The organism is uncultured Aquimarina sp., from assembly GCF_947495315.1.
Lineage (GTDB): Bacteria > Bacteroidota > Bacteroidia > Flavobacteriales > Flavobacteriaceae > Aquimarina.
In genome coordinates this window covers 115,343-228,532 of sequence record NZ_CANLYD010000011.1, presented here as the reverse complement: position 1 = coordinate 228,532, position 113,190 = coordinate 115,343, and the positions used below count along the sequence as shown (strand labels likewise).

The 113,190-nt window shown below is 33.5% G+C and carries 107 protein-coding genes and 2 tRNA genes; 66 read left to right on the top strand and 43 right to left on the bottom strand.

What is annotated here, in order from left to right; genetic code table 11:
• Nucleotides 1–439: 439 nt before the first annotated feature.
• The 7 genes from Q0910_RS18980 (at nucleotide 440) to Q0910_RS18950 (ending at nucleotide 5,524) form a co-directional block, all read left to right on the top strand.
• Nucleotides 440–616 (top strand): hypothetical protein, encoded by a 177-nt coding sequence (locus Q0910_RS18980; RefSeq protein WP_299219845.1) that lies wholly within the window; start codon nucleotides 440–442, stop codon nucleotides 614–616.
• A 1-nt stretch (nucleotide 617) separates the two neighbouring features.
• Complete coding sequence (locus Q0910_RS18975) at nucleotides 618–908, top strand: helix-turn-helix domain-containing protein (protein ID WP_299219842.1); 291 nt, start codon at nucleotides 618–620, stop codon at nucleotides 906–908.
• A 25-nt stretch (nucleotides 909–933) separates the two neighbouring features.
• Nucleotides 934–1,140 (top strand): hypothetical protein, encoded by a 207-nt coding sequence (locus tag Q0910_RS18970; protein WP_299219840.1) that lies wholly within the window; start codon nucleotides 934–936, stop codon nucleotides 1,138–1,140.
• Nucleotides 1,130–2,341: a hypothetical protein gene (locus tag Q0910_RS18965; RefSeq protein ID WP_299219837.1), complete on the top strand. Its 1,212-nt coding sequence runs from the start codon at nucleotides 1,130–1,132 to the stop codon at nucleotides 2,339–2,341. Before Q0910_RS18970 ends, Q0910_RS18965 begins: the two co-directional genes overlap by 11 nt.
• A 3-nt stretch (nucleotides 2,342–2,344) precedes the next feature.
• The gene (locus Q0910_RS18960) at nucleotides 2,345–2,596 is read left to right on the top strand and encodes a hypothetical protein (protein WP_299219835.1); all 252 of its coding nucleotides are present in this window, start codon (nucleotides 2,345–2,347) and stop codon (nucleotides 2,594–2,596) included.
• 116 nt (nucleotides 2,597–2,712) lie between these two features.
• Nucleotides 2,713–5,244, top strand: coding sequence for a T9SS type A sorting domain-containing protein (locus Q0910_RS18955; RefSeq protein WP_299219832.1), 2,532 nt, complete (start codon nucleotides 2,713–2,715; stop codon nucleotides 5,242–5,244).
• A gap of 76 nt (nucleotides 5,245–5,320) precedes the next feature.
• Nucleotides 5,321–5,524 (top strand): hypothetical protein, encoded by a 204-nt coding sequence (locus tag Q0910_RS18950; RefSeq protein ID WP_299219829.1) that lies wholly within the window; start codon nucleotides 5,321–5,323, stop codon nucleotides 5,522–5,524.
• 57 nt (nucleotides 5,525–5,581) lie between these two features.
• Here Q0910_RS18950 and Q0910_RS18945 read toward each other — a convergent pair whose 3' ends face one another.
• Nucleotides 5,582–5,752 (bottom strand): hypothetical protein, encoded by a 171-nt coding sequence (locus Q0910_RS18945; protein ID WP_299219825.1) that lies wholly within the window; start codon nucleotides 5,750–5,752, stop codon nucleotides 5,582–5,584.
• A gap of 192 nt (nucleotides 5,753–5,944) precedes the next feature.
• Here Q0910_RS18945 and Q0910_RS18940 point away from each other — a divergent pair, with 192 nt between their 5' ends.
• The 19 genes from Q0910_RS18940 to Q0910_RS18850 all read left to right on the top strand — a co-directional run bounded on the left by Q0910_RS18940 (nucleotide 5,945) and on the right by Q0910_RS18850 (nucleotide 16,619).
• On the top strand, nucleotides 5,945–6,406 hold the full coding sequence (locus tag Q0910_RS18940; RefSeq protein WP_299219823.1) for a hypothetical protein: 462 nt from the start codon (nucleotides 5,945–5,947) through the stop codon (nucleotides 6,404–6,406).
• Nucleotides 6,406–7,365 carry a hypothetical protein gene (locus tag Q0910_RS18935; protein ID WP_299219820.1) on the top strand — a complete coding sequence of 320 codons (960 nt, stop codon included), beginning with the start codon at nucleotides 6,406–6,408 and terminating at the stop codon, nucleotides 7,363–7,365. The genes Q0910_RS18940 and Q0910_RS18935 overlap by 1 nt, the downstream gene beginning before the upstream one ends.
• 10 nt (nucleotides 7,366–7,375) lie before the next feature.
• A complete protein-coding gene (locus tag Q0910_RS18930; protein WP_299219818.1) occupies nucleotides 7,376–8,629 on the top strand; it encodes a hypothetical protein in 1,254 nt (417 codons plus the stop codon).
• Between the two features lie 124 nt (nucleotides 8,630–8,753).
• Nucleotides 8,754–9,338, top strand: a complete 585-nt coding sequence (locus tag Q0910_RS18925) for a hypothetical protein (RefSeq protein WP_299219815.1) — start codon at nucleotides 8,754–8,756, stop codon at nucleotides 9,336–9,338.
• A 123-nt stretch (nucleotides 9,339–9,461) separates the two neighbouring features.
• Nucleotides 9,462–10,085 (top strand): hypothetical protein, encoded by a 624-nt coding sequence (locus Q0910_RS18920; protein ID WP_299219813.1) that lies wholly within the window; start codon nucleotides 9,462–9,464, stop codon nucleotides 10,083–10,085.
• A gap of 51 nt (nucleotides 10,086–10,136) precedes the next feature.
• Nucleotides 10,137–10,541 (top strand): hypothetical protein, encoded by a 405-nt coding sequence (locus Q0910_RS18915; protein ID WP_299219810.1) that lies wholly within the window; start codon nucleotides 10,137–10,139, stop codon nucleotides 10,539–10,541.
• A 38-nt stretch (nucleotides 10,542–10,579) separates the two neighbouring features.
• Nucleotides 10,580–11,101: a hypothetical protein gene (locus tag Q0910_RS18910; RefSeq protein ID WP_299219808.1), complete on the top strand. Its 522-nt coding sequence runs from the start codon at nucleotides 10,580–10,582 to the stop codon at nucleotides 11,099–11,101.
• Between the two features lie 15 nt (nucleotides 11,102–11,116).
• Complete coding sequence (locus Q0910_RS18905; RefSeq protein WP_299219806.1) at nucleotides 11,117–11,416, top strand: hypothetical protein; 300 nt, start codon at nucleotides 11,117–11,119, stop codon at nucleotides 11,414–11,416.
• Nucleotides 11,417–11,487: 71 nt separating this feature from the next.
• A complete protein-coding gene (locus Q0910_RS18900; RefSeq protein ID WP_299219802.1) occupies nucleotides 11,488–11,823 on the top strand; it encodes a hypothetical protein in 336 nt (111 codons plus the stop codon).
• Nucleotides 11,807–12,640, top strand: coding sequence for a hypothetical protein (locus Q0910_RS18895; protein ID WP_299219799.1), 834 nt, complete (start codon nucleotides 11,807–11,809; stop codon nucleotides 12,638–12,640). Before Q0910_RS18900 ends, Q0910_RS18895 begins: the two co-directional genes overlap by 17 nt.
• 74 nt (nucleotides 12,641–12,714) lie before the next feature.
• Nucleotides 12,715–12,897, top strand: a complete 183-nt coding sequence (locus Q0910_RS18890; protein ID WP_299219796.1) for a hypothetical protein — start codon at nucleotides 12,715–12,717, stop codon at nucleotides 12,895–12,897.
• A 3-nt stretch (nucleotides 12,898–12,900) separates the two neighbouring features.
• Nucleotides 12,901–13,326: a hypothetical protein gene (locus tag Q0910_RS18885; RefSeq protein WP_299219794.1), complete on the top strand. Its 426-nt coding sequence runs from the start codon at nucleotides 12,901–12,903 to the stop codon at nucleotides 13,324–13,326.
• A 4-nt stretch (nucleotides 13,327–13,330) separates the two neighbouring features.
• Complete coding sequence (locus Q0910_RS18880; RefSeq protein ID WP_299219791.1) at nucleotides 13,331–14,317, top strand: peptidoglycan-binding domain-containing protein; 987 nt, start codon at nucleotides 13,331–13,333, stop codon at nucleotides 14,315–14,317.
• 66 nt (nucleotides 14,318–14,383) lie between these two features.
• Nucleotides 14,384–14,776, top strand: a complete 393-nt coding sequence (locus Q0910_RS18875) for a hypothetical protein (protein WP_299219788.1) — start codon at nucleotides 14,384–14,386, stop codon at nucleotides 14,774–14,776.
• On the top strand, nucleotides 14,698–15,270 hold the full coding sequence (locus tag Q0910_RS18870) for a CHAP domain-containing protein (RefSeq protein ID WP_299219786.1): 573 nt from the start codon (nucleotides 14,698–14,700) through the stop codon (nucleotides 15,268–15,270). Before Q0910_RS18875 ends, Q0910_RS18870 begins: the two co-directional genes overlap by 79 nt.
• 24 nt (nucleotides 15,271–15,294) lie before the next feature.
• On the top strand, nucleotides 15,295–15,981 hold the full coding sequence (locus Q0910_RS18865; protein ID WP_299219783.1) for a hypothetical protein: 687 nt from the start codon (nucleotides 15,295–15,297) through the stop codon (nucleotides 15,979–15,981).
• Entirely contained in the window at nucleotides 15,978–16,151 is a 174-nt protein-coding gene (locus Q0910_RS18860) for a hypothetical protein (RefSeq protein WP_299219780.1), read from the top strand. Before Q0910_RS18865 ends, Q0910_RS18860 begins: the two co-directional genes overlap by 4 nt.
• Before the next feature lie 8 nt (nucleotides 16,152–16,159).
• Nucleotides 16,160–16,387 carry a hypothetical protein gene (locus Q0910_RS18855; RefSeq protein ID WP_299219777.1) on the top strand — a complete coding sequence of 76 codons (228 nt, stop codon included), beginning with the start codon at nucleotides 16,160–16,162 and terminating at the stop codon, nucleotides 16,385–16,387.
• A 1-nt stretch (nucleotide 16,388) separates the two neighbouring features.
• Nucleotides 16,389–16,619: a DUF4248 domain-containing protein gene (locus tag Q0910_RS18850; protein WP_299219774.1), complete on the top strand. Its 231-nt coding sequence runs from the start codon at nucleotides 16,389–16,391 to the stop codon at nucleotides 16,617–16,619.
• Between the two features lie 145 nt (nucleotides 16,620–16,764).
• On the opposite strand, the gene Q0910_RS18845 is transcribed toward Q0910_RS18850, so the two are convergent.
• On the bottom strand, nucleotides 16,765–16,986 hold the full coding sequence (locus Q0910_RS18845; protein WP_299219772.1) for a hypothetical protein: 222 nt from the start codon (nucleotides 16,984–16,986) through the stop codon (nucleotides 16,765–16,767).
• 285 nt (nucleotides 16,987–17,271) lie between these two features.
• Between Q0910_RS18845 and Q0910_RS18840 the strand changes: the two genes are divergently transcribed.
• The 10 genes from Q0910_RS18840 (at nucleotide 17,272) to Q0910_RS18795 (ending at nucleotide 32,279) form a co-directional block, all read left to right on the top strand.
• Entirely contained in the window at nucleotides 17,272–17,916 is a 645-nt protein-coding gene (locus Q0910_RS18840) for a JAB domain-containing protein (RefSeq protein ID WP_299219770.1), read from the top strand.
• Nucleotides 17,917–17,977: 61 nt separating this feature from the next.
• Complete coding sequence (locus Q0910_RS18835; RefSeq protein WP_299219767.1) at nucleotides 17,978–19,213, top strand: antirestriction protein; 1,236 nt, start codon at nucleotides 17,978–17,980, stop codon at nucleotides 19,211–19,213.
• Nucleotides 19,210–19,872 (top strand): hypothetical protein, encoded by a 663-nt coding sequence (locus Q0910_RS18830; protein ID WP_299219765.1) that lies wholly within the window; start codon nucleotides 19,210–19,212, stop codon nucleotides 19,870–19,872. The genes Q0910_RS18835 and Q0910_RS18830 overlap by 4 nt, the downstream gene beginning before the upstream one ends.
• A gap of 71 nt (nucleotides 19,873–19,943) precedes the next feature.
• Nucleotides 19,944–20,261, top strand: a complete 318-nt coding sequence (locus Q0910_RS18825; RefSeq protein WP_299219762.1) for a hypothetical protein — start codon at nucleotides 19,944–19,946, stop codon at nucleotides 20,259–20,261.
• A 351-nt stretch (nucleotides 20,262–20,612) separates the two neighbouring features.
• Nucleotides 20,613–23,714, top strand: coding sequence for a TrlF family AAA-like ATPase (locus Q0910_RS18820; protein ID WP_299219760.1), 3,102 nt, complete (start codon nucleotides 20,613–20,615; stop codon nucleotides 23,712–23,714).
• Between the two features lie 142 nt (nucleotides 23,715–23,856).
• Entirely contained in the window at nucleotides 23,857–23,982 is a 126-nt protein-coding gene (locus tag Q0910_RS18815; protein ID WP_299187586.1) for a hypothetical protein, read from the top strand.
• Nucleotides 23,983–24,005: 23 nt separating this feature from the next.
• Nucleotides 24,006–30,281, top strand: a complete 6,276-nt coding sequence (locus tag Q0910_RS18810; RefSeq protein WP_299219758.1) for a hypothetical protein — start codon at nucleotides 24,006–24,008, stop codon at nucleotides 30,279–30,281.
• Nucleotides 30,238–30,948 (top strand): hypothetical protein, encoded by a 711-nt coding sequence (locus Q0910_RS18805; RefSeq protein ID WP_299219755.1) that lies wholly within the window; start codon nucleotides 30,238–30,240, stop codon nucleotides 30,946–30,948. The genes Q0910_RS18810 and Q0910_RS18805 overlap by 44 nt, the downstream gene beginning before the upstream one ends.
• 68 nt (nucleotides 30,949–31,016) lie before the next feature.
• A complete protein-coding gene (locus tag Q0910_RS18800; protein WP_299219753.1) occupies nucleotides 31,017–31,829 on the top strand; it encodes a competence protein CoiA family protein in 813 nt (270 codons plus the stop codon).
• A gap of 90 nt (nucleotides 31,830–31,919) precedes the next feature.
• A complete protein-coding gene (locus Q0910_RS18795) occupies nucleotides 31,920–32,279 on the top strand; it encodes a hypothetical protein (RefSeq protein WP_299187576.1) in 360 nt (119 codons plus the stop codon).
• A 60-nt stretch (nucleotides 32,280–32,339) separates the two neighbouring features.
• On the opposite strand, the gene Q0910_RS18790 is transcribed toward Q0910_RS18795, so the two are convergent.
• The 4 genes from Q0910_RS18790 to mutS all read right to left on the bottom strand — a co-directional run bounded on the left by Q0910_RS18790 (nucleotide 32,340) and on the right by mutS (nucleotide 36,044).
• Nucleotides 32,340–32,699 (bottom strand): hypothetical protein, encoded by a 360-nt coding sequence (locus Q0910_RS18790; protein ID WP_299219750.1) that lies wholly within the window; start codon nucleotides 32,697–32,699, stop codon nucleotides 32,340–32,342.
• A gap of 374 nt (nucleotides 32,700–33,073) precedes the next feature.
• Nucleotides 33,074–33,157: transfer RNA gene (locus Q0910_RS18785), tRNA-Leu, on the bottom strand.
• 17 nt (nucleotides 33,158–33,174) lie between these two features.
• Nucleotides 33,175–33,246, bottom strand: a tRNA-Gly gene (locus Q0910_RS18780).
• 206 nt (nucleotides 33,247–33,452) lie between these two features.
• Complete coding sequence (gene mutS, locus Q0910_RS18775; protein WP_299219870.1) at nucleotides 33,453–36,044, bottom strand: DNA mismatch repair protein MutS; 2,592 nt, start codon at nucleotides 36,042–36,044, stop codon at nucleotides 33,453–33,455.
• Nucleotides 36,045–36,326: 282 nt separating this feature from the next.
• Between mutS and Q0910_RS18770 the strand changes: the two genes are divergently transcribed.
• The 3 genes from Q0910_RS18770 to Q0910_RS18760 all read left to right on the top strand — a co-directional run bounded on the left by Q0910_RS18770 (nucleotide 36,327) and on the right by Q0910_RS18760 (nucleotide 38,629).
• Complete coding sequence (locus Q0910_RS18770) at nucleotides 36,327–36,695, top strand: four helix bundle protein (RefSeq protein WP_299219747.1); 369 nt, start codon at nucleotides 36,327–36,329, stop codon at nucleotides 36,693–36,695.
• 63 nt (nucleotides 36,696–36,758) lie between these two features.
• Entirely contained in the window at nucleotides 36,759–37,295 is a 537-nt protein-coding gene (locus Q0910_RS18765; RefSeq protein WP_299219744.1) for an RNA methyltransferase, read from the top strand.
• Between the two features lie 20 nt (nucleotides 37,296–37,315).
• Nucleotides 37,316–38,629: a dipeptidase gene (locus tag Q0910_RS18760; protein WP_299219741.1), complete on the top strand. Its 1,314-nt coding sequence runs from the start codon at nucleotides 37,316–37,318 to the stop codon at nucleotides 38,627–38,629.
• 1 nt (nucleotide 38,630) lies between these two features.
• On the opposite strand, the gene folK is transcribed toward Q0910_RS18760, so the two are convergent.
• Nucleotides 38,631–39,758, bottom strand: coding sequence for a 2-amino-4-hydroxy-6-hydroxymethyldihydropteridine diphosphokinase (gene folK / locus Q0910_RS18755; protein ID WP_299219738.1), 1,128 nt, complete (start codon nucleotides 39,756–39,758; stop codon nucleotides 38,631–38,633).
• Nucleotides 39,759–39,882: 124 nt separating this feature from the next.
• Here folK and Q0910_RS18750 point away from each other — a divergent pair, with 124 nt between their 5' ends.
• From Q0910_RS18750 to Q0910_RS18705, 10 genes are all read left to right on the top strand, one after another.
• A complete protein-coding gene (locus Q0910_RS18750) occupies nucleotides 39,883–40,575 on the top strand; it encodes a queuosine precursor transporter (RefSeq protein WP_299219867.1) in 693 nt (230 codons plus the stop codon).
• Nucleotides 40,576–40,653: 78 nt separating this feature from the next.
• Nucleotides 40,654–43,266, top strand: a complete 2,613-nt coding sequence (locus tag Q0910_RS18745) for an AsmA family protein (RefSeq protein WP_299219735.1) — start codon at nucleotides 40,654–40,656, stop codon at nucleotides 43,264–43,266.
• A 399-nt stretch (nucleotides 43,267–43,665) separates the two neighbouring features.
• Nucleotides 43,666–44,934 carry a hypothetical protein gene (locus Q0910_RS18740; RefSeq protein ID WP_299219733.1) on the top strand — a complete coding sequence of 423 codons (1,269 nt, stop codon included), beginning with the start codon at nucleotides 43,666–43,668 and terminating at the stop codon, nucleotides 44,932–44,934.
• Nucleotides 44,935–44,966: 32 nt separating this feature from the next.
• A complete protein-coding gene (locus Q0910_RS18735; protein WP_299219731.1) occupies nucleotides 44,967–45,401 on the top strand; it encodes a hypothetical protein in 435 nt (144 codons plus the stop codon).
• Between the two features lie 284 nt (nucleotides 45,402–45,685).
• Nucleotides 45,686–46,942, top strand: coding sequence for a hypothetical protein (locus Q0910_RS18730; protein WP_299219728.1), 1,257 nt, complete (start codon nucleotides 45,686–45,688; stop codon nucleotides 46,940–46,942).
• A 27-nt stretch (nucleotides 46,943–46,969) separates the two neighbouring features.
• The gene (locus tag Q0910_RS18725) at nucleotides 46,970–47,410 is read left to right on the top strand and encodes a hypothetical protein (RefSeq protein WP_299219725.1); all 441 of its coding nucleotides are present in this window, start codon (nucleotides 46,970–46,972) and stop codon (nucleotides 47,408–47,410) included.
• Between the two features lie 477 nt (nucleotides 47,411–47,887).
• On the top strand, nucleotides 47,888–49,162 hold the full coding sequence (locus Q0910_RS18720; protein ID WP_299219723.1) for a hypothetical protein: 1,275 nt from the start codon (nucleotides 47,888–47,890) through the stop codon (nucleotides 49,160–49,162).
• Nucleotides 49,163–49,253: 91 nt separating this feature from the next.
• On the top strand, nucleotides 49,254–49,700 hold the full coding sequence (locus Q0910_RS18715; protein WP_299219721.1) for a hypothetical protein: 447 nt from the start codon (nucleotides 49,254–49,256) through the stop codon (nucleotides 49,698–49,700).
• Nucleotides 49,701–49,840: 140 nt separating this feature from the next.
• A complete protein-coding gene (locus tag Q0910_RS18710; RefSeq protein ID WP_299219719.1) occupies nucleotides 49,841–50,473 on the top strand; it encodes a LysE family transporter in 633 nt (210 codons plus the stop codon).
• Between the two features lie 348 nt (nucleotides 50,474–50,821).
• The gene (locus Q0910_RS18705; protein WP_299219717.1) at nucleotides 50,822–52,276 is read left to right on the top strand and encodes an aminotransferase class V-fold PLP-dependent enzyme; all 1,455 of its coding nucleotides are present in this window, start codon (nucleotides 50,822–50,824) and stop codon (nucleotides 52,274–52,276) included.
• Here Q0910_RS18705 and Q0910_RS18700 read toward each other — a convergent pair.
• Nucleotides 52,273–53,067 (bottom strand): DUF2797 domain-containing protein, encoded by a 795-nt coding sequence (locus Q0910_RS18700; RefSeq protein ID WP_299219714.1) that lies wholly within the window; start codon nucleotides 53,065–53,067, stop codon nucleotides 52,273–52,275. The genes Q0910_RS18705 and Q0910_RS18700 overlap by 4 nt on opposite strands.
• 124 nt (nucleotides 53,068–53,191) lie before the next feature.
• Between Q0910_RS18700 and Q0910_RS18695 the strand changes: the two genes are divergently transcribed.
• Both Q0910_RS18695 and Q0910_RS18690 read left to right on the top strand, forming a co-directional pair.
• The gene (locus Q0910_RS18695; protein WP_299219711.1) at nucleotides 53,192–54,724 is read left to right on the top strand and encodes a GH3 auxin-responsive promoter family protein; all 1,533 of its coding nucleotides are present in this window, start codon (nucleotides 53,192–53,194) and stop codon (nucleotides 54,722–54,724) included.
• 235 nt (nucleotides 54,725–54,959) lie between these two features.
• Nucleotides 54,960–55,304 carry a hypothetical protein gene (locus Q0910_RS18690; RefSeq protein ID WP_299219708.1) on the top strand — a complete coding sequence of 115 codons (345 nt, stop codon included), beginning with the start codon at nucleotides 54,960–54,962 and terminating at the stop codon, nucleotides 55,302–55,304.
• 127 nt (nucleotides 55,305–55,431) lie between these two features.
• Here Q0910_RS18690 and clpX read toward each other — a convergent pair whose 3' ends face one another.
• The 8 genes from clpX to Q0910_RS18650 all read right to left on the bottom strand — a co-directional run bounded on the left by clpX (nucleotide 55,432) and on the right by Q0910_RS18650 (nucleotide 63,927).
• Entirely contained in the window at nucleotides 55,432–56,664 is a 1,233-nt protein-coding gene (gene clpX / locus Q0910_RS18685; protein ID WP_299219705.1) for an ATP-dependent Clp protease ATP-binding subunit ClpX, read from the bottom strand.
• A 104-nt stretch (nucleotides 56,665–56,768) separates the two neighbouring features.
• Nucleotides 56,769–57,443: an ATP-dependent Clp endopeptidase proteolytic subunit ClpP gene (gene clpP / locus Q0910_RS18680; protein ID WP_118459009.1), complete on the bottom strand. Its 675-nt coding sequence runs from the start codon at nucleotides 57,441–57,443 to the stop codon at nucleotides 56,769–56,771.
• Between the two features lie 101 nt (nucleotides 57,444–57,544).
• Complete coding sequence (gene tig, locus Q0910_RS18675; protein ID WP_299219701.1) at nucleotides 57,545–58,867, bottom strand: trigger factor; 1,323 nt, start codon at nucleotides 58,865–58,867, stop codon at nucleotides 57,545–57,547.
• A gap of 86 nt (nucleotides 58,868–58,953) precedes the next feature.
• The gene (locus Q0910_RS18670) at nucleotides 58,954–59,301 is read right to left on the bottom strand and encodes a phage holin family protein (RefSeq protein WP_299219698.1); all 348 of its coding nucleotides are present in this window, start codon (nucleotides 59,299–59,301) and stop codon (nucleotides 58,954–58,956) included.
• A gap of 103 nt (nucleotides 59,302–59,404) precedes the next feature.
• Nucleotides 59,405–60,973 (bottom strand): G-D-S-L family lipolytic protein, encoded by a 1,569-nt coding sequence (locus Q0910_RS18665; RefSeq protein ID WP_299219695.1) that lies wholly within the window; start codon nucleotides 60,971–60,973, stop codon nucleotides 59,405–59,407.
• A 95-nt stretch (nucleotides 60,974–61,068) separates the two neighbouring features.
• Complete coding sequence (locus Q0910_RS18660) at nucleotides 61,069–62,316, bottom strand: outer membrane protein transport protein (protein WP_299219693.1); 1,248 nt, start codon at nucleotides 62,314–62,316, stop codon at nucleotides 61,069–61,071.
• Between the two features lie 122 nt (nucleotides 62,317–62,438).
• Entirely contained in the window at nucleotides 62,439–63,206 is a 768-nt protein-coding gene (locus Q0910_RS18655) for an alpha/beta fold hydrolase (protein WP_299219690.1), read from the bottom strand.
• A 7-nt stretch (nucleotides 63,207–63,213) separates the two neighbouring features.
• The gene (locus tag Q0910_RS18650) at nucleotides 63,214–63,927 is read right to left on the bottom strand and encodes a pyridoxine 5'-phosphate synthase (RefSeq protein ID WP_299219685.1); all 714 of its coding nucleotides are present in this window, start codon (nucleotides 63,925–63,927) and stop codon (nucleotides 63,214–63,216) included.
• Between the two features lie 97 nt (nucleotides 63,928–64,024).
• Between Q0910_RS18650 and Q0910_RS18645 the strand changes: the two genes are divergently transcribed.
• The 9 genes from Q0910_RS18645 to Q0910_RS18605 all read left to right on the top strand — a co-directional run bounded on the left by Q0910_RS18645 (nucleotide 64,025) and on the right by Q0910_RS18605 (nucleotide 72,793).
• A complete protein-coding gene (locus Q0910_RS18645) occupies nucleotides 64,025–64,681 on the top strand; it encodes a CBS domain-containing protein (protein ID WP_299219683.1) in 657 nt (218 codons plus the stop codon).
• A gap of 39 nt (nucleotides 64,682–64,720) precedes the next feature.
• On the top strand, nucleotides 64,721–65,605 hold the full coding sequence (locus Q0910_RS18640) for an NAD kinase (protein ID WP_299219680.1): 885 nt from the start codon (nucleotides 64,721–64,723) through the stop codon (nucleotides 65,603–65,605).
• Nucleotides 65,606–65,705: 100 nt separating this feature from the next.
• Nucleotides 65,706–66,389: a DUF6089 family protein gene (locus Q0910_RS18635; RefSeq protein WP_299219678.1), complete on the top strand. Its 684-nt coding sequence runs from the start codon at nucleotides 65,706–65,708 to the stop codon at nucleotides 66,387–66,389.
• Between the two features lie 2 nt (nucleotides 66,390–66,391).
• Nucleotides 66,392–67,129 (top strand): isoprenyl transferase, encoded by a 738-nt coding sequence (locus Q0910_RS18630; RefSeq protein WP_299219676.1) that lies wholly within the window; start codon nucleotides 66,392–66,394, stop codon nucleotides 67,127–67,129.
• Nucleotides 67,130–67,133: 4 nt separating this feature from the next.
• Complete coding sequence (gene bamA, locus Q0910_RS18625; RefSeq protein WP_299219673.1) at nucleotides 67,134–69,761, top strand: outer membrane protein assembly factor BamA; 2,628 nt, start codon at nucleotides 67,134–67,136, stop codon at nucleotides 69,759–69,761.
• Nucleotides 69,762–69,797: 36 nt separating this feature from the next.
• Nucleotides 69,798–70,655, top strand: a complete 858-nt coding sequence (locus Q0910_RS18620) for an OmpH family outer membrane protein (protein WP_299219671.1) — start codon at nucleotides 69,798–69,800, stop codon at nucleotides 70,653–70,655.
• A 44-nt stretch (nucleotides 70,656–70,699) separates the two neighbouring features.
• Nucleotides 70,700–71,209, top strand: coding sequence for an OmpH family outer membrane protein (locus Q0910_RS18615; protein ID WP_299219668.1), 510 nt, complete (start codon nucleotides 70,700–70,702; stop codon nucleotides 71,207–71,209).
• Between the two features lie 88 nt (nucleotides 71,210–71,297).
• Nucleotides 71,298–72,086, top strand: coding sequence for a glutamate racemase (murI, locus tag Q0910_RS18610; protein ID WP_299219665.1), 789 nt, complete (start codon nucleotides 71,298–71,300; stop codon nucleotides 72,084–72,086).
• Between the two features lie 182 nt (nucleotides 72,087–72,268).
• On the top strand, nucleotides 72,269–72,793 hold the full coding sequence (locus tag Q0910_RS18605) for a hypothetical protein (protein WP_299219661.1): 525 nt from the start codon (nucleotides 72,269–72,271) through the stop codon (nucleotides 72,791–72,793).
• A 10-nt stretch (nucleotides 72,794–72,803) separates the two neighbouring features.
• Here Q0910_RS18605 and Q0910_RS18600 read toward each other — a convergent pair whose 3' ends face one another.
• Both Q0910_RS18600 and Q0910_RS18595 read right to left on the bottom strand, forming a co-directional pair.
• Nucleotides 72,804–73,538: a LytTR family DNA-binding domain-containing protein gene (locus tag Q0910_RS18600; protein WP_299219658.1), complete on the bottom strand. Its 735-nt coding sequence runs from the start codon at nucleotides 73,536–73,538 to the stop codon at nucleotides 72,804–72,806.
• A 65-nt stretch (nucleotides 73,539–73,603) separates the two neighbouring features.
• Nucleotides 73,604–75,841 carry a histidine kinase gene (locus Q0910_RS18595; protein WP_299219655.1) on the bottom strand — a complete coding sequence of 746 codons (2,238 nt, stop codon included), beginning with the start codon at nucleotides 75,839–75,841 and terminating at the stop codon, nucleotides 73,604–73,606.
• Nucleotides 75,842–76,062: 221 nt separating this feature from the next.
• Between Q0910_RS18595 and Q0910_RS18590 the strand changes: the two genes are divergently transcribed.
• Nucleotides 76,063–77,238: a vWA domain-containing protein gene (locus tag Q0910_RS18590; RefSeq protein ID WP_299219652.1), complete on the top strand. Its 1,176-nt coding sequence runs from the start codon at nucleotides 76,063–76,065 to the stop codon at nucleotides 77,236–77,238.
• Between the two features lie 14 nt (nucleotides 77,239–77,252).
• Nucleotides 77,253–77,765: a rhodanese-like domain-containing protein gene (locus Q0910_RS18585; RefSeq protein ID WP_299219649.1), complete on the top strand. Its 513-nt coding sequence runs from the start codon at nucleotides 77,253–77,255 to the stop codon at nucleotides 77,763–77,765.
• A 60-nt stretch (nucleotides 77,766–77,825) separates the two neighbouring features.
• Here Q0910_RS18585 and Q0910_RS18580 read toward each other — a convergent pair whose 3' ends face one another.
• Complete coding sequence (locus Q0910_RS18580; RefSeq protein ID WP_299219647.1) at nucleotides 77,826–78,851, bottom strand: type IX secretion system membrane protein PorP/SprF; 1,026 nt, start codon at nucleotides 78,849–78,851, stop codon at nucleotides 77,826–77,828.
• Between the two features lie 242 nt (nucleotides 78,852–79,093).
• Here Q0910_RS18580 and Q0910_RS18575 point away from each other — a divergent pair, with 242 nt between their 5' ends.
• The 4 genes from Q0910_RS18575 (at nucleotide 79,094) to Q0910_RS18560 (ending at nucleotide 82,533) form a co-directional block, all read left to right on the top strand.
• Entirely contained in the window at nucleotides 79,094–79,999 is a 906-nt protein-coding gene (locus Q0910_RS18575) for a NifU family protein (protein WP_299219645.1), read from the top strand.
• A gap of 127 nt (nucleotides 80,000–80,126) precedes the next feature.
• Nucleotides 80,127–80,327 carry a dodecin family protein gene (locus tag Q0910_RS18570; RefSeq protein WP_118459056.1) on the top strand — a complete coding sequence of 67 codons (201 nt, stop codon included), beginning with the start codon at nucleotides 80,127–80,129 and terminating at the stop codon, nucleotides 80,325–80,327.
• A 570-nt stretch (nucleotides 80,328–80,897) separates the two neighbouring features.
• Complete coding sequence (locus tag Q0910_RS18565) at nucleotides 80,898–81,602, top strand: hypothetical protein (protein WP_299219642.1); 705 nt, start codon at nucleotides 80,898–80,900, stop codon at nucleotides 81,600–81,602.
• Between the two features lie 226 nt (nucleotides 81,603–81,828).
• Nucleotides 81,829–82,533: a hypothetical protein gene (locus Q0910_RS18560; RefSeq protein WP_299219639.1), complete on the top strand. Its 705-nt coding sequence runs from the start codon at nucleotides 81,829–81,831 to the stop codon at nucleotides 82,531–82,533.
• Here Q0910_RS18560 and tsaB read toward each other — a convergent pair.
• From tsaB to Q0910_RS18440, 24 genes are all read right to left on the bottom strand, one after another.
• The gene (gene tsaB / locus Q0910_RS18555; protein WP_299219635.1) at nucleotides 82,487–83,146 is read right to left on the bottom strand and encodes a tRNA (adenosine(37)-N6)-threonylcarbamoyltransferase complex dimerization subunit type 1 TsaB; all 660 of its coding nucleotides are present in this window, start codon (nucleotides 83,144–83,146) and stop codon (nucleotides 82,487–82,489) included. The genes Q0910_RS18560 and tsaB overlap by 47 nt on opposite strands.
• A 40-nt stretch (nucleotides 83,147–83,186) precedes the next feature.
• A complete protein-coding gene (locus Q0910_RS18550) occupies nucleotides 83,187–84,464 on the bottom strand; it encodes an efflux RND transporter periplasmic adaptor subunit (protein ID WP_299219632.1) in 1,278 nt (425 codons plus the stop codon).
• Between the two features lie 77 nt (nucleotides 84,465–84,541).
• Entirely contained in the window at nucleotides 84,542–85,987 is a 1,446-nt protein-coding gene (locus Q0910_RS18545; RefSeq protein ID WP_299219629.1) for a TolC family protein, read from the bottom strand.
• A 190-nt stretch (nucleotides 85,988–86,177) separates the two neighbouring features.
• Nucleotides 86,178–87,302, bottom strand: coding sequence for an efflux RND transporter periplasmic adaptor subunit (locus tag Q0910_RS18540; RefSeq protein ID WP_299219626.1), 1,125 nt, complete (start codon nucleotides 87,300–87,302; stop codon nucleotides 86,178–86,180).
• Between the two features lie 31 nt (nucleotides 87,303–87,333).
• Nucleotides 87,334–88,596, bottom strand: coding sequence for an ABC transporter permease (locus Q0910_RS18535; RefSeq protein WP_299219623.1), 1,263 nt, complete (start codon nucleotides 88,594–88,596; stop codon nucleotides 87,334–87,336).
• A gap of 16 nt (nucleotides 88,597–88,612) precedes the next feature.
• Nucleotides 88,613–89,842, bottom strand: a complete 1,230-nt coding sequence (locus tag Q0910_RS18530; protein WP_299219620.1) for an ABC transporter permease — start codon at nucleotides 89,840–89,842, stop codon at nucleotides 88,613–88,615.
• Nucleotides 89,835–90,536 (bottom strand): ABC transporter ATP-binding protein, encoded by a 702-nt coding sequence (locus Q0910_RS18525; RefSeq protein ID WP_299219617.1) that lies wholly within the window; start codon nucleotides 90,534–90,536, stop codon nucleotides 89,835–89,837. The genes Q0910_RS18530 and Q0910_RS18525 overlap by 8 nt, the downstream gene beginning before the upstream one ends.
• 218 nt (nucleotides 90,537–90,754) lie before the next feature.
• Entirely contained in the window at nucleotides 90,755–93,688 is a 2,934-nt protein-coding gene (locus Q0910_RS18520) for a VIT domain-containing protein (protein WP_299219615.1), read from the bottom strand.
• A gap of 74 nt (nucleotides 93,689–93,762) precedes the next feature.
• Nucleotides 93,763–93,981: a hypothetical protein gene (locus Q0910_RS18515; RefSeq protein WP_299219612.1), complete on the bottom strand. Its 219-nt coding sequence runs from the start codon at nucleotides 93,979–93,981 to the stop codon at nucleotides 93,763–93,765.
• A 43-nt stretch (nucleotides 93,982–94,024) separates the two neighbouring features.
• On the bottom strand, nucleotides 94,025–94,570 hold the full coding sequence (locus Q0910_RS18510; RefSeq protein WP_299219609.1) for a DUF420 domain-containing protein: 546 nt from the start codon (nucleotides 94,568–94,570) through the stop codon (nucleotides 94,025–94,027).
• Nucleotides 94,563–95,297 carry an SCO family protein gene (locus Q0910_RS18505; protein WP_299219606.1) on the bottom strand — a complete coding sequence of 245 codons (735 nt, stop codon included), beginning with the start codon at nucleotides 95,295–95,297 and terminating at the stop codon, nucleotides 94,563–94,565. The genes Q0910_RS18510 and Q0910_RS18505 overlap by 8 nt, the downstream gene beginning before the upstream one ends.
• Nucleotides 95,298–95,300: 3 nt before the next feature.
• The gene (locus Q0910_RS18500; RefSeq protein ID WP_299219603.1) at nucleotides 95,301–95,954 is read right to left on the bottom strand and encodes a hypothetical protein; all 654 of its coding nucleotides are present in this window, start codon (nucleotides 95,952–95,954) and stop codon (nucleotides 95,301–95,303) included.
• A 197-nt stretch (nucleotides 95,955–96,151) separates the two neighbouring features.
• Nucleotides 96,152–96,511, bottom strand: coding sequence for a cytochrome C oxidase subunit IV family protein (locus Q0910_RS18495; protein ID WP_298541673.1), 360 nt, complete (start codon nucleotides 96,509–96,511; stop codon nucleotides 96,152–96,154).
• A 27-nt stretch (nucleotides 96,512–96,538) separates the two neighbouring features.
• Nucleotides 96,539–97,522 carry a cytochrome c oxidase subunit 3 gene (locus tag Q0910_RS18490; RefSeq protein ID WP_299219600.1) on the bottom strand — a complete coding sequence of 328 codons (984 nt, stop codon included), beginning with the start codon at nucleotides 97,520–97,522 and terminating at the stop codon, nucleotides 96,539–96,541.
• A 48-nt stretch (nucleotides 97,523–97,570) separates the two neighbouring features.
• Nucleotides 97,571–98,152 carry a cytochrome c oxidase subunit 3 gene (locus tag Q0910_RS18485; protein ID WP_299219598.1) on the bottom strand — a complete coding sequence of 194 codons (582 nt, stop codon included), beginning with the start codon at nucleotides 98,150–98,152 and terminating at the stop codon, nucleotides 97,571–97,573.
• The gene (gene cyoE, locus Q0910_RS18480; protein ID WP_299219595.1) at nucleotides 98,143–99,045 is read right to left on the bottom strand and encodes a heme o synthase; all 903 of its coding nucleotides are present in this window, start codon (nucleotides 99,043–99,045) and stop codon (nucleotides 98,143–98,145) included. Before cyoE ends, Q0910_RS18485 begins: the two co-directional genes overlap by 10 nt.
• 216 nt (nucleotides 99,046–99,261) lie before the next feature.
• Complete coding sequence (locus Q0910_RS18475) at nucleotides 99,262–100,005, bottom strand: energy transducer TonB (RefSeq protein ID WP_299219592.1); 744 nt, start codon at nucleotides 100,003–100,005, stop codon at nucleotides 99,262–99,264.
• Nucleotides 100,006–100,115: 110 nt separating this feature from the next.
• A complete protein-coding gene (locus Q0910_RS18470; RefSeq protein WP_299219590.1) occupies nucleotides 100,116–100,862 on the bottom strand; it encodes an energy transducer TonB in 747 nt (248 codons plus the stop codon).
• 123 nt (nucleotides 100,863–100,985) lie between these two features.
• The gene (locus Q0910_RS18465) at nucleotides 100,986–101,711 is read right to left on the bottom strand and encodes an energy transducer TonB (protein WP_298541679.1); all 726 of its coding nucleotides are present in this window, start codon (nucleotides 101,709–101,711) and stop codon (nucleotides 100,986–100,988) included.
• 160 nt (nucleotides 101,712–101,871) lie between these two features.
• Nucleotides 101,872–102,240, bottom strand: coding sequence for a VanZ family protein (locus Q0910_RS18460; protein ID WP_299219585.1), 369 nt, complete (start codon nucleotides 102,238–102,240; stop codon nucleotides 101,872–101,874).
• 10 nt (nucleotides 102,241–102,250) lie between these two features.
• Nucleotides 102,251–102,631 (bottom strand): glycine cleavage system protein GcvH, encoded by a 381-nt coding sequence (gene gcvH, locus Q0910_RS18455; protein WP_299219582.1) that lies wholly within the window; start codon nucleotides 102,629–102,631, stop codon nucleotides 102,251–102,253.
• Between the two features lie 165 nt (nucleotides 102,632–102,796).
• On the bottom strand, nucleotides 102,797–109,900 hold the full coding sequence (gene sprA / locus Q0910_RS18450) for a cell surface protein SprA (protein ID WP_299219864.1): 7,104 nt from the start codon (nucleotides 109,898–109,900) through the stop codon (nucleotides 102,797–102,799).
• Between the two features lie 77 nt (nucleotides 109,901–109,977).
• Complete coding sequence (gene ruvA / locus Q0910_RS18445) at nucleotides 109,978–110,559, bottom strand: Holliday junction branch migration protein RuvA (RefSeq protein WP_299219580.1); 582 nt, start codon at nucleotides 110,557–110,559, stop codon at nucleotides 109,978–109,980.
• 125 nt (nucleotides 110,560–110,684) lie between these two features.
• Nucleotides 110,685–113,000 (bottom strand): NADP-dependent malic enzyme, encoded by a 2,316-nt coding sequence (locus Q0910_RS18440; protein WP_299219577.1) that lies wholly within the window; start codon nucleotides 112,998–113,000, stop codon nucleotides 110,685–110,687.
• Between the last annotated feature and the right edge of the window lie 190 nt (nucleotides 113,001–113,190).

Below are 113,190 nucleotides of genomic sequence, written 5' to 3'. Positions count from 1 at the left end.
GAGTTTTTATCCTCTACTTTCAAAACCCATAAGACCAAAGTTATTTCTCCAGAAAGTTTAAGCAACCGATATTATTCAATTCCGGATAGTACTAAAATTTCAGTTAAAAAAATATTGAGAGGGATGCTTTTAAAACTTGATACTATTCAAAGCGAAACATAATTCAAGGTGTTTTTCCATACTAAAACTCAAATTCAACCTAAATTTTGAAAAATAATTGAAAATTAGGGGTTGTAAAAGGGTTTAGTTTTTTAGCAGGTTTTAAGGGATTAGTAGCATTTTTACTCTTGTTTTTTTACAAATTCAGGTTATATGTTTCTTATAAAAACATAATAATCAATTGTTTAAAATAAAAACAAAGGGTTGTAAACCCTTTTACCACTGTTTTGGTATGATTCTATTGTTTCTCTTTACACCCAGATTAAAGAGAAATTCAAAAATGATAGAATCAACTGGATCAAAACAGGATGTATTGCTTCAAAAAGAGTTACCGTTCGGAGAACAGGTTCTTAAACAACATCTAGGTCTATTGTACAATCAAAAAGATACAGATTCTCCATGTATTTCAAGACCAGAATTTCTCAAACTATTAGAAATTAATGTAAACAAAGAATAATATGGAAGTAATCGTATTAGAATCGGAAGCATTTCAGCATTTACAAAAAGAAATGATGCAAATGGTCAGAACCACCATTCGGGAAGCAAAAGAAGAAGCCATGGCTAATATGGATCCAGCTAATGACTGGTTATCTGCTGAAGAAGCAAAACAACTTTTAGGGATCAAAAGTAAAACCAAATTACAGGAGCTAAGAGATTGTGACGAAATCAGATACTCTAAAGCGGGAAAAGTCATTCGGTATTCTAAGAAGAGTATTCTCGAATATCTAAACAGACATATTGTACTGTAAACTTTTGTAAACATATCGAATTATTATGCTAACTCTAGAAGAACAACTGTTATTTATAAAGGAACAACGCAAAGATTCCGTAAGAATTATACAATGCTTAAAGAAACAATTTGGAGATCGATATCGACACATATTCAAAGAGAAAGTCAATCATACTATTTTCTGTTGTGACTCTGTATTATCGTCTTTAAAAGAATTACAATCTCTTAAAAACAAATCCTATGGAAAGTAATAACACTACTAGCGTTTATTTTGATTTTAGTCAGCTGTTTACAGCTACCAAAACCTTTATCGATACTCACAATGAAAATCATCATCAACTTACAGAAAGACTCAATGCAAATCATAGAGCCACTGCTGAATTAATCACACGATTGTATGCTAAACAACTCAATCACGCTATTACATTGGGAGAGGATATTATCGAAGATCTTCCAGGCTTTAAAACCTTTAACCCTAGTCTGGCATCTTGCAAAGGCTGTACGGTTAGAACCATTATCAATCACAAAGAACGATTAAAAGCTGCAGGCTTTATTATCAAAGAAATCCACAGAGGAAAATCCGGGATAGAATTATGGATCAATCCGACCATTTTTAAAGCGAGAAAGATATCAACCATCAATATTCAAATACCACCTCATTTAAAAAGTAATAATACCGTCTCTGACGGCAAAGTGAAAAATTTACACCCATTAGTTCATGAACAACAAGAACTAAAAAATAATAATAGCACTGTGGATAAGTTAGTAACCAAAAAAGAAGGAGTTCGCTTACCAGCTCACAAAGAAATTGATAACTCCGTTACAGGAACATCACAAGAACAACACAAGAACATCAGGGAAAGCCGAAATTCTGCCTCTAAAAAGCAAAAAAAGATGGCAACATCTACGAATGCAAAAGAGGTAGATTCGGCTTTTTTATTACAACTAGTGCGCGATTTTTGGAACTATGCCAAAATCCTATTGTATCCTAATATCAAACTAAGTCAACCAGAAGAAACCGAAATCCTGAATTGTATCTGGGCATCAGTGTATCGAAAATTTAAGATAACCGGAAGCACAAAAGACTGGGAAGGCTACCAGGAAATCCTTTTTAAACGAATAGATATGGTTTCCAGATGGCTAGACCGAAATCCCAATCGCTGGGTTCCTCCAGCACATCTATATTTTAATCCTGAAAATAAGCGCAACGGATTTAATAAAACCTATGAATGGTTTTTAAAACAGGAATTGCTGAAAAAAGAAATCAGAAACCAAATTCTGATTCAAAAAACAGCATCTGAATGGAAAGATCATAAAAAAGGAATTGGCAAACACAAAAACAAAACCCGTTTACAGCTCTTTAGAATACAGCAACAACGGTTGTCTCAATATAAAGACGAGCGTTTACTCCAGCTCTATGAAAAAAGTTTACATAAGGTTGTAAACGCATAAACAATGACACATCCTAATCCAACAGAAGCATTAAGCAAATGTGTTGTATATTTTAACGACGGCAATTCCAGAACCTTTTATTCTTTTGATAAAAAACATAAAAAATCAAAACCCAATAAAGCCTTGGGGATCATACGATTAGAAAAAATGTTATTACAACATTTTAAAGGTACCTGGGAAACGGCGATTATTTATGAGAATAAAGTTAACGGTAAGAAGTTGGCTAAGTTTAAGGGTGGGATTAGGGTCTTTTGATATACATTATATTGAATAGCAACATAGATTGTAGTACTAGAAAGACATAAAACTACCCTGAATGGGCGGGCAGTGATTAAATACTATTAAGTACTTTTGCGAAAAATATTTAGCTTATGAATCGTATAGTTATTTTTTTACTCATTTTACTTAAACCCATTTATACTTTTTCCCAAGTTACTACTTACGAAGATAGAAACTTTATTAACTATAATGAGGATTATTATCATAAAGAAGCGGCAAACATTAATGGAGACATATTTCCTGATTTTGTTTTAGCACCACAATATCGTTATCAAGGGTGCACTACAGAAAAAAACATTGCTTTAATTGTAAATAATGGAGATGGTAGTTTTTCTCCTCTAAAAAAAATAGAAAAGTTACTTAATGAAAGTAACACTATAGATTATAACGTGTCGGACCTAAAAACAATTGACTATAATTTCGATACTTATAGTGATATTCTCTATTCAATAAATTACAAATTAAGTAACAACTCTTGGATATCAAAAATTAAACTTATTGAAAATAATGGTGATGGAACTTTTAAACCTAGTATTACTTTATTTGAATATGAAACTGGAGTAATTAATGAGTTTATTTCTTTCGATGTTGATAATGATTCTGACATAGACATTTTTTTTCCCAAGCAAGGAAGACTTTATCATCTTAAAAATATTGGAAATAGTGTATTCAATTTAATTGAATATAAGCATTCGGGTTTTGCAAGAAGTAGTGAGCTAAGTCAAAAAGATATTGACAATGATGGATTTATAGATTTAATTGCCAAATCAGAAGGAAAAATTCGACTTATTAAAAACAAAAATGGAGTAATTGAATCAAACAACGAGGTAATTATTGACTATTTTCTACCTAATAGTTTACATATGGAAATGTTTTCGTTGATAGACTTTAACAATGATAATTATGTTGATTTAGTTTCATTATACAAAGAAAGCAATAGTAATTCCAGCTCATTGTACGTTTATCTAAATTCTAAAACTGACGATTTTAACAGTATCCTATCTGAAAAAGCTTTGATAAAGGAAGCTGATGGTATAAAAAAGTTTTTACCTGTTGATTTAGATAATGACTTAGATATTGATATCATATATAGTAATAGCTCTAATGTGTTCAAATTAGTTAATAATATGAATAATGATTATGAGACTTCCTATTTATTAGAGGATGTTATATATGGCGCTTGTGGTTTTGATCCAATTTCTGTTTCTGATATAAATGTTGATGGTTACCAAGATATAATTCTATCTTTCGAAAATGATCAATGTACATTAAACCCAATAAATCCGGCGTGGTATAAAAACGATGGTTTCGGAAATTTTTCATTCAACAACTTTTTACATTCCGGTAATTCTCTAAAAATAAAAACATTAGATATAGATTCCGATGGAGACTTAGATGTCGTTTCTGCCTCTAATAATTATTGGTATTCAAGTTTACTTTATTATGAAAACATTGGTAATGGAGAATTCTCAAGTGTAAAACTACTTTCAGATACGGCTAGAAATTTTGAAGATTACGAAATTGGGGATATCGATAATGATAGTGAGAACGAAATAATCATGTTTGCAGACGATAAGATTTTTTGGAAGGAATTAAATTCGACACAAATTAACGAGATTGCGACATTTGGTGCTCGTAATTACTCTAAACTTTTTGTCTATGACTTTAATAATGATAACAAAGTTGATATTTTCTATTCAAATGAGGGTAATTATAATATACTTATTAATAATGGAGATAATGATTTCACAACTCGAAATTTATCAAGTAGTATAAATTCTGGACGATCTGTAGTTGTTGGATTGCTAAACGAAGATAACTTACCTGATATAGTTGTAAATGGGTCAATTTATATTAATAATGGAGATTTTTCTTTTTCCAAAGTTTTTACTCCGGACAGTTTTAATACCAATTTGGTAAATGGGATTAATATAATAGATTATGAAGGTGATTTAGATAACGATATTCTATTTTCTACAACAAGTAATTTAGGAACTAAAATCTTTATCATTGAGAATTTGGGATCAGGCAATTTCTCGAAAAAACTTCTCAAAGAATCGTCGAACTTTATAACAAATGAGGTATATTTTTATGATTTAGATAGTAATGGTTGGGTAGATAACATTTACACTACTTCTGGAAGTGGAAGCTCAAACTCTATTCGGTTTGAATATAATTATGAAAACACATATTCGGAAAAAGAAGTTTTTTATAGAGAAAGTCTTAGTAATTGTGATCAATATGGTTTTAAAATATTGTACGAAGATCTAAACGGAGATCAAAACTCAGACTTAATTGTATCTTATAGTAGAGAATTATATTGGATTAATAATTTAAAAGGAGTTTTAAGTAATGAAGATGTTGAGTATCCTAATGAATCATATAAAACATCAGTTTTTAACCTTTATCCTAACCCGGTTCTAGATGTAATGAAAATTGAACCATTAAACTATTCGGCAAGCTATAACATTAAAATAATTGATGCATTAGGCAATGAAGTTTTTTCAAAAAACAATAATTTTGATATTACTGAAATTAAACCTATTCTGGCTTCTGGCTTTTACTTTGTCAAAATAATCCATAGCAATAATAAACAGACTATCATTAGGTTAATAAAACAATAAAGACTACCCTAAAAAGGTAGGAAAATTGGAATTGAAAACATTTACTTTTAAAATGTATAATTAATACGAATTATCTATGAAGAGTATTTTAAATGTAAAAGGAATTCAAACATTATCAAGAGAAGCGCAAAAAAAAATTGATGGAGGTTATGATACAGAAGGTAGAAGACAATCTTGCAACGTAAAATTTCATACATCTCTTGGATTTAAAGCTATCCATCTTGCAAATGAGGCAGCAGGTAGATGTGGGGGAACATATATGGATTATTATGTGATTTAAAACACCATTAAAAGAAATTAACAAATTGTATTGTAATAATAGTTGCGATACAATTTGTTATTCTCCTACCCCAAACTCCTTAAAAATCAAACGCACCTCATAAGGATACAACAGTTGTCTTCTTCCCGTCTCCAATCCTTTGATTTTCTTCAATCGTAATCGTAGGGTTTCTCTACTAATTCCAAAACGAATCGCCAATTCAGCTTTACTCCAAAATCTATAGATCATTTTTATTTGTTTTAAGTTCAAAACAGCGTTTTTAAGATTCAAGAACCATACATCTCCATAAAATCTTCAAAAAGCACTGGTACACTACCAAATTACCATAATTACTAGTAGTTTCCATACCTAAAACAAGCTTACACAACCCTGTTTGCAATGCAATTAAACAAGCTATTTCTTTGATAAAAAAGAAAGAGTATGTTTAAGTGGATCGCTGGTGGATTGGCTGCTTTATTTTCAATTCGATACTTGTCTCGTTTACAAAAAGCGAGTACCAATATCACTTCCAGGATTCGAGTACGAATCCATAAGGTCAACCTAATGGGAATTGAACTCAAAGCCGTGGTGCAATTACAGAATCCTAATCCTGTAGCCTTACGTTTACAACATCCTTTTGTCAAGATTTTACATAAGAACAAACTTCTGGGAAGCTCTACAGTAGAAAACAACGTAATAGAGATTCCAGAAAACAGCCAGAAAGATTTTGACCTTCATATCCAATCCGCTGGATGGCTAACATTAATTCAAATTTTAGGAACCAAAGTAGCCAGTGATATCCGTTTAGGAAATCCCATACAACTGAACTTGCAAACGCAAATAATTACCCGTGTCAACGGATTGCCTTACGAACAAACTGATAATATTATTCTACAACTTTAATGAAAGCAAACAGTAAACGACATATTCGCACTACTAAGAGCTTTGATCATCTAATTCCTCAGAGTGTTCAAAAGGATACGGTTATTGTAGGTTCTGGTAAAGCAAAATTAGAAGATACTCTCCAGTTGATGCAACTTGTAGTGCGAGAGACATTAAATGATACTACCCTATTAGCAAAGAAGCTAAAAACAAATAGTGTCCAAGACACCTGTAAAAACATATGGAGCTTCGTGTATCAGCACATCCAGTATAAAATGGATAAAACAGGTATTGAACAGGTTCGCAGACCATCAAGAACCTGGTCGGATCGTATGAATGGTGTGGACTGTGATTGTTATACCGTTTTTATTGGAAGTATTCTTACCAACCTTGGGATTCCTTTTAAAATGAGAATCACTAAATACGGTGGCAAACATCATTTTCAACATGTATACCCTATTGTTCCAACTGCAAATGGACATATTATCATTGATTGTGTAGCTGATCAGTTCAATTATGAAGTTCCCTACTCCGAAAAAAGGGATATTATTCCTACTGATAAAAAAATAGCTATTGAAGGTCTTGGAATATTAAGCGGTGTAGATATGGCAGATATCAGTCTGGATGCACTCGAAGAATCACCGATTCCATTAAGAAAAGTAATATATCCAAAAAAAGTATACCCACATTGTTCTGTTCCAACTGAAGATGTCAAGTTGCCCCTTATAAATAAATCAGGACGCGTCCTGTCACCGTTTCGGTTGGATGATGGAAAACAAATCAAAACGATATCACCAAAAAAAGATTTTAACCTGTTTAATTTTTTAATCCTTTCAGGAATATCGGTAGCGGCAGGTGTTGGAGTTTTAAAGCTCCTCACCCGTAATACAAAAAGCAAAACTAGCAGTGCCAGAAACAAAACTCGTAATGCCAGTAAAAAGAAGCAACATAAGAATAGAAAAAGGTCATTGACCAAATAATAGTAACGATATGGAATTACACCGATTAGATGGCTTCGATGCCACAGGACTAGATGCTCTAGATATAACAGATTCTCAGAGTATGAGTGAGATAATAAATGGAGTCTCTGACCCCACCCCGGAGATTGCTTATGAGATATTGGACGATAATGGGAATGTAGTAATGTATGCCGATCTGGATGAGAATATCTATGTGATCGACGGATTGGGAGGTTTCTTTAAAAAGATTGGAAAAGGCTTAAAAAAGTTTGGTAAGAAAGTTATTAAACCAGTGGTCAAAACCTTTAACCGTTTTTTAAATCCAGCTACGATCTTGCTTAGAAACGGATTTCTGTTAGCCATGAAAATCAATATGTTCAAAGTAGCCGAAAAGCTCCGTTTTGGATATCTCAGTGAAGCAGAAGCCAGAAAACGAGGTGGAGATATGCGCAAGTTTGCCAAAATGCGAAAAGCCATTTCTAAAGCAGAGAAGATTTATGATATGGCTGGCGGTAAGGTCAAGAATCTCAAGAAGGCCATTCTTAAAGGTAAAGGTAACAAAGACAAACAAGTACCACTCAGTGGTTATGCTTTAGGAAACCCATTCGATGATGGAGAACCGGATGTTTTTAATGATCCTTTCGAAAAGTTTGTAGTAGAGTCTGATCCTGATGTGGTTGAAGCATTTTTGAATAATGAGATTCAGATAGAAGGGTTGGGAGCTATAGCGACTAGTGCCTCTATTGCTGCAGCAACCAGTGCAGTGGCAGGAGTTGCAGCTTTAGTAGGAAAGATTGGTAACATTTTCACTAAGGGAAAAGAGGTAAAAGAACAAGCTGAGAGTTTATTTAAAAAACCAAAACAAGTATCTCCCGTCAAATTTGGAGATCCAAGACAGCAACAATTTCCAGTACATAACTTCACGCCTTCTTTTCCCGGACGTCCAGTGAACCCTCAAATAATAACTCAAAACACAGCATTACCTCAAACTCCGAATACCAATACTCCAGCAAATGAAAGCTTTTTTAAAAAGCATAAAACACCCATTCTTATTGGAGCTGGAATATTGGTTGTCGGAACTGGTGTTGCCATTGCAATGCGATCTGGTAAAAAGAAAACTACTAGAACAATCTCTGGAACTCCCAGAAAACGTTCGCAACAAAGGAAACGAAAAACAACGCAACGAGATGCATTAGGAAGATTTGTAAAAGGTAGCAGATCACTTACTAAAAAGAGGACCAAAAGAAAAGCCCCTGAGAAGTTAGTACCAAGGGCTCTTTTATAATCCAGCGCGAAAAAGAATGATCAACAAAAAAGTAGCTAACCCTATTCGAATCACTCAGGGATTTTTGGAGTACTAAAACTAGTGCTCACAGATAACCAAAACATAAAGCAAATATTAAATAATTATGAAAAGAACAGCAAATACAAAAGATAGTCTTCTGGAAGTTGGAAAGCATCTCAGCACAGGAGTATTAGGAATGATCGCAGGATCAGCTGTAGGAAGGTATTCCCTGGCATTGGGCGCGTTGACCATATTCGGGGGAGCTTACTACGGAAAAAACTGGATCACTTCTGCCGGAGTAGGAATGGCATTCTCTAACGGATTTGGCACAAAACCGCAAACCACTAATGGAGTTGATGGAATTAAAGATAATCTGGATGATGCCAAGGACAGGGCAGTTACGTCTCTAAAAGCTATCGGTAAGAAACTATTTCTGGATAAGTTATCTCCTTCTCTAGCCCAAAAACTAGCACTTGGAAATATTGAAGATCGCCCTTTGGTATTTATGGGATCTGAAGTTGTAGATACAGGAGATTTTGATACCAGTGAAGTTGATGAGATTATCCGAAAAATCGAAAACGGGGAACAATTACCAACCATTGACATTCAACAAGATTTTGCCAATGGATTTGACGGAGATATAAATGGAATCGATATGATGGAATTAAACGGAGCTGAAGACATCACAGAACTCAATGCAGTAGCGTGATAGTAGTTGAGTTTGTGAGCAATTGAGTATATGAGTAAAAAGTAAGCAAAAACTTATCTCCTCTAAACTCAAAGTCTCATCTCTCAAATACTCAATAACTAAAAAACTAAAACGATGAATACAATGAAAAAAAGTTCAAGATCACAGTTCTTGGAAATTGTGAATGCTCATATCTCACTTAGAGATCAGGCTAAGAAATATGATCCCGCTATGGTAAATGTAGCTACAGGAATCAAAGAAGGGAGACTGCAATTAGCAGATACCGCATACTATTCGATCAAATTTGCAGGAAACAAAGCCAACATCAATATGTTCGAAACTCAGGATGCCAAAGAGATTGGGATTACCAATGTTACTCAGGCAAAGCTTCAGAAAGATCGTCTTTTCCTTTGTAACAGGATTATTCTCTTAGCAGCTGAGATTGAAGGCGATCTTCCAGGAAGTGATTCAGAACTGAAAAGAGTAATCAAGCAAACCAATTTTGATAGTATCAAAAAAGTAGGTGGATTGCAGAATGGAGTATTCTCTCTGATTGCCAACAAGAAGATTATTATCGATGAACGTCCAATGCAAGAATTTGCAACAGATGGTAATACAATGCTCAATTTGGGAACGTATTTTTTAGAAAGTCCACGCTTTATTCGTGATGATGAAGAATTCGAATTCAATATCGAACTGGGTGACGATGCTCCGGAAAAAGCATTGATCAAAGTAGTACTCGCCGGAACAGCAACCGTCCCAGCCTAAGCACGAGCCGTGCTAGACAAAAATTGAATAACTGATTAAAGGTGATAGTTAATGAACTTAGAAGAAAAAGAAAACACCAAAGAAACCAGAGTAATATTTTCCTTTAAGGTGGAAAAACAGAATGGGCTAATTACCGTAGATAATTTTGAACTTCCTAAACATACCAAACTGGTGAAGGGAATTCAATTGATATCAGAGTATCCAGATCGTTTGTACTATAGAGGAAAACAACGTATTGAGATTGGTGGCGAAGAACTATTCCCAGATGGTTTTGAAAGTAAAATTCTGATGTCCTCCTTAAGTGTTGCACCACGTGAACGCTTCTTTGAGTTAGGAGATGTATTACCAGGTGATCTTTCAGTAAAGGTACGATTTGAGGATAAAGATCATAGTAATGCCACTTTTGAAAGAGGTTATACAGTTACAATTATCTTACTGATTAGTGAACGGTTGTAGATAAAGCTAACCAAAGGAAAACTTAATGATTTGTAGTGATGAAGTGTATAATTAAAGAAGAAAACAATAAAAGTGACCATAGTACTGTTATAGTGCGGAGGAAGTTTGTCCCTATAAAATTTACAATCCAAAGGGAAAACCAATTTTTGAACGCAGGGGCAAAACTTCCATTCACTACTGCAAAAGTTAATGCGCTTTTAGTTACTTCTAAACTAGAAAATAAATGTAGCGATTCACCTATCACTCCCAGGTATTATTTTGGAATTACAGATTCTAAAATGGAAGATGAACGTTTTCTTCAATTGAATGATGGTATTGAATATAATGACACTTATCCACCTGATATTTATGTAGAACAGCAAACTGAAGGATGGTGGTATTTTGCACACCCTGCTACAGACCGGTTTCCTTTTTATCAAGGAGATGGTTTTTTGGAACCACTTGAAGAACACAAGGAATTAAACCTTCAGTTCGAAGGACAATGTAATCCTGATCTTTTCTTTTTATGGAGTGGAATTCATACCGGATCCACTTTTATAACCTTCGAAGAATATACGTAATCTAAACCTCATAGTATGCTATTAGGAACATTATCATTATTTCAGAAACGAGGAATTTTCTATAAAGAACAGCAGTTACGTTCAGAAGACACTTTCTCAAAAGTGATTGAAAAGGAATTGAGCCCGGATATGCAGCTTGAATTATCTGATGTAGCTAAGAAAGAACAACTAATCCCACTGGATGAACAGGGTGATACGGATTACATCACCGCTTTTTATCAGGATAATGGACAAGTAAACTATCCATATGAAGTAACGGTATGGTTATTAGTTGAAGAAGCTCCAAAAAGGGCTTCCGTAAAAAGAAATTACTAATCAATTATCTCCACAAGAGTGAAATAATAAATCACGCTATGCGTGTGAGATAATAAAATTGACTATGTGTAATGAGGGAGGAATTTGCACTGCAGTATGCAGATAGAAGAGCTAAAGAACGTGGATATGAGAATTATAGGATTGTTTATCGTGAGTTTATGATCCCACCAAATGGGACGTTAAAATTTCAGGCGAATAATGAAATATGGTTGGTCACTTATATCGCTTGGGGATTGATTGTAAAATCAGACTATGGACGCTATGATAATTGGTACACACAGGGGATTGTGGAAAATGTTCACGAACATGCAGATCGTATTGAAATCATCAATACTCGAAAATACCAACGAACCATTCGCTTTCTTCAGGTAATATTAAAGACAAAAGATGATGGAAGCAAGGAATAGAAAACCCGGGTCGGTACGATTAAATGAAGAGCAATATGCAGAAATGGATCGTCTAGGCTTTTCAAGCGAAAGTGCCTATGTAAAATACAAAATGGAGCAAGGTCAGTCTAGACTAGACACGCTAAAAGTTCCTTTATCAGAATCAAATGTAAAAATGCTGCCTGTAGCTCATCAAAAACTATCGGCAACTCCTGCAGTTGAAGATCAGCTCACTATCCAGCGCCTTTCTATGGAGAACCGAAAGCTCCAGGAGAAACTGGAAGAAATTTCAAAAAGTAATGAAGAAACCTTAAACGGAGTACACCACAAAGTGCACCATATGCTTCAGGAAGAACTCCAAAAACGAGATTTTGAAAGACTCAAAGAGTCTTTTGCAAAAAGCAAAAAAGAGATAGAGAAACTCGAAAAAAACCTCGATGAGTCCAAAAAAGAAGCAGAAACCAAGCAAGAAGAAATTGAGGCCTTGGTTAAAAAGTTAGGATTTGTAGAATTAGGAAAAGCCTTACTTCCAGGTGCTATTTCGGGATTGACCAAACAATATCCGAATCAGATGAAAGGAATTGCGGGAACACTGGGGAGGTTGGGGTTCAATGAGACACCTGAGAATAGCGAAAACGGAGATGACAAAGAATATTTACTCCAAATTTTAGAACATCTTAGTGAGGTGTTTTCCGAAGAACAGTTTGAACAGGTTCTCCAACTGATGCTTCAGTTAGGAGATCAGATAAAAGATGACGGAGGACTGATCCAGAAAATAGCCTACTATCTCAATCAATTGAAACGAAAGACGGAAGCGAATAAAAAGAATACTGAGTAGAGAGTACAAAGTACATAGACAACTATGAACTTAATACTGTGTACTCTTTACTTAATACTATAAACTAAAAAAATATGAAAACACCGATCACAATAAACGTAGCCGTAAAAGATAAAACGGAAGCGCATCAGGTACGAAAAGCTTTTGAAACAATGAACAGGAATTTTGGAGCTAAGGGTATCATCAAAATGGAACATATGTTTTTGAATGACGCCTTTATCCGAAATCTGGTAAAAATGAAGATAAAGAAAGGATAATCCATGGCAATTCCAGCAGCACTCGCAATGCGAACCATAAAAAGTAAACCAAAGGTAAGTGTTGGCAAAACTACCACCTCAATACTATTAGCCACAGGATTGGGAGCTGCTGCATTTTTTGGGATTCGGGCTTTAGTAAGAAGGTTTAAAAAGGATATTCGCGAAAGGCAGGCACTTACTGAAGGAAATCCTGCCAATTTTGCCATAAGACTAGTAATGGCATTTGAAAATGATAATGCTTTTGGATGGGGAACAGATGAAGAATCCTTATTCAGAACCTTAGAGCAAATCCCAACTGCCTCTATGATGCGAAAAGTTGGACGTGCTTATAGAGATTTGGAAGGTAGAAATTTGGCAGCTGACTTGCAAAGCGAACTCACTACTGAAGAGTTTGCTATTGCTAATGAAATCATTAATTCAAAAAGATAAAAAGATGCAACGAAGTATAAAAGGTAGCACTCGAAAGAAAAAAGAGTCATTATCACAAAAGCAGATTTTGATGATTGGGCTTGGAGGAGGCATGGCATTAGGGTTAGGATACCTTGCTTATAACCATTTTAGAAATAAAGCTGCTGCAAGGCGCAGTGCCATAAATGATCCTATTACTATTCCTTCTGAAGGCACGATAACAACACCAAACTTGCCAATCGCTGCCTCTGGCAGCTTTCCGGTGAAGAGAGGTGCCAGAGGTACTTTGGTAGCTATGATACAAAATGCACTCTTAGCTAAAGGCGGACAAGCTGCTATGATCATCAAAGAAACAAGTTTTAGAAATGGTCGTGTGGATGGAATTTTCGGTAAAGGAACAGAAAGAGCATTGAGGGCTGCTGGTTTTCCTTCAGCAATTACACAAAGTATTTTCACCAGTTTAGTTGGTAAAACAACAAATTCAGAGTTTGATGCAGCATCTATTTCCAGGGAAATTATAGAAGCAGCTAATAAAAGAAACCTGTTTGGAGTACTTGGTGGATTGAAGAAAATAAATTCTGTAGATCAATATCAACAAGTCAGTACTTTTTTTCAGGGAGTACGGATTGCAGGGATCAGGGTCACTTCTTTGGTTAATGCCCTCTTAAGTGTGGCTTTCAAACAAAAGGAACTGGAGAAAGTAAAAATTCGAGCCGAATTTAGACGAATGGGACTCAAACAAAACACGCGAGGTGTGTGGTTTATTCCTGGACTCGGCAGTGTCATCGACACCTTTGAAAGAAATACTGATCAAATCAACAACGAATGGAATCTTGCTATCGCAGTTAAACCTACCCTACTAAAGGCTGTCGATGGATCCTTTATTGTTCCGGAACTAACTCCCAATACAGTCGTAGGATACATCACAGGAATAGAAAATGGAGTTACCAGAATTTTAACCCAATCGGGAGAAACAGTCTTTGCTCCTACCAGAAACCTATCCTCAATTTAACCGTCAGAGACGGATTTATTATGAATAGCTATAACATAAAACAAATCTCAAAAAACAATAGAACACATGAAAAAAGTAATTCGATGGTTACAACCGATTTTTGATAAGTTCCAACCCCTTTGGAGTTATTTCAAGGTATGGCGAGAGCTTTCTTCCTTAGCAGTAGGACTCATTCTTTGGATACATAGTGCAGTTTTCCTGCGATGGATTGATCCCACAGCAGGAACCTATGATGCCGGAGTATTTCAGGTATATCTGTTTGCCATTATTGGAATTTTTATCCTGCATGGAATTGTACGAATTCTAATGAAACTCATCTGGCCAACTTCAGAAGATTATCTAGATCATCATTTTAGAAACGATTTTAACACCATAACACCATGGCAAAAACTAAAATTATCCACTTTTATATTCTTTGCTTTCTTGTTTGCGGTGGCCTTATTGGCCAGGACTCTGTAAGTCTGACAACTAAGGAAAACGATGAACAGCACATACGAGAATGCGTCAAAGAATTATATGATTCTCAGGTAGGAGTTCGCGAAGTTGGTGGTGTTAATAGAGGATCTCACGTAGAGATGTATCTGGAGAGTGTGAATTTAGCTCCTGGATATGCCTGGTGTGCAGCTTTTGTTTCTTGGGTTTATCAGAATGTAGGTATTCAGAACCCGCTCAGCGGGTGGGTACCGAGTTATGCATTGCAACGTAAGCGTATTTATCAGAAAGGAAAGTTTGAAGTAAAAGAGCCGCAAATAGGAGATGTATTTATGGTTTGGTATCACACACTAAAACGTCCGGCTCACATTGGTTTTATAGATCAGTGGGGGTCGACATGGGTTATCACAGTAGAAGGAAATACGAACGATAACGGATCCAGAGAAGGTGATGGTGTTTACAGAAAACGTAGACTCAAAAAACAAATATGGGTAGTTTCTGATTTCATTGGTAACAATTAGCATCAATATGTAACATTAAAGTAGATGTTAGTAAAGAGTTTACAGATATTACAAAACAAAGGGTATAAAATTTATAGACAGCCATATAGACTGAATATTGTTGGGTATCGCAGCCGTTTTATAAATAGTAATCGTTTTGATGATGAGATCCATGTGTTTTACACCAATGATAAAGGAAAATGGGTATATCATATGTTTAAAGCGACTACAGATCCTGGACAATATTGGTTAGAAAATCCTATGCATCCGAAAGGAACTGCTTTTTTGAAGAAAGGACAGTATGTAGATGCATATAGTTTGGGATTACATCGAGGAGTCTATCAGGCATTAGTACAAAAAGCTCCCGTAAGTGTTATTAGAAACTATGAACGAAAAGGGCTTTTTAAATGGTTTGAATCAGGGTTTCTGGATACTGGAAGATTTGGAATTAATATCCACCGAGCCAGAAAACAAGGAACGACCAAAGTCATTGATGATTTTTCTGCAGGGTGTTTGGTATTTGCTAACGCAAAAGATTTTGAAAGTTTTCTAAAACTTTCTAATGAACACAGAAAACGATATGGAAATTCTTTTACAGTAACACTAATAGATTTTAGAGATGAAAGACGGAGACGATTACAATTAGCAGCTTGGGGGTCATTGGCAGCTGCAGGAGGATGGTTATTACTATCCGTTCGACAAGCTCAGGACAAGAATAGAATGAACTCATGAGGATATCGAAAAACACACAGAAAGCTGGTTGGGTACTTATTGGGAGTATGCTTGGATTTATTGTAGCGAAGAAGTATGCTTCAAAGGAAACCTATCCCTTCATATTAATTGGAGGATTTATCGGAACCTGTCTAGGTGAAGAATTAAATACAGACAATGACGCACTATGAAATGGAATATGAAACTTCAAAAGGATAAAAGAAAACGATGCAGAGCTTTTATTAAAGCTTTGGAAAAAATATCATCTGAGTATGGAGTAGCGATTGATAGCTTTGGAGCTCCATATGTTTTAGAAAACCCACAACCGATTATCTATGAAGTAGATGATGATACAGAATCTCTAGAATCCCTATGGGAAGGAAAAGAAAGATATGATTCTTTCGCAAATAAAAACTTAGCAAAGTAGTATGGAGTCTTCACAGTTAAAAGGAACCTATTTTGAAGGGGAACAACCGACAAAACTGAAGGCCTATTATAAATACGAACTGGCAGCTTTGTATAATGTATGCACCAAAACTTTTTCTTCTTGGATACATACCTATCTAGAAGAACTAGAAAAATTTGGTTACAAAAAAAGCACCAAACTCCTGAGGCCAGAAGTGGTGCGTTTTTTGTTTGAACGGTTGGGGGAACCTTAAAGCAAAATAATATTTAAGGAAGATATAAAGCTGGTATAAACATAATACAGGAAGCTATTTATCTTTTTTAAGATTATATCACTAAACTCTAAACCTATTAAATATATTATTCCATAGGCTTAGGGTAAAAAAAAATTATAATAAATTAATAGGCTAAGCAATAACCTCCACCATGATCGCAATATGCAGAAATAGCACTATCAGCTTGAGAATCCGAATCATACCATCCGACCCAACTACCTGGATTATTAAAACATTTACAAGAATATACACCAGCCATAGCAATTGATTCGCTACCCCCAATGTGTTTTAATTGTTCCCTAGATAATAATTCATAATTCTTTAATTCTGTAAAAACCTTCTTCATAATATTTATAAGATATTTTAGATTAATTATGGGAATTTAGCTGTTTAAATAATTAAACTTAACTTCTTTACCTCCATTTTTGTGCGATTGGGCACATTCGTACCAGATTTTTTTACTAATATAAGATTCCTCATATTATAGGAAGAAATATAATTTTCAACTTTTTTATTAAAACATTCAAAAGTGTTCTAATTAGCTACTTTTTCTTTTTTGAGTAATATGAGAACTCAACCCGAAACCAACATTTGACAATTCCATATCATTACTCACAGATATTCTTAAGTAATGACAAGAAGAAAAAGTAAAACCACTAATTCCGTAGCTCAAATCAGCAAACGAGCCAAACAAATCCGTAAACAAGGAGAGAAATGGACCAATGCGATCAAAAGAGCATCCAAAGAACTAAAGTCTAAAAATGCTTCACTTGGTAAGGTTTCCAAAAATCATAAGTATGGCATTAGTGGATTAGGAGATATAAAAAAATCTTCTAAAATGAATCCTATTCCAGAAATTAAGATCACTTTTATTAGGAAAAGAAAGGTTGAAGGAAAAATAGGTTCTGCAAGAGATGTAGCTACTACCCTATCCAAATTTTATACAAAAAACACTATCGAAGTCAGGGAACAATTTTTCGTTCTTTATTTAGACAACAGCAATAAAGTTCTGGGATATCATACACATTCTGTTGGAGGCATCAAAGGAAGCGTTGTTGATATAAGGATTCTCTTTTCCGTTGCACTAAAAAGTTTGGCAACAAGTATCATTATAGCTCACAATCATCCATCTGGGGCTTTAAAACCAAGTACTTCAGATATTCAGATAACCTCCAAGATTAAAAGAGCCGGAGAACTATTGGATATTCAATTATTAGATCATATCATTCTAACCAAAGAGAGCTTCTATTCATTTGCTGAAGAGGGTAAATTATGAGATTAGAACTAATTAAGAACCAACCCGAAATTAGTTAATCTAAATCTGATAGTATTGTCTAATGAAAAAGCAATCTATTTCATTCGATAACTATAACGAAGCTATAGTGAAGGTAAATATCAAAACTCTTCCTGATATTTTACAAAAAGGACATCATTTCTTTTTGGAAGCCAAAAACTTTTATCACCAAGAATCGGAAATCAAAGAAACTATTGATATCTATCTGGAACAACTGAACGAGTATCTACCTACTCAGGAAAAGTTAATTCAGAATAATTCTTCTATCTCATTTATCAAGACATTTCTGAATATGCACAGCACCATTAAATCTAAAGATGGACTGAAGAAGTTTATATACAAACTACAAAAAGCAGTATCTAACAAAGAAATCACCAAAAATGATCCCTATGCGGCACACATAGAACAACTGCAACATAAACTCATCAAGCAACATAATGAAATGATCTTGCGGGAACAGGTGAAAATTGTAATTAATCGCAAATGGCGATCTGAACTTAGAAACATTGTAAGTCGAACCCCAATAGAGGGTTTATCCGGTATAGATTGCATTATTTCACAAGAGACCAAAAACATCCCAATTACAGATGTCAAGAGGAATAAATTGTTTACCTCATTTGATCAACAACCCATCACCAGTACTACTCCAACCTTTCGATTACCGAGAGCGATGGGAGAATTGCTGGGAGATTTAGAAAAGTTTGAATTAGCAATTACCATTGAAGGTGATCAAGGAGGCGGTAAAACTAGGTTTACCTATCAACTAGCAGATGCCTTTGCTGAGATCGGAAACAATGTTGCCATTTTTACTTTGGAGATCGGTGGTAAGTCAGATCTGATCACCAGAATGAAAAATGAATACCTAAGTCCACAAAACAGAAATCGTATCTCTAGAGCAGATCAGTTACCAGATGGATACAATACAATTACAAGTGCCGTTGGCACTTTTGATGTGATTATTATTGATAGTTGGAATAAAACAGGATTACCCTCACAAGACTTTGATCGCTTACGAAAACAAAATCCGGATACCATCTTCATTGTTATTTTTCAAAGGACCACTCAGAAAACAATTCGTGGAGGAACAGCTCCTTTATATGATGCGGGGATCAATATAGAAGTGATCAAAGTAGATGATACTTTTAGGAATAATTATGCTGTTACTACCAAAAATCGATATGGCATCACTGGTATTAAGTACAACATCTCAACACAAGAAATTATCGGAGCTGCAGAGACTAAAGAATTAGAAGAACAACCTCAAACAGTCATGTTATGACTTATTATCTCAATATTATAAAAACGATCTGGAAGTTACTACCAATAGCTTTAGTCATCTTATTAGGGATTCTTTATTTTCAATGGCAAAGAGAACGACAAAAAGTAACTGACTTTAAAGAAATCCAAAATACACAATTTCAGGAGATAGAAAGGTGGAAAGATAAGGAAGGAAAAAGCAGAGCCAGAGCACAAATTGCAGAAATCAATGCTAGAAATGCTAAACTGGTTATGAATGAAGAACTCCAGCAAATGCTTAAAAAAGAAGTGGGTAATTTGAAACGAAATCTGATCAGCTACTCTGCAGTCAAATCTTCGACTGAAGGAAACTTTAAAGCAAAGGGAAGGGATACGGTTTATGTAGTAAACGAATTAAAGTCTCTTCCTGCAAAACAATTTGGAATCCATAATCCGGACCTAGATTTTGAAGGTATTTATGTTCCTGAGTTAGATACCCTGATGGCCAATTATAAAATCACACACAACTTTGATATTTTCTACTACTATAAAAAGCCAGGTAAGTCTCCCTGGAATCTATTTCGTAAAAAAAGAGCAGTGGCAGAGATTAAATTTCATAATCATGGATCTCAAGCGGATAGTTTGTTTACAGTTGTCCTAGAGAGGAAGAAAGGGTTGTTTAAAAGGCTTTTTAACAAATAAAATTCTGTTTACAACTTTTAAATAGGAAAATTTCCAAATTCTGTACTTTTGACTAGGAAAATACCCTAGTTGTGAAAAAGATTTTAGTCACTGAAAATATCATTTTGGATAAAGAATTATTTGATACTTTTTATGCTGAAGCAAAAAAGAAAGGTGTTTTAGTGATTTCTAATGAAAAAGGGAGAGCCGAAATGAGTACGGGCATTTTTATGCTTAATGGTGTTCCTGATATGTCAAAAGATGATTATTATATCAAGAAAATATTATTTGGCTTAATCCAAAAATATGGTCACTTTCATTTTACTACCAAAAGGTTTCAGGAAAAAATGTTGTTGTATGAATATGAACCTGAAACAAAGACATGGAATCGTTATAATCAATCTAAATGAAAACACAAAAAATACAATAGCCATTTGTTATTCGCTGATCCACAGTTTTTGAAAACAACGACAGTGTAATTTATACAAATAATTGAGGGAAAAAATAGTAAAATAGAATTTATTTATTATTTTAGAGACAATAATAAATTCATACACACCCCATAACTGAATGAAACTTCAGTTATGGGGTGGTTTGCGAAAAATAACCAATAATTAACTGATTTCTGTGGAAAACCGTAATTCACATGAAAATAAATTTTAGATATTACAACACAAAAACTAAAAATCATATTTAATTGTATACAATTTGAATAAATCTGGGCAAGATTGTGAATCATTAATAGAGGAAATTATATTTTTATGAGTAATGAATATAAAAGAGGTTCGGAATGGATCAAATGTGATCTTCATTTGCATACACCAGACACGAAGTTAAATCCTAAAGGTTTTGAATTGCCTGAAGGTAGAGACAAATGGGATGAATACTGTGTAAAGATTGAGCATTCAGACGTTACCGTTTTTGGTATAACGGATTATTTCTGCTTTGATAATTATTTCAAACTTATTAGGCTTTTTTACAACAAATTTCCTGAATCAAAAAAGATATTCTTTCCAAACATAGAGTTCCGTTTAGACGTATCTGTTAATAGAAGTGCTGAAGAAGTTAATCTCCATGTAATTTTTTCAAATGAAGATAGCATAAGCGAAAAAAAATTAAATGAATTTCTTTCAAGGTTAGATACTAACATAACTAATAATGGGTCAGTTGTAAGTTGCGATAAGTTACAGTCATCTGATGATTTTAAAAAAGCTGCAATAAAATATTCAGATTTGAAACCTGCTTTAAAAAAAGTTTTTGGTAATGATGAACCTTATTTGATTTTCGCTGCTTCAAATAACCAAGGTTTAAGAGCAGACAATAAATCTGCAAGAAAGATGAATATTTCAGATGAGATCGATAAAATTTGCGATGGCTTTTTTGGAGGTTCGCAAAATGTTGAATGGTTTTTAAAAGATGATAGATATGAGCAAAATTCCGATGGCATCCGTGAGATATCTAAACCTTGTCCAGTATTAAGTGGCTGTGATGCCCATTCCTTCGATGATCTTGATAACAAGTTAGGTAAAGAATTTTCTAAAAAGGATGATAAAGGACAGCTATGCGAGTTCTCACAGATAACTTGGATAAAGATTGAGCCATCTTGGGAAGGGCTTAAATATCTTACTTATGAGCCAGAAGAGAGATTGTTTATTGGAGCAAAGCCTGAAGTTTTGGATAGGGTTCAAAAAAACAAAACAAAATATATTTCTAAAATAGAGATTAGTCAGGCTGAGGGTTATGATGAAAGTCAAGGCATCTGGTTTCGTGATCAGGTAGTATATCCTAGCAATGAATTGACAGCTATAATTGGTAACAAAGGAAAGGGAAAAAGTGCTATTACAGATATAGTAGGATTACTTGGAAATTCACATAATGAAGACTATTTTTCTTTTTTAGATGTTAAGAATAGAAAATTCAGGAAGAATGGATTAGCAAGCAATTTTAAAGCAAAATTGACTTGGCAAAGTGATAATTCGGAAGAGAAGTATTTACACGAACATATAGATCAAAATGCTGAAGAAAAAGTTAAATATTTACCGCAGAGTTATTTTGAAGATTTGTGTAATGAAATTGATGATAATGAAAATTTCATAAAGGAATTAAATCAGGTTGTTTTTAAGCATATTGATGAGACAGATCGTTTAGGAAAAGATTCATTTGAAGATTTTATTGAAGAGGTGAAGACAAATTGTGAATCATCAATTGAAACACTTAGGGGTGAGCTTAACGATATTAATTACGATATAGTCAATTTACTTAAAAGAGACACAGTCGAACATAAAGAGAGTATTGAAAGTAAAATTAAAAATTTAAAGGAAGATTTAGATAGCCATATAACAAGCAAACCAGTTAATCCGTTTTCTGAAGAAAATAAAGACGATGAAAAAGGTGATGAAGATACGGAGCGTGGTGAAAGTGATGAAAATTATAAAAAGCTAAAAGAAGAAGAAAAAAAGTTACAAGAAGCGAGAGAGGTTGAATCTCAACATCTTGATAGGCTTGAAATTTTAAATAGTAATTTAATCGAACTTAAGCAGATTAGATTTAGGTTTGAAGAGGAACAGGATCGAATTGAGTCATTTAGACAAAATGAAACTGAATTTTTGGAGAAGTATACTCTTAACATAGATAGTATTTTCCCAAACCCAATAATCAATTTAGTACCCATTGAGCAAAAAATATCTTCATTAGAAAAAGAAAAGTTAAAACTTCAGTTAGAACTTGGAAAAATTGAATATACCCAAGAACATTCAGATTTGTTTGAAACAGTCGAAAGCCTTTTGTGGTTAAAAATTGAGAAAATACAGGAGAATTATGAACTCATTTCTAACTCCCTAGACGAGAAACAAAAACTTATTGAGCAATATAACGCTTCATTAAAAGATTGGGAGTTAAGGAAGAAAATAATTGAGGGGGAGGATGAAAATCCACGTGCAGGAACATTAAAATATTATGAGCAAGAAATAAAAAATATTGCCGAAGTCCTGACTGAAAAACTAATAGAATATAAAAATATTAGAAAACAAATCACCTCAAAAATATACGATAAGAAAAAGGAAATTGTAGATATATATTCGTTTTTGAAGAAAAATATAGATGACTTATTAGATGAAAATTCTGAGAAAATACAAGGATATAAAATATCATTAGAAGCTTCGTTTCAGATAAAAGGGTTAATGACAAATTTCTTAGATTACATTGATAAGGGGAAAACGGGGTATTTTTATGGAGTAGATCAAGCAAATAGACGTTTTAAAGACTTTACTAATGATTTAGATCCTAATGATAAAGATAGTATCTTGTCTAAGATAGATGAGATTACTGCTAGTTTAGAATATTCAGAAGATCAAAAACAAAACCCTTTTAGTCAAATCCGTTCTGTCAAATCATTAGAAGATTTATTCGATTATGTTTATGGATTAGAGTTTTTAAACGAAAAGTACGCATTAAAATTTGCTGGTAAAGATATTCAACAGCTTTCCCCAGGTGAAAGAGGCGCTGCATTGATTGTGTTTTATTTGCTTTTAGATAATGATGAAAAACCATTAATTATAGATCAACCAGAAGATAATCTTGATAATCAAAGTGTTTTTGAAATCCTTGTCCCTTTTATTAAACAAGCCAAGAAGCATCGACAATTAATAATTGTTACACATAATCCTAATTTAGCAGTAGTAGCAGATGCCGAGCAAATAATTCATGTTGATATCGATAAAAAAAATAATCATAAATTCTCTTTAAACGCAGGAGGCATTGAGAATGAATCAATTAACAAGGAGATCGTTGATATTTTAGAAGGAACAATGCCTGCATTTGATAAGCGTAAAATTAAATACTTAAAGCGGCGTGTTTCAAATTGAAAATAATTGTAGGTTTTTAAATCGATTCCATAAAAACCTATTGATTTGCTTAAAAATCTCTTGGTCAAAAATATCTAAAATAGGAGATTGGAAATATAAAACAAACCAAAATTCACTAAGCCGATAATAAAATTAAAAAACAATGGATGATCTAGAAGAAAAATATGACGATGCAATAAATAGAATCGAACACTTAGAATCTGATATTTGGGTACTAAAAAATGAAATAAAAAAGCTAAAAGTATATATTGATCAAGTTATAAGTTAATCTAAAATTTAGATAAAACGATAATGAAATTAGATTCTCAATCAAATGACTTAGTGTCATATTCTCGGGCAGGTGATGTATTCCACTATCGGTGGGCCGCCAGACGGTGCTTGAGATTGATACAGCCTACTTCAAATTTAGAATCGATTGTTATTGAAGGATCAAAGGAAAGGAAAAAAGCAGGGGAATATGTTATCGATGTTTCTGAATATTACAATAGTACTCACTCTAAAAAAAGAATTGAATACTTTCAACTAAAACATACCACAGTACAGTATGACAAACCTTTCACCTTGAGCAAGTTGAAAGATACAATTATTGGCTTTTCCAAGCGATACAAACAACATAAGAAAGAAAAAACCCTAAATGGAGTTTCCTTCACAGTAATTACAAATCGCAAGATAGATGAAACCTTTAAGTATAACCTAGCCGCCATTGTCAACGGAAGTAAGGTAAAAAAGAGATTTAGCGATACCTTAAAGAAATACACCGAGCTTAATGATAAAGAACTAATTCAGTTTTGTAATTTATTGAGTTTAGAAGATAGCGAAGGAGACTATAACGTTCAGAAAGAAGACCTCAGAGTTGAGATGGCCAGACTTCAACCTGGTTCGATTGATTCAGCTCAGGTTGATAGCATAGTTTCATTAGTACAAGAAAAAGTTTTACCTAATTCTAATGGGAACATCATAAAGGAAGACATTCTAAGACCTTTCGGAGTCACTTCTGACAAACAATTATTCCCTGCACCTCCACTCTTTGAGAAAACGGATAATATAACCATCAGAGATCAATATCAGAGTCTATTATATACAATTACAACAGCAAATCATCCTCTAATAATTCAAGCTGAGGGTGGTATTGGAAAATCCGTTTTTAGTCAATATGTACTAGGTGCGTTACCTGAAGGTTCGTTGGGAATATCTTATGATTGTTTTGGTTCTGGTAAATATCGCAGTAGAAGCGGATCTAGACATAGACATAGAGATGCACTTGTTCAAATAGTCAACGAGTTGGCTTCTGTTGGATATTGTGAAAGGATGCTGGTACAGAATACCACTAAAGAAAGTGATATCATGTATGGCTTTTTAAGTAGAATTAAGTCATCAATTACGTCATTAAAGAAAGTCATAAATTCTGCAAAGTTGGTTATTTTAATTGATGCTGCTGATAATGCGGAAATGGCTGCTCAAGAATTTGGTGATTCATGCTTTGCAAATGAGTTGTTAAGAGAGAAATTTCCTGATGATTGTAAATTAGTATTATTGTGCAGGCCTGAGCGTACTCATTTGTTAAAACCACCAGGCTCTGTTCTTCAATTGAATCTTTTACCATTTTCCAAAGAAGAAACTTATGAGAATCTTAAAAAATGGTTCCCATCAATTAATGAGATCCAAGCACTTGAATTTCATCGCTTAACGAGTGGAAATCCAAGGGTACAGATGAACTCAATAGCAATAGGTCATTCATCTGTAAATGAATTATTAACTCACCTTGGACCATCTGGCACCACTGTGGAAAAGCAAATTGAACAACAATTAAATATTGCGGTTCAAAAAATAAAAGATACATTCCCTCAAGATTATCAAACTAATGTGGTCAAAATATGTACGGGACTAGCAAGCTTACCTCCAACTATTCCAATCCAAGTTTTATCACAAGCTTCTCAAGTGAAAACAGAAGACGTAAGAAGTTTTGTCGCAGATATAGGTCGATCGCTATGGTTGCTTGATTCATCTGTTCAATTTAGAGATGAACCTACCGAGACTTGGTTTCGAAACACTTATTTAGGTACTAAAGAGGATTTCAAAAATTATATCAAAGTTTTAGAGCCACTTGCTCTTGAGCTTACCTATGTAGCGGAAATACTTCCCCAACTCTATCTTCAGGCTGGCCAATATAATAAGCTAATAAGTATTGCTTTATCTGATGAGTTGTTACCATTAAACAATCCTATAGATACTAGAAACGTGCTTGTTTATCGTCTGCAGTTCGCATTTAAGGCCGCACTTAGATCTGAAAAATACAAGGATGCTATCAAACTTGCCTTAAGAGCCGGAGAAGAAGTTGCTGGAGATCAAAGACAACAAAACCTTTTTCAGAATAACCTTGATCTGCTTCCAAAGTTACAAGATAATTTAAAGGTTCAGGAAATTGCATTTAAAGGACTTTTAAAAAGTGAATGGGAAGGTTCTGAAAATATGTACGCAGCATCTTTACTTAGCGAAATTGATGAATATAAAGGAGAAGCTAGCGGCTATTTGAGGTCTGCTTTAAATTGGTTGAACATATATTTTGACAACATAGAGAATAAAGAGGATTATAATCAAAGACAAGGTGCGAGCTTTGATGATATTCTAGAAATAGCAATTGTTCACCTAAACCTAAACGGGGCAGAATCATGCTTGAAATTTCTTAATAGCCTAAAGCCTAAGAAGTTTATATTTCGAGTGGTTAAGGAACTTGCTAGTCGACTGGTTGATGCTGGAAAGTTTAATGAAATAAATAAAATTCTTAAGAAGGCACAAGGGAATAAATTTCACGTTGTTGCAATTGTGAGCGAATTAATGGAAGTCGGTCGATTTGCTGAAGCTGGTGATATTGAAAAGTGCTTGAAATTATTATCGAACCCTAAATCACGTATTAAAAAATCAAGAGATTTATTTCAGGACACTATAACCCAATCCATTGTAGCTTTTTTGGAAGTGTGTTTACATCGAAACTTGGATACTACAGGAATTCTGAAAGCCCTTGATTATTATGTTCCAAACCAAGCATCTCAGGGCATTAGCTCAAGATTTGATTCCAAGGAGAGAATTGTTTTTCTCAAAGGCCTTTCCATTAGGAAAATTATTTCAGAAGATTCAGTACTCAACCTAGACGATCTTATTCCTAAAGTCTACAGATTTGATGCCAAAAAAAGAAATTACACAGATGAAATCAAAGAGTTTAAAGAAGTAATAGGTGGTTTGTTTCCATGGTTCTTATTGAGAGCACAGGCTATCTCAGATAACATCAATAGCCTAACAAAAAAGGCAGATCAAACTAATAAGGACTCAAAAAATGCATTTGCTAATAGATATAGATCTAATGATATGCTTCCAAGCGAGATTGCAAGTGTTTCATCTTCTATTCTCGTTTATTGTAGTCAACAAGAATCCAAGGTAATTCGACAATATTATAATGATTATATAAAAGATAATTCTTCTTTTACAATTCCTCAAAGGATTAGTTTATTAAGAGCCGGAACCAGAGCTACCCATCTCCACAACATTTTATCAGAACTTGAAAATTCTACATATGAATTCATAAAAAGTTTGAGAAATGCTGGACCGGAGGAAATCGCAAATGAATACATTTCATTGGCTAGAGCAGTACTTTTTGGCTCTAAAGATGATGCTGCAGTTTATTTTGAAGATGCCATAGATATTGTTTCCAAGTTTGGAGATGAAATAGTTCAGCGTTGGGATGCTGTGGCTACATTGGGAGAAAGATCAGCTACTAACTCTTCGGATGAATTAGCTTATAGGTTTATACGTTGTGCTGAATTGGTAGGAGAATACGTATATCGAGAAAAACATTGGGATAGATCAGGTGCTATGGTAACTTGTACAAAGATGTCTGTCCAAATTGGTTTATCTGCATTAAGCAGATGGAGAGATAGAGAAATTGGTAGATTTGAGTATCAGCTAGAATCAATGCTTGACTATTTAGTAAGATCAAAGTCGATTAACTCGACGGAAGGTTGGTCATTGGCGCGTTTCCTTTCGGATCATGATTTAAATGATTTTTTATCTACTTGTTTGGCAAATGAACCTTCTAAAGAGTTAAGAAGTAGTATTTTAAATGATGCACATGAATTACTAAGTAAAGAGGGGGCTAGTTTTAGTTACTTGATTCAAATGAAGTCCATCGCAGATAAATACAGCATATGCATAAACGAGTTGAATAATACTATAGATTTTTATAAAAGTAATACCGAAAAACAAGAGGAACCCCAAGAGAAGCGACATAAAAAGTTTGATACTAAGTCTGATACAAAAATTTGGGAACGAGTTTTTAAAGATATTGACGTTCTAACCTCAGAAGGATTGATTATGCTAATCCACAGATTTTCAAGCGAATCTGATGAGAAAGATTACGATCATTATAACCGGTTGATTGCTTTGTTTAAGGAAATTCTAAATCGAATAGAGGCTAATGAAATATATGACTTTATCGATTTGCTATTCAAGTATGAAAAATTAAGTTATTATCAATTTGAACAGGCACTAAGGTCAATTCCTAATGATTGGAAAAACAAGGTAAGCTTCAAAAAGAAATGGCCAGGAATTATTAAACGCTTTGGTTGCAAATATTCCCACGAATTAGTCAATGTTTATTCATTTAGATCAGTAATTCGAGAATTAAATATTGATGAAAGTTTGGCCAAAGATTTAAGAATGGGGATTTTTCAAGGGTTATCAAAAGGTCAGGAGATTACTGATTCTATTACTCTTTTTGGATTTGTAGGTCATGCATCAACTTTTGTTAATCAAAGTGATGCTTGTGATTTAACCGATTATGCCTTGTCCAGATTCGAATTACATATTAAAGATGATTTTGGAGATGGCCCTTGGAACGAATGGCTCCAAGCATCTAATAATATTGGCAGAAATATCTCTGGCTTTATCTGGTCTGCACTAGGCTCTCCACGATCTGAAACCCGTTGGCGTGCGTGTCATGTAGTTAAAAAAATGGCTGATTTCAATTGCATTAATACCGTAAGGTTTTTGATTGAATGGTTAGAATGTCATGAGGTTGGTGCTTTTGGCAGCAAGCAGTTTGCTTTCTATGAATTACACGCAAGACAGTATCTGTTGATTGCTCTTTCTCGAGTTTCAATTGACCACCCTAACTTATTAATAGGTCACAAGGAAATATTCTTTAAGTACACGCAATTAGAACCTCACATTCTAATCCAGAAGTTTTCCGCTCAAATTGCTTTGAATATTGAAACGGCTATTCCCGGAACTTATGGAAATATGAAAATCTCTTTGCTAAAAGGAATTGGTAAAAGCAAACTTGAAACGAAAAAAGAAAAATATGGATATCAACAAAATAGTTATTTGCATGATAAAGGAAGTGTTGATACAACATTAAACTATAGTTTTGGATGGGATTTTGATCGATACTGGTTTGAACCACTAGGGGAGGTCTTTGGAGTTCCTGGAAAGCAAGTTCAGGACTTATGTGCAAATGTGATTGTTAAAGAATGGAAAACTAAAATCAAATCAGGTTACAACAATGATCCAAGAGTAAGCCTTTGGAATCGGTCTCGAGATAGAGAAACTTGGCACGATCATGGAAAATATCCTAAAACCGATAATTGGGATTTTTATTTATCATATCATTCGATGCTAGTTACAGCGGCGAGGTTAGTTGAAAACATGCCAGTAATTATTTCTAGAGATTATTTGGATGAAGATTCTTGGCATTATTGGTTGTCTCGTCATATGTTGACAAGAGGAGACGCTAAATGGTTAGCTGATTGTAGAGACCAACTACCTTTAGAAAGACCAGTGTGGATATCTGATGAAAAGACCAAAAATTGGAGAACAGAAATTAAAGATCAAGACTTTTTGAAAAGTATTATAGTCAGTCGCCACAAGAAAAATTGGTTTGTCATCAAAGGGAGTTGGACAGAAAGACATAATTCAAATTATGAGACATACTCTATTTCATCTGCTTTAGTTTCTAAAAAAACTTCTGAAGCACTTATGAGAGCGTTGGGAACAAGCAGAGATTGTCATGATTACAAACTTCCAGATTATGAAGAAAGTAGAGTAGAGATTGATTCGGATATGTTTAAACTTCAAGGATGGATATTTAATCCTGATACTTCAAAGGGTTTAGACGAATTTGATCCTTATAGTGGTAATATAAGCTATCCTATGTTTTCTATAGGAGGAACATTTTCGAAGGAGCTTAATTTATCTTCGGATAGTGAAGGTAAAGCCTGGTACTTTAATGATGGTCAACTTGCAATGAAGTGTAATGCTTGGAGTAGTAATTTAGAAGGTTATGATGAAGAACCCGATCAATCTGGGATGCGTTTAAGCGCTTCATTAAACTTGCTCAAAAAACTTTGCAAAGTATATGATTGTCATTTAATCATTAATGTCAATATAAGCAGAGATATTGAATACAAATATAGAACCGACGAAGACAAATACGAATACTTAACACATCACAAGATTTTTTTATTCACCGAAGATGGAAGACTCAAAAGCACAACAGAAAATTATAAACTTAGGTAAGGCTATTGTAAAGGAATTAGAGCTAGAACCAGGAGTTGATACACTCGCAAAATGGATGTCTCATTATCTTGCTGAGAAGATAGAGTTGGCTAAAAAACTTACTGGGAAAGCGAAGCAGGACGCACAAAAAGAATGTTTTGAAATTATTCTGGAACTATGGAAGCATCGATGGTCTGCTCCAGGAGGGAATAGTTTTCTTAAAGATTTTGAACCGCTTTTCGAGATATTAGAAAAACTCAACCCAAATAAGGAGACGCCCTTTTTTATTCCACCACAAATTTTATTTGATTTCCAAGAAGAAAATGAGAAAGAAACTACTGCTGAAGTTAAAAGTCACTTAGAGGTTGCATTAATGATTGATCGTCTTGCAAGGTCACTAATTTGCGATTCTTTAAATCAGTTCGTTTCCGAATTAAACTTAACTGTAGAGAGGAAAGAACTAATAAGAAATGCTATTGAAAACATAGATCATCCTGATATGAGAATTATTAGAATTGTGTCGGATCATAATGAATCACTAAAGAGTCAAGAAGATGATGACCACGATAAAAAAAAGGAGCAAATCGAAGAGATACAGAAAAGAATAAAAGATCTAGAAGAATTTACTTATATGAAAGATTCACTATTAGATCGTTATAAGAAACAGCTCTCTGAAATAGAAAAATAAACAGTAATCCAAGAAAATGGATGACTTTATCCGTTCTGAATAAAAAGGTTAACCAAAAGTCATAAAAAGTGAAATTTGCGCTAGTTGATAATATTAAAACTGAAGCTATAAAAGGGGCTAAAGGAACATGTCCAAGTTGTGGTTCAGAATTAATTCCTAAATGTGGTCCTTTTAAAATTAATCACTGGGCACATAAAGGTAGACGTAAGTGTGATCAATGGTGGGAAAACGAAACACAATGGCATCGCTCTTGGAAAAACAATTATCCCATTGAATGGCAGGAAATTTCCTTACCTGATAAAATATCAGGTGAAAGGCACATTGCAGATGTTCGTACAGATGATGGATTTGTTATAGAATTTCAACATTCATTTATAAACCCTGAGGAGCGGACCGCTCGTGAAAAGTTCTATAAAAAGATGGTTTGGGTTGTTGATGGAACTCGTTTAAAAAGGGATTACTCACGTTTTACAAAAGGAAAATCAGATTTTACAAAAACTGATAAGCCTGGTATTTTTAAAGTTGATTTCCCGGAGGAATGTTTTCCTTCTGCCTGGCTAGAAAGTTCTGTGACGGTTGTTTTTGATTTTGGCAGGTTATCAGAGTCGATATCTGGTGTATCCAACCCTATGTATTGTTTATTCCCGGATATAAGTGAATATTATGCTCTTGTAGCTGAAATTAATCGTAATATCTTTATAAAAACCACCCAAAATGGAAAATGGCAATCAAGGTTAGAAGAATTTTTAAATACACAGAAACAAAATAAAACCAGGCGACAAAATATGACTCCTATTCGACCAACCAAAAGGGTTATTAGAATTATGCCTTCTAAATACATTTTGGTAAAAGGCAAGTGGAAAAAAAGAAGACGTTTCTAACGAAGACAATAAATTAATTAAAAAGATTATAGGATAAATTCAATTCTAGAGTTGAAAAACCTGAAACATAAAAGTTCAAAATAAAGAATGATGGAATTATATTGTATTGATGTTGGAAAAGTGGTTAATGGTATTGGTATACTGTTAAATGTTTTAGGCATATATAGATTTTATTTAATTGATAAGATAGCTTTAAAAATTAGTAGTTTACGTTATAAAGATGAAGCTCCAGATTTTGATCAACCTATTCATATCATACTAAATAATCTCAAAGAAAATGAAAATGACGAACTTACTGAAGACGAAATGGAAGCAAATCACCTTAAGCATTTACAATCTGCTAAACTAGATTTCAGAAAGTTTAAAAATGGTTTCCTCTATATTTTAATTGGGTCCATATTACAGTTTTTATCATTATTTATATCTTGGTGCATATGGGATTTATATTAAAGGTTGGAGTAAAAGAAGGAGAATAAAAAGTTCAATATTAAGAAAAATGTAATTTTGATCTTAACAACCAATACAAATTTCTAAATCTTGATTTGGGATTTCTTTTTCAAAGATTTGTGATACAATCAAACTAGAAGGCTTTACTTTCAAGTTTTTCGGATTGCTGAATTCCACAACAAAGTTACCAGATTCGTGTATATCAAGAACTGCAATCTTTTTAGTCTTTTTATTAAATGCATAGGATTGGTATTTCCAGAAGGTATCTTCGGATTTAATAACCAGACCGTTTTCAATCTTTCTAAGAGAAACAGAGAAGTTATTAACCTTTACGCTCCAACCACCTAAAACTTTAATACTATATATCCCTACAGATAAGTAGACTTTTTGATTTACACTATGAATATTGATTAGAGAATTCATTTGTATTATAAAAATAAAGATTTAAATTTTAAAGTCTTTTTAGGTCGATTAGACTCCCATAAAAATAATTTTAAGCCCTTTTTAAAACAACAAAACAAACAAATCGATAGATTCCTTTATGATTTCGAGTTTTCCTACCTAAAAGCCTTTATTTTAATTTTGCACGCTGATAAATTATAGCAATAGACAACTAAAATGAAAAATCTTTCTGTAAATATTAAAATTCAACAATGTATTCTTCTAAAGGAATAGTGATACTAAACTAAAAATGTTGAAACTATGTTGAAACCAGCAGTAAATTAAATAGTTTCAACAAAAGATAAGAAATGACTAAAAACAAAGAAACCCTTTGAAAATCAAAGGGTTTGCTTATGTACTCGGGACGGGACTTGAACCCGTACGTCCTAATGGACATTGGATTTTAAGTCCAACGTGTCTACCAATTCCACCACCCGAGCGTGGTATATTTTATCAGAGCGAAAGACGAGATTTGAACTCGCGACCCTCACCTTGGCAAGGTGATGCTCTACCCCTGAGCTACTTTCGCATTTTAATACCGTATACATCAGGAATATAACTTGAGAGTTTTATCATTAAAAATGATATGACCCAAATCCGCCTGAGGCGGACGATGCTCTACCCCTGAGCTACTTTCGCATTTATTTTAAGAACTTCGCAATGTGTTATTGCGGATGCAAATTTAAAACATTTCTAGTAATACCAAAGTCTTTTCTAAAAAAAGAATAAAAAACTTTACACTGTAGAAGCTTTCTTCCTGGTTAACATACGTTTAATCTCATTTAATTTCATCAAAGCTTCTACCGGAGTAAGGGTATCTATATCAATATTTACAATTTCTTCCTTAATTTCTTCCAATAATGGGTCGTCTAAATTAAAGAAACTTAATTGTAACTCATCTTCTTCCTGGATTCCTTTTATTTTATCAGTTAACTCCTCGCTACTATGAGATTTCTCTAATTTCTTAAGCATCTTATTAGCTCTATGTAACACTTGCTGAGGCATTCCTGCCATCTTAGCTACATGAATTCCAAAACTATGCTCACTGCCACCAGGAACTAACTTACGTAGAAAAAGCACATTATCTTTCAATTCTTTTACAGCTACGTTGTAGTTTTTGATTCGATCAAAAGTCTCACACATTTCATTAAGCTCATGATAATGTGTAGCAAACAGTGTTTTTGGTCTTGCCGGATGTTCGTGGAGAAACTCACTAATCGCCCAGGCAATAGAAATTCCATCATAAGTACTGGTACCACGACCTATTTCATCAAGCAACACCAAGCTTCTATCCGATATATTATTTAGAATGTTTGCTGTTTCATTCATCTCTACCATAAAAGTAGATTCTCCCATAGAGATATTATCGCTCGCTCCTACTCTGGTAAATATCTTATCCACTGCTCCTATCTTAGCTTCATCTGCAGGAACAAAACTTCCCATTTGTGCTAATAAAACGATTAAAGCTGTTTGTCTTAATATCGCAGACTTACCACTCATATTAGGTCCTGTAATCATAATCATCTGCTGATCTTCTCTATTCAAAGAGACATCATTCGCTATATACGATTCTCCTGGAGGTAATTGCTTTTCTATTACAGGATGACGCCCATTTTTAATTTCCAGATGATGAGAATCGTCAATAATAGGGCGTGTGTATTTATTTTCTTTGGCTAACTGCGTAAATGAACACAAACAATCTAGTTGACCAATTAAAGTAGCGTTTAGTTGTACTGGCTTGATATATTCACTCATCCATACAATCAGATCGCTAAACAACTGTTGCTCTAATGATAGAATTTTTTCTTCGGCACCAAGAATTTTGGCTTCGTACTCTTTTAATTCTTCAGTGATATATCTTTCTGCATTTACTAATGTTTGCTTTCGTATCCAAGTTTCAGGAACTTTATCCTTGTGAGTATTCCTCACTTCTATATAATACCCAAAAACATTATTAGATGCTATTTTCAAGGAAGTAATCCCAGTAGCTTCTGTTTCACGTTCCAACATTTTATCCAGATAATCTTTTCCGGAAAAAGCTATAGAACGTAACTCATCTAACTCATCAAGATATCCATCTGCTATGGTATTTCCTTTTAGAATATTTACCGGAGCCTCTTCATTAAGCGTTTCTTTAATTTTATTTCGTAATAATTCACAATCGTGAAGTGTATTTCCGATCACTTTTAATGCTTCATTATTACTATTCGCAGCTTGTGCTTTGATCGGTACTATAGCTTCCAGAGAATTTTTTAATTGAATGATTTCTCTAGGATTCACTTTTCCCGTAGCTACTTTAGAAATCAAACGTTCTATGTCTCCGATCTGTTTGATTTGATGTTGAATCTTCTGATGTAACGTACTATTATCCAAAAAGTACTGCACCACCTCGTGACGTTTTTGGATACTTGTAATATTTTTAAGAGGTAATGCCAACCACCGTTTTAGGGTACGACCTCCCATAGGAGAGATTGTTTTATCAATTACATCTATTAGCGTTACTGCATTGGCGGCATTTGGATTATACAACTCCAGGTTACGAATTGTAAAACGATCCATCCATATATACTCATCCTCTGCAATACGCTGAATAGTCGTTATATGCTGTAATTTATGATGTTGTGTTTCTCCTAAATAATGAAGAATTACACCTGCGGCAATAACCCCTTCCTGTAAATGGTCTACTCCAAAACCTTTAAGAGAGGTAGTTTCAAAATGAGTATTCAGCGTCTCATTCGCATAATCCGTTTTAAATACCCAATCTTCTAAGAAAAAAGTGTGAAAATCATTCCCAAAATCATTCTGAAAGCTTTGCTTTTTTGGTTTAGGAATTAAAACCTCGCTTGGATTAAAATTACGCAATAACTTATCCATCTGCGCAACATCTCCTTGGGCGGTTAAAAACTCTCCGGTAGAAACATCCAAAAACGCAACACCTAATTGTTTTTTACCGTAATGCAAAGCACATAGAAAATTATTGGTTTTACTCTGTAAAACCTCATCATTTAGTGCAACACCAGGAGTTACTAACTCCGTTACTCCTCTTTTTACAATAGTTTTAGTCTGTTTGGGATCTTCTAATTGATCACAAATCGCGACTCGTTCTCCCGCCTTGACTAACTTAGGCAAATAGGTGTTCAAAGAATGGTGTGGAAATCCTGCCAAAGCAGTTTCGTTTTCACTACCATTACCTCTTTTGGTCTGAACAATATTAAGGATTGCTGCTGCTTTAATAGCGTCTTCTCCAAAAGTCTCATAAAAATCCCCTACTCTAAACAGTAGCAATGCGTCTGGGTATTTAGCCTTAATCGCATTGTATTGCTTCATTAATGGAGTTACTTTTTTTTCTTTTTTTGCTGCCAAAAGGATATGATTTTTCTACAGTGGCTAAAGTAGGTATTCTCCGTTTTTTTTTGAAACCTAGTTAAAAGGAGTTATTCATTTTTATTCACAATTGTATTGTAAACAGTTTGCAGTAATAAGTTATTAGTTCGCAGTACAAAATTTAAAATAGAAAAACAAATATTCAAACCCTACTTTATGGCTTCACCGATATTATATTTTATACTAAAGAGAAAGTGATACCTTTGACAAAATTTTAAAATAAATATGGATTTTAAGAATCTATTAGCTTATAAAAAATCATTTGATTTGGCTATGAAAATATTTGAAATTACCAAAAATTTCCCAAAAGAAGAAAAATACTCTCTTATTGATCAAATAAGACGATCTTCTAGAAGTGTAACTGCTAATATTTCTGAATCATATAGAAAACGAAAATACCCCAAACACTTTATAAGTAAACTTACTGATAGTGATTCTGAAAATGCAGAAACTCAAACTTGGCTTGAATTTTCTTTAGCTTGTAAGTATATAGATCAAAAAACTTTTGACCAACTTACTTCTTTAAGCTTAGAGGTCGGCAACCTAATCAATTATATGATTAATAACCCTGAAAAATTTGGTATTAAAGTATAGATTAACTTATAATATAAAACAGTTACTGCGCACTATAAACTGAATACTGCAAACTTTAAAAAAATGAACAGAAAACTAAAAAACAGCGAGCTTGATCGCAAAACAGTTGCTGAATTTAAAGAAGCAAAAAAGACTCCGCTGATTATTATTTTAGACAACATCAGAAGTCTTAACAATATTGGATCCGTGTTTAGAACAGCAGATGCTTTTTTGATAGAAAAAATATATCTCTGTGGCATCACCGCCACTCCACCTCATAAAGATATTCAGAAAACAGCACTTGGGGCTACCGAAACTGTAGATTGGGAGCATACAGAAAACACTTTGAAACTAGTTACTAAACTTCAATCCGAAAACATCAAAATCGTATCTATTGAGCAAGCTGAAAGTGCGACCCTGCTTAACGATTTTAATCCTGAACCAAACCAAACCTATGCGATTATTTTTGGAAACGAAGTAAAAGGTGTTCAGCAAGAAGTGGTTTCTACGAGCGATACTGTAATAGAAATACCGCAATATGGAAGCAAGCATTCTTTAAACATTTCAGTTAGCGCTGGTGTCGTGATATGGGATTTGTTTTGTAAGTTTAAGGCTAACTAACTCAATTCCTATTTTTCAAAATGAAATACATCTCTGTACTACTCGTCATCTGTTTTACTTTAATAGGTTGTAACCAAAAAAAAGCAGTACCTAAAAAAGAAGAATCTATGACAGAGGATCAACTCATCACAAGGGCGAAAGAAATACATAAAAACGTTATTACACTAGATACTCATTGTGATATTAATATCAAAAACTTTACGGATTCTATTAATTACACACAAGATCTAAACTCTCAGATTACCTTACCAAAAATGAACAAAGGTGGATTAGATGTTGCCTGGTTTATTGTCTATACAGGACAAGATTCACTGAATACGGAAGGTTTTGATAAAGCTCATAAGATTGCCATGTCTAAATTTGATGCAATTCATAGATTGGTGGATACTATCGCACCAAATCAAATAGAATTAGCGTTAACTTCTGAAGACGTTCGTAGAATTCATAAATCTGGTAAAAAGGTAGCGATGATTGGTATTGAAAACGGTTATCCAGTGGGAACTGACATCAATAATGTAAAAAAGTTTTATGATCTTGGAGGAAGATATATGTCATTATCTCATAACGGACATAGTCAACTCTGTGATTCTAATACTGGAGAAGCTGACGATGTATGGCTGCATAATGGATTAAGTGATCTCGGAAAAGAAGTGGTGGCCGAAATGAATAAATGGGGTATGATGATTGACGTGTCACATCCATCTAAGGAATCAATGCGCCAGATGATCGAGCTTTCTAAAGCACCCATTATTGCTTCACATTCTTCTGCAAGAGCGTTATGTGATCATAGTAGAAATCTAGATGACGAACAATTACAGTGGCTAAAAGAAAATGGAGGTGTTGTACAAACCGTTGCTTTTACCTCTTATCTAAATACCGAAAAGTTTGAAAAGAGAGTTGTAAAAGAGGTAGAAATCGGAAAACAAATTGCAGATTCTATGGGAGTCACTTGGCTAGAGCGAGAAGAAGTAATGAAACTGAGTTCTGAAGAAAAAGAAACCTACTACGACTTTTTAGGAAAAATGGCTGCTATAAGAAGAGCAAAGGTCAAAAAAATGACCGACTTACCTCCTGCCGTTGATGTAGTAGATTTTGTGAATCATATTGACTATATGGTTGATAAAATTGGCATTGAACACGTTGGTATTAGCTCTGATTTTGATGGTGGCGGTGGAATCGAAGGATGGAGTGATGCTTCAGAAACCTTCAATGTTACTCTAGAATTAGTAAAACGTGGATATACTGAAGAACAAATAGAAAAACTTTGGAGCGGTAATCTACTTCGCGTTTTGGATGAAGTTCAAAAAGTAGCTAGTGAGCTTCAGAAAGGGTAACTTATTTAGCCAATTGGTTTAAAATCCAAATATAATCTTCACGATTAGATATAAAATCCTTATCAGATATATCTATGATTCGAACATTAAAGTGTGCTTGTGATTTTATGAATTGCAAGTACCCTTTGTTAATTTTATTCAGATATTCTGCAGGGATTTTCTGTTCGTAGTCGCGACCTCGTCTTTTTATATTTTCTAACAAGCGTTCCGTGTTTTGATATAAATACACATACAATCCTGGTTTTGGCAAATCCCGATACATAATATCAAAAACCTTCTTGTACAGCTTATATTCATCTTCCTGCAAGGTTACCTGGGCAAAAATCAACGATTTAAATACATCATAATCACTAACCACAAAATCCTTGAATAGATCAAATTGACCAATATCATCCTGTAGTCGCTGATAACGATCGGCCAAAAATGACATTTCTAATGGAAATGCATATCTTTCCATATCTTCATAGAACTTCGGTAAAAAAGGATTATCCGCAAAACGTTCTAACACCAACTTAGCATTAAACTCTTCTGCTATCAGACGTGCTAGACTAGTTTTACCAGCTCCAATATTACCCTCAATAGTAAGATACTGAAAAGTCGATAAGGAATATTTCTCTTTAGGACTTAGCATAACCTCATTCAGTTTGGTCACTACGGATGTATCTGTAGTTTTCTCCAATAACTGATGTACAGTTTGATTTAATATCGGATGCGCTAATTCTCCTGCTATTTCTTCAAGAGGTTTCAATACAAACTTCCGATCTTGCATAGATGGATGAGGAACGATCAAGTTCTCGGTTTCTATAATTCCTTGCGAAGAAAAAACAATATCCAGATCGATCGTTCTTGCTTCATATCCTTCCCCTTCTTTTCTACTTCTTCCCAAAGAATTTTCGATTTCCAAAAGCCTATCCAATACTTCTGAAGTGGAATAAAAGGTCTTCACAAGAATACAAGCGTTATAAAAATCATCGCTACTAAACCCCCAAGCTGGCGTTTGATAAATGCTAGAAATACTTACTACATCGCCAATAGTTTCATAAATCACCTGCAAAGCTTGCTGAAGATAATCCAGACGATTTCCGATATTACTTCCTAACGAAATATGTATACTATTTGATGTTTTCAAATGTGGATATTTATATTCTGATCAGAACTCCGTATTTTTAAGAACAAATTAAGGAAAACAAAACCACTTCACCTTATTTTTGGGCGAAGTATTATGAACTAATTATATTTTAAATAAAACTCCTCTGAATCTAAAAGATAAAATAGTAGCGTATAGAATTTATCTCATACTTGGAGCTTTATTTATTTCCTCTTTAGTAGCATCTAATCTTATTTTTCAGAAATTTTTTTACTGGGATTTTTTCGGAATGTATACTTTTGAAATTTCCGTTGGGATTTTACCATATCCTATTACTTTTTTAATCACAGATATTATTAGTGAAATCTATGGAAAAAGAAAAGCCAATCAAATTGTTACTGCTGGTATTTTTGCCTCATTCTTTTCTTTATTAATAGTGTATGCTTCTAAAGAAGTTCCTGCCACTAGCTGGTCCCCTATTAATGATGAAACATTTACTAAAGTTTTTGGTGCAACTGCGGTAGCGGTTTTTGCCTCCATGATGGCGTATCTTTTTGCGCAGTATATTGACATTCAGATTTTTCATTTTTGGAAAAGAGTCACTAAAGGAAAACACCTGTGGATCAGGAACAACTTCTCTACTTTTGCTTCTCAGTTTATAGACACATTTACTGTATTACTGTTATTATGTGCTACTGGAGTTATTGATTGGGATCGTTTTGGTATATTATTACTTAATGGGTTTTTATTCAAAGTGTTAGTTGCGGCTTTTGACACTCCCATTCTCTATTTAGCTGTGTATTTCTTAAGAAAAAGGTTCAAACTAAAACAAGGAGGCGAATTAGCCCTTGAAATTTAAAAAAATCTAACAAATAGTTAACTCTAGAATCGCAACATTGTACCTTTGTAAATCGTTACTTTACATAAAAGCATCAAAATGATCAAAAAAGCCCTTAAAATCTTCGGAATTCTTGTTGTTCTATTAATTATAGCAATCATTTCAATACCTCTCTTATTTGGAGGAACGATAAAAGACAAAATACGGTATTTGGCTAATGAGCATGTAAATGCTAAAGTTGATTTTGCTGATGTAGATATTAGCTTGATTAGGAGTTTTCCACAGGCTTCTGTTATAATTGATGAGCTTTCCATCATTAATTTTGCTCCTTTTGAAGGTGATACATTGGCTTATGCCAAAAAAATATCACTAGACATGTCTATAAACGAATTATTCAAAGATGCTGAAGAACCTATCAGTATTCAAAAATTTATAATTGACGAAGCAAACATTGGGATTAAGACGGACTCATTAGGAAATTCTAATTTTGACATTACAAAAACATCAGAAGAACCAGAAGTAGCTACTAAAGAAGAAGGTGGTTCTTTTACCTTCGAATTAGATCATTATGAAATAAATAATAGTAAGCTTTTATACCAAAATGATATCAATAAGATCGCTTTACTTATGACCAATGTAAATCATAGCGGTGATGGATCTCTATCCGGAGAAAATATAATATTAGACACAGCATCCAGTTCTGAAGTTTCTTTTAGTTTAGACAACACCAAATATCTCAATAAAAATGCACTGAAACTTGAAGCTGAATTAGAACTAGACCTCGAAAACCAGCGATACACATTCAAAGAAAATAAGGCTTTTGTAAATCAACTTCCTCTGGAATTTGAAGGATTCGTGCAACTTTTTGAAAAATACACGGATATAGATCTTAGTTTTAAAACTCCCTCATCGGATTTTAAAAATTTCTTAGCTGTTATTCCTGAAGTATATGCCAAAAATCTAGATGGTGTTCAAACCACTGGGGATTTCTCCGTAAATGGAATTATCAAAGGAAAAGCTGATGATGTATATATCCCAAAAATGGATATTAAAATTGCATCACACAATGCTTCTTTTAAATACCCTGATTTACCAAAAAGTGTTCAGAATATTAACATAGATACGCAAATCAAAAACGACACTGGTTTAGCTGATGACATGTATATAAATATTGGAAACCTTACTTTCAGAATAGATCAAGATACCTTTGCAGCCAAAGGTAGTTTACGAAATATAACAACAAATATGATCGTAGATATGGCAGTAAACGGAACACTGAATCTTGCTAATTTAGATAAAGCATATCCTTTAGAATTAGAACAACAACTTAATGGAATACTCAAAGCAAATGTAAACACCAATTTTGATATGCAATCTTTAGAAAAAGAGCAATATCAAAATGTAAAAAGCTCAGGTACAGCTAGTCTAAGTAATTTTACCTATGCCTCTCCAGAATTACCTAATGAAATTAAAATTAAAAATGCCAATGTAGGTTTCAAACCAGAAACTATCACCTTAGACAAAATGCAGGTGACTACAGGGAAATCTGACCTTACTGCAGCAGGTACTATTAGTAATTTGATGGGATTTTTATTTTCAAAACAAGATCTAAAAGGAAACTTTGATGTTAGTTCTGAAGTTTTTGCAGTAGATGATTTCTTGGTAGCAGAAAATGAAGCAACCGAAGAACAAACGGAAAATACTGAAGAAGAAGCACTGAAAATACCATCGTTTCTTGATGCTACATTGAATTTTGATGCAAAAAAAGTACTCTATGACAACTTAGAATTAAAAAACACAAAAGGAAGTGTGAAAATAAATGACGAGACTGCTTATTTACAAAACGTAACATCCAATCTATTTGATGGAGGACTTGCCTTTAACGGTAAAGTATCTACAAAATCAGAAACTCCTAATTTTGGAATGAATTTGGACTTAAGTAAAATTGACATTGCTAAATCTTTTTCGAGTCTGGCGTTATTACAAGGATTAGCTCCTATTGCCAAAGCCTTAACAGGTGCGTTAACTACACAAATTAACTTAAATGGTAATCTAAATAACGACCTTACACCAGTTTTGAATTCTGTAAAAGGAAATGCATTGGCAGAAATATTAAATGCCAAAGTAAGCACATCTCAAACTCCATTATTATCTAACTTAGATGGGCAACTAGGGTTTTTAAACCTTGATAAACTTAATTTAAAAGACATTAAAACATCGCTTAGTTTTGATGATGGTAAAATTAATGTGAAACCTTTTGAATTTGACGTAGAAGGAATCAAAATAACTGCTGGAGGCAGCCATAGTTTTGATATGAATATGGATTACAATGTATCATTAGATGTACCCGCGAAATATTTGGGTAACGAAGTAGGTGGGCTAATTTCTCAGCTTAATGATCAGGAGGCAAATGAGATGAAAGTTGCACTGCCTATTGGTATATCCGGTAACTTTTCTAATCCGAAAATAAACCTTAATACCGGGCAGGCTGTTAAACAATTAACGCAGCAAATCATAAGTAAACAAAAAGAAAAAGCAACCGGAAAGATAGTGGATGAGGGAACCAAAGTACTTACGGATTTATTAGGAGGTTCTAAAAAGGATAAAGACTCCACTAAGACAGAAGACAAATTAAAAGACGCTGCTAAAGATATTTTTGGAGGCTTTCTTGGTAAGAAAAAGAAAAAAGACACTACAAAAACTAAGAACTAAACCTATTTACGTACTACAGATTAACTAGTTTTTCTGTCATTTTACAAGTTGAAATGGTGGATTTCTAAACTTTGTCTAAAAATTCTAATTATAGCAAAGTTCTACTAGTAATAAATTTTTTTTAACCTGATTTCTTACTACATTAGTGCTGGGAAAACTCAGAAAAAGTATTGGATTTTAATTGGATTCGAAAACGAATATTAACCATTTAAAATCAAAATATTAAGACTTCACAAACAACATTCAATGTTTTTTGCAGCTATTTCATCAAATAAATAGCAACCTCAACACAATAAATTTATTAAAATTGGATTAACTATTTAATAAAGTTAGACGCAATAAGCAGAACACTTATAGTTATAATTTTATTCCCAAATATAAAACCCCCATAAAACAGTTATGAAATCAACTATTTTATCCCTAACAATACTGATATTTTTCCCATCGATACTATTGTCCCAAAATACAATTAACGATGATTCCATGAAATGGATCAATGGATGGGCTAATTTCGACCCTAATCACGAGGCATATCCGCAACCAGATGAAGACATCCCTACGATAATCGACCAAGACACGCACTTAACAAATGATTCAGTATATTTTCTATCCGGAAGTGTATATGTAACTAATGGTGCCACACTGTCTATCCAAGAAGGAACGATCATTCGTTGTGATACCAAAACCCAAACAAGTCTTGTCGTTAGTAAAGGATCTAAACTAATCGCCAGAGGTCTAAAAGGGCAACCTATTGTATTTACTTCTGACAAGTCACCAAAAGCAAGAAAAAGTGGTGATTGGGGCGGGATTATAATCGCAGGATCAGGAATCATCAATTCTCCATCCAAAGCCGGTGTTATTGAAGGCGATTTTTTCCCACAATACTCTCTCTATGGAGGTGATGATGATGATGAGATGACTACTATTATGACATATGTACGAATTGAGTACGCAGGAAAAAAAATAAATCAATCAAAAGAATTAAATGGCCTTTCTTTATACGCTTTAGGAAAAAAATCCATCCTTAATAATATTATGATAAGTCATTCTGCTGATGATTCTTTTGAGTTTTTTGGTGGTACTGTAAATATGAACAATCTGATTTCATACAAGGCTAAAGATGATGACTATGATTTCACTTTAGGCTACCAAGGAGAACTATATAATATTATTGCGATTAGGCATCCATATATTTCTGACATCAGTGGTTCTTATGCAATCGAAATAGATGGTTATGATAAAAAATTAGGCATGACGTCTCTGGAACTATCTAATGTGGATATAAAAGATGCTACCTTAATCAATTTATCAGACAGCAGTAATTATCAACATACCGGAGCTGCAATTTCTTCTAAAAATTTAGCTCGACTACATGTCGCAGATTCTAGAATATCTGGTTTTGCCAATGTAGCAAAATTTGACAAATCCTATACATCCTATGCTAATCTAGAAACATCATTTTCTTTAGAAAACAGTATTTTCAATGTACACGACACGAATGTATTGGTTCCATTAGAACCAAAAAATGAAGTACAAGGACTGCTTAAATATAATATGTTTACTACACAATTTAAAAATGTATCTGATTTTTTTGAAAAACCATTAGATGCTAAAAACCCAAAATTTACGTTAAAACAAGCACGTGATACTTACACAGTCATGCAATAAAATTAACTTTTACCTTAATTAATATCTTTATAATGAAATCAATTACCCTATTTATAGCTCTTTTTTTAACCGCTACAGGCTTTGCTCAATCTAAAAAGAATATCTTTTTTGATCAAAGTACCTTAATTACTAAATTTCATACTATTGATGAATTAGAAGATTTAAAAAAAGGAGAACTTGTTAAATTATATATAGAGCGAGCAAATGAGATTATTACTGTACTACCCTATATAGCGCTTACTAATGAGGCAGGTGTAAGTCTTTCTGATATTGGAATTAAGGAAAACTCTGACAATCTAAAACTCTTAAAGAAACATCACGAAACTACTACGGAAGCATTCGAGAGTACCGGTAATTTAATAACCGAGTTTATACCCTATGCAGATACAGAGAAAATAGTATGGTCTATTCTCTACTATGAAGAAATGATTAAAAAAATTCGAATAGGAGTGAACGGAAATTTCTAAAACACCCATTTACGAATGTATAAAAACAGCCACATATGGCTGTTTTTTTTGTTTTTACACGAGCTTATCTCCTTAAAAATGAACCAACTAAAGCACAAACAAAGAGCAACATCTTATATCTTATCAATATTTCAACTTTTACAAAAAAATGTTAATAAATCATTTTTTATGTAATCTTCATCCTATTTCACCGAACTAAATGGAGTACTAACAAACAAATTTTGATTTTTTGGATGAATAGTCCAATGTGGTTTAACAAAGTGTGAGACTAAAAAAATGAAGTTATGAAAAAAAGAGAACTGTTAAGCATATTTTTATTTATTGCAATTTCAATTTCAGGATTATCTCAAAGCGACTTTAATCCTAATAATATGAAGTGGACCAGGGATTGGACCAATTTTGAACCAAACAAAACCAATTATCTTACCCACGATGAACAATTACCTAATATTATAAACAAGGACACCTATCTAAGAAGTGATATTGTTTATCTTATGTCTGGAGACGTATATGTAACTAACGATGCTACATTGACTATACAAGAGGGAACTCTTATAAAAGCAGATACAGAAAAGTCTACGAATCTAATTATTACCAAAGGAGCTAAGCTAATTGCTGATGGTAGCAAAGCATTACCTATTGTATTTACATCTAACAAATCCCGAAACTCCAGAAAAAGTGGTGATTGGGGCGGAATTACTATTATAGGTTCGGGTAAAGCAAATACTATAGAAGGAGAAGGAACTATAAAAGGAAAATTCAATCCATTATATAGCATATTTGGTGGAAATAATATTGATGAGGAAACCACAATTTTAAGATACGTTAGAATTGAATACGCGGGCAAATCTACAAATGGGCTTTCGTTATATACCCTAGGAAATCAATCTATAGTAGAAAACATTATGGTAAGTTATTCTGCAGACGACTCCTTTGAATGGCATGGAGGAGCATCTAAAGCTAAAAATCTTATTTCTTTTAAATCTAATGATGACGATTTTGACTTCACACAAGGGTACAGAGGTGAGCTTATAAATATTCTGGCTATTAAACACCCTTATATTACAAGCAACAATGGATCCTATGCAATAGAAGTAGATGGCTATAATAAAAACTTAGGATTCGAGAATTCTAAAATACTTTCTAGTATTGATATCACAGGTGCAACATTGATCACCTTAGTGAATGAAAGTAATTATCATCATTCCAGAGCGGCTATATCTATAAACAACCTTGGCGAATTATATCTAAATGACTCCAATATATCGGGATTCTCTGATGTAGTTAAATTAGATAAATCTTTCTCTACTCTTAAAATGATAGAAACAGCTTTTAAGCTTGACAACAGTTTTTTTAATGTACATAGTGAGGGTGTTATTACTCATCATAATATAACCGGTGATACATTCAATTTACTTAAATACAATCGATTTACTAAAGCTTTTCAACAACCTGAAGAAATTTTTAGTAATCCTTTGGACAAAGCTAATCCAGATTTTACATTAAAAAATTCACTAAACAACTATATGGTAGTTCAATAAACTACACTTCCATCAAAAACTAACATCATGAAAAAAATAATTACTTTATTACTAATAACACTTACCATTAGTAGCATAAGCGGACAAACAAAGAAAAAAGGAGTTTTTTTTGATAATGACAAACTGATTAACCGATTTCATACTATTGATGAATTGCAAGATCTTAATAAAGGAGCACTAATAGAACTATATCTGGAACGTGCTCGAGAAATTTTTGTAGTGCTACCCTATCTATCCCTAAACAATAAACCTGGAACCAGTCTTAGTGATGTGGGTATCAAAGAAGATTCTGATAAAATCAAAATAGTAGAGAAAAATAATGAAATAGCGGATAGAGCATTTGTTTACACAACAAACACCATAAAAGAATTAGTTCCTTACTCTGATACAGATAAGATTATCTGGGCGGTATTATATTTCGAAGAAATGATTAAAAAGATGCGGTTAGGTAAGGAAGGAAATATCTAAGTCTTCATTTTAACGGATAATAATTTAAAAACAAAATCGACTAAAGACACAAAAAACTGTCATACGACTCTCTAATTTTGTGTCTTTCTGATTTTTAAAAAGCAAAAATTCATATAGAACACTAAAATTTGTAATAATACTACATAAAAACAAAAATACGTAAATCACTCAAAAACAGTATTTTAATAAAAATAAGTTATCATCAAAAAAAATAATTAAAGATTAAAAACATTTTTGTTTATCATTTTATCAAAATAAGTAAACAATTATTAAATTATTGATAATCAGCATCATAAAACCTTTATAAGTAGGAATTATACTCTTAATGTTTTATTAATTTAATCAAAAAAAACGACGAACGTACATATTTTACGGAAAACCCGTAACCGACTCTTCTAAAAGTATCTTAACTTAGTGACCTAAAAAAAAGAAGAAAGAATTTTCTTCCTAATTTATAACCCCAAAAATAAAACTTTTATGAAACTAAGATGCGCCTTGACTACATGTCTCCTACTAACTATTACCATTCTAACCTCTAATGCACAAGATTTTAACGGTAGCGATAGTAAATGGATAAAAGGCTGGACCAACTTTACTCCCAACACCACAAATTATCCTGAAGCTGACGAAAAGCTTCCAAATATTATAGCAGAAGACACTTACTTAAATAATGATACAGTGTATTTACTATCTGGAGATGTATATGTTACTGGCAATGCTACACTAACAATTCAGGAAGGAACTGTGATCAGAGGCGATCATGAAAATCCTGCGAATCTCATCATAACGCGAGGTTCTAAATTGATTGCAGTTGGATCTGAAGCCTATCCTATTGTTTTCACATCTAACAAAGCTCCTAAATCGAGAGCAAGTGGAGATTGGGGAGGAATAATAATAGCTGGTTCCGGGAAAGTAAACTCAGTATCTGGTAACGGTGTCATCAAAGGAAATTTCAATCCTCAGTATTCTGTATATGGAGGAAGTGATCAAAACGAGCAAACTACAATTTTAAGATATGTCCGAATAGAATTTCCAGGTAATAAATCTAAAAGAATCGAAAACTCGAATGGTTTATCTCTATTTGGAATAGGAACAGCCTCAATAATAGATCATGTGATGGTTAGTTACTCAGGTCAGGATTCATTTAATTGGACAGGAGGAAATAATAATATGAGAAATATGCTTTCATACAAAGCAGAAGATGACGATTTTCAAATTTCTGAAGGTTTTAAAGGAGACCTGGATTATTTAATGGCTATACGTCACCCATATATTAACAGCCCAAAAGGATCGTATGCAATAGAAATTGACGGTTATGATAAAAATTCAGGATATTTGAAACCTAATGCTATTACAGATGTAACCATTACTAATTCCACTTTTGTAAATCTTTCTGACAATTCCAATTATATACATACATCATCAGCTATTTCCGCAACAAACTCCGCTTTAGTGTATTTACACAACTCCAAAATTTCTGGTTTTTTAAATGTGGTAAAATTCGATGATTCTTATACATCTCTAGCTGTTCTTGAAAGAGCTTTTAAAATGGACAATAGCTTTTTTAATATTCACGGAGAAGGTGTAGAAGTGAGCTATAAACCAAATAATGGTGTAATGAACGTTCTAAAGTATAATAGATTCACTAAAGATTTTGTAAGCGTAGATAAGCTTTTTGAAGACCCTACAAGCAAATCAGCTCCAAAATTTCAACTTAAGAAAGCAATGAATAACTATATGGTAATGCAATAAATGTTATCTTTTTTTTAATAATAAAACAATACTTTTTTTGTTCCGGATCCCCTAAATCCATCAAATGAATTTTAATACTACAGTTTAAATTATGCTTAAATCAAAATTATTAATAGGCTTCATCTTTTTTCTATTTTTCCAATACACGAATGCTCAGGAAAAAGATGAGGCCATTTTTTTTGCTAAAAAAGATCAAATCACGAAATTTCATACGATAGGTGATCTAGAAAATTTAAAAAAAGGAGAACTCATCAAATTATATCAGGATCGAGTAAAGGAAATTGTAACGGTTATTCCATTTTTATCTCTAACCAACGAACCTGGAGTTCGGTTAGGTGATTTAGGAATCAAAGAAGATTCTGGTCATATAAAATCACTTAAGAAAAGTACTGAAGCTACTCAAGATGCTATAAATACTGCGCAAACCTCTATTGAAGAACTTGTACCTTATGCAGACACCGAAAAAATTATATTAACGATTCTTTACTATGAGGAAGTCATTAAAAAAATGAGAATCGGAGTTACTAGAAGTTTTTAAATCAAATTTTTAACACACAAACTACAACTATTATAACATCACAAAAAGAAGCGACAATATAAAAATTATCGCTTCTTTTTAATTACACACAATCCACTTAATAAATGTAAGGATAGCCTTAAAATAGGTACTAAGACTCTATGATCACATTCTATCTTATCCTGGGAATCTTAACTTCGGTAGCTGGTGCTTTACCTCTGGGAGCAGTTAACATAGCTGTAATTAACACGACAATTAAAGAAAATACCAGAAAAGCATTCCGTATTGCATTAGCAGCTGGTATCGGAGAAGTATTATTGGCCTTTTTTGCTCTACATTGTAGTATGGAACTCACGGGCTTTTTCGAAAATAACCGATGGATTCAGTTAGTAATTATTTCTATATTTTTAGTAGTCGGTATTTATTTTTTAGCACGAAAAAACAAAAAAGACACGAATGCAAAAGTATCTAAACTGAAGTTGGGAAAATCTAAATTCATAACTGGTTTCTCTCTTGCATTTTTAAATCCCCCAGTAATAATATATTGGATAGTAGCGATATCCTTAACAAACAAACATCTTTTCGAACTCACACTATATACCCCGTTAATTGCCTTATTTCTTTTCTTTTCGGGAATATACCTTGGCAAAATCGGCACATTGTACCTATATAGCCAATGGGGAAACAAAATGGCTCAAAAACCTAATGATTCTAAAACCAAATTATTTAAAATTATTGGTGTTGCACTCATTGTCATTTCTTTTGTTCAAGGAGTAAAATTCTTAGTAGCGTAATTATCTTTTTTTGCTTAAAACATCCAACATACACCCCACTAATCTTTTTAATATTTTTCTAAATTAAAGCTATACTAAATAACCAAAACGGGTAGCAGGAATTAAGAGATATTTCCATACTATCATATCTAAACACTGAGGTTCTATTGAAAAATAGTAGCGCATTTTTATGTATCGGTGCAATCCTAATAGCAATGTATTTGCTAATGTTCCGATAAAACATTGTCATTGAGTATTTTTTTTTATTGTTTCATTCCAAAGTAGAATACCTTTTTTTAATAAAAATATACTAGTAGATACTGCTTGAAATCGCATATTTTTGCAAATAAAGTAGGTAAAAAGATCCCAATGATAGAAAATGACCTCAACGCTAAACTAGAGTTATCTAAAGATGATATGAAACAATATGGCTATACAATTATTGATCATATTGTAGAACATTTTGATACTCAGGACTCCAAAAAACCAGTAGCAATAGCTACTAGGGAAGAAATGGACAGCTTGCTAGCAGAAGATATACCACACCACCCAACAGAAGCCAATGAAGTTCTTAATTTTGTGATGGAAAATGTTGTTCCGCAAAGCACTATTGTATCACACCCAAAATCATTTTCTTTCGTACCAGGTCCAAGTAATTACATCAGTGCGATGGCAGATACCATTGCTACAGGGTTTAATATTTTCTCTGGTGGTTGGGCTGCATCGCCGGGAGCAGCAGAATTAGAAATACTTATGATGAACTGGCTGTTAGAAATTTTTGGATTTGGCACCAAAAAAGGAGGAGGTATTTTTACAAGCGGAGGATCCATGGCTAACCTTACTGCATTAGTAACCGCCAGAAGAATAAAATGTGGAGATGATTTTTCTAAAGCAGTAATTTACTTATCAGACCAGGCACACTCTTCTAATATAAAAGCGATTAAAGTGATAGGCTTTAAAAAGAGTCAAATAAGAGTCATACCTACAGATCTGGAATTCAAAATATCTCTTAATAAATTAAAGAATGCTATCGCTAAGGATCGTCTTCAAGGACTAGAACCTTTTTGCTTGATTGCCTCTGCTGGTACTACAAACACAGGAACAGTAGATCCACTAGATGAAATGGCAAGAATCTGTAATGAAGAAGAATTATGGTTCCATATTGATGGAGCTTATGGCGGTGCTGCAATACTAGCCGATAACGGAAAAAATTTATTAAAAGGTATTGAAAAAGCAGATTCTCTAACAGTAGATCCTCATAAATGGTTTTTCCAACCTTATGAAATGGGTTGTTTATTAGTTAAGAATCATAATTGGCTGAGTGGAACTTTCAGCGAAAAACCAGAATACCTAAGAGACGTGGAAGGTAATGAATCCGAAATTAACTTCTACGATCACGGTATCCAATTAACTCGTCGGTTTCGAGCATTAAAGTTTTACATGTCATTAAAGACATTTGGTTTGGATTCTTTTAAAAAGGCAATTCAATATAATATAGAATTAGCTGACCAAACTGAAGGTTTATTAAGAAAAAGTCCGAAATGGGAAGTCATATCACCTGCTACCTTAGCAGTAATAAATTTTAGATATAACCCTATTGATAAAAATTTCTCAGAAAAGGAGATTGATATAATAAATCAGAAAATTTCTGAAAAAATGATTAATTCTAGAGAAGCATTATTAGTCACTACAGTACTTTTAGGCCAAGTAGTGTTAAGAATGTGTTTAATCAATCCTAGAACAACGATGGATCATATTAAAGAAACTATCGAGCAATGTGAACTATATGGAAATGAAGTATTAGCAATAGAAAGCGCTAATTAAATCATAGTTAACTGTACTACATATCCTTCATTATTCCGAACATTAAAAACAGTATCATCTTCAAAAATCAAATATTGACCTTTGATACCTTTTAAAACACCAGAATATTCTGGTATTTTTTCCAGATTTAAGCTCTTTAGTTTAGTAGGATACTCTAATACGGGAAAATCAAGTTCGGTTTCTTTATTGTTTTCTATGAAATACTCTTTTACCTCATCAGGAATAAATTCTTTAAGTTTATCTCTATAGGTCACTAAATCTTCATCTTCAATCTCATTTTTGAGCATTTTTCGCCAATTCGTTTTATCAGCTACGTGATCTTTTAAAGCTACTTCAGTGATTCCTGCAAGGTATCGATTAGGTACTTCTACAATTTCAATAGCTTCATGAGCTCCTTGATCGATCCATCTAGTAGGAACTTGTGTTTTTCGGGTTACACCAACCTTAATATTACTCGAATTAGCTAAATAAACTATATGCGGCTGAAGTTGTACTTTCTTCTCAAAATCCAAATTTCGATCTTCGATATCTAAATGAGCTTTACTTAGTTCTGGACGCATTACCCAATCTCCAACCTGGGGTTGATTATAAAAATCATCGTAACAATATCCTTGCCTATATATTTTTTTGTTTTCGCCACAAGCTAAACACTGATAACCAACAAATTTTATACTAAGGGTTTTATTCAATAATTGATTCATATGAATAAAATCAGAATCAAACACTAAATAGTATTGAATTGGGGTCCCTACCTCAGTTTGCATTTTGGTTAATACGCCTTCATATTGCATAAAAAGTTCAGTTATAAGTTAAATGTATAAAAAGAATGTTATTATTTTTATTATTTTAGTTTCCGACTAAAGTCAACCACACAATCATATTAATGCTAATTGCAGCCTAAAGATACATCAAAAAATGCCAATTCCTTTAGTAAATTCTATCGCTAGCTGGTTTCTAAAAAAGCGTTTTCATCAGATGGAGCTTTTTCTAAAATACCCCAACGAGGTACAGCTGGAGTTGTTACATGTTTTATTAGAAACAGCCAAAAACACTGAGCTTGGCAAGACCTATGGTTTTTCATCTATTTATAGCTATGAAACCTTTAAAGAACGTGTTCCTATTCGTTCTTATGAAGATTATGAAGAAATGATCGAACGTAGCAGGTTAGGAGAACATAATATATATTGGCCTACACCTATTAAATGGTTTGCAAAATCTAGTGGAACTACGAATGCTAAAAGCAAGTTTATTCCTGTGAGCCAAGAATCACTGGAAGATTGCCATTATGCAGCGGGGAAAGATCTTTTATGCATGTATCTCAATAACAATGAAAACTCTAAACTCTTTACCGGAAAAAGTCTGCGCCTAGGAGGAAGTAAAGAGTTATATAAAGAAAATGGCACCTCATTTGGTGATTTGTCTGCAATTATCATTGACAATATGCCGTTTTGGGCAGAATTCAGTTCTACTCCAAGTAACGAAGTTTCTTTAATGAGTGACTGGGAAACAAAAATGATGGCAATTGTAAACGAAACCATTCAGGAAAATGTTACTAGCCTTGCCGGAGTGCCATCCTGGATGTTGGTTCTATTAAATCAAGTATTAGAAACAACAGGGCAAAAACATCTTTTTGAAATATGGAAAAATATCGAAGTATACTTTCATGGAGGAGTAAGTTTTGAACCCTATATTGATCAATACAAAAAGATCCTACCACGAGATTCTTTTAGGTATTACGAAATTTACAATGCATCTGAAGGTTTTTTTGCAATCCAAGATCGCAACGAATCATCGGAGCTCTTATTAATGCTTGATTATGGTATTTTTTATGAATTTATTCCTATGGATACTTATGGATCAACAGATGAAAAAGTGATACCATTAAGTGATGTAGAAATTGGCAAAAATTATGCTGTTATTATTACTACCAATGCTGGTTTATGGAGATATAAAATTGGTGATACAGTTCGTTTTACCTCTATTAATCCTTATAGAATAAAAGTATCTGGAAGAACAAAACATCATATCAATGTATTTGGAGAAGAACTTATTATTGAAAACGCGGAAGAAGCACTTAGGAAAGCTACAAAAGAAACCGATAGTGAAATCATTGATTATACAGTGGCACCAATTTTTATGGAAGGAAAAGAAAAAGGTGCTCACGAATGGATGATTGAATTTAAAAAACATCCTAAGAATCTTGATCATTTCGCTGACATTCTCGATCGAAATCTTCAAGATATTAATAGCGACTATGAAGCAAAAAGGTATAACAATACCACATTAAATATCCTACAGATTAATAATGCTAGGCCTTATTTATTTTATGATTGGTTGAAAAAAAATGATAAACTTGGAGGCCAACATAAAATACCTAGACTCTCTAACTCCAGAAAATATCTTGATGAGCTACTTGTATTAAACAAGATTGGCTCGTATTCACTTTAATTGACTAAAACCATAAATTTATATTAAAAAATAGCAAAATTCCCCATTACATTATTTTTTGATTATGGTTTTTACGTAAAAAAATTACGTAAGAAATTCTGTTTTTTGACTAAAATTGAGTATTTCATCGATTAAAAAAAACGATTGAACTAAAAAACAAAAAATATCTTTCATACACCTTGTTTTCGTATTAAATTTGTTACCAGTTAGTTACGATTTAACAAAGGTCCCAAATATGAAAAATCTTTTACTCGGTCTTATTTTTATTTCCTGTTCTGCAGCTATTAATGCACAAGAAACAGCTATTATTCCTAATGACAATACTACGGAGGAAAATGTTTCTACAAGCGAGACTCTTTCTAATGAATCTTCTTCATTTGTATCTACTCCAGAAAATACGATTACCGGCATAAACAAGGTTTGCTATGGAGAAACTTCTAAAGTTGCTTTTTATGAAGTATTGATCGCTAAAAATGGATTTAAAATAAACCTAAAAGACAGTAAAGATTTAGTAATAAGAAATACAGAAGAAATCATTTCTAAGAAAATAGAAGAAATATTATACTCGGAAGAAGATTAATCCGAGTTTAGTATAAATTTGAAGTATCATCAATACTTTCATTCTAACAAGAAAGTATTTTAAATATAAAAACTCCTTAAGCTTTATATACTTAAGGAGTTTATTTTTTTAATATAACCCTTAAAGATTATGAGACTGCTTTGAGCTTATTTATTATGGATTTATTCAATTTCTTTTCAGCATAATCCTTTGTCACCCTAAATTCTGTTTCTTCACTCTCTGGCAATTCATACATTGCATCTGTTAAAATTGCTTCACACAAAGAACGCAAACCTCTTGCTCCTAACTTATACTCGACAGCTCTTTCTACTATATAATCTAAAGCTCCCGGTGTAATGGTGAACTCTACATTATCCATTTCGAAAAGTTTTTTATACTGCTTTATAATTGCATTTTTAGGCTCAGTTAAAATAGCTCTCAATGTATTGTTATCCAATGGATTCATATGCGTTAATACAGGAAGACGACCTATTATCTCTGGAATTAATCCAAAATCTTTCAAATCTTTAGGGATAATGTATTGTAATAGATTGTCTTTTTCTATGATATCCTCGGATTTAGAAGCACTAAAGCCCATTGCCTGCATATTTAGACGTTTCTGGATAGCATTTTCGATGCCATCAAAAGCTCCTCCTGCTATGAAAAGTATATTTTCGGTATTTACTTCGATAAACTTTTGATCTGGATGCTTTCGCCCGCCTTTTGGCGGAACGTTCACTACGGTCCCTTCTAATAGCTTCAATAGGGCCTGCTGCACTCCTTCTCCCGAAACATCTCTTGTAATACTTGGGTTATCACTTTTACGGGCAATTTTATCAATCTCGTCAATAAACACAATACCTCTTTGAGCTTTTTCAAGATTATAATCAGCCGCTTGTAATAAACGAGTAAGAATACTTTCTACATCCTCTCCTACATACCCCGCTTCAGTAAGTACAGTTGCGTCAACTATAGCCAAAGGAACATTAAGCATTTTAGCAATGGTCTTTGCTATCAATGTTTTACCTGTTCCTGTTTGTCCTACCATAATGATATTACTCTTTTGTATTTCGATATCATCATCAGTAGTCGGCTGTAATAAACGTTTGTAATGATTATATACAGCAACAGACATAACTTTCTTAGTAAACTCCTGTCCAATTACATATTCATCCAGAAATTTCTTTATAGCCATTGGCTTACGAAGCATTAACTCTGAGCTAAGCTCTCCTGTTTCTTCATCTCTAGCCTCTTCTACAACAATTCCATGAGCCTGTACAATACAACGGTCACATATATGAGCATCTAACCCAGCAATTAACAAATTGGTTTCCGGTTTCTTTCTTCCACAAAACGAGCATTCTAAATCTTCTTTCGGCATAATTATCTATTTCAACAAAACTCGTCTACCTATGTGATATTGATAGACTTATTTCTAGGGGTTGCAGATGATCTTTTATCTGCTATTACTATTTTAACTATAAATTATTCTCTTGTAAGTATTTCATCTATCATTCCATACTCAAGAGCCTTATCAGCTTTCATCCAATAGTCTCTATCACTATCTTCATAAACTTTATCATAACTCTGACCAGAATGTTTTGCTATGATATTATATAATTCTTCTTTTAGTATCAATATTTCGCGAGCAGTAATTTCTATATCACTAGCTTGTCCTTGAGCTCCACCGAGTGGTTGATGAATCATTACTCTACTATGTGGTAAACCAGAGCGCTTTCCTTTCTCACCCGCACATAACAATACTGCTCCCATTGATGCTGCCATCCCAGTACATATTGTTGCTACATCAGGCTTAATAAATTGCATAGTATCATAAATACCTAAACCTGCATATACACTACCTCCAGGAGAATTTATATAAATCTGTATATCTTTTGAAGAATCTACACTTTCCAAAAATAATAACTGAGCTTGTATAATATTAGCTACCTGGTCATTGATTCCTGTCCCCAAAAATATAATACGATCCATCATTAAACGAGAAAACACATCAAAAATGGCTACATTCATTTGACGTTCTTCTATAATATTAGGAGTCATCCCAGTTGGATACATACTACTGATAATTTTATCATAGTAATTACTATTAATACCATGATGCTGTGTAGCGTATTTTTCGAATTCTTTTCCGTAATTCATATGTTCTTTTTCTGAAATTTTATTTTTATAAAAAAGGCGTTAATCCAATCTTGGTTTAACGCCCTAAATATAAGTATAAATTCCTTATTAGTGTATGTTGATTATTTGTAAACTTCTTTTACAAAATCATCAAAACTCACTTCTTTTTCCTTCAATTTAACGTTCTCCTTATAGTAGGCAAGTAATTTCTGACTCATTAGTTGTTCAGAAATTCTTTTCACTTCATCCTGATTAGATAAAATTCTAGCTGCGATATCTTCCAGCTCCTTATCTTCTGGTGACATCTGACCAAATTGAGCCATTTGTCCTTTTATCAAATCTTTAGCGAATTCTTTCAATTCTTCAAAAGTAACCTGGAGGTTGTTATCATTGATTATTTTTCCTTCTATTAATTGAAAACGTAATCCTTTCTCACTCTTCTCATATTCATCCTTCGCTTGATCTTCTGTCAAAGGCTGCTCACCTGTAGCCTGAATCCATTTTTGCAAAAACTCTGCTGGTAAATCAAATTTAGTGTTTTCAAGAACACTCTCGGTTACATCATTAAGTAACTGCTGATCTGATTGTTGCACAAACTGACGAGCAGCATCTTCTTTGATTTTTTCTTTAAGTTCAGTAACCGATTTTACACCATCTTTACCGTATAGTTTATCAAACAAGTCCTGATCTAAATCACCTAGTTCCTGATTATTAATTTCAGAAACAGTAAATGTTACTTCGATATCAAGACCTTTAGCATCATCCTGATTAATCTTCAGCGCATTCACCAAATCGTGATCCTCAGAAAATAATCCTTTGGTTTTTAATGTTAAAACATCTCCAACTTTAGAACCAATAAATTTATCTAAGTTTCTCTTTCCTTTTATTTTATCTAAAGAAATAGTTGCTTGATTCTCTATCTCTTTTTCTTCATTTACAAAAGTACCATTGATTAAATCATCTTTCTCAGCACTTTCTTTTGGCACTAATTTACCATATTGCTTTTGGATGGTTGTGATTTGATTATCAATCATTTCATCAGTAGCAACAATCTTATAATGAGTTATTGCTTTCTTCCCATTAAGTTTGATTTCAAATTTTGGTGCTAAACCTAATTCAAATTCAAAAGAATAATCATCAGTATCCCAATTGAAGTTATCTTGTTCTTTAGGTAATGGATTACCTAAAACATCAAGCTTTTCTTCCGTTAGATACTTATTAAGAGCATCTTGCAATAATTTATTTACTTCATCTACTAAAACGGCCTTTCCATATTGCTTTTTAACCAATCCCATAGGAACGTGGCCTTTTCTAAAACCAGGAATATTGGCGTTCTTACGATAATCTCTAAGAATGTTCTCTACTTTATCGTTATAATCTTCTTTTGCAATATCTACTGTTACTACAGCATTTAAATCGTCTAATTGCTCTTTTGAAATATTCATTATCTCTACTTTTTTGTACTAAAAATCGGGTTGCAAAAGTAATACTTTTTTACAACTCAACAAAGTTTTAACTTCCTGAAAAACAGTTAGCTTTTATCTTTCTTTAAAATAGAGTACAATATGGATTGAAACACGGATAACAAAATACTAAATATCAGCGCCCACAACCAACCATTAACACTAAAACCTGAAACAAAATGATCAGCCATTAGTATGATTGCCGCGTTAATGACCAGCAAAAACAATCCTAAAGTAACGATAGTCACCGGTAAGGTTAATATAACCAATAAAGGCTTTACAATAGCGTTAAGAATCGCCAAAAGAACCGCCACAATAAGAGCACTTACATAATTATCGACGTTAGCTCCAGGTAAAATTTCTGCCAATACCAAAACGGCAACAGCACTAAGAATCATTTTTAATAAGAATTTCATAAGTACAGGTTTAGATTGATCATCAAAGTAACTAAAAACAATGCAATAAAAAAACCTGTTAATCTCTTAACAGGTTTTAAAAATATATTATAAAATTTTTATACTAGTTAGCACCTACATCATTACTAAGGGTAACTGTTCCATAATCTCCAGGATTTACTGAAGGTAAGGTTGCTCCATACTTAATCTCTATGGCATTAATAATACCATTAGTTACTAAAGCATGTGCTCTAGGTGTAGGATGCACACCATCTAGAGAAAATCCACCGCCGGTTACAAAATCAGAAGTTATCAATCCTCCATCAAACGGAATCCCACCGCTAGCAGCTTGTGTTAAATCATTTGCCACATTATAAAAGGCTAAACCATTGTCATTGGCAACAGTCGCAATCGTAGTATTAAAAGCCTGGCGAGCATTCTCTACTGAGGATTGTTCCGCCGGAGTTAACACATATTGATCTTGTAATGGATAAGTTACACCATTAACCGAAAATTGACCTGCCAACTCTGGAGTTAAACCAAGACCTACTAATTCATCAAATCTTTCCTGATTTACCTGACCTATAATACCAGAACTAGTTAAAACCAATAAGTCATTAGCTGTTGCCTGTCTTGCTTGTCCATATTGTGCAGCAACAATTGGAGCCAAAGGACCAAATGTACCCGCTAAGGCTATGGCCAAATCAGCTGAAACATCTTCTAAAGATTCATCCTTAATAACAACAGGGCTAGCAGCACTAGCTGAAAACGATATTGCTCTTTCTGGAACACCTGCAAAAGCAAGAGCAGCATTTAATCCTGCATAAGTTGCGTTAAGCGTTGGTATTTGTGGTCCAAAACTAGGATCTAATGGACTTAGAGGAGCAAATGGTACTGTAGTAAAGAAAGGTAACGTAGTTACATTAGGTAAATTAAGTACTACTCCTTTTGCGTCTGTTGACACAAGAGCTCCTATCAAGGCTTTATATGTCGATTCAAATAAACCAGCATTCGTAATATCTAAACCTTGAGGAGAATAAGTACTTGGATCAGTATTACCAGTTACGTTATGATCCACACCTACACCACCTGAAGTAGCATATCCTAAAATATCATTATTTCCTATCCATAAACTAAAAAACGTAGGACTTTGTGCTACTGCATCTCCAATCACAGTTGCATTAGGTTCACTAGCAAAACGTCCAAAATATGGATTTAATGCACCATATCCAGGAAAGCCTAAATGATAAACTCTTGCTCCAGGAACTCCCATATTATTAAAAGAAGCTCCTAAATTAGCCGTAATATTAGTTGATGGTGCAGCTCCAGTATATATTGCAGGACCAGGATTGCCTTCTCCATCAAAAGCTAACACTAACCTTGGAGGAAAAGTAGCAGTTTGACCTGCAAACCCACCTACATTATCCGCCATTAACGGTTGTGTAAATTCTCCACCACCTACAAGAGCAAATTGTTTAGATAATATATTCGGATAAGAATTCTCTTGCCCTGTTATATATAATGCATTATCTGCAAAACCAGCAGTTAAAGAATTTCCTAAAGCAACAAAGTTAGAGAAGTCAGCCTCTCCGCTAGAATATACTCCAGCTTCATCAATTGGATTATCAAATTCTGATTCACAAGCAACTAAACCTAATGCCAGAATTGCTAAATATTTTATATTGTTTTTCATCTGTATTTGTTTATTTTTTTTAATTGTCAGATGGAATCGCCAATAATCATTTCGGTTGGTTTCAACCTACTGATATGGCTTATTTCATCTTCAAATTATAATTTATAAGTTAAACCAAGTCCTGGCGCAAATGCGCTTGATTTATAAGTTCCACTAAAAGGTACGTTTTGTCCGTTTTCCTGATAAAAATCATAAGACTCATTCACCTCTTCAAATCTTAAATAGAAGAAGGAAGCATCAATTGCTAGCTTAGGCGTAATTGCAAAACTTATACCTCCTGTATATCCTTGTGAATCATTACGTGGTGTCTCTGGTGCAAAAAATCCAGATTGCACTGGAGATTCGTCTATATAATATCCCGCTCTTAAAGATATCTTAGAAGTAGCATCATACTGTAATCCAAAACGATATACTGAAGAGTTTTTGTAATTACGTGTGTTTAATGAAGTTGTCCCAGTTCCAAATTGAATATCTAAAGACTCATACACATCCCAAAATTGTCTGTTGTAATCAAACGCGAACAACCATTTCTTATGAAACTGATATGAAAGTCCTACAGATAATTCAGCTGGTAATGGTAACTCCGCATCAAAGGTAGTAGTTCCGTTTGCAGGAACAGCAGGAGAATTAGGGAAATTCGAGAATGTTGCTTCTCCGCCTTCTGCTTCAAGAATAATTTCACTACGATAATTAAATCCTAATCTAAAATTTTCTGTCGGATTAAACATAGCACTTATACTCCATCCCCAATTACTTACACCAGAATCATCAACCGTAATATTAGAACGATTACCATCTATATCGGTTAATGTTCTGTTCGCATTTCTATTAAAGTTAACAGAACCTGTAACATAAATCGGTCCACCACCAATACTAAACTTATCAGAAAGCTTTATAGAAACCACTGGTTGGATATAAATAGCAGCTAATTCAATATTATTTACTAAATGAGAACCTGCCCAGTCTGTTGGCCAAGTTACCTCACTACCATAAGGAGTATAAACCCCAAGTCCTAAAGCTAACCAATCATTAACTTTATAAGATCCATACAAATTAAGTGGTGTACCAACAGAGCTATCTGTCTCAGAAGAAATCCCTAGATCAGAATTTTGATAAATCACATCTGTGAAAATACCACTGGCACCAGCACTGATATTTAATTTGTTTTCTAAATACACAAGACCTGCAGGATTGAAGAATACTAGTTCCGCACTATTCACCACAGCAACACCTGTATGCCCCATAGCCATAGCTCTCTGCCCTTGCACACTAACTCTATATCCACCAGCATAGGTGACCAAAGTCACTAAGGCGAATAGAACTAATAATAGTAGTTTTTTCATAATAAATTAGAATTGTTTTTGTTTTTTTAAGAATATTGAAAAAATAATGCACCAAATTTAGTAGAAAATACCAATTATCCAACTAAATCATTAAAATATTATGCATACATAGCATTTTTTGTTTAATTTTTAATAAATTCTAACACTGATGCTAAAAATTCGGTGGGATTTTCCGCATGCAGCCAATGCCCCGCATTAGAAATTTCATTGATTTGTGATTGAGGAAATTGCTTTTTAATTCGGCCCTCGTCTTCATTCAGAATATAATTAGACTTCGCTCCTTTAAGAAAAAGCGTCTCTCCTTTATAAACAGAATCCTCAGGAAGCTCTACTCCGATTTCTGAGGAATTTTGTACCAAACTGTCCAAATTCAGGCGTAAACCAAGTTCGCTTTTCTCCTTCCAAAACAGGTTTTTCATCAAAAACATCCGCACTCCAATATCCTGTACATAGACACTTAAAGCTTTATCAACTTCTCCTCTACTTTTTAAAGTATCAAAATCTAAAGAACTAAGTCCATCAAGAATATCTTGATGATGTAATGGGTAGTATTTTGGTCCGATATCAGCTATTATCAATTTTTTAAGTAGTTCAGGATGATTTACAGCAAAGAACATAGCTGCCTTACCTCCCATAGAGTGACCTAAAAGTATCACATCCTTCAAATTGTTACTATGACAGTACTCTAACAAGTCAGAAGCTAAAAGCTCATAACTAAATTCATCGCTATGTGTACTGCGCCCATGATTTCTTTGATCTATCAGATGCATCTGATATCCGGATTCCGATATCTTCTTGGCAAGGGTTTTCCAATTATCTCCCATACCAAGGAAACCATGTAAAATCAAAAATGGCACTCCTTCTCCAAAAACGTTAGCGTGTAACCTCATGCTTTCATTATTTAAGTCTGTGTAAATACATATTAACGACATTTTCCAATCCAAGATACAAGGATTCACTTATTAATGCATGTCCAATAGAAACCTCTAACAATCCAGGAATATTTTCTTTAAAGAATTTAATATTATCGAGTGAAAGATCGTGACCTGCATTTATACCTATTCCTAAATCTAGAGCCAGTTTAGCGCACTCTGCATATGGCTGAACCGAAGCTAAATTACCTTTAGCATATTCCGCCGCGAAAGATTCTGTATACAACTCTATTCGATCAGCACCAGTTTCTTTGGCTCCTTCAATCATCTTTTCAACAGGATCTACAAAAATTGAAGTTCTGATACTATTTTTTTTAAACTCTGAAATCACTTCGCTTAAAAAACTCTTATGTTTTATAGTATCCCAACCTGCATTACTAGTAATAGCGTTAACCGCATCGGGAACTAACGTTACCTGAGTTGGCTTAACCTCGTTTACCAGGTTAATAAATTTTGATATTGGATTTCCCTCTATATTATATTCCGTATGAACTACTGCCTTTAAATCATAAGCATCCTGATATCTAATATGTCTTTCATCAGGTCGAGGATGAATCGTGATTCCTTCTCCTCCAAAATCCTGAATATCAACTGCCACTTTAAGCAAATTTGGCGTATCACCTCCTCTTGAATTGCGTAACGTTGCTATTTTATTGACATTAACACTTAATTTTGTCATAGTTTTTGATATAACTTTTAATAAAAAGCAAAAATACGAACTTGAGAGTGCCTCGGTTACATATTTTTGATTAATTTGCATAAAAAGCCCCGGGAATATGAAGACAAGCTTATATATAATAAATGAAATAGATCCACTGTCCACAACCGCTAAGGTTGCGGACGCACAATTATTATTTAACGAACTCACTTACACCCACTTTCCTGTCTTAAAAGATGGTATTTATGTAGGATGTATTTCAGAAGCAGATGTTAGATGTTTTGAAACTGAAAAAGTATTAGAATCCTATCTATACGCTTTAGAAGGTTTTTTTGTTAGAACTGACGCCAACTGGTTAGACATTTTAGAATCGTTTGCTCAAAATCATTCTAATATATTACCAGTTCTTGATGATGATAATAATTATCAAGGGTATTTTGAATTAAGAGATATTATGAATCTTTTTAACGAAACTCCTTTTCTAAGTGAACCAGGTAATATTTTAATTGTAGAAAAAGGTGTATTAGATTATTCTTTTAGCGAAGTCTCACAAATCGTAGAATCGAATAATGCTAAATTGCTTGGTCTTTTCATCTCTAATATGGAAAACGATGTAATCCAAATTACGTTAAAAATAAATGATAGCGATATAAACAATATTGTTCAAACATTTAGAAGATACAGTTACAATATTGTCTCTAAGCATCACGAAGATTCATTTTTAAACAATCTTAAAGAAAGGTCTCAGTATTTAGAAAAATACCTTAATATTTAGCAACTAACATCAACTAACACCTAAACAAATTAAATCATAATGAAGATAGGTATTTACGGCCAATTCTATCACGAAAAATCTGGAATATATATCCAACAATTATTAGAAGCGCTGGACAAAAATAATATCGAGGTAGTAATCGAGAAAAACTTTCTCGAGCTCATTAATCTTCATGACGATATTGACAAAAGCTATTCTCATTTTAGCACTTTTGAGGAGTTAGATCATTCCTATGACCTTTTTTTTAGTATTGGAGGAGATGGAACTATTCTAAAAACGATCACCTATGTTAGAGACTTAGGTATTCCAATTGCTGGAATCAATACCGGAAGACTAGGTTTTTTAGCAACTATTCAAAAAGAAGAAATAAAAGACACAATCAACCTTATACTAGATAAAAAATTTCATATTTCTCCAAGAACCATTGTAACAATAGATACTGTTCCACCAACAGAAGAGTTTGGAGTTCTAAACTTTGCAATGAATGAAATTGCTGTCAGCAGAAGAAATACCACTTCTATGATAACAGTACATACCAGTCTAAATGATGAATTTCTGACCTCTTATTGGGCAGATGGACTCATTGTTTCTTCTCCAACCGGTTCTACGGGATACTCCTTAAGTTGCGGTGGCCCTGTTATGATGCCTGATGCAGAAAGCATGGTACTAACACCTATTGCACCTCATAATCTTAATGCCAGACCACTAGTTATTCCAGATGACAAAGAAATTAAATTACAAGTTTCTGGAAGAGAAGACACTTATTTAGTTTCTCTGGATTCAAGAATACACACTTTACCAAATGAAGCTACGGTTGTTATTAAAAAAGCTCCATTTAAAATAAATATGGTTGTTTTAGAAGGCGATAGTTTCTTAAAAACATTGCGAAAAAAAATGCTTTGGGGTGAAGATAAACGTAATTAGACAATAAAATCTACTAAAAAGTGTTTTTTAATTCATACTATTTTACTCAAATTCTTGTGTACTAAAGTTAATTGTTATATTTGCAAACTTTTGAAAATCTATGAGATACTTAGCATCCTTTGTATTAATTTTGTTTTTTGGGCAATCTATCACCTCACAAACTTATGAGGTTGGACTGATGGCTGGTGGTTCTAATTATATTGGAGATGTAGGTTCTACATACTATATTTCACCTAATTCCTTTGCTATTGGAGCAATCGGAAAGTGGAATCGAAGTAAAAGACATGCCTTTAGAGCATCTTTCTTATACACCAACCTTAAATCAGATGATTCTAAAGGAGATGACAGAAGGGTCCAAAGAGGTTATAGCTTTAATAATTCGGTAAAAGAGTTATCTGCTGGATTAGAATTTAATTTCTGGGAATGGTATTTATATGATGGTGAACCACAATTTACTCCATATTTATACACTGGCTTGACTGGTTTTAACTATAGCGCCAAAGCGGTTGACCCTAATAATGGCAATCAAATTAGCTCTTATAGTGAGAAATGGACTGCCGCTATCCCGATAGTAGTCGGTGTAAAGAAAACTATTGGACGTCATTGGGTATTAGGAGCGGAGATTGGTGCGAGATATACATTCACTGATAATTTAGATGGAAGTGATCCAGACAGTGCGTTTGGAACAGGATTTGGTAATTTGGATAATAATGATTGGTATGTATTTACCGGTATAACATTATCCTATACGTGGGGTAGAATCCCATGTTATTGTGCATTCTAAAAATGATTAATAAAGAACAACTCAATTCTAACATTCCGGAACATATAGCCATCATTATGGATGGTAACGGCAGATGGGCAAAAAAGAAAGGATTCTTTAGAGCTGTTGGCCACGAAAATGGAACAAAAGCCGTTAGAGAAGTTGTAGAAGGAGCAGCAGAAATAGGAATAAAGTATCTTACATTGTATGCATTTTCTACAGAAAACTGGAACAGACCTAAGTTAGAAGTAGAAACTTTAATGAAGCTTTTGGTAAGCTCATTAAAAAAAGAAATAAAAACACTGCAAAAAAATAATATCCGTCTAAACGCTATCGGAAACTTACAGGCACTACCCGAAAAAGCAAGAAAGGAATTACTGGAAGTTATTGAAAAGACTAAGGATAACGAGCATATGACGCTTTCGTTAGCTCTTAGTTATGGTAGTCGAGAAGAGCTAATAAAAACTATTCAAGAAATAAGCAATAAAGTTAAAAATAATGTACTTTCGCCACATCTTATAAATGAAGCAGTCATTAATGAGCATTTGTATACCAAAACGCTACCAGATGTAGATTTATTAATACGTACCAGTGGAGAACAACGTATTAGTAATTTCTTATTATGGCAGATTGCGTATGCAGAATTATATTTTACTGAAATATTATGGCCTGATTTTAAAAGAACAGATTTATTTGAAGCCATTTTAAATTATCAACAAAGAGAAAGAAGATTTGGAAAAACTAGTGAGCAGCTTAGTTAAAAAGATGACAAAAAAATTACCTATTACGTATTTTGCATTTATTGCATTTTTATTAAATACAGTATTACTTTCGGCACAAAACTTACCAGGTACTCGCGGAAAAGAGTATATTATTGGAGATATTGAGGTAACAGGAATATCTACCTATAGTAAGAATACTATTATAACCTTTACAGGTCTTAAGAATGGTCAGCGGATTTCATTACCAGGTGATCGTATTAGCCAGGTTATAAAGAAACTTTGGGATCTTGAATTATTTAGCGATATAAATTTTTATATCACTAGAGTAGACGGTGATACAGCCTATCTCGAGATTAACATCCAAGAGGTTCCAGAATTAAACCAAGCTCGTATAGAAGGTGTTAAAAAGCGTAAAGCAGAAGATTTGATTAAAGACAATAGTCTTACTCCGGGAACAAAGGTGACTGAAAATCTAATTACTACTACACGTAACTTTATTACCAATAAATATCGTAAAGACGGGTTTCTTAATACCAAGGTTATTATTAACACCACTCCTGTTAAAGACACCGTTCCAACTAACAAGGTTAATATGTTAGTTCGTATTGACAAAGGTGATCGTGTAAAAGTTGATAAGATTCGGATTAATGGAAACGAGCAATTTTCTGATAGCAAGGTGAGATCAGCAATGAAAAACACCAAACAGAAAAAATTCTGGAGATTCTGGAAACGTTCGAAATACATAAAGAATGATTATCAGGAAGATAAAGAAAGTATTGTTAGCAAATACAAAGAAAAAGGGTATCGAGATGCTCGAATCACTACCGATTCTTTAATTGTAGAAGATGACAATAGTGTATCTTTAAATCTTGCGATAGAAGAAGGTAATAAATACTATTTCGGAAATATTAATTTTTTAGGAAACAGTGTCTATACAGATAATCAACTAGCAAGACAACTAGTTATCAAAAAAGGAGATGTGTATAATGGTGTTCTTCTAGAGAAACAGATTGCTGACAACACTAAACCTGATGCAAATGATCTTACCAACTTGTACCAAAATAATGGATATTTATTTTCTAATATTGACGCTGTAGAAACTAATGTAAAAAATGACACTATAGATTTTGAGATAAGAATTCGAGAAGGAAAACTAGTTCATTTTGATCATATTACGGTTACAGGTAATGATAAAACTAATGATCACGTTGTTTATCGAATATTAAGAACTAAACCAGGTCAGGTATATAGTAAAGACTTAGTTGTAAGAACGGTGAGAGAAATAGGTCAATTAGGTTTCTTTGATCCGGAGCAATTAGAACCTCAGTTTAAAAATGCTGATCCTCAAGCCGGAACTATAGATATCAACTATCCTGTTGTGGAAAAGGGAGCGAGTCAGATTGAGCTTCAAGGTGGTTTTGGTGGTGGAGGTTTTGTTGGAACCTTAGGTTTAGCCTTCAGTAATTTTTCGATCAGGAATATTTTCAATAAAGAAGCATATAGTCCTTTACCAATGGGAGATGGACAAACGCTTCGTGTTAGGGCTCAAGCAAGTCAATTTTTCCAAACATATAGTTTATCATTTATTGAGCCTTGGCTTGGTGGAAAAAGACCATTCCAGCTTTCTACATCTTTTTCTCATACGATTCAGTTCTTATTCAATAACAGAACTAGAGATGTAGATAGAGATAGTAAGTTTTTGATTACTGGTGGGTCTATCGGTATTGCAAAAAGGCTAAATTGGCCGGATAACTACTTTACCTTATCTCAGGCAATAAGTATTCAACATTATAACCTTAAAAATTATAATACTAGATTATTTACATTTGGAGATGGTTCTTCTAACAATCTTGCATACACCATAGGAATTAACAGAAACAATACTGCAATAAATCCAATTTTTCCTACATCTGGATCAGAGTTTAATCTTATTGCTAAGCTTTCTCTACCATATTCATTATGGGATGGTACAGACTATAGCGAATTAGCAGAAAGAAGGTCCGATATTCAAGGGCAATTAGATGATCCAAATTCAGGATTAACCACTGAGGAAGTTCAGAATTTAGCAACTGAAAGAGGAGAGATTGATCAAGAACGATTTGATTGGTTAGAATACTACAAGATCAAATTTGACGCTACCTGGTATACCACCTTAACTAAAATAGGCAAACAACCATTAGTGTTGAGAACCAGAGCAGAGTATGGTTTTCTTGGTGCCTACAACAATGATCGAGGAAATATTCCTTTTGAAAGATTTTTCTTAGGAGGAGATGGATTAGGAGCAACAGCCTTGGACGGGAGGGAAGTTGTAGCTCTTAGAGGATATCCAAACCAATCACTAATACCATTAAGTAGAGCAAATGATCCAGATTTTGTAGAAGATGGGGCAACAATTTATAATAAATATTCGTTAGAGCTTCGTTATCCTATTACTCTAAAACCATCAGCCTCTATTTATATGCTGGCATTTTTAGAAGGTGGAGCATCTTATGATAGCTTTAGAGGATTCAATCCGTTTCAATTAAATCGTTCTGCTGGAGCAGGTTTACGTATCTTTATGCCAGCCTTTGGACTGCTGGGTATTGATTTTGGGTATGGTTTTGACCCAATTCCAGGTACGACAGGAAATAATGGATGGGAGACTCACTTTATCATTGGACAACAATTTTAATTTTGGCACGATTATTTCTATAAACAAAACAGGATCATGAAAACAAAAGTTCTTTTAGTATTAGCAGCTATCCTTTGGTTATCTTTCTCCAACACAGCAGAAGCTCAAAAAGGTATAAGAGTCGGTTATATAGATATGGATTATATCTTAGAAAATGTACCTGAATACAATGAAGCTTCGGCTGACTTGGAAACCAAAGTGCAAAAATGGAAAGTGGAAATCGAAGCTGAATTAAAGGAAGTGGAACAAATGAGGAAAGACCTCAACAATGAACGTGTTCTTCTTACTAAGGAACTTATAGAAGAAAGAGAAGAAGATATTTTCTTTAAAGAAAAAGAAATCCTTGAATATCAACAAAAGAGATTTGGACCTAATGGTGACTTATTTCTTCAAAAAAAGAGATTAGTACAGCCGGTACAGGATCAAGTTTTTGTTGCGGTACAAGAAGTAGCAAAAAATAAAAAATATGATTTTATATTTGATAAATCTGCAGACCTAGTAATGCTCTACTCTGCCGACAGACATGATATAAGTGATCAAATATTATTAAGAATCAATAGAGCTTCCAAAAGAAAGCAAGTTAACAGTAAAAAAGAGAAAAAAGCTTTAGAACGTGCTGAAAAGAGGAATGTTGAACAGGAGAAAGAAGTAACGGATAGAGAAAAAGCAACATCTCTAAAACAATCTGAAAGAGAAAAATTACTTGCAGAAAGAAAAGCCGCAAGGGATTCAATCAGAGCTGCTAAGAAAAAAGAATTTGAAGAAAGAAGAGCCAAGCTTATAGAAGCTCAAAAAAGAAAGAAAGACTCAATAAAAGCTTTAAGAGAGCAATTGAAAGACGATACACCTTCTAATGATGACGATGGTGAGACTAAAGAAAATGATGATAATTAGAGAAATTAATTTTTAAATTTATAACACACTTAATATTACTTGAAATGAAAAAGTTTAGAACCCTATTAGTAGCCTGTGCATTCATCCTAGGAGCATCAAGCTTTGTAAATGCACAATCTAAAGTAGCACATATCGCTTCACAGGAACTTGTGGAAGCAATGCCTGCTTTTAAAGCTGCCAAAAGCGAAATTGAAAAGCTAAACAAAACGTACGAAGCAGAAATCAGAAATATGGTTTTGGAATTGCAAAATACAATGAAAAAGTATCAAGCTGAAGCTCCTACTAAAACTGAAGAAGAAAATGCTAAAAGAGCACAAGAAGTTCAGGCTACAGAGAAAAGTATTGGAGATTACAGACAAAATGCTTTACAAGATCTTCAGAAGAAAGAAATTGAATTGTTAAAGCCTATATATGAAAGTGCACGTGTCTCTATTCAAAAAGTAGCAAGAGCGCAAGGATTTGAGTATGTATTAGATTCTACGACCGGAACAGGAGTTATCCTAGCTGATGGAAAAAATCTAATGGCAGACGTAAAAAAAGATTTAGGTATCTAAAAAAATTACCTTTATAGAATAAAATAAAAAAAACAGTGAGTCTAGACTCACTGTTTTTTTTATTTTTGGCACAGTACTATCTCGCGAAATGAACAAACAAGCAATAGGTATTTTTGACTCAGGTATTGGCGGAACTTCTATATGGAAAGAAATTGCTTTGGCAATGCCAAATGAAAATACAATATACCTAGCAGATAGTAAGCACGCACCCTATGGCAAACGTAGTACCGATGAAATCATATCACTAAGTATTAAAAACACTAAAAAACTTATTGAACTAAATTGTAAAATCATTGTTGTCGCTTGTAATACCGCCACCACAAATGCCATAAAAATACTCAGAGAACAATTTGATATTCCGTTTATCGGTATTGAACCCGCTATAAAACCAGCCGCTCTAAACACAAAGACTCAAAAGGTTGGTGTTTTGGCAACAAAAGGTACGTTATCCAGTGAATTATTTGCAAAAACATCCGATCTGTATGCAAACAAAATCGAGGTTATTGAAGTTATTGGTACTGGATTGGTAGAACTTATAGAAGAAGGAAAAATCCAAACTCCAGAAATGCAAGTCTTATTGGAGTCATATATACAGCCTTTGATTGAAAAAAACATTGACTATCTTGTTTTAGGCTGTAGTCATTACCCATACCTCATCCCTATCCTGAAAAAAATGCTTCCCAACCATGTAGACATCATAGATTCTGGCGAAGCAGTAGCTAGGCAAACTAAAGTGATTCTTTCTAAAAACAAACTTCTAAATATTAACTCACAGGAAGGAATACATACTTTTTTTACTAATGGATCATTACATGTTTTACAAGAAATTCTAAAAAAAAGTAACATCTCTTCAGTTTCAAAACTGTTAGAATTTTAAAATCACGTAAGAATTAACTTTCTTTTTCAATAATCACATGTTAAAAAAACACTCTTTGGCGAATTTTAACACTTTTTGACGTTCTTTATATTGTTTTTTTCTTTTATTTGATAGTCTCTTGATTGTTAAGTTTTTACAGTAGAGCAGATACTAATAAACCTTTTACCCCTAATTCTGTAGTTATGAAAAAAAGCATTGTAACGCTTTTTGGATTGTTCTGTGTAACCTTTTCTGTGGCGCAAAACAATGTTCAAATAGACGGAAGATTAAAACCGCATTTAGACAAATTCTTTGAGTACTGTAAAGAATATAATATTGAATATTACGACAAGCTATTTGAACTAAAAAATATAGACATTGTAGATACGCTTACCGTTTCTCCTCAAGGATCTACACTCGGAATGCTTACAAGAGATAAAAATAACAAAGTAGAAAATATAGTAATTAACTGGGTAGCCATGCTGGATCAGGAAATACTAAAGGTAGTTGCATTCCACGAATTCGCACATTATTTTCTAGAATATGAAAAACATATATGTGATGATTGCGGAAAAATAATGGCTGTTGTTAACAGTAGCTATTTTGATATTGCTAAGGACTGGGATAATCAAGTAAAGACGCTGTTTATAGATTCTCCTTTATACAAAAAAAGGAAAACGGTTGCTTATACGAATTCATATAGCAGACAGGATCATTTAGCGAATTAGTTCATTCTTTTTATTTAAAATAATCCAATAAAGCACCTTTCTTAGAAGAAGAAACCATAAGTTCTTTTCCTGAGGATAATTGAACACTACCTCCTTTGCCTTTTTTATATCGTACAATCGTACTTACATTGACTAAAAAACTTTTATGAATTCTGACAAATCCTTGATCGGACAAAGAATCTTCAAAGTACTTTAGGGTTTTACTAACTAGTTTTTGTCCTTGATTGAGAAATATTTTGGTATAATTATCGTCAGCTTGACAATACAAAATTTCCGAAATTTTTAATACCTCAAAACCGTCTTGTTGCGGTATGGTAATTTTTCCATCGGCAGCAGCAGACACTTTTGGTGTTAGTACTTTATCCTGTAGTTCTTTTTCACGTTCTTTTATATGACTTACATGATCAACTGCTTTAATAAGATTATCTATTGCTATAGGCTTCAATAGATAGTATGTAGCCTGAGCGTTTAGTGCATCTACAGCATAATGGTCATAGGCCGTTACAAAAACGGTTTCAAACGTTCGGTCGGGCACTTGTTCCAATAAATCAAAAGCATTGCCATAAGGCATTTCTACATCAAGAAATAAAAGGTCAGGATTATGAGACTCTAACAGTGTTAATGTTTCTTGAACGCTTGCCGCTTCTCCTAACACTTTAACCGTTGGACAATATTTATTAAGATAATTTTTTAAGATTGCTCGGCTATTAGCCTCATCATCTACTACAATTGCTGTTAAATTCACAGTTCTTAGATTTATTAATTACTTCCAAATCACGTTTATATAATAGTTTCAAAAAAAATAAGATGTTACTTATCTTTTTTGAGTACTAACTTCACCCGAGTACCTTCCTCTTCATCCGTTAGGTCCGAGATAAAAACATCTACTTTATCCTTATACATCGTATTTAGAATATTAATTCTTTTTTTGATATTACTCATTCCTTGCGACTTTTGTTTCTTTTGATTTAGGGTCTTTAATGCTTTGGACTTTTCTCTTCCGATTCCATTATCAGAAATCGTTATTTCAATTGTATCTGCATATGTTTTAGAGAAATGTATGGACAATAGCCCTTTATCTGGTCTGTATCGTAATCCATGCCAAACAGCATTCTCTACATAGGGCTGAAGCAACATTGGCGGAATCATATATTCTTTAATATTAATTTCTGGATCTACCTCTATAGTATAATCGAATTTATCCTGAAATCTGAAATGTTCCAACTGCACGTATAATTCTAACAATTCTATTTCTTTTTCTAATGGTATAAAATCTTCTTCGCTATTTTCTAAAACCGATCGCATTAACAATGAAAAATCAGTCAAATATTTGTTTGCAGCTCTTTCATCACTAGTCGCTATGAATGTATTTACAGAGTTTAAAGCGTTAAAAATAAAATGTGGATTCATCTGAGAACGCAATGATTTTAATGCTAATAAATTATTAGCATATTGCTGTTGTTTTATATTGCGATACATTAAATACGCAGCAAGAAATAAGAATATAGATAATCCAATCAACGAATAAATAATTATCTTTTGCTGTCCAGCTAATTCCTGAGATGCAAAAGCAAGTTTATATTTACTTTCATTAAGTTCTCTATCCTTTTCTAAGGTAGCTATGCGATTTGCTTTTAGAGCTAACTCTCTGCTAAACCTGGTTGCTTGGGATATCTCTTGTTCTTTCTGAATATATAGCTTATCAATGATTACTTCATATTCTTCAAAAGCTTCAGAAGCTTTTTTAAGCTCGCCTTTTTCACGATACACCTCTCCTAATTTTCTTGTGGCATCTTTTTGAACAACCAGATCATTTTCTGAGGCTGCTTTTTTAATACTTTCTTTTAAGTAGGGTATCGCTTCATCATATTCAGCTTGCGCTGCAAAGGCATTTGCTATTTTATAGTTCTGCACCTGCGATGTAATGGCACGATCATCTATACTAGCTGGTGCAGATGCAATAGTATCTTTTGCCGTTGTACTAAATTCCTCTTTTCGTTCAATATCCTGAATATCCTCAAGTGCTTCTTTTCTTAATTCAATCTCTTTATCAAAACTATTATTCTTATTATAAAAATCAGCTGCTTTTGCTCTTTGCCGTGCCGACGACTTTTTACTTCTCCTACTGGCAAGTTGTACAGAATTGCCCAAATACTCTTCTGCATCATCCAGATTCCCTTGTCTTTGAAGTATTTCTGCCAACTTAGAATTTAACTCGACAATGATATCTTCATACTTCTTTTTTTGCGCTAATGATAGTGCTTTATTATAGCTATTTATAGCATTGGTATTATCGTTCTGCCCTTTATAACTATCCCCTAATCCTTGATACACCTTTACTTTCTGTAAAGAACTAAGCCTGGATTTCTCTAATTCATTAAAAGTTAGCAATGAAGTATCATAATTTTGACTTAATAATTGAGCATTTCCTAATTTTATTTTTACATCGGCGTTATACTTATTAGTAAGGCTAGTTGCATAATTACTTTCTGCCAGATCCGGTTGTTTCCAATGAGCGTAAATATCTCCTAGAGTTTCAAAAAGTTCAGCTTTTTTCTCGTCACCAAAGGTATCGTCTTCCTCTATTGTTTCCAGAGCTTTTGTAACATAATCAATACTTGTCGCAGCATCTTTTTTTAAAGAATTTCTTGCCGCGGTAAGATTAGCTCCGTAAGCGGCAGAAGATCTTTTTTGTTTTTCAACTTTCGGAACATTCTTTACTGATGGGCTCTCCTGAACTTTAACATCTATTCTTTCTCTACTTGTGATCGTATAATAAATTGTATTAAAACTGTCATGCTTAATAATTATATTATCACCAATCTTAGCTTGTATTTTAAAATCACCAAAATTGTTAGTGTAGTATACCTTATCTCCTATTCCCGCTACCTGAATTTCTACATCTCTTACTGGCTTTAGAGTTCGATCTTCTTTTACGGTACCTCGTATCGTTATATCTGCCTCTGCTGCTCTTCTTATATTATCTTGAGCAAAAAAAGCACTGGGCAACAGCCACATAACCAATAAAATGAAACAAAATTTATTCATCATATACTAAATAAGGAGGGTAAACTTAATCCATTTATATGGGATAATAAAATCATAAATTACACATAAGTTGCTTTCTTAAGAATATTCAGACTATAAAACATTACTTCCCTAACTGATAAGGGCTTTTCGCTCATTCATAACAAAGCATTCCTAATTCTTAGTTTTCATCCAAAAAAGTTCCTCTTAGTTTTAAGCTAAATTTAAAAAAAGTAACAATTATGAAGACAGTATGTATATGGAGTTTATTATGCTTGCTAATAATTCCTGTTTCATGTAAAGCAGAAAATAATTCTCGTTCGGAATTGGCATTTCAATCCGAAAACTCACATCAGATTTATACCTCGAAAACGGATCCTGACACCAAAAATATTCAGGTAGCGCTATTGTTAGATACTAGTAATAGTATGGATGGTCTAATTGATCAGGCAAAAGCACAATTATGGGAAATCGTAAATGAATTGTCTTATGCAAAATGCGGTCATTATAAAATAAAACTACAGATTGCTTTATATGAATATGGTAATGATCGTTTACCATCAAAAGAAGGTTACATCAGACAGGTACTACCCTTTTCTGAGGATCTTGATGAGATTTCGAAGGAACTTTTTGCCTTAACTACCAATGGCGGAAACGAATATTGCGGAAAAGTAATTAACACCTCTATAAATCAATTAGATTGGAAAAAAAATAATGACCACCTAAAACTAATCTTTATAGCCGGCAATGAACCTTTTACTCAAGGACCTGTAAACTACAAAGATGCTGCTACCGATGCTATGGAAAAGGATATTACTATAAATACTATTTTTTGTGGTAACTACAAACAAGGTATTGAAACTAACTGGAAAGATGGAGCTGCTTTAACTCAAGGAGAATATAGTGCTATTGATCATAATAAGGAAACCATACATATAGTAACACCTTATGATGATATCATCTTAGAATTAAATCGAAAATTAAACAATACTTATATCTACTATGGAAACGAAGGTTCTAAAAAAATAAGTCTACAAGCAGAACAAGATAGTAATGCTAGATCTTATAGTCCGGCCAACGCAGTTAGTAGAACTGTAAGCAAAAGTTCCGGATTTTATAAAAACAAAAGCTGGGATTTGGTAGATGCTGCAGAAGATAAAGATTTCGAACTAGAAAAAGTTGCCAAAGAAGAACTTCCTAAAGAATTAAAGAACAAGTCTAACACTGAACTAAAACAATACATTACCCAAAAAAGTAATGAACGAAAAGAGGTTCAGGAAAAAATACAGAAGTTAAACAAGAAACGAATAACGTATATAAAAAACAATAGCAAAAAAGATGCTTCTAATCTGGAAGCTGCACTTATGAAAGCTATAAAAACTCAAGGAGAAAAAAAATCTTTCAGCTGGAAAGAGTAATAAACATTAAAACTATGAAAACAAATCTAATAGTTCTATTAATCGTTTTAACACCCATAACCATGTTGTCTCAAAAAAATCAAAAACTACAAAAATCTAAAGTTGATTATAATTCTTTTTTAGAAATCACAGAAGAAGTTATGGAGTATCGGCAAAAAAGATTAATACCTTTGGATCAGTTTCTTGATTTTACACAAGACAATGGTACCATATTATTAGACACGAGATCAGAAGCTGCTTACAACCGAAAACATCTTAAAGGTTCGGTTCATTTAAATTTTTCTGATTTTACAGAAGAGAAATTAGCAAAAATAATTCCGGATAAAAAAACCAGAATTTTAATTTATTGCAATAATAATATCGATGGTGATACTCTGAATTTTCCAACCAAGAGTCTACCGTTAGCATTAAACATTCCAACCTTTATCAATCTATACGGTTATGGATATAAAAATATCTACGAATTATCTTCTTTAGTTCCAATACGAGATGAGCGTTTAAAGTTTACAGGCACCGAAGTAGAATAGAATAAATAAAGGCCAGCTTTCTAGCTGGCCTTTATTTTATATTTAGACAAACATCTTTCTCTAATTATTAACAGCTGGACAATGACAGTTCCAACGTTCTTTACGTTTTCCAAAATCGTACCCTAATGTTAACTGATGGAAACCTCCATTAGTTAACACTACAGAATTAGATTGATAACTATACGTATATCCTACCATCCATTTTTTATAATTTATACCTAAAAACGGTGTAATATATTGTAATTTTTGACTTTCTATTTCCGCACCTGTCTGAGAGAATTCTGCACCGTCAAAACTTCTTCTATAAGACAATCCTCCCCACAGAGTAACAAGCTCTCCAAAACTTCTATATACTTTTAAGTTTCCATCAATAGTGCTTTCCTTAGTTTGGTCAGTTGCCTGATAAAGAAGTGAAGGTTCTAAACTCCAAGGGCCGCCATTTCCTAATCCAAACACATATCCCACAGAAAAAATATACCTTCTCTGATTGTTGGGCTCTGCAATAGTATTATTAGAATTATCAAAAAGGCCTCTTGTGGTAGGTAATATATTTTTTACAGTAAAATGTGCAAACCAATCTAGATAATGATAAGACATCCCTACATCTAAATTAAAATAACCATCTTTTTGTAGTCTTCCTATTATTGCTGGATCCGGGTCTAAAGGGTCATCAAACCCAGTTGTATCTACGTTAGATTGAATAAACGCCCCACTAATACCAAAAGATAACATATTTAGATCGGTTCGATCACGAGAGAATAATAAATGGTATGCAAATGTGGCAAATACTCCTGTCTGAGAAAAAGGACCGTTTTCATCCTGATATATTATTGCACCAAGCCCTACCTTATCACCTGTCCTAAAATTAATATTAGCTGATTGCGTATTAGGTGCATTATCTACATCAAACCACTGTTTCCTTGCAGTAAGCCTAATTTTATTTGCATTAGAAGCTCCCGCCATAGATGGATGAACCAGATATAAATTATCAGAAAGGTAATCTGCATAAACTGGGATTCCTTCCTGAGAAAAAATAAATTGTGAGGTTAGTATAGCAAACAACAAATAGTATTTCTTCAAATTCATTAGAGGCATTATGTTTAAAAGGAAAACTAGGTTAATTATTTCAATATAAACTATTTAATTCTGCTTATATTGTGGGGGCTTAATATTTCTTTTCCCAAATTAAAATATTATTTATTGCCGGGAGCAAATATATTAATTTTTAACAGAACATATCTTTTCGCCCTAGTATTAAAACATTCTTAATCTTATAAACCCTACTCTAAAGTGGAATTACTTTTTAGTAAATTTGCCAAAAATATATCATGGAAAAGAAATTTGAAATAAAAATAGAGCCTACTTCCAATCCGAGTATTATAAAATTTGAAGCTAATTATTTCCTAACCGAGCATACTAGTTATGAATTTGAAAATATTGATCACGCTAATAATTCACCATTAGCTCAACAATTATTTTATCTGCCATTTGTAAAAAGAGTATTTATAGCGCAAAATTTTGTGGCTATAGATAAGTATGATATTATAGATTGGACTGATGTTCAGGACGAGGTTGCGGAGCAAATAAAGGAATATTTAAATAGTGGTCAACCGGTGATTAATGAAACTACATCTACTAAAAAAACACCTATAACCATCTATGCGGAAAGCACTCCAAATCCTGCAGTGCTTAAATTTGTAGCAAATAAAAAATTAGTTGCAGTTGGACACGAATTTAAAAGTATTGATGATACTAAAGAAGCTCCTATTGCAGAAAAATTGTTTCATTTCCCTTTTGTCAAAGAAGTATATATTGATGAGAATTATATTTCTATCAATAAGTATGATATGGCGGACTGGAATGATATTACAATGGAAATAAGAGAATTTTTGAGAGAATATCTCGAACAAGGTAAGGAAGTACTTTCAGAAAACGCAACTGTATCCAAAAGCCAAGTAGAAAAACAAGCTGAGACAACGTTCGAGAAACTGGATGATACCTCAAAAGATATTGTAAATATTATTGAGGAATATATCAAACCCGCTGTTGCCAGTGACGGAGGTAATATTATGTTCGATTCTTACGATCCAGAGAGTAAAGTAGTAAAAGTAATTTTGCAAGGAGCATGCAGTGGGTGCCCTTCTTCTACCTTTACCTTAAAGAATGGTATAGAAAATATGCTAAAAGAGATGCTAAAAGACAAAGTGGCATTTGTAGAAGCTATAAATGGGTAATTCATCGAATTATCTTTGATGATATCGAAAAAACCATATAAATAATAGTGGTTATTATTTAATAAAAACCAAAGTATCTCGTATATTAGAGAACCTTTTATAAAATATTAACCAAAAAATTATTAAAATGGCAATTGTTAAAGTAATAGAAGTAATAGCAACCTCAGAAAAAGGTTGGGAAGACGCTGCAAAAAATGGAATAAAAGAAGCTAGTAAAACAGTGAAAAATATTAAATCCGCATGGGTCTCTGATCAAAAAATGATCATTAAGGATAATGAAATTTCCGCGTATAGAGTTATTCTTAAAATATCTTTTGAGATAAATTAAAAAATATATTACTTATTGTAAAAAGCATCTTAATGATTTTGAGATGCTTTTTATGTTTTAAACACCACTAGAAATTATCAAAGTGAAATATTTCTATCTTATTATGTTAATTTTACTCTTTATCGTTTATACAGATTAAAACAAACAGTCCATGGAATAACGTACTTATACCATGGATTTTATTGTAATACCATATATTCAATAAATTTATAGCAGGAAGTATTTCGGCTTTAGAAACCGATCACTCCAAGAAAGACTTTCTGAGAATAAAACATTACTATATTATCTACGTAAACAATGCATATAAACATCCCAGAAGCGAAGTAAATCAAGTAGTTAAATAATTGATTGAAGATTTTTCTCACAAAATTACAACGTTTTCGTAACTAAAATTACTGTTTTACCATAAAAAACAGGTGTTATATTTTCAATGAAATATAATATTTTCCAATAATACCTTGTCAAAAAAGTTAATCCGTTGAAAAATCAATAAAAATATTGTATTAAAACTTATATTTTTGCATTTAATCTCACATTTTATTACATTTAATTCACCTAAATCAATAAACCGTGAGAAAAATACTACAATTTTTGTTTTTAGTAATGTCGCCTGTTTTATTTGCGCAACTTCCGCAATCTTTATTAAAACCGACTGAGAGAGTAAGTACATTCGATGAGTTTGATGGTTCTATTTTTAAACATCTTCGATACAAAGACGCAAGTGTCATAGATGAAAAATCAGGAACCTTTGATACTAAACTAAGGTATAATGCTTATACAGATGCATTACAGTATAAAAAGGGTTCTGAATTATTCGAACTTGTAAAAAGTCCTACATCACATGCTAGAATAGATGGTGATTATTATTACTATTGTAACTTTAAAACGCAACGAGGTCTAAAGAGGCCTGGTTATTATGTTTTGGTGGAACTAACTGAACGCTATAGGATATACAAGAAATATTCTGTCAAAATAACAGAGCCTGATAAAAAAGGGTCAGCAAGCGGAACTGCAACTCCTGGTAAGGTGCAAATCCAAACGGCATATTTTCTTGAAGAACGTGGTGTTATCATGGAATTACCAATGAATAAAAAGAAAATTTTAGCTGCTCTTAGTGATAAAGAAGAGGAGTTAAAGAATTATATAAAAAAGGAGAAAATAAAAGTTCGTAAAGAAGAAGACCTTATACGACTTGTATCCCGATATAATGCATTAAAAAGCACGGATGGCGGACCATCGAGAAGTTTACTAAGCACTAGATCTAGGAGAGATTAAATCTTTTAAACTTAATATTTCATAAAAAAAGCCATCCGGCCTTGTCGGATGGCTTTTTTTATGAAAACGAATTAAATCCTTTAAACGTTTTCCGTTCACTACTCAAACTTTTTCATAATCCCTTACTAATCAACTTTCTATAATTACGTTTTAACCGTATTTTAAATACGTTTTTAACTTTTTATTGAATATTTTTAATATATTGATAACATAAATGAATATTGATATGAGAAATATACTACAAATAATATTTTTTTTAACGACTTCCACTTTATTGGCTCAGTTACCACAAGAATTATTAAAAACAGTTCAAGAAACAAAAGTATTTGAATCCTATACAGGTTCTGTTTACATCAATAAAAAATACCAGAATGCTAATATAATTGCCGAAAAAATCGGAACATATGAAGCATCTATACGATATAATATCTTTAATGATGTATTAGAATATTCTGAAGGATCTAAGCTATATGAGATTATCAAAACTCCTACCACCCACGTAAGAATCGGTAATGACTATTTCTATTACTGTACTTTCAAAAACGAACGAGGTTTTAACAAACATGGGTACTATATTCTTGTAGAACTTAATGAGCAATATAGAATATACAAAAAGTATAATCTCACAATTACAGAGCCAAAACCCATGGATGCAGATACTGGTTCTGCCCAAATAGGTAAAATAAAAACTACAGAAACTTATTATCTAGAAGAAAATGGAACCGTAATCGATTTGCCAACTAAAAAAAGTGATTTATTAGCCGTATTTTCTGATAAGAAAGATGAGTTAAAAGAATATATCAAAAAAGAAAAAATAAAAGTTAAGAAAAAAGAAGATTTAATAAAATTAGTAGCAAAATATAATGCATTAAAAAATATCGATGCTAACCCGTCACGAAGTCTTTTAAGTAATAGGGCTCGAAGTAACTAACATTTTCGAAATCATTTTCCGAAAATTTAGTATAACTTACAGTGGCCATCTCTATTGCCGATGGCAATTTGTCTGAAATAAATTCCGCATTTTTATGTGAGTTAATTTCAGCAAATTTAGCAACTCCATTCCCAATAAAATATACTTTATTTTTTTGTAAATAGGTTTCATAAGAAGCCTCTGTTAATACTTCCGCTTCTGTAGATCTTAGTTGTTTATAGGTATTGGAGAAAATTGCAGAATACACTTCCATTCTTCTGGCATCAATCATAGGAACCACAAAACCTTCTTTAGCTTTTACCTGTAAGGCTAACGAATGTAATGTATCCACAGAAATTAACGGAATATTTAATCCGTAACATAACCCTTTTGCTGTAGAAACGCCAATTCTCAAACCTGTATAAGAACCAGGCCCTTTACTTACGGAAACGGCGTCGAGATCTTTAAAAGCTATTCCGGCTTCCCTAATGACTATATTAATAAATTGATGTAAACGTTCGGCGTGAGAATATTTAGTATCATAATCCTCTTTGGATACAACTACCTCACCATCTTTAATTAAGGCAACGGAGCAATTAGTTGTAGAAGTTTCTATACAAAGAATATAGGCCATCTTAAAAAAATTTATGCAAAGATACCCTTAATTATCCTAATTACTCTTCAGTCTTTTCTTCCTTTTTTGAAGTCACCTTATCTCCTATCTTTAATGTTTTGGTAACTACATTATAAGGCCCTGTAATAACTTCTTCTCCTTCTTTTAAACCTTCAGTAATTTCTATATTACTATCATCCTGAATACCTGTTTTAATCACTCTTAATTTAGCAGCTCCGCCATCTTTCACAAAAACGCACTCAAACTTTTCATCAGACTCTTTCAATTTTTCCTTTGCGTAGGACCTTTTAACATTACTAGAAGTATCGCTCTTAATCACAATAGCACTAATTGGAACTCCGATGATGTTTTCTCTTTTATTAGTAATAACATCAACTGTAGCTGTCATACCTGGTCTAAAAGGTGAATAGCTCTCTGGCTTATCTTTTACTAAATCTTGATATGACTTTTCTAGGATGCGTACTTTTACTTTAAAATTAGTTACTTGATCTGCACTAAGTGTACTTTCTGCAGAGTTGGCAATCTCTGTAACTAAGCCTTTAAATTGTTTTTTGAGATAAGCATCCACCTCAACAATTGTAGAATCTCCTAAAGAAATCTTGACAATATCATTCTCATTTACATCTACCTCAACTTCCATATTGCTTAAGTCAGCCACTCTTACTATTTCGGTACCTGCCATCTGCTGCGTACCCACTACTCGTTCTCCCAACTCTACAGACAATTTAGAAATGGTTCCATCCATTGGGGCATAGATCGTTGTTCTATTAAGGTTGTCTTTTGCTTCATTTACTGTAGCCTGTGCACTTTTTACACTATAGAATGCAGATTGCTTTGCAGCTTCTGCAACCTCATATGCTGAAACTGATCCATCCCATTCTGCTTTAGAAATTACTCCTTTATCAAATAACTCTTTATTACGATCATAACTTAGCTTTGCTTCTTTCAGACTAGCTTCTGCTTGTCTTAATCCTGCTCTTACATTTTCTAACGAAGCCTGAGATCTGTTTAATCCAGATTGTATAATATCTGGATTGATTCTAACTAAAAGGTCACCTTTCTTTACTTGTTGCCCTTCTTTAATAGGTAAGTCAATTATCTCTCCAGAAACTTCAGAAGAAAGTTTAACTTCAACCTCGGGCTGAATCTTTCCTGTAGCAGAAACAGTTTCGATAATATCCAGCTTTTCAATTTTAGATATCTCTACTTCTTTTAAGTTTCCATCTTTACCTAACCATCCTGCTTTTTTACCAAAGACCAGTCCAATAACTAAAATTACAACAATGATTAAAATTATTAGTAAAGTTTTTCTACTCATGACTTACATTAAAAAATTAATTCTATTGGATGAAATTACAACCTTTTGGTTAACAGCCCAAACACACTGATATTTATTTATAATTTTATATCTGCTAGTTTTATTCCGAAAAAAAGTTCTAACACTTTAATTTTAAAAATATAATCAAACTTAGCTTGTACCACATTACTTTGTGCGTTTTCTAATCTAAATTTAGATTGACTAAAATCAAATGCATTAGTTCTTCCTACATCATATCTATCTTTAGCATATTCATAAGCTCTTTCTTGTGCTTTTACAGCGACCAAAGAAGCTTCATAAGCTTCTGCAGATCCTTTAGCATCTACATATGCTTGATATACGTTACTATCTAAGTCCAACTCTGCTTGCTCCAACTGAAAAGCTGTACGTTTTACATTAATTTTACTTCTTTTAACAGCGTTCCTAGTAGAAAAACCATTGAAGATAGGAACATTTAGTGATAAACCATAAGAGATTCCATCATTGGTATACAACTGTTTTATGAAAGGAGTTGGTCCTCCCTCTTGCAAAACAGGGTTTGGTATAAGTGAAAAAACGGTATCTCCTGTACCCTCTACTGTTCCAATTGGATCAAAAGGAGTAACAGGGTCAATTCCTATAACGTCAAATGTATTCGTTCCTACTTCTCTTGTTCCATAATTAAATGACCCACTAAGTGTAGGATAATAAGCTCCTTTAGCAATTTCCAAATCCTTTTCTGCAATCAATTTGTTTTGTTCTGCAATTTGAACTTCATATCGAGCTTCTCTAGCACTAGACCTGATTTCCTCTATAGATTTATTTAATATAGAGCTTTCTGGAACCAAATACTCTTGTTCCGCGATGTCAAACTTTTCATAATCTTTAATTAATAGTGTTTGTGCCAATCCAACTCGTGCAATCAAAACTGCATTTTCTGCCTGAACGATACGTGTTAATTCATCAGCAGAAGTAGCTTCTATTTCCAAAAGGTCTCCTTGTGGTAATACACCGGCATCAACAAGATCCTTTGTTCTCTTTAATTGCTCCAAAGTAATATCATGTTGTTTTTCTATTACTTTTAAGGATTCTTTATTTAGTAATACTTGTAAATAACTATTCGCTATAAAAAGTGCAATGTCATCTTTAGACTTACCTAGATTATACTGGTTCAATAACCTATTAATTTTAGCTCTTTGCAATTGTTTTAAATTTCTTAATCCATCAAACAAAGTGATACCTACATTAACACCATAGCTAGAGTTTCTAAATGTCGCGGTTCTGTTTGTTCCTGTAATTGGATCTGGGCTCAATCCAGAACTCCAGGTATTACCTGCATTTGCGTTAAAACTTGGCAAAAGTGCTCCAATCGCATCACTTTTATCAATCTCCGCAGCTTCTAAATTAAGAGCAGATTGTTTAATCGTTATATTATTCTCCAAAGCATATTCTACACACTCCCTTAATGTCCACTTTTTATCTTGTGCTTGGGTACTTAGTATCCCAAAGAGGACACAGCAAATAATCGAAATTCTAACTTTCATCCGTTTTTCTTTATTTTAAGAGGTCAGATGGAAACTAACCAAAAACAACAAAATGTTTTAAAGTTCATTTCACAACACCTATTTGTATACTATTGATCGTTGTTGTTACACTTATTTATAAAAAAAATCCTTTCTTTATAAAATACCTATAATGAAATCAAAAATAGGTATTATAATTTTCAGTGATTATTTAGTTTTGACTTCCTTCTGGTTCTATTTTAATTGGCTCAGTTTTATTCCAAACTTTAATCTCATCTTCTTCTGTTAAGCCAGATACTATTTCTACATTAATACCATCAGATAAACCAATCTCTATTTCTCTTTTCTCAAACTCCTGATCTCCTGTTTTGATCTCCACATAAGGTTCCTCTGTTTTTCTATCAAATTGTAATAATGCTTCTTTAATTGCTAAAATATCTTCTTTAATATCTAACACAATAGAAGCGTTAGCACTATAACCCGCTCTTACAAAATACTCGTCATCTAAAAACACTTCTCCTTCAATCTTAAATTGAACTGCTCCTTGTTCTTCGTTACCTTTAGGCGCAATGAATTTAAGTTTTGCATCAAATTCTTTATCTCTAATGGCACCAAGACTTACTTTAAGGGGCATATCAATTTTTAACTTGCTTACTTCTGCTTCATCTACTTTACCTTCAAAAATCATTTTGTTTAGATCTGCAATAGTAGCGATAGAAGTTCCTGCATTAAAATTATTACTCTCTATTACCTGATCACCTTCTTTTACAGGTATTTCTAGGATTGTTCCTGACACCGTAGCTCTAATATTTGTGTTTGCCGAAGAAGATCCTCCAGCAGATCCTAACCTTATAATCTGAAGATCACTTTGTGCATTAGAAACATCCTGCTTAGCACGATTGTAATTAAGCTCGATTGCATTAAAATCCTGACTAGAAATCACTCCTTTTTCAAAAAGGGCTTTATTTCTGTCATATTCTGTTTTAGAATTACTCAATACAATCTGTGCGTTTTTAACTCGTCCTCTAGCACTATTTAACGATTGTTCATTAGGCACAACTTTTACTTTAGCAATTAAATCACCCGTCTTTATTGGCTCTCCTTCTTCTACAAATATTTTTTCGATAATTCCTGATATTTGAGGTTTGATTTCTACCTCATCCTCCGGAATTACTTTTCCCGTAGCCACTGTTTTCTCTTCTATTGAGGTTTTAAAAGCTTTTTCTGTAGTAAATACTATAGGCGATTTACTATTGGAATCTATAAGGTACTTACCAGAAAAACCTAGTAAGGCTATAAAAACTACAACTAATAAAATTTTAAAAAACTTCTTCATTTTGATCGATTAGGTTATTTTGATTGTTATTTTATTCTTCTCTTAATGCTTCAATTGGTTTTATACTTACCGCTTTTTGAGCAGGAATTAGACCGATTATTGTTCCTAAAAGGACTATAGACAGTAATGCTCCGACCACGGCAAAGAAATCTACTGTAGGATTCAATATGGGGACATCATCGCTATTACCAATAGCACTATTTACTCCCCAAAGTACAATAGTTCCAAAAACAAAGCCTATAAGGCCTGCTATAAAAGTTAGCATAATAGACTCTAACATTATTTGCCCTCGTATTTCTGCTGGAGTTGCTCCTAATGCTCTTCTTACTCCAATTTCTCGTGTGCGCTCTTTAACGGTTATTAGTAAAACATTACCAATAGCAATCACACCTGCTATAAGTGTAGCTATACCAACGATGTACGTTATTAATCGCATTCCAGACAAAAATCCATTTACTTTTGCAACCTCTTCTCCCAGATTAAAACTTCCAAAAGCCTGATCATCATCAGGATGCACATCGTGCATTCGCTTAAGCGCGGTTTTTATTTTGGCTTCTGTATTCACTATATTCTTATCCGCTTTAGCCGTTATCACCATCCAAGAAATATTTCTTCCTTGATTAAAAATAGTCTGAAACGTAGTAAAAGGAAGGAAAATAGAATCATCTCCTTCAAATCCTTGTTGAGTAGGCTTATACACACCAATTACCTTAAAATATATACCGTTAATTTTTACAAAATCACCTATAGCTTCTTCTTCTTTATCATAAAACTGTTTATAGATATCTTCACCAATCACACAAACTTTACGTTCATATTTAATATCTTCTTCATTGATAAACCTACCGCCATCAAATATTTTTTTCTTTGACACCTTATCTATAGTTGGGTAATCTCCGAATACTTTAAACGCCCCAGATTTAGATCCTCTAACAAATTGACCAGGAGGTGTTCCCCATTGCCCTGTAACATTACGTGGTGCAATATATTCTATGTCACTTACTTGCGACTCTAAAGCCTCTACGTCATCCAAAGTAAGTTGCATGCCTCTACCTCTTTTAAAGCCATTATTAGGCATACTGGTTTGTTGTCCCCAAAGAAACATAGTGTTCGTAGCAAAATCATTAAACTGACTTCTGAAGCTATTATCCAAACCTTTCGCCATTCCTAAAAGAACTACAAACAAAAACACTCCCCAAGTTACACCTATAACAGTGATTATAGTTCTGATTTTATTCTTACGAATTGCTCCGTATATTTCTTGCCAGGTATCTCTTTCGAATATAAATTTCATACCAAATTATTATTATTTATTCGTCTCTAAGCGCAATGATCGGTTTGATTTTTGCAGCTCTTCTCGCGGGAATATATCCAGCTAACAATCCTGAAAGTATTAACGTAATTGTTGCTACTACGATAACACCTGTATCTACCTTTGGGTTAAGAATAAAAAAATCTTCTAAGTTATTACCTATTAGTTTCAAAATTAGCATACCTAATAACAGACCTAAATATCCAGCTACAGCCGTAATCAAAACCGACTCTTGAAGCACCATTGCTACAATAGATCTAGGAGACGCACCTAAAGCTTTTCTAATACCCAATTCTTTTGTTCTTTCCTTTATACTGAAAGTCATAATATTTCCAATACCAATCACTCCTGAAATTAATGTTCCTATTCCTACAACAAATATAAGCGCATAGATACCGCCTAGAATTACCATAGTTTCCTTAATATCCTCTGCAAAACTTCGAACTCTTATTGCACTTTGATCATCAGGCGATACATTGAATTTTTTCTTAAAGTCTTCTTCAATTTGCTTAGAAAAAGCAATAGCTTGCTCTGTATCCATCGCCATATTATAGGATATATTGATTTGATCTAAATCTTCATTATTCCCGAAAAGTAACTGAACTGTTTTATACGGCATATAGAGTATTCGTTCTTCATTATCGCCACCACTATCCTGAAATACACCAACAATTTTATAAGCTATACCATCTACATCAAGAGTTTTTCCAAGGGCGCTTTCATTTTTAAAAAGATCTTTTTCTATAAGCCTTCCAATAACGATATTTTTTGTTCTTTCTACAATATCTGCTTCATTAAGATATCGCCCTTTCATCATGATCGTTTTTTCTAGATATTGATGATCCGGATGAACCGCTCTTATACTATAACTCCCCGATTCTTTCTCATACTTAGCTAATCCGTTACGATAAATTCTTGGCGTAGCATATTCCACTTTACCAATGTAATTAGAATTTATAAATTCGAAATCTTCATTTTCAAACTGAATTCTTCTATTTTCCTGGAATCCTTTAAAGGCTTTAGAAGTTCTTCCCCCTCTAATAAAAATTACATTCTGAGCATCATCCACAAAACTGCTAAGGAAACTATTAAGTAAACCATTACCTAACCCCAATAAAATAGTAAAAATTAATATTCCTAATGCAACTGTGAATCCTGATAAAAAAGTTCTTAACTTATTTTTACCTATTGCCTCAAAAATTTCCTGCCATCTATCTCTATCAAACATATTGCGATGCTCTTACTTGTTCTACAGCCTTATCTTCTACAATAACACCATCTTTGAGATGTACAATACGTTTACACATGTTAGCAATATCTTCTTCGTGAGTTACAACTAATATTGTTTTTCCTTCATCATTAATACCTTGGATTATATCCATTACTTCGTAAGAAGTTTTGCTATCCAAAGCTCCTGTTGGTTCATCTGCTAATAATACCTTTGGATCGGCTGCTAATGCACGTGCGATTGCTACTCTTTGCTTTTGTCCTCCAGAAAGTTCACTAGGTAAATGTGTTGCCCATTCTGCTAAGCTAACTTTGCCTAAATATTCCATGGCCTTTTCAGTTCTTTCTTTTCTTTTCTTCCTCTGATAATACAAGGGTAATGCAACATTTTCTAATGCAGATTTGTAATTAATTAGGTTAAAAGATTGAAAAACGAAACCTAAGAACTTATTACGATACTGCGCGGCCTTTGTTTCATTTAATCCCTTAATAGGAACTTGATCAAGAAAATAACTTCCGGTATCTGCCTCATCTAACATTCCTAAAATATTTAGTAATGTAGATTTCCCAGAACCCGAAGATCCCATAATCGCAACTAACTCTCCTTCTTTAACACTAAAATTAATTCCTTTAAGAACGTGAAGAGAATTGCTTCCCATTTGGTAAGATTTATGTAAGTCTTTAATTTCAATCATAATACAAGGTTAAGATTTATCAGATATAAAATTACACCTGTTTTCCTTTAACTAAGACTCACTGACTTTAAATAATGATAGATTAGTAGATTAATTTTCTAGTTTCCCGCCCTAGAAAAAATATGGATTGGTTAGTGTCGTCTTATATCATAAGACTTCTCCTACTCCAATTTCGTTACACTTTATTATGTTATGAAAATGTTAAAGATTTAGTAACACTAAAACTCCAGTTGTCCGATTTGCAATGTCTTTTTTCCGTCTTCTAACTGGATAGCTATTCGTTTGGCTATCTGATACTTTCTACCGTAGTTGGTATACATTGTTGCATATACAGTAACAGGACCTATAATACTCTGACGAGATTCACTAAAATAATTTACATATATAGTATAAAATCCTCTTGTCGCTTTCTTTAGCGTAAACTCTTCTGGGCCGTATCCTGCAGTAATGTCAGTACTTATCTTTCCTCCTATTTCTGTTCGCTTATTCTGATAGAAACACTTTTCACCTTTAGGATCCATCACCCATAAGTCTATATCATTATCATTACTACTCCAATCTACTACAATACGCACATCTATAGGCATTTCATAGATAAGCTCCTTATTTACTATAGAAATATCCAAATTTGCCTTATGCTGATTAATCAACATATTCATCTCATTCAATACAACTTCTTTGATAGATCCAAATCGTTCCCATTTTGTATTTAAGATATGATTGAACAGATTCAAAGCTTTCTGGAATTCTTTATTTTGAACATAAGCAAGGGCTAGATCTCGATGTGATTGAGGTTCTTCTGGACGAAGTTCCAGTATCTCCTTATACACTTCAATGGCTAATTCATTTTCGTTCTCATCCAGCAGCCTTCTGGCAACAACCTTAAGAAGTTCTGCGTTTTCCAGATCAAGCTCTAATAGATTAGACAATACTACAACTGCTTGTTTTTTATTTTTATTCTTAAAGAAGAAATCTGCTACTTCGATATAGAAAGAAGGAGTATGCTTATACTCTTCTTTTAACCGATGGTACAACAAAACCGTTTTGCTAGGAGAAACGTCTCTTAAACTATCAAGGTACGGAGCTTGTGGTTGCCATGCGAGTAGTTTAATTTTTGGCCCTGAAATTTTACTAGATCTTCTCCTTTTATTTACACTAATAGACTCTTCGGTTGCTACATCTTCAATTATTACCACTTCTTCTATTTCTAAATCATCTTCTACTATATCAGCAAGCACTGGAGGAGTAGGTGGCGCCATTCTATGATGCACTCCTTCTAACACTCTTTGCGTTTCTTCCAATTCCGCCATCCTTCTTCGTTCTGCTGCTGACATATTCCTATTCGCAGCAGCTTCTCCTGCTCTTATCGCTTTATCAATATCTCTTTTAGGTGTTATAATCGTTTCATACCAATCTTTTAACATTGATAATTGCTTTACATTCCTTTTTTGCATGTCACGATCGTCTTCTGTTTTCTTTTTCGCTTTTCGCTCCAGTAGTTTATAATACTCTTTTTGTAATTCCTTGGGAGGAACTATTTCATGGGTTACATAATCTTCTATACGATCCAACACAATAAAAGAAGTATTGCGAGTGACAATTCCGTGCTCTTTTCCTAAATTAGTTATTGCTTGCTTATTTTTTTGATACTGCATATCAAGCTCTCCTATCTTAAATCGAGCCCAAACTCTTGGGATAATTGCTCGATCTGTATTATTAGTACTTACCTTGACTTTTTTACTCCATACAGTTCCTTTTTCGTTTCCAAAATTAACTGTAAACTCCGCATCCTGTCCTAAGGAGATCCCAGCCATTGTAAAACTACCTCTTTCATAAGTATCTGAAGAAACTACAATCTCTTCAAATTCTTCTTGATCAACATCGAAAGACATATACTGAACACTAGAGGTGTTCAATTTACCTAACGCACGATCTATAGATTTTTCGTCGAGCTTCAAGTATTTTCCATTAGTTTTTGAAGCTATATACTTCAAAGTACTATAATTTGATCCAGGAGAAGAGCTAAACGTATAAATAGGTGTTTTTGGCAATATTATATTCTCATTTCCGATAGTAGAAATCCCATCCGAAAAGAGTAAAATTTCGTCATAATCTCTAGCAAAATTTAAGTTCTCTAATCTCGTAGCGCCGTCAGAGGGAATATTTTGCAAATACGAAATTAACACAGAGGCATCATCTGTAATTCTAAATTCCTTATCGCCAGTTTCTTGATAATTAAAGGCATGAACACGAACCTCTTTTTCTCCTTTAAGCTTTTCTAGATATTTCTTTAAAACTCTAAGCTCTAGTTCAATATTTCGTTTTTCTCCAGAAAAAGAGCAATCCCAATAGATCGCGATATTTTTGGGGGCTAATTTAGGTTTAGTTTCAAATTCAGGAATCTTAAAACTAGTATAAAAATAATTTCGCCCTTCATACATTTCTGTATATACAAACTGATCAGCTTTGTTAAAAAACGGAACTCTAAAATTCAATTCTTTTGCGGGCTGATACTTTTCTCGATTGAAGTTCAATTGATAAATTTCAGAAATATTGTCAAAAGCAAATTGTGGATAGTCTTCTGATTGTAATATTGGTTTTTTCTCACTTTTTATCACATTCACTTCCAAAGAAAATGTTCCTACTTCCTCTGTCATAGTCATAGGTAGCAAATAGTGTAACTCATTACCTATTATTGGAAGTATATGTTCTACAGCAAAGAGTACTCTTTTATACCCCTTTTCTGGAATCGGATATATCCTGGTTTTATAAAAATTACCTTTGGTTTTAGACAAAATCCCAGGGTCTATATTCTGACGAACCACTGCTTCATACACTTGTCTGGCTTTGATCTTTTCAATAACTACTCCTTCTCGAAGATCCCCATCAACATCTAAAGCATACCTACAAACATCTTGTCCTTCATTAAGAGGAAATGAAAAATCTCCTTCCAAAACTTTTTCATAAGGGTTATAAAATGTGATATCGAATGTGGTTCTGGAAATATTACCTACTACATCTATCTGAATTGATAGTTTATGTATCGGTAAATTGGTCTTTTTATCATCTTTATGAATAGCGAGGGTAGGAATCTGGCCAAATCCAAACGTAAACATTAACAACCCAATAGCTAAAAGTATATTTTTTATCATATGCAAACCCATTTTTAAAATCGAAATAGGTAAGGAACAAAAAACATACCACTATTCACTGTCTTTTCTCAACCCTATTTGGCTTTCTTTTTATTCCTATACATAACGTACCCTATAACACCAATAAGAACGTATGGGATAATCATTAAATATACAATTCCATTATTAATCCCTCTGGCAGTTTGCTGGCCTTCTTCACTTTCTAAAACAGCACGACACATAGCGCATTGTGCATCTACAGAAATTGTGAAGAGCAAAAATAAAATTGATATGTAAAGTATTTTTGTTTTCATTTTGGTCCTGCCTACATTAGAATGAGAAATTAAGTTTTTAGTATTAACTATAGTATGGAGCTATCATTACGTATACTACTACACCAGTTATCGCTACATATAACCATAGAGGAAATGTGATTTTTGCAATTTTTCGATGTCCGTCAAAATTTTTTGCTAATGCTCTTACATAGGTTACCAAAACAAATGGAATCACGACGATCGATAATACTATATGCGTAATTAATATGAAATAATATATATATCGAATCATTCCTTCTCCTCCAAACTTTGCAGAATCACTCGTCATATGATAAGTGACATACATTACCAAAAATAATACGGAGCACACTATTGCAGTCTTCATTAGCTTTTCATGTAGCTTCACCTTCTTATTTTTAATTGCCCAAAATGCAGCTAAAAGAATAACAGCGGTCAATCCATTAATACTTGCATAAATTGGAGGTAAAAATGTTAAAGGCTCTACATCAAAGCCTAATCTACGAAGGTTTACACCAAATAAGGCAGCCACCGCCAGTGGTATAACTATTGATAAAATGATAATCCATTTATTGTATTTCTTCTCGACCTCTGATATACTATTACTCATCTTCTTTTAATAGTTTTTTGATATCCTCTAATAAGATTGTGATTTGCTCTTCTTCGTCATTTTCATCTTTTCCTTCTTCGACCCCGATGGTTCCTCTATAATATATAATTGGGTTTCCCGAAGCATCATAGCGAGATCTAATATACCCTTCCTGATCTATTAAGGCGAAGTATCCATTGTGTTCAAAACCACCAGGAACTTCAGGGTTTTCTGCTGCATAGATATTAAAACCAGCATTAGCCAGATCATATAAATCTTCTCGATCTCCAGTTAGCAAATTCCAATCAGGATCAGTAATCTCATAATTTTCTGCATATTTTTTAAGTATGCTTGGTGAGTCACGTTTTGGATTAATTGTAAAAGAAGCTACTCCAAAATTCTCATAATTCTTAAGTCTGTTTTGCAAATACACCATATTACTGGTCATTTTAGGGCAAATAGTAGGGCAACTTGTAAAGAAAAAATCAACTATATATACCTTTCCTTTATAATCATGATTCGTAATTAATAAGCTATCTTGATTCAGAAATGCAAATTCAGGAACTTTTCTAGGTTTTCCATTGATTTTTATATAAGATAGTTTTTCATTAGCCACAGGATTGTCGGCACTCATTCTATCATTTTTCACAATAGAAGTATCCTTAACTCTATTCACAATTTTAGGAATAAAAATAATTCCAAAAATCAATATAACAAATGATATACCTACGTATGAATACTTCTTCATTTTCTATTTTTCTTTACGATCTGCTTTGTATTTTTTCAGTGCCAAACGATATTCGGCCAAAATAACCTTTACGTCATCTACCATAATGTTATTAAGATCCCCTACCGAACTAGTATCATAACCATATATCTTTTCTTCATTTTTCTCTAAATTACCATCTCTACCTCTTAGATTCCCATCTTTATCAATTATAAACACATAGTTAGTAGCTTTTCTTTGGTCTAATGTATAAGGAGTTCTTAGACCTTTAAAAAAACTCTGAATGCCCTCCGGAGTTCCAAAAAGGAACTTCCATCCTGATACATCTTCTATATCATCCAATTCTTCTAAGAGTTCTTTAGCAGCATTTTCACTTCCATATGGTAAAATCATTACGAATTGGAAATCTCGGAACTCATAGTTTTTTTTATAAATTTTTTGATTTAGATTAAAAGCGTGCCCTTTTTTATTATGAATATCTTCTCCAAAAAAACCTAATACTGTGATCTTATCTTTTAAAGTAATCTGTTCTCCTGTTAGACTTTCGAAGTGATCAACATTACCTATGGATTCTTCTAATACAGGAAGTTTAGAAAAGTTATCTACCGCTGAAGCAAAAAACAAATACATTACTATAGGCAGTATAAACAGTACTCCGAGAACTAAAAATTTTTTCATTAAATCGTAGACTTTACTCGATAATCGAGATTTAAATATTGCGAGGCTTTCCTCGAAATCAAAATTATTCTCCAACCAATGCCTCGTGGGCTTCCCACAAAGTGGTTTATTTCATTTGCAAAAATAAAAAAGACGGTTGAAAACAACCGTCTTTTACTATCTTTTATTATGCTTTTAACTTATCCAAAAAGGCAATATTAGAAGTCCCAGCTTTTGTGTCCAGCCTTGAATACTTCGTATATATAATCACCTTCGGTCAATAGTATAAACATCAGATAACAAATTAGAAAAACTGCTGTCCATACTACTGCTCTTCTTAATCCTTTTGTCTCACCTTCCATGTGCATAAAAGCCCAAGTAATATAGTATGCCTTGTATATCGTAAGAATTATAAAGATCCAGTTAAGCAATTTCATACTAATTACTGTAGTCTCTATCAAAAATGCAGGTTTTATAATACCTAGAATCACCTCAACTATCGTAACTACCGATAGTAAAATAAATACCATCCAAATTCTCTTGGTATTTGATTCATGATGTGCTGTATCGTGTGCCATAATATCTATTCTAAATTCTTTTTATTATTAAACCAGGTAGAAGAATGTAAATACAAATACCCATACTAAATCTACAAAGTGCCAGTAAAGACCTACCTTTTCTACCATTTCGTAGTTCTTTCTTCTTTCGTAAGTTCCTAATATCACATTAAAGAATATGATAACATTAATTACAACTCCAGAGAATACGTGGAATCCGTGGAATCCAGTTATAAAGAAGAAGAAATTAGCGAACAAAGGTGTTCCATATTCGTTGTGAACCAGGTTAGCTCCTTCTACTATACCAACAGCATCTGTATTTAATCTTCGTAATGATTCTTCCCTAGATAATATTATTTTTTCTCCTTTATCTGTAAGTATTTGGGTTCTTATTAAAAGATCACTTCTTTTAGAAAAACCAGCTTTTACTTCTTCAACAGTATATGTCGGAAGCGTACCTTCTGAGTCATACCAAATTCCTGTTTTACTTTCGTGTTGTGATCTTTCTTTATGGCTATCTATAATAGCAATGTCATGTAATGCAACTCTGTGTCCTTCATTATCTACGAACTGCAGTATTTGACCACCTTTTGTTTCTACTGCACCATATTCTCCTTTGATAAAGTTTTTCCACTCCCATGCTTGAGAACCAACAAATATTGCCCCTCCAATAATGGTAAGAAACATATAAAGAATCACTTTCTTTTGTTTCATATGATGACCTGCATCTACCGCTAGCACCATAGTTACAGAAGAAAATATCAATATAAACGTCATCAATGCTACATAATACATTGGTGCATCTACTCCATGAAGAAACGGAAAGTGATTAAACACTTCATCCGCTATTGGCCACGAATCAATAAACTTAAATCTCGAAAAACCGTAAGCAGCAAGAAACCCAGAGAATGTAAGTGCATCAGACAGGATAAAAAACCACATCATCATCTTACCATAACTCACCTTGAGTGGTTGATTACCTCCACCCCAAGTTTTACCTTCTGTACCTGTGTTAGTAACAGTTGTTTCCATATATAGAATTTGGTATTGTTAAATTTTCCACAAAAGTAATCAATTTTATTATCTAACGAAATATAAAAATAAAAAGAGATAAACCCACAAAACATCTACGAAATGCCAATACATAGCACCCAGTTCTAAACCAAGGGTTTGCCCTCTTTTATACTTTTGTTTAAAATGATTATAAATTACGACTAAAAGCACTATCAGCCCAACAATTACGTGAACTATATGCAATACTACAATGATATATAAAAAAGTTGGGACAATATTAGCAGATGGTCCTGTAAAATAATATCCCTGTGACATGATATCCTCAAACCCCTGAAATTGCATAAACACAAACAAGATTCCAAGACTCAAAGTCGTTAACAACAGAATAGTTGCTAAGCTTCGATTTCCTTTTTCGATTGCATTTTTAACAAAATAAAAAGCAACACTACTAGCAATAATAATTAACACACTAGTTATGAAAGCATCTGGAAAAACAAGATCAGTTAACCAATCTTCTCTGGTTTTACTTACTACGTAAGCACTTGTAAGACCTGCAAATGTCATGGTCATACTCACCATAGCAAACCACATCATGGTTTTTTTTGCTCTTTTCTGTTTTTCGATTGTTGTTCCTTGCGTTAAATCCATGCACGAATAAATTTATCTGCTACATAAATAATTTGTAGCAATGTAATATAAGACACACTTGCCAGCATCAATTGTTTTGCAGTCTTAGCATCTCTTACTTTATACAAGCGAATTGCATACCTAAATAAAAATCCGCCAAGTATTAAAATTAAAATTCCGGAAACCGGAGTAATATATAATTTGCCAGTAACACCAAAAACTGGTACTAATGATGTTATCACTGTCCATAAAGTGTAAATAACCACTTGATTTGCTGTCCCTTTGTCTCTTTTACCAGTAGGCAACATAAAGAAACCTCCTTTTTTATAATCATCAAACAAAAACCAACCTATTGCCCAAAAATGTGGAAACTGCCAGAAAAACTGAATCATAAACAAAGTACCAGGTTCGATACCAAAATCATTGGTTGCTGCTACCCATCCTAACATAAAAGGTATTGCTCCGGGAATAGCTCCAACGAAAACTGACAAAGGAGTTTTAGTCTTTAATGGAGTATATAAACTAACATATATGAAAATTGAAATCGCCCCAAACATGGCTGTCTTTGGATTAATGAAATACAACACAGAAATCCCTAAAACAGTAAAAATAGCAGCAATTGCAAAAGCGGTATTCACAGACATCCTACCTGATGGAATAGGCCTATCTTTGGTACGATCCATCAAAATATCCAGATCGCGTTCTATAATCTGATTAAACGCATTAGATGCTCCAACCATAAAATACCCTCCAATTGACAAAAGCACCAGTGTACTCCAAGAAATGGTGTCAACTCCTAACAAATAACCGGCCACGGATGAAAAAACTACACTTAATGCCAATCGCATTTTTGTGATCTCTTTAAAATCCTGAATCACAGAAACTTTGACAGTATCGACTTGGGTTATACTCAAATTTTGCACGTTAACTAAATAGCTTTTTTAAAAAGTTGTGCAAAGATATGCGTTAAAAGCATTTTAGACAACTTATAACTATTTATAATTCACCTTTTAACAACTGTTTTAGCTAAATAAATAGGTTTAAGCATAGTTTCGCCACAATTTTAGCTGATGAAACACACAATAGTTATCAAAGTAAAAACCCAGCTAAAATTAGCTGAGCCTTATCACTTAATCAAGAACCTTGAAAGTAATTGGTAGAATGTAATTTACTTTTACTGGTTCATTTCCAATTTTTCCAGGTTCCATACTGGAGAATTTTTTAACAACCCTTCTAGCTTCTTTTTCTAAAGCTGGATGTGGGGCTCTAACCTTAACTTCTTTAATAACTCCATCGGTATCCACCTGAAATTGAACATCGATTCGTTGCAATCCTTTAAGACCATATTCTTCTCCTAGACCAGCATTGAATTTATTAGAAACCAATCTTCGGATTTTACTCGAAAAGCAAGCGATTCTCTCATCATTACTGCTATACTTTTCACAACCTGGATAAATAGGAGCTATAGCCACCTTATCAATAGAATAAACAATTTTTTCATCAATACCTACATCAATTATAGAATCAACCGGTGGCGCTTTAGATATGGTTTTATCACCAATTGTAGCCAATTCTTTTTTAAGGTTTTTCAAAACTGCATTGTTATCAACTACTTTTGGCTTTGTCCAATCGGGCTCTTTAACCTTTTTGGCTTTAACAACTACTTCTTTCTTAGGCTCTTTTTCAACCTTAAAAACATCTAGGGTAAAAATAGTCTTATCAATCGTCTTAGAACCAATATCTGGAGGTTTAACCACTGAAACAGAAGTATACATCTCGAACATCACAAAGGCGAATAAAAGGCTTGCAATAAGCCCAATCTGAAAGTTTACCAATGTACTTTTTCGTACATTAGCATCATGCTTGTTACTCATACTATTTAGTTTTAACGTTACAATTAAAATCTGAATCAACAAGCATACCAAAAAGGAATCCCGTATACGATTATCGTAACGGGATTCTGATATTTTAAAATGACTTCTATTTAATCCTGAACTTTAAACACAATTGGTAATTGGTACTTTACCGTTACAGGTGTTTTACGTTGTTTTCCTGGAGTCATTGTAGGAAACAAACCAATCACTCTTTCTGCTTCTTTTTTAAGCTTAGGATGCGGAGCTCTAACCTGTATATTCTGAACAGTTCCATCTGCAGCGACATCAAACAATGCATATATTCTTTGAACACCACTTAAACCATAATCACTTCCTATATCCGTATTAAATTTCCTAGAAATGATTTTACTAATCTTCTCAGAAAAGCAAGCCGCTCTTTCTTTATTGGTTTTTAAGCGTTCACAACCAGGAAAAATCGGCACATCCTCTACTACGGAAAATGGTACATTCGCAGGAATCTCCTCTTCTTCTTTGTCTACAATTGCATCTGGATTAAATGGAGTCGACTCCACTGGTGGCTCTTCACTTTTAAACTCTTCTGTTAGATCATCAATAGCCTTATCATCTTCAACTACTTCAAATTCTGTAGGGTCTGGAATTGGTTCAGGTCTCTTTTGCGCAACCACTTTTTGTTCAGGTTCCTGATAGACCGCAAATTGTTCATTCCAAATGAAAGGTTCGTTTTCGACGACAAATTCCTTCTTTGGTCTTTTGTCAATTGTTTCTGAAGTATACACTTCAAACATCACATAGGTAAATAATAGACTTGCTATAAGCCCAATCTGAAAGTTTACCAATGTGCCTTTTCGCACATTAGCATCATGCTTGTTACTCATATCATTTAGTTTTAACGTTACAGTTAATCCTAAACACAACAAGCATACCAAAAAAAAAAAAAAAAAAAGAATCCCCTTTGCTTTTTTACAACAAAAGGGATTCACTATATATAAAAAGTTTTTTTAATCCTGAACCTGGAAAACAATAGGCAGAGAATACAGTACACCTACTGCTTTTCCTCTTTGTTTACCTGGAGTCATTTTAGGAAGCATTTTTACTACTCTCTGCGCTTCCTTCTCTAATCTTGGGTGTGGACCTCTAGCCTGAACTCCAACAATATTTCCACTTCTATCAATCTTAAAACGAACATATATTCTATTCACTCCAGAAAGACCTAACTCACTTCCTAATTCTGTATTAAATTTACGGTTAACAAACTTTTTAACCTTATCACTCATACACTTCTTTTTAGCTGCATTCCCTGATTCTTTTTCACATCCTGGAAAAACAGGAACATTTTCGATTACTGCAAAAGGTACATCAGCAATTTCTTCCTCTTCTTCTACATCTTCTACTTCTTCTACCTCAACAATTTCTTCCTCCTGATTAGTTTCAGTAGATTCTATAATTGTTTCCTCTACTTCCTCTTCATCCTCTACAACGTCAATAATTTCTGGCGCTGGTGGTGGAGGTGGTGGAGGTGGTGGTGTATTTAAGTTCTGAGTAATAGGAACTTCTTCTTCCTCTAATTCATCAAGATTAACCTGACCTATATCGATATTACTTCTGTCATAGGTTTTCCACTCTATACTTTGCCATGTAACAAACAAAACTAAAATTAGTCCTAGTTGTAAAAACAAGGCACTCTTTTTGGTCAAATCTGCTTTCGGATTTTTCTTCGGTTCCATATTACAATGTTATTATATGATTGCTAAAATAGCTAATTTCTTTGGTATTTTCCAACTAATAGTAAAAATGTAAAACAAAAAATACAATTTTTAACTTTTAGCAGATACGAATTATACTGTGATCACCCACAACTAATCGAATACTCTATACTAATCAACTCTATTTTATTCTTAAGTTAACTAGCTTATTTTTAAGTGTTTTCAAAATAATTAATGCAAAAATAATGCCACTAGTATTCGCTAGTACGTCATTCCATTCCGGGCTTCGATAACTCGTTAGTACTGCCTGAAGCAATTCCATCAAAATCCCAAATAAAAAACTTAAAATGGATGCCCAGATTAAACTTTGAGAAAATTTTTTGTGTAGTTTTTCAGAATAAAAGAAAAATAAAAACCAAACAATTGTAAAAACAAAATATGCTAACAAATGTCCTATCTTATCACTTCCTTCTATACTAATATTTACAGGAATAAACACTTTAGCCAACGACAACCATCCAATCAAGCTAGTGTAGACGAATATTAGCAAGAGCAAATATTTATGCACCAATAAGCTCTTTATAAGCATCTGCGGATAAAAGATCATCAATTTGAGACGCATCGGCTATCTTAATTTTCACCATCCATCCATCTCCATATGGATCACTATTAACTAGTTCCGGATCACTCTCCAAAGTTTCATTAAATTCTGCAATTTCTCCAGTTAAAGGAAGAAACAAATCTGAAACTGTTTTTACCGCCTCTACAGTACCAAAAACCTCTTCTTGTTCTAGCTCTTCACCAACGGTTTCAACTTCTACATAAACGATATCACCTAACTCACTTTGCGCAAAATCAGTGATTCCCACTGTTGCTAAGTCTCCGTCAATTTTGATCCACTCGTGGTCCTTTGTGTATTTTAAATCTGAAGGAATATTCATCCGAAAAAGTATTTATAAATTGTTATTATTTAGAAGACGAAAATAAATCTATTTTATCAGATTTTGGAAAAACTATATCAAAAATTATTAAAAATTAATTATTGACTAGTTTCACTTATAAAACCCCTATCAAAATTACTACTAGTATCCCTTACAGAAAGATTATTAATTTCCGAAATTATATCTTAGCGTGAAACCACCACGAATTGTAGTCTGTGGGAAAGCTGTGGAGATCGAATATTTAGAAAATGTATGATCATAAAACAGTAATGCAGTTAAATTTTTACTTAAGGCATAATCTGTAGTAAACTTAATCCCATAAATATCTTGTCCTGCAGTAACTTGAGTATTATCAATATCCAGATACCTTATAATGGTTTCATTTTGACGAAGTGATAAATCCGCTCTAAAATTAAGATCACTCTTTAAAGTGGTCTTTTTACCGGCAATTCTGGTCACAAATGTCAAATCCTGAAGTCTATATCCAAGACCTATGATATATTCATTTCCTTGAATTTCTGTAAGTAAATTATTATCAAAACTTAACGACAATGCTCTATCTTTTTTCCATTCTGCCAGAATCTTAATTGAATTCTTCATCTCCATATCCAATCGTATCAATGGACTAAATTGCTCTGTAAGATTTATGTTGGCATATAATTCAGGGTTTTTGAAATTATCTCCCTGATCTAATTCATCTGGATTATTTGGATTATACTCAAGATTTGCTCTAAATTGATTGATGGTATAATTCGCACGGTATCCATGGGCCATGGAAAACCTTTTAAATCGTTTCTTGAACCATTTCAAATTCATTAAACCTGTATATTTAATATCCCAATTTGGGAGCGGAGTATCTCTAAAAGCTCCTTTCTGAACACTTTCTGCATCCGCACCTGTATACGCAGCAAGAAAAGCCGGTAAGAGTACTGCTTGATTTGTCCTTCCATATCCATTAGGAAATCCATCACCATCTGAATCCTCCGTAACACCTCTTTCTGATGCCAAACGTCTTGCAATCACCAATCTATTTTCTCTAAACTGATCAAAAGTTTCAGAGTTAAACTCATCACTTTTCTTAAATGCTGTTTTAATCAATAAGGTAGATATTGTATAATTACCAAAGGTATTCGGTGTTAATGATTGATATTCTAAATCATTATTTACATCTACAATATAATTCTCTGTATACGTTTCGGAATAATTTCTATTAGCACTAACATCAATTTTAAGATCTCTTAGTAAATCTACAGAAGCCTGTATATTAAGTTGTCTTCCTTCTACTTCTCTATACTGTTGATTAAATTCATCGTACAAGGTTAGCCATCCATTTCTTGCTGCTAAATCTCTTATTTCTGACTGACTACCAAAGGTAAAACCGACGGTAGGTTTTAATGTCCCCACAAATCCTGGTTCTCGTAAGTATCCTGGCAAGAAAATCCCATTATCTTGTTGGTAATTAATATTTACTTTCTTTACAGCGGTAACCAAACCTATCACTGTATTTAATGCTTTATCACCAACTGTAAGTTTACTGGATTTCTTTTTAGTTCTCTTCTTTTTAGCATCGGCCAAAGCTGGTTTGGATGCCTCTTTTCCTTCCCCCTCTTTCGCTGTTTTCTTTTTCTTAGCTCTATTTCTTCCTGGTTTTTTCTTAGTCAAACCTACATACTTATATAGAGTACTCATATCCAATGAACCATTAACAGTATGCACATTTGCATTCTGAATGGTATTTCCTAAATCAGGTATTCCTTCCAGGTTTTTTAATGCTTCACTTCCTTTGGTCCACTGAAAATCAGCCGAGTACGAATACGTTGCTCTCATAAATTTAAACAAAGGAATCTTGTTAAAAGGAATTTCATAGTTTACCTGTAATTGTTGGCTATGAAAGTTAGGATCTCCCACATCAAATAGACCACTCCAAATTCCTATAGAATTATCTACAGAACCATCGTCATCAATAAAATTCTTAACAATCCGATTATTAGCAGAGTTAAAACTAAAATTAAGAGACTTCGTTAAATTATAATTAATACCATATTGCCAATCAAACAAGAAATTACGTTGTGTAAGTGAAGGTAACCTTAGGTCTTCTGGTCCTAATGTAATATCCCTAAAAACCTGCTCATTAAATTGTCTTGTAATATTAGAATTTACAGAAATACTTGTAGGTAACAGATTGAAATTAAAGTCTTTTATTAGATCAAAGTATTTGCTTTTTCCTAAAAGCTTTACTTTTTTGAAAGGCTCAACTTCTTTAGGTTGAAAACTAAAATCATAAGTCCCTCCTAAACGCACACTCTGATCCAAAGATTTCTCTATTTCAAAATCTCTATGATCCGTTTGATTATAGGTACCTGAAAAAGCAAAGTTTTCTACATCATATGGCATTGGCTTACTATCTCCTGTCCTATCTTTCCGGAGTCCTATAACATTAAAACTTTGTCGTTTCGTATAATCAGTTGACTGCTTTAGAATTCTATCTTTTTCATCAGCGTCCGTTTCACGATCTAATCTATCTTGCAATTCAATATCCAAAAACTCCGGGTCATACTGCGGCGTGATTAACTCCTCTCCTCTGGTATAATTAAATGGAACCTGTAGTCCCCATTTCTTAGGTAATAGTTGTCCCAAATTCACATTTGTAGTAAGATCGTATTGTTTAGTATCCTCAATACTACGCTCATTTGGTCCTTGTTCTATTCCACCAAAACCTATAGTACTTATTCTCCCAGAAGCACTTACTGTAGCAAAATCGGCAATATTAGCATCCATACTTCCAACAGCAGCCCAACCGCCCTGATTTTTAAGATCACTCAAACGCATCTCATTAAACCAAACCGTACCAGATTCATTTGAACTACTAATATTCTTGATCCCAACCATCATAATCTGCACATCCCCAAAATTAGGATTACCCTTCATACCAACTCTTAGGTTGTTAGGTCCGTCAAAAAAGTTAAGCTCTGAATTATTCAAAGAAGCATCCCCTATTACGGTAGCTTTTACTTCTTGAAGAAATTCTAAAGGAAGGTTTAGTCTATTAGGCTCTGGCCAAACTTCATCAGGATTCCTACTATTTAGATCAGAGACTTTTAATGGCAGTTCTATCTGATAAAAATTATTTGTAAAATCGTTCCCCATTCTTATAAAAGCAACCAATTCATCATCTACTAATGTTGATTGCCCAGGAAGGTTTTCTGCATGTAAGAACATTTCAAGGTTTTCATATTGACGCATATCAACATTAAAACTTTTATACACACCTCGTGAATCATTAGTTTCAAGATCATTAACGGTTAAAGCTAGTGACCTTTCATCTTCTCTGATTGTTGTATTATTGTTAATCAGTTCTTCTCTTTGCACTCCTGGAGGAGTTACATAGTTGGGTGTCTCTTCACTACTGACAGATGTAACAATCACTTCATCACCATTAATATTCAATCCACTGGTTGGATCATTTGTTGTATTACCTGCTTGCACATATCTTCTATAATCTCCTCTTACTAAATCCAATGTAGCAAACCTTAAAATAGCTTGCTGATCAAAATCAGTTACCACCATTCTCATAAAACGGATAGATCTGAAATCATTTTCTCCTATATTTTGCAAGCCCGTAGGTTCATATATAGGAACTTTAAAACGAACCCATCTATATCCGTGAGTTTGCCCATTAAGCACAGTTCTAACATCCTCCCGTACATCCGTAATATATCCCGTTCCCCGGTCATCGCCAACATCCATATTTGGGAAAATAGGAATTTCATATTCATAATAGCTATCAATCGTGTTCATAGTATTATCACGATTCACATCCTCTGCAGTAGGAAAAGTGGTATTACCACGATCATCATTAGCTACGCTGGTCGGAGAATTTCCCTCTGTACCATTATAATCCTTGTAACGCTCTACTATATTTCCTTCAGCTTGAAGATAATAGGTATAATCATCGTTAGCGGGATCCTCACTATCAAAATTAGAAAAATCAGCTAATTCTGCATCTCGATCCAAACCGTCATAACCCACATCCTGATTTAGTCTTGCCTGTCCTTCTGTATCGAAGGCATAGATCAAGGACTGGTTCACAGGAACCCTTGCGTCACCATACTCAGTTTCTAATATATCCTCATCAGAACCATCAGCTGGAAGTCCATTTTCATATTGCTTTCTACCATCTTTTAATACATCTTCACTAATATTTCCTAAATGAAAAACTATGGTTCCATCTGTAGCTTCTGTTAATGGACTTTCTCCTCCTCCTGGATCAAAAAAAGGATCCATTAACCAAAACTCTATAAACTCTACATTAGATTGTTCGAAATTAGTAGAGGTTAATTGTCTCATTATTCCACCGAAATTATTTTCGGGTTGAGGCTCAGGTACATCACCATTTGGATCATATCCAGGGTTATAATTATAAGGTCCCCGTTCAGAAGGCCTATAATGCAAATCCAAAGGAAACAGAGATAGTGTCTGACCGGGCGGCCTATCTGTATCAGGGAAAATCTCATCAATAAAAACTCTCCTTGATGCATTAAACTCCACATCTTCATCAGTGACACCACTAGGTCTACTATTACTATAAAATATTGGATCTACCGTATACCAAGACAAATCTGCTCTTCTGAATCCGGATTCAATACCAGGACGAACCTCATCATTACTACGAGGGTCAAAACCAATAGGCACACTAGAGAGTTCCCAGGATAAAGCAGAACTTACATCAATTTGCGTCTGCGCGCCCTCAAAATCATCAATATAGGTAGTCACCTCTCCTCCAAAATCTGCGCCTTTTGGCGCTCCCGCGATAAGATATGCACCTTCTGCTCTAATCGAAACATTAGAAGGAACATCTGTATCAATATTAGGTAATTTGTTTACCATTCTAGTAAGGAATGGCACCTCTGTGGAATAGTTAAGATTAAAACCTAGCAACGTATTGTTGATAGGTTCAAAATTATAACTAGATTTTTGTGTTATTGGTCTTTCGTTAAGATTTAAGTAGGTACCACCTATAATGAAATCATCATTAAACTTATGCTCAACGTTTATTCCTGTAAACCGTTTAGTCTGTTGACCAAATACAGCATTATTCTCTGTCGAAACCTGAATAGGCGTATTTGATGACAATAAAGCTTCATCCAAAATATTAACCCTTCCCAATTGATAGTTCACCGTATAATCTACACCTTCTTGTAAAGTTCTCCCACCCGCAGTAACCGTTACCGATCCTTGGGGCACATTAAAAGCTCCTAACGGAATTCCATCCTGTCCAGAAGACTTGTATCGTCCTTTTAACTGAAAATATTTATTATCCGCTCCTTGCTGTTCTGCAATTATTTTGGTTTCTGTATACAGTTCTCTAAAAACATACCTACTTTGATTGTCATTATAAGTTAACGGGTCGTTATAACCATCAGGGTTTGTAATCCCATCATTGTCCAACTTATTAAAAAGATGCTGCCCAAAAGGCTCTACAGTTGTAAAAATAATCCTTCCATTTTCTGGATCGATTGTCAATCCTGGAACGTAATCAAAAAAACCATCTCCAGCGCCATCTGCTCCCTGTACTGGATCATTATTAGGGTTTAATCGATCCATATTGAAAACTGTTAGCAATCTGGTTTGTTCTACATCATCTGGCAATGGCGTAGTAGAACCCTCTGCCTGAGTAATATAATTAACAGGAGAAGGATTTGCATATACTATATTTAATCTAAAATCTTGGGAATCTAATCTAAAAGCTCCTGTACTATAGATGTTTTTCATCATCAAATCCCATATTGGAAGATCAACTCTAAATATTGGACTTTTAAGCATTTTTACCACTAAGCTATTACTAGATCCTGATTGAACATCTCCATCAGAATTATCTCCTATAGTAGCATCTACACCATCATTTGCAAATTCTCCAACCTGAAACACATCACCACCTTCGGTATATTGAAAAGCCACTGCTAAAACTTCATCATTATTCAGCTTTTGATTTAAAGATATATACCCTAATTGCGTATTTAGTGTATATTCATTTTGATTTAATTGTCGGGCATTTTCTAAAACCGCATAATCCTCTCCTTCTCTAAAACCTGCAATAGCTCCAGTAAAACTTTGTTGAACAGTAGATATCTGACGCACAGCATTAGAAATTGAACCAGTACCGCCAATAGCGGAAGGATCTAAATCATTATTACCGTTATCAGGAAAAGAACCTGCCGGTCGATTAAATAAGGAAGTAGGTATTGTAAAATTTCCTGCAATTGGAGATTCACCAAGATCTTGCAGCGCTACAATATTTCTAGCGTCCGTTAGTGTCTGTGCACTAGTAGCTCTGTTAGTTACCCAAACCTCAATACGTGTAATCTGTATATTGTTGTTTATAAAAGGGTAATTTGTAAGGGCAGTATCATAAGTATCTCTAAAAAAATGAGATAAAAAATAGTGTCTATTATCATCGTATTGCCAAGCATCAATTTCAAAATCTTCAACGGTTCCTCCTCCTTCTACATTTACAGATCTTGTTTCTGATCGTTGTTCAGAATACACTGCGGTAACGCTAGTTCTACCAAACTGCAATCCTAATTTTGCACCAAAAAGACTTTGTGACCCCTGAATTAAAGAATTATTTATTGGCATTGTAACATTACCAATTTCTATACTTCTTATGATATCATCTTCAGTCGGTGTATACTCTAATTTTATCTGATTCTGGAAATCAAATGTAGACTCGGTATCATAATTGGCTGTTATCTGAAGCCTTTTACCAACTTTCCCTAATAAACTCAAACTTATCCTTTGATCAAAATCAAACGTAAAATTACTTCGGTTCCTAGGAGAGAAAGCTGGGTTATCTTGTTTAGTATATAAAATCCCTAAATCCATTTCTACAGATCCTTGCGGGATTATTTCTATTTCGTTTCCACCAAAAATAGTTTCGAAAAAGCTAGAATTTACATAGAAAATAGGAAGAAGATTTTTACGTTTCTCTTCGCTCCCTTCTGTTTTACCACTAAAAGCACTTATTTTTTCCTTAAAATAATCTCTTCTCTGCTCTTCTTCTACTAAGGCTTCAAATTCTTCAGGAGTTAGAAAAAGGGGATATTTAACATTAAACGATCCCAACATTTCACGATAAATATAACGATTAGTAATTGGATCGTACTCATATTTTGCTACTATACTATTAGGGTCAGGAAGTGAAATCTCGCCTAGAGAATATGTAGTACTGGTAGAATCACGTACTGTTTCATTTTCCTGACCAAAAACCACTCCTCCATAGAGTACGATTAAACAAACTAGTCTTTTTAAAAATTTAAAATATAAGGAATGTAATGAACTCAATGTTTTTATAAATTTTTTAGTGCTTGTTTAATAATATTTTCTACTGTTTCGGCTGGGCTAACCTTTAGAATTTTGTCAACAACCTTTTCTACTTGTTTTCTATTAAATCCAAGGGTTTCTAAAGCAGATAACGCTTCATCTTTGTTAGTATTGTTTTGGGATACAGAAAGTTCATCAATATTATAAACTTTAAGAATTTTATCTTTTAAATCGATAATCAAACGTTGTGCAGTTTTTGCACCAATACCTTTGATCGATTGTATCGTTGCTACATCATTTGATGCTATTGCTTCTTTAATCTGATCAGGATGCAATGAAGATAGCATTGTTCTAGCGGTACTGGCACCGATTCCTGAAACCGAAATCAAAAGTCTAAAAATCTCTCTTTCTGATTTCTCTGCAAAACCAAACAATGTATGCGAATCTTCTTTTACTTGTAAATGTGTATATAGCTGTATTACTTCCTTATCTGATAATAAAGAAAAAGTATGTAATGAAATATGAAGAATATATCCCACTCCATTACAATCTATTATTACATCGGTAGGATTTTTTTCTACAAGTCGCCCCTTGATTTGTGTAATCATTAGTTAAATGAATGTTAAGCATCCAAAAGTAATAAAATTATACTACAATACAGTTTAAAAAGATAAGCTTCAAAAACTTATCATTTTTGAAGCTAATTAAACTATTAAATTTGGTCTTTAATTAATCACTGCTCCTCACCAGAAACTAAAGAAAACATCTCTTTTTCTCTTTTTTCTTTCTCCTGAGCATCTATTACCGCTACCGCAGCAACATTGACCATTTCTTCAACGCTTGCTCCTAATTGGAGAATATGAACAGGCTTTTTCATCCCCATCATTATTGGACCTATAGATTCTGAATTATTCAATTCTTTTAGCATTTTATACGTACTATTGGCAGAATCCAAGTTAGGAAAAACCAATGTATTTACCTTACGTCCATTAAGTTTTGAAAACGGGAATTTATCTTTCCGCATATCTCTATTCAAAGCAAAATCCATTTGCAGTTCTCCATCTACTATAAGATCAGGGTAGTAACGATGTAAATATGAAACTGCATCTTTTACTTTGGAAGCATTTGGATGCTTTGATGATCCAAAATTAGCATAGGATATCATTGCCACCACAGGATCAACTCCAAACATCTCCACAGTTCTTGCAGTCATTTGAGCTATCTTGGCTAACTCTTTAGATGTAGGATCAATGTTAATAGAAGTATCACTAATAAACAAAGGACCTTTATTGGTCATCATTACATTCATTGTAGCAATTCTTGTAGCTCCTTTTGCCAGTCCTATAAGCTCTAGCATCGGTTTCAACACTGTAGGATAACTTCGAGAATACCCTGACAACAACGCATCTGCGTCACCTTCATTGACCATCATAGCGGCAAAATAATTCCGCTCACGCATCAATCGTTGTGCTCCATAAAGTGTTATTCCTTTTCGACTATTGTCTTGCCAATATTTCTGAGCATATCTGTTTTTTCTATCAATTTCCTCATCTGCTTTAGGATCAATAATAGTAACTCCAGTTGGGTCAAAATCAATCTCCTTCATTAATTCCAAAATGATATCTTTTCGTCCCAATAATATTGGAAAAGCAATCCCTTCTTCTTTTACCGTTTGTGCTGCCTTTAAAACATCTAGGTGATCTCCTTCTGCAAAAACTACTCTTTTAGGGCTTAACTTAGCTCGATCCATTAATAATCTTACTAATTTATTATCATTACCCATTCGCTCCAGTAATTCACTCTCGTATTTATCCCAATCTTCTATAGGTTCTGTAGCAACCCCACTTTCTATTGCTGCTTTAGCAACAGCTGGAGGCACTTTGGCAATTAACCTTGGATCAAAAGGTTTTGGTATTATATAATCTTTTCCAAAATTAAGTCTAGTCTCTCCATAAGCAATATTTACTTGCTCAGGAACCGGCTCTTTAGCCAAATCCGCTAAGGCTTTAACGGCTGCCATTTTCATCTCTTCATTAATACCAGTAGCTCTTACATCTAATGCACCTCTAAAAATAAATGGAAACCCAAGTACATTATTAACCTGATTAGGATGGTCACTTCGACCTGTAGCCATAATAATATCCTTACGCGTTTGTACCGCTAAATCATATCTGATTTCAGGATCTGGATTTGCCATAGCGAATACAATAGGATTGTCTGCCATTGCCAATAACATTTCCGGCTCGACTAGATTAGCCATGGATAATCCGATAAAAACATCCGCATCCTTCATTGCATCTTCTAGAGTATCAAGATCTCTATCAGTGGCAAATTCAGCTTTTTCCGGAGTGAGGGTATCTCTGTCTTTACGGATCACACCTTTACTATCAGTCATTACTATATTTTCTGCTTTTGCTCCAAAGGCTTTATACAGTCGTGTACAAGAAACCGCTGCTGCACCAGCTCCACTAACTACTATCTTTACTTTATCGATATCTTTTTCTGCAATTTCCAAAGCATTTAGCAATGCTGCCGCAGAGATAATAGCTGTTCCGTGTTGATCATCGTGCATAACAGGAATATCCAACTCTTCTTTAAGGCGTCTTTCTATTTCAAATGCTTCAGGAGCTTTTATATCTTCTAGATTAATTCCTCCAAAAGTTGGCGCAATATTCTTTACTGTTTCTATAAATGCATCCACATCTTTTGTGTCCACCTCAATATCAAATACATCAATATCCGCAAAAATTTTAAACAATAGTCCTTTCCCTTCCATCACAGGTTTTGATGCTTCGGGTCCGATATCTCCTAACCCCAAAACTGCCGTACCGTTAGATATTACAGCTACCAAGTTCCCTTTTGCGGTATACTTATAGACATTTGCCGTATCTTTTTCGATTTCTAAACAGGGTTCAGCTACTCCAGGAGAATATGCCAATGACAAATCTCTTTGTGTTGCATATTTTTTTGTGGGTACTACTTTGATTTTACCAGGAGTAGGTTTTGCGTGATAAATTAGTGCTTCTCTTCGTTTACTTTCGATACTCATACTAAATCAATAAAAATTGTGTGTAAATGTCAGATCAACCTCAAAATATGTAAAATCAACTTGTTTGTTTCCTTTTTTACTTTCTTACTCATATTTTTTATAGCTGAGGCTATGAAAAATAATTATGGCGTCGTAAAAAATAAAACCTACTACGTCTTAGTTTTCACATTCTAAAATTCATCTGACATAT

Excerpts from the sequence above, each read along its gene's own strand:
- Q0910_RS18470 (WP_299219590.1), bottom strand. The coding sequence starts at position 100,862 with ATGAGTAACAAGCATGATGCTAATGTGCGAAAAGGCACATTGGTAAAC.
- Q0910_RS18595 (WP_299219655.1), bottom strand. The coding sequence starts at position 75,841 with ATGAATAAATTTTGTTTCATTTTATTGGTTATGTGGCTGTTGCCCAGT.
- Q0910_RS18620 (WP_299219671.1), top strand. The coding sequence starts at position 69,798 with ATGAAAACAAAAGTTCTTTTAGTATTAGCAGCTATCCTTTGGTTATCT.
- Q0910_RS18980 (WP_299219845.1), top strand. The coding sequence starts at position 440 with ATGATAGAATCAACTGGATCAAAACAGGATGTATTGCTTCAAAAAGAG.
- clpX (WP_299219705.1), bottom strand. The coding sequence starts at position 56,664 with ATGCCGAAAGAAGATTTAGAATGCTCGTTTTGTGGAAGAAAGAAACCG.
- Q0910_RS18920 (WP_299219813.1), top strand. The coding sequence starts at position 9,462 with ATGAAAAAAAGTTCAAGATCACAGTTCTTGGAAATTGTGAATGCTCAT.
- Q0910_RS18505 (WP_299219606.1), bottom strand. The coding sequence starts at position 95,297 with ATGAAGAAGTATTCATACGTAGGTATATCATTTGTTATATTGATTTTT.
- Q0910_RS18655 (WP_299219690.1), bottom strand. The coding sequence starts at position 63,206 with ATGAGGTTACACGCTAACGTTTTTGGAGAAGGAGTGCCATTTTTGATT.
- Q0910_RS18970 (WP_299219840.1), top strand. The coding sequence starts at position 934 with ATGCTAACTCTAGAAGAACAACTGTTATTTATAAAGGAACAACGCAAA.
- Q0910_RS18660 (WP_299219693.1), bottom strand. The coding sequence starts at position 62,316 with ATGAAAAAACTACTATTATTAGTTCTATTCGCCTTAGTGACTTTGGTC.
- Q0910_RS18690 (WP_299219708.1), top strand. The coding sequence starts at position 54,960 with ATGAAAAATCTTTTACTCGGTCTTATTTTTATTTCCTGTTCTGCAGCT.
- Q0910_RS18810 (WP_299219758.1), top strand. The coding sequence starts at position 24,006 with ATGAAATTAGATTCTCAATCAAATGACTTAGTGTCATATTCTCGGGCA.
- Q0910_RS18520 (WP_299219615.1), bottom strand. The coding sequence starts at position 93,688 with ATGATAAAAAATATACTTTTAGCTATTGGGTTGTTAATGTTTACGTTT.
- Q0910_RS18575 (WP_299219645.1), top strand. The coding sequence starts at position 79,094 with ATGGAAAAGAAATTTGAAATAAAAATAGAGCCTACTTCCAATCCGAGT.
- Q0910_RS18880 (WP_299219791.1), top strand. The coding sequence starts at position 13,331 with ATGCAACGAAGTATAAAAGGTAGCACTCGAAAGAAAAAAGAGTCATTA.
- Q0910_RS18815 (WP_299187586.1), top strand. The coding sequence starts at position 23,857 with ATGGATGATCTAGAAGAAAAATATGACGATGCAATAAATAGAATCGAA.
- Q0910_RS18510 (WP_299219609.1), bottom strand. The coding sequence starts at position 94,570 with ATGAGTAATAGTATATCAGAGGTCGAGAAGAAATACAATAAATGGATT.
- Q0910_RS18965 (WP_299219837.1), top strand. The coding sequence starts at position 1,130 with ATGGAAAGTAATAACACTACTAGCGTTTATTTTGATTTTAGTCAGCTG.
- Q0910_RS18580 (WP_299219647.1), bottom strand. The coding sequence starts at position 78,851 with ATGAATTTGAAGAAATACTATTTGTTGTTTGCTATACTAACCTCACAA.
- Q0910_RS18925 (WP_299219815.1), top strand. The coding sequence starts at position 8,754 with ATGAAAAGAACAGCAAATACAAAAGATAGTCTTCTGGAAGTTGGAAAG.
- Q0910_RS18885 (WP_299219794.1), top strand. The coding sequence starts at position 12,901 with ATGGCAATTCCAGCAGCACTCGCAATGCGAACCATAAAAAGTAAACCA.
- Q0910_RS18490 (WP_299219600.1), bottom strand. The coding sequence starts at position 97,522 with ATGGAAACAACTGTTACTAACACAGGTACAGAAGGTAAAACTTGGGGT.
- Q0910_RS18590 (WP_299219652.1), top strand. The coding sequence starts at position 76,063 with ATGAAGACAGTATGTATATGGAGTTTATTATGCTTGCTAATAATTCCT.
- Q0910_RS18715 (WP_299219721.1), top strand. The coding sequence starts at position 49,254 with ATGCTTAAATCAAAATTATTAATAGGCTTCATCTTTTTTCTATTTTTC.
- ruvA (WP_299219580.1), bottom strand. The coding sequence starts at position 110,559 with ATGATTACACAAATCAAGGGGCGACTTGTAGAAAAAAATCCTACCGAT.
- Q0910_RS18605 (WP_299219661.1), top strand. The coding sequence starts at position 72,269 with ATGAAAAAAAGCATTGTAACGCTTTTTGGATTGTTCTGTGTAACCTTT.
- Q0910_RS18855 (WP_299219777.1), top strand. The coding sequence starts at position 16,160 with ATGAAACTTCAAAAGGATAAAAGAAAACGATGCAGAGCTTTTATTAAA.
- Q0910_RS18840 (WP_299219770.1), top strand. The coding sequence starts at position 17,272 with ATGACAAGAAGAAAAAGTAAAACCACTAATTCCGTAGCTCAAATCAGC.
- Q0910_RS18875 (WP_299219788.1), top strand. The coding sequence starts at position 14,384 with ATGAAAAAAGTAATTCGATGGTTACAACCGATTTTTGATAAGTTCCAA.
- Q0910_RS18830 (WP_299219765.1), top strand. The coding sequence starts at position 19,210 with ATGACTTATTATCTCAATATTATAAAAACGATCTGGAAGTTACTACCA.
- Q0910_RS18500 (WP_299219603.1), bottom strand. The coding sequence starts at position 95,954 with ATGAAAAAATTTTTAGTTCTCGGAGTACTGTTTATACTGCCTATAGTA.
- Q0910_RS18900 (WP_299219802.1), top strand. The coding sequence starts at position 11,488 with ATGAGGGAGGAATTTGCACTGCAGTATGCAGATAGAAGAGCTAAAGAA.
- Q0910_RS18560 (WP_299219639.1), top strand. The coding sequence starts at position 81,829 with ATGAGAAATATACTACAAATAATATTTTTTTTAACGACTTCCACTTTA.
- Q0910_RS18485 (WP_299219598.1), bottom strand. The coding sequence starts at position 98,152 with ATGGATTTAACGCAAGGAACAACAATCGAAAAACAGAAAAGAGCAAAA.
- Q0910_RS18440 (WP_299219577.1), bottom strand. The coding sequence starts at position 113,000 with ATGAGTATCGAAAGTAAACGAAGAGAAGCACTAATTTATCACGCAAAA.
- Q0910_RS18570 (WP_118459056.1), top strand. The coding sequence starts at position 80,127 with ATGGCAATTGTTAAAGTAATAGAAGTAATAGCAACCTCAGAAAAAGGT.
- Q0910_RS18635 (WP_299219678.1), top strand. The coding sequence starts at position 65,706 with ATGAGATACTTAGCATCCTTTGTATTAATTTTGTTTTTTGGGCAATCT.
- Q0910_RS18845 (WP_299219772.1), bottom strand. The coding sequence starts at position 16,986 with ATGAAGAAGGTTTTTACAGAATTAAAGAATTATGAATTATTATCTAGG.
- Q0910_RS18650 (WP_299219685.1), bottom strand. The coding sequence starts at position 63,927 with ATGACAAAATTAAGTGTTAATGTCAATAAAATAGCAACGTTACGCAAT.
- Q0910_RS18535 (WP_299219623.1), bottom strand. The coding sequence starts at position 88,596 with ATGAAATTTATATTCGAAAGAGATACCTGGCAAGAAATATACGGAGCA.
- Q0910_RS18960 (WP_299219835.1), top strand. The coding sequence starts at position 2,345 with ATGACACATCCTAATCCAACAGAAGCATTAAGCAAATGTGTTGTATAT.
- Q0910_RS18515 (WP_299219612.1), bottom strand. The coding sequence starts at position 93,981 with ATGAAAACAAAAATACTTTACATATCAATTTTATTTTTGCTCTTCACA.
- Q0910_RS18795 (WP_299187576.1), top strand. The coding sequence starts at position 31,920 with ATGGAATTATATTGTATTGATGTTGGAAAAGTGGTTAATGGTATTGGT.
- Q0910_RS18850 (WP_299219774.1), top strand. The coding sequence starts at position 16,389 with ATGGAGTCTTCACAGTTAAAAGGAACCTATTTTGAAGGGGAACAACCG.
- Q0910_RS18895 (WP_299219799.1), top strand. The coding sequence starts at position 11,807 with ATGGAAGCAAGGAATAGAAAACCCGGGTCGGTACGATTAAATGAAGAG.
- Q0910_RS18770 (WP_299219747.1), top strand. The coding sequence starts at position 36,327 with ATGGATTTTAAGAATCTATTAGCTTATAAAAAATCATTTGATTTGGCT.
- Q0910_RS18805 (WP_299219755.1), top strand. The coding sequence starts at position 30,238 with ATGGAAGACTCAAAAGCACAACAGAAAATTATAAACTTAGGTAAGGCT.
- Q0910_RS18940 (WP_299219823.1), top strand. The coding sequence starts at position 5,945 with ATGTTTAAGTGGATCGCTGGTGGATTGGCTGCTTTATTTTCAATTCGA.
- Q0910_RS18955 (WP_299219832.1), top strand. The coding sequence starts at position 2,713 with ATGAATCGTATAGTTATTTTTTTACTCATTTTACTTAAACCCATTTAT.
- bamA (WP_299219673.1), top strand. The coding sequence starts at position 67,134 with ATGACAAAAAAATTACCTATTACGTATTTTGCATTTATTGCATTTTTA.
- Q0910_RS18745 (WP_299219735.1), top strand. The coding sequence starts at position 40,654 with ATGATCAAAAAAGCCCTTAAAATCTTCGGAATTCTTGTTGTTCTATTA.
- Q0910_RS18540 (WP_299219626.1), bottom strand. The coding sequence starts at position 87,302 with ATGAAGAAGTTTTTTAAAATTTTATTAGTTGTAGTTTTTATAGCCTTA.
- Q0910_RS18765 (WP_299219744.1), top strand. The coding sequence starts at position 36,759 with ATGAACAGAAAACTAAAAAACAGCGAGCTTGATCGCAAAACAGTTGCT.
- Q0910_RS18740 (WP_299219733.1), top strand. The coding sequence starts at position 43,666 with ATGAAATCAACTATTTTATCCCTAACAATACTGATATTTTTCCCATCG.
- Q0910_RS18710 (WP_299219719.1), top strand. The coding sequence starts at position 49,841 with ATGATCACATTCTATCTTATCCTGGGAATCTTAACTTCGGTAGCTGGT.
- Q0910_RS18915 (WP_299219810.1), top strand. The coding sequence starts at position 10,137 with ATGAACTTAGAAGAAAAAGAAAACACCAAAGAAACCAGAGTAATATTT.
- tig (WP_299219701.1), bottom strand. The coding sequence starts at position 58,867 with ATGAATATTTCAAAAGAGCAATTAGACGATTTAAATGCTGTAGTAACA.
- Q0910_RS18905 (WP_299219806.1), top strand. The coding sequence starts at position 11,117 with ATGCTATTAGGAACATTATCATTATTTCAGAAACGAGGAATTTTCTAT.
- Q0910_RS18730 (WP_299219728.1), top strand. The coding sequence starts at position 45,686 with ATGAAAAAAAGAGAACTGTTAAGCATATTTTTATTTATTGCAATTTCA.
- Q0910_RS18550 (WP_299219632.1), bottom strand. The coding sequence starts at position 84,464 with ATGAGTAGAAAAACTTTACTAATAATTTTAATCATTGTTGTAATTTTA.
- Q0910_RS18640 (WP_299219680.1), top strand. The coding sequence starts at position 64,721 with ATGAAGATAGGTATTTACGGCCAATTCTATCACGAAAAATCTGGAATA.
- gcvH (WP_299219582.1), bottom strand. The coding sequence starts at position 102,631 with ATGAATATTCCTTCAGATTTAAAATACACAAAGGACCACGAGTGGATC.
- Q0910_RS18945 (WP_299219825.1), bottom strand. The coding sequence starts at position 5,752 with ATGATCTATAGATTTTGGAGTAAAGCTGAATTGGCGATTCGTTTTGGA.
- Q0910_RS18870 (WP_299219786.1), top strand. The coding sequence starts at position 14,698 with ATGGCAAAAACTAAAATTATCCACTTTTATATTCTTTGCTTTCTTGTT.
- Q0910_RS18700 (WP_299219714.1), bottom strand. The coding sequence starts at position 53,067 with ATGCAATATGAAGGCGTATTAACCAAAATGCAAACTGAGGTAGGGACC.
- Q0910_RS18935 (WP_299219820.1), top strand. The coding sequence starts at position 6,406 with ATGAAAGCAAACAGTAAACGACATATTCGCACTACTAAGAGCTTTGAT.
- Q0910_RS18950 (WP_299219829.1), top strand. The coding sequence starts at position 5,321 with ATGAAGAGTATTTTAAATGTAAAAGGAATTCAAACATTATCAAGAGAA.
- Q0910_RS18615 (WP_299219668.1), top strand. The coding sequence starts at position 70,700 with ATGAAAAAGTTTAGAACCCTATTAGTAGCCTGTGCATTCATCCTAGGA.
- Q0910_RS18695 (WP_299219711.1), top strand. The coding sequence starts at position 53,192 with ATGCCAATTCCTTTAGTAAATTCTATCGCTAGCTGGTTTCTAAAAAAG.
- Q0910_RS18835 (WP_299219767.1), top strand. The coding sequence starts at position 17,978 with ATGAAAAAGCAATCTATTTCATTCGATAACTATAACGAAGCTATAGTG.
- Q0910_RS18495 (WP_298541673.1), bottom strand. The coding sequence starts at position 96,511 with ATGGCACACGATACAGCACATCATGAATCAAATACCAAGAGAATTTGG.
- Q0910_RS18720 (WP_299219723.1), top strand. The coding sequence starts at position 47,888 with ATGAAACTAAGATGCGCCTTGACTACATGTCTCCTACTAACTATTACC.
- Q0910_RS18760 (WP_299219741.1), top strand. The coding sequence starts at position 37,316 with ATGAAATACATCTCTGTACTACTCGTCATCTGTTTTACTTTAATAGGT.
- Q0910_RS18860 (WP_299219780.1), top strand. The coding sequence starts at position 15,978 with ATGAGGATATCGAAAAACACACAGAAAGCTGGTTGGGTACTTATTGGG.
- Q0910_RS18930 (WP_299219818.1), top strand. The coding sequence starts at position 7,376 with ATGGAATTACACCGATTAGATGGCTTCGATGCCACAGGACTAGATGCT.
- Q0910_RS18545 (WP_299219629.1), bottom strand. The coding sequence starts at position 85,987 with ATGAAAGTTAGAATTTCGATTATTTGCTGTGTCCTCTTTGGGATACTA.
- Q0910_RS18670 (WP_299219698.1), bottom strand. The coding sequence starts at position 59,301 with ATGAAATTCTTATTAAAAATGATTCTTAGTGCTGTTGCCGTTTTGGTA.
- Q0910_RS18475 (WP_299219592.1), bottom strand. The coding sequence starts at position 100,005 with ATGAGTAACAAGCATGATGCTAATGTACGAAAAAGTACATTGGTAAAC.
- murI (WP_299219665.1), top strand. The coding sequence starts at position 71,298 with ATGAACAAACAAGCAATAGGTATTTTTGACTCAGGTATTGGCGGAACT.
- Q0910_RS18525 (WP_299219617.1), bottom strand. The coding sequence starts at position 90,536 with ATGATTGAAATTAAAGACTTACATAAATCTTACCAAATGGGAAGCAAT.
- Q0910_RS18725 (WP_299219725.1), top strand. The coding sequence starts at position 46,970 with ATGAAAAAAATAATTACTTTATTACTAATAACACTTACCATTAGTAGC.
- Q0910_RS18975 (WP_299219842.1), top strand. The coding sequence starts at position 618 with ATGGAAGTAATCGTATTAGAATCGGAAGCATTTCAGCATTTACAAAAA.
- Q0910_RS18530 (WP_299219620.1), bottom strand. The coding sequence starts at position 89,842 with ATGTTTGATAGAGATAGATGGCAGGAAATTTTTGAGGCAATAGGTAAA.
- Q0910_RS18630 (WP_299219676.1), top strand. The coding sequence starts at position 66,392 with ATGATTAATAAAGAACAACTCAATTCTAACATTCCGGAACATATAGCC.
- Q0910_RS18790 (WP_299219750.1), bottom strand. The coding sequence starts at position 32,699 with ATGAATTCTCTAATCAATATTCATAGTGTAAATCAAAAAGTCTACTTA.
- Q0910_RS18865 (WP_299219783.1), top strand. The coding sequence starts at position 15,295 with ATGTTAGTAAAGAGTTTACAGATATTACAAAACAAAGGGTATAAAATT.
- Q0910_RS18665 (WP_299219695.1), bottom strand. The coding sequence starts at position 60,973 with ATGAAAAACAATATAAAATATTTAGCAATTCTGGCATTAGGTTTAGTT.
- Q0910_RS18890 (WP_299219796.1), top strand. The coding sequence starts at position 12,715 with ATGAAAACACCGATCACAATAAACGTAGCCGTAAAAGATAAAACGGAA.
- tsaB (WP_299219635.1), bottom strand. The coding sequence starts at position 83,146 with ATGGCCTATATTCTTTGTATAGAAACTTCTACAACTAATTGCTCCGTT.
- mutS (WP_299219870.1), bottom strand. The coding sequence starts at position 36,044 with ATGAAGCAATACAATGCGATTAAGGCTAAATACCCAGACGCATTGCTA.
- Q0910_RS18910 (WP_299219808.1), top strand. The coding sequence starts at position 10,580 with ATGAAGTGTATAATTAAAGAAGAAAACAATAAAAGTGACCATAGTACT.
- Q0910_RS18705 (WP_299219717.1), top strand. The coding sequence starts at position 50,822 with ATGATAGAAAATGACCTCAACGCTAAACTAGAGTTATCTAAAGATGAT.
- Q0910_RS18465 (WP_298541679.1), bottom strand. The coding sequence starts at position 101,711 with ATGGAACCGAAGAAAAATCCGAAAGCAGATTTGACCAAAAAGAGTGCC.
- Q0910_RS18820 (WP_299219760.1), top strand. The coding sequence starts at position 20,613 with ATGAGTAATGAATATAAAAGAGGTTCGGAATGGATCAAATGTGATCTT.
- Q0910_RS18735 (WP_299219731.1), top strand. The coding sequence starts at position 44,967 with ATGAAATCAATTACCCTATTTATAGCTCTTTTTTTAACCGCTACAGGC.
- Q0910_RS18645 (WP_299219683.1), top strand. The coding sequence starts at position 64,025 with ATGAAGACAAGCTTATATATAATAAATGAAATAGATCCACTGTCCACA.
- clpP (WP_118459009.1), bottom strand. The coding sequence starts at position 57,443 with ATGAATTACGGAAAAGAATTCGAAAAATACGCTACACAGCATCATGGT.
- Q0910_RS18585 (WP_299219649.1), top strand. The coding sequence starts at position 77,253 with ATGAAAACAAATCTAATAGTTCTATTAATCGTTTTAACACCCATAACC.